Below are 115019 nucleotides of genomic sequence, written 5' to 3' on the forward strand. Positions count from 1 at the left end.
TGTTCGTAAAGTGGTACAATAAAAATAGATTTTTTACGTGATGAGGGGGAAGCAAACGATGGAATTTGAACTCGTTTCACCATTTGAGCCAGGCGGTGATCAGCCGACGGCAATCGAAAAATTGGTGACTGGGCTAAAACAAGGCGAACGACATCAGACGTTGCTTGGGGCGACCGGTACCGGGAAGACGTTCACGGTCTCGAACGTCATCAAGGAAATCAAGAAACCGACGCTCGTCCTTGCCCACAACAAAACACTAGCGGGACAACTCTACTCGGAGTTTAAGGAATTCTTCCCGAACAATGCGGTCGAATACTTTGTTAGTTTTTATGATTATTACCAACCGGAAGCGTATGTCCCATCGACGGATACGTTCATTGAGAAAGACTCTTCGATCAACGACGAGATTGATAAACTACGTCACTCGGCGACGTCCGCCCTGTTCGAACGGGAGGACGTCTTGATCGTTGCATCTGTCTCGTGTATCTATGGTCTCGGTAACCCGGAAGAGTACAACAACCACGTCTTGTCACTGCGTGTCGGCAATGAGATGGGGCGAAACGAGATGCTCCGTCGTCTAATCGACATCCAGTATGAGCGTAATGACATCGACTTCCAGCGCGGACGGTTCCGCGTCCGCGGAGACGTCGTCGAAATCTTCCCGGCGTCCCGCGACGAACAGTGTGTCCGGGTCGAGTTCTTCGGTGACGAGATCGAACGGATCCGTGATATGGATCCGCTGACAGGTGAGATCGTCGCGGACCGCGAGCACATCTCGATCTTCCCGGCGTCCCACTTCGTGACGGGGGATACCCGTCTGCAGAAGGCGATCGCGAACATCGAGAAGGAACTAGAGGTCCAGCTTGCGAAGCTACGCGAAGACAATCAGTTGCTCGAAGCGCAACGGCTCGAACAACGGACGAACTACGACCTTGAGATGATGCGTGAGATGGGCTATTGTTCCGGAATCGAGAACTACTCGCGCCATTTGAACTTGATGCCGGAAGGGGCAACACCGTATACATTGCTCGATTACTTCCCGAAGGACTTCTTACTCGTTGCCGATGAGTCACACGTCACATTGCCGCAAATTCGCGGGATGTATAACGGGGACCAGGCACGGAAACAAGTCCTCGTCGATCACGGTTTCCGTCTTCCGTCGGCAAAAGACAACCGTCCGTTACGGTTCGAGGAGTTCGAGGAAAAAGTCAGTCAGGCGATCTATATCTCAGCGACACCAGGACCGTATGAACTCGAACATTCAAAAGAGATGGTCGAGCAAATCATCCGTCCGACCGGTCTCGTTGATCCAACGATTGAGATTCATCCGATTACGGGACAAATCGATTACTTGATGGATAACATCCGTGACCGGGTCGCGAAGAACGAACGTGTTCTCGTGACGACACTGACGAAGAAGATGGCAGAAGACTTGACCGACTACTTGAAAGAGAATGGTGTCAAGGTCAACTACATGCACTCGGAGATCAAGACGCTGGAACGGATTGAAATCATACGTGACTTGCGGCTTGGGAAATACGATGTCCTCGTCGGGATCAACTTATTACGAGAAGGACTCGATATTCCGGAAGTCTCACTCGTGACGATTCTCGATGCCGATAAGGAAGGCTTCTTGCGTTCGGACCGTTCGCTGATTCAAACGATTGGTCGGGCGGCGCGGAACGCGGAAGGACACGTCATCTTGTTTGCTGATAAAGTCACCGATTCGATGCAACGCGCAATCGATGAGACGGAACGCCGTCGCGCGATCCAGATGGCGTTCAACGAAGAACATGGCATTACGCCGCAGACGATCAAAAAAGACGTCCGTGGTGTCATCAGTACGACGATCGAGAGCGACGATACCGTCGAAAAACTCGAGAAGTTCAACAAACTCAAAAAACCGGAGCGCGAAACGTTGCTTGAACAGCTTGACCAAGAGATGCGTCAAGCGGCGAAAGACATGCAGTTCGAACGAGCTGCTGAGCTCCGCGACCTCATATTAGAATTGAAAGCAGGTGCCTAAGTTGGGAGAAAAGAAGAATCAGATTATCATCAAAGGCGCTCGCGTCAATAATCTACAAAACATCGATGTCGAAATTCCCCGCGATCAGCTCGTCGTCTTGACGGGCTTGTCCGGGTCAGGGAAATCGTCGCTTGCCTTCGACACGATTTACGCGGAAGGACAACGACGTTATGTCGAAAGTTTATCAGCCTATGCCCGTCAGTTCCTCGGACAGATGGATAAACCGGATGTCGACACGATCGAAGGACTGAGTCCAGCAATTTCAATCGACCAGAAGACGACGAGTAAAAACCCACGGTCGACGGTCGGAACGGTCACAGAAATCTATGATTATCTGCGTCTCTTGTACGCACGAATTGGTAAACCGATTTGTCCAAATCACGGAATCGAGATTTCGAGCCAGACGATCAGTCAGATGGTCGACCAAGTGATGGAGTTACCGGAGCGGACGCGTCTGCAAATTCTCGCGCCAATCGTTTCCGGACGAAAAGGAACTCACGTCAAGGTGCTCGACGATTTGAAGAAGGAAGGCTTCGTCCGCGTTCGTGTCAACGGAGAGACGATGGATCTCGCCGAAGAGATCACGCTTGAGAAAAACAAGAAACACTCGATCGAAGTCGTCGTCGACCGTGTCGTCGTGCGACCAGATGTCGAAGCCCGTCTTGCGGATTCACTGGAGACTGCACTTCGCCTCGCGGACGGTCGGGTCATCGTCGATACGATGGATGGCAACGAATTGTTGTTCAGTGAACATCATGCTTGTCCGATCTGTGGCTTTTCGATCGGCGAACTCGAACCACGGATGTTCTCGTTCAACTCACCGTTTGGTGCTTGTACGTCATGTGACGGTCTCGGAACGAAGCTTGAGGTCGATGTTGATCTCGTCGTGCCGCATCCCGATAAGTCATTGAACGAAGGGGCAATCGTAGCGTGGGAACCGACAAGCTCGCAGTATTATCCACAATTGCTCAAAGCGGTCTGTGACCACTTTAAGATCGATATGGATACACCGTTCGAACAGTTGTCAGAAGAACACCGTGAAACGATCTTGAACGGAAACACGAAGGAAGAGATTCACTTCCGTTATGAGAATGACTTCGGGATGGTCCGAAATACGAACCTCTACTTCGAAGGGGTCCTCAATAACTTACAACGTCGCTTCAAGGAGACGTCGTCTGATTATATCCGGGAACAGATGGAAGGCTACATGGCGAAGAAGGCGTGTCCGACGTGTAAAGGACATCGCTTGAAACGGGAATCGCTCGCCGTCAAAGTATCCGACCACCATATCGGTGAAGTGACGAAGATGTCTGTTAAACAAGCGGTCATGTTCTTCGACGAACTACCGGAGAAATTAAGTGAGAAGGATCAGACGATTTCGCGGATGATTGTTCGTGAGATTCACGAACGGGCGTCGTTCCTTGAGAACGTCGGTCTCGATTACCTGACGATCTCACGCGCAGCCGGTACGTTGTCCGGTGGGGAAGCGCAACGGATTCGTCTCGCGACACAAATCGGTTCGCGTCTAACGGGCGTCCTCTACGTTCTCGATGAACCATCGATCGGTTTACACCAACGTGATAATGATCGTCTGATCAATACGCTGAAGGCGATGCGTGATCTTGGCAACACGTTGATCGTCGTCGAACACGATGAAGACACGATGATGGCAGCCGACTACTTGATCGATATCGGACCTGGTGCCGGCGATCACGGTGGATTCGTCACGGCAGCCGGGAAACCAGAAGAGTTGATGCAGGATGCGAACTCGTTGACTGGTCAATACTTGTCCGGGAAGAAGTTCATTCCTGTTCCGTCAACACGCAAAGAGCCAGATGGTCGGATGCTTCATATCCACAAAGCATCGGAAAACAACCTGAAGAACGTCGATGTCGACATTCCGCTGGGTCTGTTCGTCGCCGTCACCGGTGTCTCGGGATCCGGGAAATCGACGTTGATCAATGAAATTCTTTATAAGACGATTGCGCACGAGATGAACCGGGCGAAAGAAAAACCGGGTGCTCATAAAGGGATCACCGGTCTGGATCAAATCGATAAGGTCATCGACATCGACCAGTCACCAATCGGTCGGACACCACGCTCGAACCCAGCAACGTATACCGGTGTCTTCGATGACATTCGGGACGTCTTTGCTTCGACGAACGAAGCGAAACTCCGTGGTTACAAAAAAGGACGCTTCAGTTTCAACATCAAAGGTGGACGCTGTGAAGCGTGTCGCGGTGACGGGATCATCAAAATCGAGATGCACTTCTTACCGGACGTCTATGTTCCGTGTGAAGTCTGTCACGGTAAACGCTACAACCGCGAAACACTTGAAGTGAAATATAAAGGCAAAACGATTGCCGACGTGCTTGAGATGACGGTCGAAGATGCACTCGCCTTCTTCGAAAATATTCCGAAGATCACGCGGAAATTGCAGACGATCGCTGACGTCGGTCTGACGTACATGCGTCTCGGTCAACCCGCGACGGAACTGTCCGGTGGGGAAGCGCAACGTGTTAAACTCGCGTCCGAGTTGCATAAGCGCTCGACTGGGAAGACAATCTATATTCTCGATGAGCCAACGACAGGACTCCACGTCCACGATATCGCGCGTCTCCTGAAAGTGTTGCAACGTCTTGTCGACAATGGCGATACGGTACTCGTCATCGAACACAACTTGGACGTCATCAAGACGGCCGACTACTTGATTGATCTTGGACCTGAAGGTGGCGACGGTGGCGGAACAATCGTTGCTGCCGGTACACCAGAACATATCGCTGAAGTTGAAGCATCCTACACGGGACGATACCTCGCACCTGTCCTTGAACGCGATGCGGCACGAATTGAATCGTGAAACTTTTGTGGATGAGGATTCGTAGGGAGGAACTAAGGGAACTTAAACGAAAGTATCATGTAACACACGTTTGAGGTTCAAGAATAGGAGGGAACGGTTCATGAAGCAAGATATGCGTCAATTGATATTGGAGCAAGTCAAAGAAGGAAAGTTAACGATTGATGAGGCACTCGATAAACTCGAGCGGCTCGAAGCGATCGACGAACGTGCAACTTCTGCCAGTGAACATAAGTACGTCGATGAACCAGAACAATATGATCGGGTCGACCAGTATTCCGTCGATTCGCTGACGACGAAAGTCATGTCAGCGTTCGATAATCTCGTCAGTCGGATCAAGGATAGTGATCTTTCGCTTAATCAAGCGTCCGGTCCGAACGTCACCTACGTCAAACAATTCCCATTCAGCGGTGAGACGGTTCATGTCGATCTGTTCAATGCGAACTTGGTCGTTGAACCAAGTGATCTTGAAGAATGTGAGTTGACGGTGACGGGACGTCCGCTTCGTCGCCAACAGGTGACAGAAGAACAAGCGCTTGAGCAACTTCAGGCAGCCGTTCAACATGCGGTCTCAGCAAACACGCTCTCGATCCGCTTGAAGGATAAGAGTGTCCGTGCGACGGTCCATCTGAAAGTTCCGCGCCGTCATTACGAATCATTCGTCTTACAGACGTTGAACGGGGAAATTTCGTTGACGTCGCTCGATACGACATCTGCTCAACTGATGACAGCAAACGGTCGAGTCAACGTCCGTGATCTGTTCAGTGAGGATGTCAAAGTATCGACAGCGAACGGTTCGATCGAAATCGAAGAGTCGGAGTTGAAAGTCTTGAAGGCGAAGACAGCCAATGGACAAATCATCACGACAGGTGTCTTCGAACGTTCAGAACTAAAAACGGCGAACGGAAACGTCCGCTGCGAGCTGAAGACCGTGCAAAACGCGAAGGTCAAAGCGTCGTCGCTTGCCGGAAGCATCGCCTTGATGTTGCCGCATGGCGCAGAAGTGTACGGGGAACTTGAGACAAACTTCGGTGGTCTCAACTGCAACCTCGATGACATGGAATTAATCCGGGATCAAAAAGAGATCGTCAACCGGAAGCTCCATTTCGTATCAGGTCGCGGTCGCTCACCAAAAATCGAGGTTGAAGCGGATACGAAGACAGGTACGATTTCGGTCACGCATGGTGTTCACCTCAGTCCACAAGCGTTATAAGCATACCAGCGCAACTTCTTGAAAAAGAGGTTGCGCTTTTCTTATGACGTCGTATCCGCTTTGCATGCTTTCCTCAGGCGAGACACAAGCCGCGGCTACACGAGTAGCCGGGTCTCGTTTGTCTCTGACAGCGCGGATGTCCGCGCTTTTTCCTGTAGGAGTCACGCAAACGGGCAGACGTCAGCTGCATATACAAAAACACCCATCCTTACTGAAAAGGATGGGTGTAGCCTACATCAATAATCGTAATCCTGATCCATCATCGGCTCGTCGAAGTTCATGTTCTCGATATTATTCATATCGTAACCGAACGAGAGTAAGGCAATGACACCGATGATTGCAAGAACGATTGAAACGAGAATCAGACCGATTCCGAGCCAACTCTTTCCGCGTGCGCGATTCCAATAGAAGATGATCGCGAGGACGTAGGAAATAAATGAACCACTGATGAAGATTCCGATGATCGAGATGATGAAGAATAAAAGAGCTGTTTGATCTTGATTACGCGAATACGCTTTCCACATATCAATCAGTGAGATGATGAGGTAGACGAAACCAGCAATCGCTAGAACCGCAAATAAGATAATGACTAAAATTAATCCGATACCACCGCCTGACATCACGGCAAAACCTCCTTCAAAATATTAACTCTTTATTCCATTCCCAAGAAATCATGCTTCTAATCCAATTCCATGAATCGAATAAAAATATGGTACAATACTTCAAGTGAAAGGGGCTGACGAAGCGTGCAACCAAAAGTGCGAACAGCTGAAATCGTAAAACAATTCAATCTCCACATCGTCACGGGAGAAGAGGGCTTGCATCGTCCGATTCTGACGGCTGATTTGTGCCGACCTGGCCTTGTGCTTGCCGGTTATTATGCCTATTACCCGGCAGAACGTCTCCAGATTCTCGGAAAAACAGAATTGACGTTCTTCAATAATTTAACGTACGAGGAACAACGCGAACGAGCGAATGTCCTCTGTACGGATGAAACACCTGGTATCTTGATCACACGTGGATTCGAAGTACCGGAAGCGATCATCCAAGCCGCGGACGAGACGAACGTGCCACTGTTGACGACAAAAGGGCATACGACATCGGTCGAGTCACAGATCACGAACTTCCTCGAAGCGGAACTTGCACCAACGACAGCGATGCATGGTGTCCTCGTCGATATCTATGGTGTCGGTGTCTTCATCAAAGGGGCAAGTGGTGTCGGTAAATCGGAAACGGCACTCGAACTCGTTAAGCGAGGTCACCGCCTAGTGGCAGATGACTCAGTTGAGATTCGTCAAACTGGTGACGGGATTCTCGTTGGGACAGCACCGAAGTTGATTCAACATCTGCTTGAGATTCGTGGAATCGGGATCATCGATGTGATGACGTTGTTCGGTGCAGGTGCGGTTCGCTCGCATAAGAAGATCAGCCTCGTCTGTAACCTCGAGATTTGGGATCAATCGAAAGTCTATGACCGCGTCGGTCTGGACCAAGAGACACTCCAAATCATCGATACGGAAATTCCGTTCCTGACGATTCCGGTTCGTCCCGGACGAAACCTTGCTGTCATCATCGAAGTCGCAGCGATGAACTATCGTCTGAAGAACATGGGCATCAACACAGCAGAAGAATTCGCGGGACGTCTCGCGCAAGCAATTGAAGATGGGAATGGTGGTCTTTGATGGGAACTTTAGCCTCTGTACAACCAACGTTTGACCGCGTGGCGATTGAACTCGGTCCTGTACCGATTTACTGGTACGGCATCGTCATCGCACTCGGTGCGGTCGTCGGTCTCCTGATCGCAATCTTCGAGTCGAAGCGAATCGGCTTCAACGAAGAGTATGCGGTCGATGTCGTCATCTGGTCGATTCCGATCAGTATCATCTGTGCCCGGATTTACTACGTCGCGTTCGAGTGGAACTACTATAGTCAACATCTTGACCAAATCATCAATATCCGCCAAGGTGGGATCGCGATTCACGGTGCGATCATCGGTGCGATTTTGACGGTCATTATCTATACGCGTAAGAAAAAGATCTCGTTCTGGCAAATCGCTGATATCTTGGCACCATCCCTCTTGTTCGGACAAGCCGTCGGACGCTGGGGTAACTTCTTCAACCAAGAAGCACACGGTGGCGAAACGACATGGTCGTACTTACAAGATACGCTGCACTTACCGAACTGGATCGTTAACCAGATGTACATCGACGGGACGTACTACCTACCGACGTTTCTCTATGAAAGCATCTGGAACATCATCGGTGTCATTCTGTTGATCGTCTGGCGGATGAAGTTCAATCCACGTCGTGGGTATGTCTTCCTGGGTTATCTTGTGTGGTATTCAATCGGACGCTTTTATATTGAAGGACTCCGGACGGACAGTCTGATGATGGGGGATGGACTCCGGACAGCGCAAATCGTCTCAATCTGTCTGATCATCTTCGGTGTGATCATGATGGTTGTTCGCCGTAACGCCGTTCGTTACTTGGACGGTTCGAAAAAGGAGGCGAAGTAATCGATGATTCGCACGCTACTGTTTGATTTAGATGGAACGTTGATCGATACGAATCCATTGATCTTAAAAAGCTTCGAGCATACGCTCAGTTACTATTATCCGGACCGGACGTTTACGGAAGCGGAACTGCTTCCGTTCATCGGTCCGACGCTTGAGAAGTCGTTCTCGGCAATGAATGCGGAACAGTGGAAAGAGATGGTCGCTTTTTACCGTAGCTACAACATCGCGATGCATGATGCGCTCGTGCTCGAGTATCCGGGTGTGCTCGACGGATTACGTCGACTGCATGAAGCAGGATACAAGATGGCGGTCGTCACGTCGAAAAGTCGTCGTGTCGCTCTCCGCGGCATCGAGTTGTTTGGATTGACGTCACTCTTTGACGCTGTCATCGCAGCCGACGACGTAACGGAAGAAAAACCAGCTGTCGAGCCGTTCGAAAAAGCGATGCAGTTGCTTGGAGCAACAGCAGACGAAACGATCATGGTCGGTGACAACGATACGGACATTCTCGGTGGTAAGAACGCGGGACTGAAGACGGTCGCGGTCGGTTGGGCGATCAAAGGACGCGCGTACTTAGAGGCACTCGAGCCGGATGTCATCATTGATTCGATGGATCATCTTGCTGCTTGGCTGGAGGAACAAAATGGCGCGGCGAACTGATCGGTTTCAGGTCGGAACGACGAATCCACTCTGGCACATGTACCGGACGGTGTCGTTCTTTAAAGTGATGTGGTGCTTTACGATCATCACGATCGGTCGGTTTGCTCCGTCGCTACGTTTTAAGAACGCACTCTACCGGACATGTCTTCGGATGAAGATCGGGGAGAAGACGGCACTTGCCTTGATGGTGATGCCGGACACGATGTTCCCGGAGCGGATCACGATTGGTGATAATACGATCATCGGCTTCAATACGACGATTCTCTGTCATGAATATTTGACGACGGAGTATCGTTTAGGTGACGTCGTCATCGGAAGCAATGTTTTGATCGGTGCGAACGTGACGATCCTACCGGGCGTAACGATTGGAGATGGTGCCGTCGTTGGTGCCGGATCAGTCGTTCACCGGGACATTGCACCGAATGAACGGGTCTCGAGTCAGCCGCTTCGCCGGCATGAAATGTGACAAAACTGTGAGAAGGAAGAAGGAAAAAAGATGACGCACATCCGCTTTACGTATAAGACAGGAAAGTATTTCGGAAGATTATTCGCCGAACGTCCACAAGGTCTCGTCGTTGAGGTGTTGGCTGTTGAGAAGCATCCCGTTCAAGGGGATCTTCACCAACCGAACCAAGTCGATGTTCCACTCTTCCATATCCGGACCGCCTTGCATAAGCACGAAAAGATCACGGTTTCACCCGCAGTCGTTTATGCGTATGACGGAGAGATTCCCGATTATGCGACGAGCTTACGGCAGGCATATGACAAGGACGTGGCACGTCTTGAAGGACTGAATCCAGAGACGGATGCTTTTGTACGAAAATGCTTAGAGAATTACAAAGAACTGGAATCGATTTATGCGAAACGCTGGGGATGAACTCCGGCGTTTTTTTCTGTTGCATGCCTCCTAGAGATAGGGTATTCTTGTGTCTGCAACTACGAAACCAGTTTACTATTTATGGGGGCTTGAATCATGATGGAATTAACCAAATACAAAGCAGACCCCTTTGCGATAACAGCGCGCCAAGCGGAACTTTTTTATTTCCGCGGACGGAAGGCGCACCGGGAAGGGCGACTGGACGAAGCCGTCTATCATTTAGATGAGGCGACGACACTTCAGCCAGCGGACATCCGTTATTTGCTCCGTTATGCCCGTGTCTTATTCGAGACAGGAGAAATCAATCATGCGAATGATGTCTTGAAACAAGTACGCGCACTCGACGCATCAAATACGGAAGCACTCTTTTATCTAGCGAATAACTACGCACACGTCTCACTTTATGAAGAAGCGCGACAGCATGCGATGGAATATTTAGAGCAAGCACCAAACGGCAAACACGCGGAGGCATCGGCCGCACTCGTGGAACTAATTGATCTCGAACAAGAGATGGAAGACGACGAAGAGGATGAATTGATTCGTCTGCACGGTCAGGCACAACGCCAGATCGATAAAGGAATGCTGTTCGCGGCACAGGAGACGCTGACGGGACTGATTGCCCAGTACCCGACGTTCTGGCCTGCCTACAACAACCTCGCGATCGTCGAGTTCTATTTAGGAGAGAACGATCAGGCATTCGCTTCCCTTGAACGGGTCCTTGAAGGGAATCCGGGGAATTTGCATGCCCTTTGTAATACGCTCGTCTTGCTACACGAGATGGGTCAGGACGAAGAGGCGCATCGTCTCTCCCGTCAGCTCGAACACGTGCGTTCCGTGCACCTTGAGACACGTTATAAGGTCGCATCGACTTTAGCAATCATCGGACGATACGATATCGCCTATGAAGAGTTGAAGTTGCTCGAGCGTCGCGGATACCGGGGAGACCCACTCTTTGGTCACTGGTTATCAATCTCTGCCTATAAGACAGGACACGTCGAAGAAGCAGCCGCTTTCTTGAAGTCGGACGAAGCACAAGCGTTAAAGGAAGAGACGGATACGTATGACATTCGGCACAACCTGCAGTTTCGCTCGGCACTCATCCAAGCGCTGAAGACGGAAGATGATGTCTCGCGGATCTTTACGGCACTTCTCCTTGGCAAACTGAACGATGCTGAAGCACGGCTTGCATTGTCGATGATGCCAGAAGTGACAGATCAGGAAGACGTCCTGTTATTGACGGAACAGATTGTCATCGAGATGGAAGGACGGACTGATGTCGTGGATGAACGCATTCACCGGGCATTGCAGACGATCCGTCTTGCGGAACGGTTCGTTTCAGACGAAGAACGGATGAGTCTCGAAGGGGATTTTTATGAACGCTTCGCACAGCTCGTCTTAAGTGGGGAATCGTTCGATTCGATTGAAGCATCTGCTGCATCACTGCTTTATCTGTTCCATGATTTACGGGACGGGATGTTGATCGAGGAATGTGCATCACTCGTCGATTGTTCGTTCGATCACGTCGCGTCGATGATCCGGACACACGAACGGATGCTGGCACCGCTACAAGCAAAGTGTTAGACGTTTAGGCGATTCTCACCTATACTCAAACTACAATGAATTTAAAAAATGGGGTGGAATCATGGCGGAAACAGAACAAAAAATTTATGACGTCATCATCATCGGGGCAGGACCTGCTGGGATGACAGCCGCACTTTATGCATCACGTGCGAACCTTTCGACATTGATGATCGAACGCGGGATTCCGGGCGGTCAAATGGCGAACACAGAAGATATCGAGAACTACCCAGGATACGATAGCATCCTCGGACCCGATCTCTCGCAAAAAATGTTCGACCACTCGAAAGCATTCGGCGCAGAATATGCGTACGGAGACGTTCGAAGCATCGAAGACGGTAAAGCATACAAAACGATTCACGCACACAACAAAGATTACTACGCACGGGCGATCATCATCGCGTCTGGTGCACAATATAAGAAAATCGGCGTACCGGGTGAAGAAGAGCTCGGCGGTCGCGGTGTCTCGTACTGTGCTGTCTGTGATGGCGCGTTCTTTAAAGAAAAAGAACTCTTCGTCATCGGTGGAGGCGACTCTGCGGTGGAAGAAGGCGTCTACTTGACACGCTTCGCGAAAAAAGTCACGATCGTTCACCGTCGTGATGAGCTCCGCGCTCAAAAGATTCTTCAAAAACGTGCGTTCGACAACCCAAAAATCGACTTTATCTGGAACCATACGGTTAAACAGATCAACGAACAAGACGGGAAAGTCGGCGGTATCGAGCTGATCAATACAAAAACAGCTGATGTGACGACGCATCCGATCGATGGTGTCTTCATCTACATCGGGATGAACCCGATCACTGGTTATGTCCAGGACCTCGGTATCTTGAACGACCAAGGCTACGTCGTAACAAACGAAGCGATGGAAACAAACATCAAAGGCATCTTTGCTGCTGGTGACGTTCGTGAAAAGACATTGCGTCAAGTCGTTACAGCGACAAACGATGGTTCGATTGCCGCGCAAAACGCGCAACACTTCATCGAAGCGTTACTTGAAGAATTACAAGAATCCTCACACGCGTAATAACGAACCAGTTTCATTGAAGGTACCTTCAGTGAGGCTGGCTCTTTTTTTATGATATACTGAGAAAGAAGCGAAAAATACACACGGAACTGTTGTCTGGAGGGCGAAAAGATGGAACAGAATCAACCGCAACTTGTGATCATTACGGGTATGAGTGGGGCTGGTAAGACAGTCGCAATGAACAGCTTTGAGGATTTAGGCTATTTTTGCGTTGACAATCTACCACCGACGTTATTGCCACAACTCATCGAAGTCATCGGACAAGTGCGTCCTAAAATCGCCGTTGCCATCGATACACGTGCGCGTGATTTCATTGATAGTTTTTTTGTCGTTTATGAGGATTTGAAAAAGACGAACTTACAAACGCGGATGCTCTATCTCGATGCGCGTAACGATGTTCTCGTACGCCGCTACAAAGAATCGCGTCGTTCGCATCCGCTTGCACCGACTGACTCACCACTGACTGGGATTGAACGCGAGCGGACGTTACTTGAAGGATTCCGTGATAAAGCACAAATGCTGATCGATACGAGTGACATCAAACCGCTTGCGCTAAAAGAACGTTTGTTGAAAGAGTTTACGACAGGAGAGCGGATTCCGTTTACGGTCAACGTCATGTCGTTTGGCTTCAAACATGGCTTACCGCTTGATGCCGATCTTGTCTTTGACCTCCGGTTCTTACCGAATCCGTTCTACATTCCGGAACTGCGTCCAAAGACAGGACTCGATGAGGAAGTCGCATCATACGTCATGCAGTGGCCGGAAGCGAAGCTGTTCTATAAAAAACTCGTTGACTTGCTCGAGTTCCTGATTCCGCAATACGAGCGGGAAGGGAAGTCACAACTCGTGATCGCCCTCGGCTGTACAGGCGGGAAACACCGGTCGATCACGTTCGCGGAAGCCATCAGCAAGGAATTCGCGACGCAGTATCACATCGAGACGAATCACCGGGATTATGTGCATGCGAAGGAGGAGAAGTGATGAAATGGGAACGTAAAGTCGTCGCCATTGGTGGCGGGACAGGACTCTCAACGCTTCTTCGTGGACTGAAGCATTACCCGCTCGACATTACAGCGATCGTTACGGTCGCGGATGACGGCGGCAGTTCTGGTCGTCTGCGGACGGAGTTTAATATGTTGCCGCCTGGCGATATTCGCAATGTCATCGTCTCCTTGTCGAAATCGGAAACCTTGATGGACCGGATCATGCAGTACCGGTTTGAGACCGGCGAAGGATTGCATGGGCATTCGCTCGGCAACTTGATGCTGACGGCAGCGACACAACTCTGTAACGGTTCGTTCGTCGAAGCGATCGGTGTCATGGGACAACTGTTGAACGCAGAAGGAAAAGTCTATCCGGCGACAGAGCGCACAATCACGTTATGTGCCGAATTCGAGGACGGGACGATCGTCAAAGGCGAGTCACTGATTCCGACGGTCGGTAAGAAGATTGAACGGATTTTCCTTGAAGAACAAGATGTCCGTCCGGTACCGGAAGCGATTCAAGCGATTCTCGATGCTGATGTGATCGTCCTTGGACCAGGAAGTCTTTATACGAGTATCATCCCGAACGTCTTGATTGATGAGATCCGGGAAGCAATTCAGCAATCACTGGCGCCAGTCGTCTATATTTGTAACGTCATGACACAACCAGGCGAGACGACAGCATTTACAGCCAATGAGCATTTATCGACGCTCGAACGTTTTCTCGGTCAAGGCGTCGTTGATACGATCATCGTCAATAATGAGTCAATCGATGCCGGTTACTTGAAAAAGTATCAAAAGGATCATGCCGACATTGTCACCTATAATGAAAAACAATTCGAGCTCGCAGGCGTCGAAGTGCTGGCAGATGATATTGTCGACTACAATCATCATTTCATTCGCCATGACTCAGATGCGGTCGCAAGCCTCGTCATGCGAAAAGTACTATCGATTCGGCGGATGCGTCAACTCGAAGGGAAGGAGGAGCTGACATGAGCTTTGCCTCAGAAGTCAAAAAAGAATTAACGCAGATTCCGATCACCGATCACGAGATGAAAGCGGAACTCGCGGCGCTCGCGCGGATGAACGGTGCAATCTCGTTCGGTCTCGGACGGGGTCTGACACTTGATATCTCGACCGAGAATGCCTCGATTGCCCGTCGGATTTATTCGCTGTTGAAAAAAGCATACGGAGTCCATCTCGATTTACTCGTGCGGAAAAAAATGCGTCTGAAAAAGAATAATGTCTATATCGTCCGTGTTAAGCAACAAGCAGACAAGATTTTGCAGGACCTTGGAATTTTAGGGGAAGGGTTCACGATGATTCGTTCGATCAGTGACACGATTTTAAACGATGAACGAAAAGCGCGTGCGTATTTACGAGGAGCGTTCCTCGCCGGGGGTTCGCTCAACAATCCAGCGACGTCGTCATATCACTTGGAGATTTTCAGCTTATATGAAGAGCATAATGCAGCGCTCCGTGGTCTATCGAACGTCTTTGATTTAAACGCGAAGGCGATTGAACGAAAAAAAGGGCATATCCTTTATATCAAAGAGAGCGAAAAGATTTCCGATTTCCTCAAGCTCGTCGATGCGACACAATCGATGCTACGGTTCGAGGACGTACGAATCTTAAAAGACATGCGTAACTCGGTCAACCGTCTCGTCAACTGTGAGACGGCGAACCTCAATAAAACGGTCGGTGCGGCATTACGTCAAGTCGAGAACATCAAGTTCCTTGAGCGGACGGTCGGACTCGATGTTTTACCGGATAAGTTGAAGGAGATCGCGATTTTGCGCGTGACACATCAAGACGTCACGTTACAAGAGCTCGGGGAGATGGTCGAAAGCGGCTCCATCTCAAAATCAGGAATCAATCACCGGTTGCGGAAGATTGATCAAATCGCTGAAAAAGTACGGAATGGAGAGTCGATGACAGGGGCCTTATAAGAGGGTCGCTTGCGGGATGAACCATAGTCTACTATAATATATAGTCGATGCAACTAAATGTTCGAATTAAGGAGTTTTTGAAATGGCTAACGAAAAGAAACGTATTTCGCTCACTGTAGACGCGAAGTTTGACGAAGTATTAACGAAAAAAGCAAAATCAATCGGTGTACCGAAAAGCACACTCGTTGCGTTCGCAACATCTTTATTCCTGAAACAATTACAAGCAGAAGAAGAGCTTTCGCCACATGCGAACGCGATCTACTCGCTGATTCGTGAAAACCACGACATCGTTTCAGATATCACAGACTTGATCGACTGATCATCGACCTCTCGTTCTACAAGGAACGGGAGGTTTTTTGTTGTATGCAGATGAATAGAGAAGAGTTCGCTTTCCTACAGATACAAAAAAAGTGCCTCCCGAAGGAGACACTCTGGGTGACTTATGCACGTTCCATGACGCGGTCGATGAGACCGTAATCAGCAGCAGCTTGTGCTGACATGAAGTTGTCACGCTCTGTATCGCGTTCGATGACTTCAAGTGGTTGTCCTGTGTTTTCAGCCATGATTTTGTTGAGGTGCTCACGCATTTTGATGATACGCTCCGCATGGATTTTAATATCCGATGCTTGACCTTGTGTACCACCGAGTGGTTGGTGGATCATGATTTCAGCGTTTGGTAACGCGAAACGTTTTCCTTTTGCACCTGCTTGAAGCAAGAACGCACCCATCGATGCTGCCATACCGATACAAATCGTTGAGACTTGTGGCTTGATGAAGTTCATTGTATCGTAAATCGCCATACCGGCAGTGATCGAACCACCTGGGCTGTTGATGTAAAGCGAGATTTCTTTATCTGGATCTTCTGCTGCTAAGAACAGAAGTTGGGCAACGACTGAGTTGGCGACGTTGTCGTCAATCGCGCTCCCAAGAAGAATGATGCGGTCTTTTAGCAAACGTGAGTAGATATCGTAAGCACGTTCCCCGCGGTTTGTTTGTTCGATGACTGTTGGAATTAACATAGTCTTTGCCTCCTTATAGTTGGTATGTAGCTTCCTATTCGACTTATCCTTATCATAATCCTTTGGTCAATATTGGTCAAAAGATACGATGCGACTTTTAGGTATTTTTCCATTACAAGGGCAAACGAAACATATCAATATAGAAAAAAGGCAACGCCATTGCTGGCATTGCCTTGTAGTTGAATAAATGGTACACCCGGAGAGATTCGAACTCCCGACACCTGGTACCGGAAACCAGTGCTCTATCCCCTGAGCTACGGGTGCATCTGATGTACTGAACAATTAATAGTATAGCGACATTTTTTCAGGAAAGCAATAGGGAAGCATGACTTTTCTTTTCCTTAGCGACTTAAAAGAGGCTCAGAGCACGTTTCTTAAAACGTTTCTTCTATAATAAGAAGAGGAGGAGGGGAATCGATGGATCAACGCCAGGAACAGACGCAACAGATGACGTTATCGGCGTCACAACAGTATCAATTACATGTGCTTGAGCAACCGTCGGCAGAGCTCGAGGAGGAATGGCGACGGTTGAAACGACGGTTGCATCGTCATTACCCGAATCAGGTTTCGCTAGAGGTCGAGCAGATGGCAGGTAATATGGCATCCTATGAAGACGAGCTTCTTGCACAAATACGTTTAGAATCAGTCAGACAGGAAATAGGATATATGGCGGAACAACTCATCGTGTATTTAGAAGCGGACGGTTTATTACGGACGTCGGACGAGCAGCTCGCTGCATCCTTCTCGACCGATGTCGCAACGATTACAGAAGCACGGACTCTCTTACAACAATGTGAACCAGTCGGCATCGCTGCCCGCTCGGAGCGCGAGTGCCAATGGTTACAGGCAATCGAGCTAGACGACACGGAATTGATCGGACTAACGGATCGGTTGCGACATGAACCGGCGAGTCAGGTATTCGCTCAGTACAGTGAGGCGGATCGAGCGCGGTTGCGAAAACGATTGACACGCCTGAGCCGGACACCGGATCTTCCTAAAGAAGAACGACCGGTCATGGCAGAAGCACGGATTCACCTGTTAGATGGAAAACTTCAGATCGATTGGATGACACTCGATACGGATCAGACGTGGCTCGAACTAAAAGAGGCAACGCCTTTTTTGCGCGCGTACGAACGACGCCGTGTCACGATGCATGCGATCCTCTCAGTTTTGCTTGAGCGACAAGAACGTTGGTTCAAAGGAGAACTGCATCTTGAGGCATTGACGAAAAAACAAGTCGCTGAGGCGACGGGGCATCATCCGTCAACGATTGGTCGAGCGATTGCTGCGAAGTACGTCGAGACGGTCCATGGTCTCGTTGCTCTAGAAGACTTGTTCGTCTCACGGACGACAACCGGAGATTCGAGTTTTTTGATTAAACGGCGGATCGCCGAATACATTCAATACAGCGATCGTCCGTTAAGTGATCAGCAATTGACGGATCGTCTGCAAGCAGACGGTCTGACAGTCGCAAGGCGGACGGTCGCGAAGTACCGGGCAGCGCTTGGTTTAACGAAAAAAACGATGCAGCAAAGGAAGGCGCAATCAGAATGGGATTAAAACGACACAGACACTTAACACTCTATTCACGTCCGGGATGTACGCTATGTGAAGAGGCCGCCATCTTACTCGACTTCGTACTCGATGAGTTTCCGGAATGGACGTTCGAGGAAGTCAACATCGATCAGGATGAAGCGCTCAGTCTACGATTCTTATACGAGATTCCGGTCGTCATGCATGACGAGGAAATCTGGAGTTATGGCAAATTCGAGACGGAAACGATAAGAAACCGCTTACTTCAAAAAACTTGAGAAACGAGACTTGCAAGGCGAGAAATGGACTGTTATGATAACGGTGTACCAAGTGGGACACGTTATGACATGCGGGACAGAAAGCGTCCAGCTACTTGAGAGGAGAGGGAAATACATGATTCGGCAGTTAGTCCAGATCCAAAAACGAATCGTGCCTGATCTGATCGAAGAAATGCAGACACGCTACGACATCCTTCATTATGTACGACTGATGCAACCGATCGGACGACGTACGCTTGCGACGAGCCTTGGCTTGACGGAACGCGTCTTACGGCGGGAAGTCGACTTCTTGAAGCAGCAAGACCTCCTAGAGGTCGCGACGCAGGGGATGTCCTTGACGGATGAAGGACGAAATGTTCTTCGCAGCATGCACAGCATCATGGGAGAACTCGCAGGGATCTCAGACATGGCGAAAGCCTTGAAAGAGAGACTCGGAGTACGTGACGTCGTCATCGTACCGGGTGATTCCGATGAAACCTTCTGGGTACAGCGAGACATGGGGCGGGCAACCGTCGCACGACTCAAACGAGAGCTTTCTTCAGACCATCACAATACGATCGCTGTCACAGGCGGTACAACGATGGCATCCGTCGCGGCGATGATGTCGCCAGACAAGGAACACCGTCCGATGACGTTCGTTCCGGCACGCGGAGGACTGGGAGAAACGCTCGAATTACAAGCGAACACAGTATGCTCACGGATGGCATCACGCGCTCAAAGTGATTATCATCTGCTTCACATCCCGGACATGGTCAGTACAGAGACGTTCGTCAAGATGATCGAAGAGCCGAGCATAAAAAATGTGCTTCAAATGATTAAAGGTGCTTCAATCGTGGTACATGGAATTGGTGAGGCGAAAACGATGGCAAAACGTCGTCGCGCGTCTGAGGATCTCCTGACCCGACTGGAACATGAACAGGCAGTAGCGGAAGCATTCGGATATTACTTCGACCGAGACGGGAACATCGTGCACCGGGTCAAGACAGTTGGTCTTCAACTGGCTGACTTGAAGCAAGTCGAACACGTCATCGTCGTCGCAGGTGGTCATTCGAAGGCAGAAGCGATCAACGCCTATGTCAAACAGTCGCCAGACATCATCCTGATTACGGATGAAGGCGCAGCAGCTTCGATTTTGAAAGGGTAACCCCCTTTTGAATAATAGATAACTCGCTTTACATTAAAAGGAGGAAAATTATCATGGCAGTAAAAGTTGGTATTAACGGATTTGGACGTATCGGACGTTTGGCACTTCGTCAAATTCTTCAATTCGATGGAATCGAAGTAGTCGCGATCAACGACCTTACAGACACTAAAATGCTTGCGCACCTTCTCAAATATGATACGACTCAAGGTCGTTTCGACGGCGAAGTTGAAGTACACGACGGTTACTTCCTCGTCAACGGTAAAGAAATCAAAACACTTGCTAACCGCAACCCAGAAGAACTCCCATGGGGCGAGCTCGGTGTTGACATCGTTCTCGAATGTACTGGTTTCTTCACAGACAAAGAAAAAGCTGAGCTTCACTTAAAAGCTGGCGCTAAAAAAGTCGTTATCTCTGCACCTGCAACTGGCGACATGAAAACAGTCGTCTTCAACACGAACCACGAAATCCTTGACGGAACTGAAACAGTTATCTCTGGTGCTTCTTGTACTACAAACTGTCTCGCGCCAATGGCTAAAGTTCTCCAAGATCAGTTCGGAATCGTTGAAGGTCTCATGACTACGATCCACGCTTACACTGGTGACCAAAACACACTCGACGCTCCACACCCTAAAGGTGACTTCCGTCGTGCACGTGCGGCAGCAGCAAACATCGTTCCAAACTCAACTGGTGCTGCAAAAGCAATCGGTCTCGTTCTTCCAGAACTTCAAGGTAAACTTGATGGATCTGCACAACGTGTACCAGTCGCTACAGGTTCACTCACTGAGCTCGTAACTGTACTCGACAAAAAAGTTTCTGTAGAAGAAGTCAACGCAGCAATGAAAGCAGCTGCTAACGAGTCTTACGGTTACACTGAAGACGAAATCGTTTCTTCTGACATCGTTGGTATCTCTTACGGATCACTCTTCGATGCAACACAAACTAAAGTCATGACAGTCGGCGACAAACAACTCGTTAAAACAGTTGCTTGGTATGACAACGAAATGTCTTACACTAGCCAACTCGTTCGTACACTCAAACACTTCGCAGAAATCGCTAAGTAATTCGAGCAATTAAATAGCAATTGAATAAGAGCGGAAACGATATCAGTCTCCGCTCTTATTGCGGAAAAAAGCGGGAGGGGCATTCGCCCCTCACTATACGTAAGAGACGGAGGACGAATGTATGAATAAGAAATCGATTCGCGACATCGATGTACAAGGAAAACGCGTATTTACACGCGTGGATTTCAACGTACCGTTGGAAGACGGTAAAATCACGGATGACACACGGATCCGTGCTGCACTCCCAACGATCAAACACTTGATCGACGGTGGAGCAAAAGTCATTCTCGCTAGCCACATGGGTCGTCCAAAAGGCGAAAAGAACCCTGAGTTCTCACTTGCACCAGTCGTAGCACGCCTCAGCGAATTGCTTGGTAAAGACATCAAGCTCGTTGAAGAAGCATACGGTCCAGTTGCAGAAGAAGCAGTCAGCAAACTCGAAAACGGCGATGTCGTCGTCTTAGAGAACGTTCGCTTCTACCCTGGTGAAACGAAAAATGACGAAGAGCTCGCTAAAGGATTCGCGAAACTCGCTGACGTCTTCGTCAACGACGCGTTCGGCGCAGCACACCGTGCACACGCATCGACAGAAGGTATCGCACACCATGTCGACACAGCAGTTGCCGGTCTTCTCATCGAAAAAGAACTTCAAGTTCTCGGTAAAGCTCTTTCTAACCCAGATCGCCCGTTCACGGCAATCATCGGTGGTTCGAAAGTAGCGGACAAAATCGGTGTCATCGATCACTTACTCGACATCGTCGATACGTTGATCATCGGTGGCGGCTTATCGTACACGTTCCTCACAGCTCGTGGTATCGAAGTCGGTACTTCACTTCTTGAGGTCGATAAAATCGACCAAGCGAAGGAATTCATGAAGAAAGCAGAAGAAAAAGGCGTTAAGTTCCTCATGCCAATCGACTGCGTCATCACGAAGGAATTCGGAGAAGAAACATATGTCGGACCACGTGACATCACAGAGATCCCAGCCGATCACATGTCACTTGATATCGGTCCAAAAACGGTTGAACTCTATGCAGAGGCAATCAAGAACTCGAAACTCGTCGTCTGGAACGGACCGATGGGCGTATTCGAACTCGATAAATACGCAAACGGTACAAAAGGTGTCGCGCAAGCTCTTGCGGACAGCGATGCGTACTCAATCATCGGCGGTGGCGACTCAGCTGCTGCGGCAGAGAAATTCGGTCTTGCTGACAAAATGAGCCACATCTCTACAGGTGGTGGAGCAAGTCTCGAATTCATGGAAGGGAAAGCTCTTCCTGGTGTCGAAGCGCTAAACGACAAGTAATCTAAGTTCACAAGGGAGTGTTTCTCAATGCGTAAACCAATTATCGCAGGTAACTGGAAGATGAATCTGACGCTCAAGGATGCAGTCGCATTCGTTGAGGAAGTCAAAGGAGCTGTACCTGCTTCGACGACAGTCGACGCAGCCGTCTGTGCGCCAGCAGTATTCTTGGCACACTTGACAGAAGCAGCAGCTGGTACGGATCTTAAGATCGGTGCTCAAAACATGTACGACAAAGAGAGCGGTGCGTTCACTGGTGAAATCAGCCCGCTCATGCTCAAAGAACTCGACGTGACATACGTCATCCTCGGTCACTCTGAGCGTCGTGAGTACTTCGGCGAAACAGATGCGTTCATCAACAGCAAAGCGAAAAAAGCGTTCGAGCACGGTCTCGTTCCAATCGTTTGTGTAGGTGAAACACTGGAAGAGCGTGAAGGCGGCAAGTTCGAAGACGTCATCCGCGAACAGACAGCAAACAGCCTCAAAGGTCTTACTGTCGACCAAGTGAAAAATCTCGTCGTCGCTTACGAGCCTGTCTGGGCAATCGGAACAGGTAAATCAGCGACAGAACAAGATGCACAAGATTCTTGTAAATTCGTCCGTGACGTCGTTGCAGCTGAATTTGGTGCTGAAGCAGCAGAAGCTGTCCGCATCCAATACGGTGGTAGCGTCAAACCGGAAAACATCAAAGAATATATGGCTCAACCAGACATCGACGGCGCGCTCGTCGGCGGTGCAAGTCTTGAGACAGGATCGTTCCTCAAACTGTTGGAGGCGATTTAAATGAAAAAACGTCCAGTCGCACTGATCATCCTTGATGGTTTTGGTATGCGTGACGAGGAGTTCGGAAATGCCGTTACGGCGGCAAACAAACCGAACTTCGACCGTTACTGGGGTCAATACCCGCATACGTTGTTGAATGCGAAAGGCGAATACGTCGGTTTGCCTGAAGGTCAAATGGGGAACTCAGAAGTGGGTCACCTCAACATCGGTGCAGGTCGCGTCGTCTATCAATCGCTATCCCGAATCAACAACGCAATCAAGGATCGCTCGTTCTTCTCGCGTCAAGCGATGAACGATGCGGCAGGTCACGTGAAGAAATACGGTTCAGCGCTTCATATCTTCGGTTTGGTCTCTGACGGTGGAATCCACAGTCACATCAACCACTTATATGCGGTGCTCGAATTCGCGAAACTTCACGAAATCGAAAAAGTCTACCTCCATGCTTTCACGGACGGTCGTGACTGCGACCCACAATCGGGCGCTGGTTTCCTCCGTGACGCGCAAGCGAAGATGGATGAATTGAATGTTGGACAATTCGCGAGTATCTCTGGTCGCTACTATGCGATGGATCGCGATAACCGTTGGGAACGCGTCAAGAAAGTCTATGACGTCATCACGTTCGGTGAAGGTCCAACGACGAAGGATCCAATCGGCATGGTTGAAGCTTCGTACAAACAAGACGTAACGGATGAGTTCATCGAACCAACTGTTGTCGTGCAGGAAGACGGTACGCCAGTCGCACCGATCCACGATAACGATGCGATCGTGTTCTTCAACTACCGTCCTGACCGTGCGATTCAGCTTTCGAAAGTCTACAAAGAAAAAGGTGGCTTCGACGGATTCGAAATTCCGGACAACGCACCGAAGAACCTGCTACTCGTCTCGATGACGAAGTACTCGGATGCGATTGATACGGACATCGTCTTCCCGCCTGAAGACATCAAGAACACGCTTGGTGAGACATTGTCAAAACAAGGTCTCAAACAGCTACGCATCGCGGAAACGGAAAAGTATCCGCACGTCACGTTCTTCTTCAACGGACAACGTGAAGAACCATACGAAGGGGAAGATCGGATCTTGATCCCTTCACCAAAAGTCGCGACATACGACTTGAAACCGGAGATGAGCGTCTATGAAGTCACAGACGCGCTCGTCGACGCAATCAACTCGGACAAACATGACGCGATCATCCTCAACTTCGCTAACCCGGATATGGTCGGTCACTCGGGTATGCTCGAGCCGACGAAAAAGGCAATCGAAGCTGTCGATGAGTGTCTTGGGAAAGTCGTTGACTTGATTCTCAGCAAAGGCGGCGCGGCAGTCATCACGGCTGACCACGGGAACGCGGATAAAGTCCTCAATGCGGACGGCAGTAAGATGACGGCGCATACGACAGAACCCGTGCCATGTATCGTGACGGTCGAGGACGTTGAACTCCTTGAACCACTCACAGGTGCACTCGCTGACCTCGCACCAACGGTCCTTGATCTCCTCGGGGCGGACCAACCAGCAGAGATGACTGGTAAATCGATCGTATTGAAGAAATAATCCCGTCGATCCAAGTAGCTACACCACATATTTCTTACACACAAAAGGAGCGAATTTAAATGTCAATGATTACAGAGATTTACGCACGCGAGATTCTTGATTCACGCGGTAACCCAACAGTAGAAGTAGAAGTTTATACAGAAGATGGCGGTTTCGGTCGCGCACTCGTACCATCAGGTGCATCAACTGGTGAGCACGAAGCAGTCGAACTCCGTGATGGCGACAAAGCACGTTACCTCGGAAAAGGTGTTTTGAAAGCTGTTGACAACGTCAACGAAAAAATCGCACCAGAAATCATCGGTTACGATGTCTTCGACCAAGCTGGAATCGACAAAAAGATGATCGATCTCGATGGTACGAAAAACAAAGGTAACTTCGGCGCTAACGCAATCCTTGGTGTTTCTATGGCTGCTGCACGTGCTGCTGCTGATGAGCTTGGTCTTCCACTTTACACATACCTCGGTGGATTCAACGCGAAAACATTACCAACACCAATGATGAACATCATCAACGGTGGATCACACGCAGACAACAACGTGGACTTCCAAGAGTTCATGATCATGCCTGTCGGTGCTCCAACATTCAAAGAAGCACTTCGTATGGGTGCTGAAATCTTCCACGCGTTGAAATCAGTTCTTAGCGGAATGGGTCTTAACACAGCAGTTGGTGACGAGGGTGGATTCGCTCCAAACTTGAAATCAAACGAAGAAGCAATCACAGTTATCCTTGAAGCAATCGAAAAAGCTGGCTACAAAGCAGGCGAAGATGTTTACCTTGCAATGGACGTCGCTTCTTCTGAGTTCTACGATAAAGCAGCTGGAACATACAACCTCGCTGGCGAAGGCAAAGTCCTTTCAACAGAAGAGCTTGTTGAATTCTACGCACAACTCGTTGACAAATACCCAATCATCTCAATCGAAGATGGCTGTGACGAAAACGACTGGGATGGTCACAAACTTCTTACAGATCGTATCGGACACAAAGTCCAACTCGTTGGGGATGACTTGTTCGTAACGAACACTGAGAAACTTGCTGAAGGTATCGAAAAAGGCATCGCGAACTCAATCCTCATCAAAGTTAACCAAATCGGTACGTTGACTGAAACATTCGACGCAATCGAAATGGCTAAAAAAGCTGGTTACACAGCTGTCGTTTCTCACCGTTCTGGTGAAACTGAAGATTCAACGATCGCTGACATCGCTGTTGCGACAAACGCTGGTCAAATCAAAACTGGTTCACTTTCACGTACAGACCGTATCGCGAAATACAACCAACTTCTCCGCATCGAAGACATGCTTTCAGACGTTGCTGTCTACGACGGAATCAAATCATTCTACAACCTCAAGAAGTAATTTCAGGTTGATCGTTTGAACAAGCTATAAGGAAAACCTCCTATTCGTGTGATACGTACACACGGATAGGAGGTTTTTTGTATATCAAGCAATGTCAAACATGAAAAGCACTTTTGTCATTAAAACTATACTGAACTGTCAAAAAATTGATTCATCCTAGTAGATGACTAAAATGTTATACTCATAAATAAGTGCAAATCAAATAGTTATAGGCATTAATTACATCTTGCTCGATGCAGATGACAAATACGTCTAAAGGAGATACGATCATGTTAAATTCAGATTTAGATATCCGTTTAGAACCACGCATTCAAGAGTTATATCGACTTCACAAGGAGCGTTCAGCCAACATCGACTGGAGCTACCACGAGTTCATTCCGTGGGATAAGGCGATGTCGTTCAAACGCGTTCCTTGGGACGAAAGCCAAGTCACGCTTCCGGAAGGTGTCATCGTCGCAATCGAGACGGCATTACTGACAGAAGTCAACCTACCGTGGTACACGTCGCACTTAGACTATACATTCAAGAACTCGATGGAAGTCATCAATGACTTCGTCCGGACATGGACAGCAGAAGAAGATCAGCACTCGAACTTACTCGAGACGTATTTACTCGTCACGCGAAACGTCAATCCAACGCGACTTCATCAATTAAGAAGACGCGTCGTTGAAAACGGCTGGTTCCCGGACTTCACGAACCCGTTAGCGACAATGGCGTATACGTCACTGCAAGAGTTAGCGACACTCGTCTTCTATAACAACGTCGCGAAAATCGCAGGGGCACACGACAAAGACTTAGCAACGCTACTTCGTCGTCTAGCGAAGGATGAAGCACTGCATTATGCGTTCTATCGTGACACGGTCAAAGCACACCTAGAGCTTGACCCGAACTTCATCGTCTTCTTCGAAGACGTCATCATCAACTTCTCGATGCCAGGTGCTGTCATGCCTGACTTCACGGAACGGATGAAGACGATTGCTGTTGATACGAACTATGGACCACTCCAATACTTCGACCAAGTATTAGACGTCGTCGTCAAATTCTGGGGCATCGCTGATTTAGAACCGACAACTGACGAAGCGAAACAATCTCAAGCGAACATCATGAAGTATCATGGACGTTTGAAGCGTATCAAGGAACGTCAAGAGCGCCAACTCGAAAAAGCGAAGATTGACGCGTAAGGGGGAATGAAGATGAAGTGTGAAATCTGTGGAACTGAAACGAACAACCAAGTCAGTTACTTGGAACTCGACACGTGGGAATTCAATTCTCTGAATAAAGAAGCCAAAGACTTCTATCCGATCTGCTTTGATTGCTTCGACAAGCATACGAATCAGTTCATCGATCAGGAGATGGATCTCGAATTACGTAAAAAACGTTCACAAATGGTCAACAAAGAAGTAGAAGCCGAAATCGAAGCGATTCTTGAGGTTGAGAATTAAGTCGTCTTTACCATACGTGAAGGGAAGTATGACCGGTAGTGCTTTGGCGCTATCGGTTTTTTATTATCCCTAAAAAAAGCAGTTATCTCTTGCTTCACATGTTTTGTGAAAGAAGAAATAGCTGCTTTTAACATGAAGTCAGTCTTCGATGAATGTAACGAGATAATGATGGGCAGAATGAAGCGGTGCACGGGTCACGAAAAAGTCCGGGAGATCGACATCGATTCCCAATTCGCGCAGTGTATCGGGATCCAAACATTCCTGAATCAAACGTTTGATGTCTTGTAACAGTTCATCGTGCAAGTTCGCTTCCTTCGGAAAGGCACGTTTCGCGTCATCGCGCAACAATAGCACGATAGGTGGTAGACCTCGTAAGAGATCGACCTGAAGGGGCTGCTGATGACGTTCGAAATAATCATTCAGACAACTGACGACCCTCATCGAGTGTTCTTCTTTCATCCGATCCCAACTCTCTGTATGTGACTGTAACTCTCTAGCTATTCCCTAATTGAAGTGAGGATATGCAGGGAAACTGGAAATCAAGCATTACGAGGACGCTGTTCGGGGTAGAACTAGAGGGAAGGGGGAATCGACATGCTATTTCGGTTTTTGTTTTTAGGGCTTGATACGTCGATTGGTGACATCCCGTTGCGCCTCATCTATTTTACGGAACTCATATTATTCATCGGTTTGTATCAAATCACGAGCCGGTTTTCACGTCAGAGTCTGATTTTGGGAACGGCACTCGGAATTGGCGGACTGATTGCCATCTTACCCGGTGCGCTCTATATCATCCGTTATAATCCGGAGGATGCCGTCATCGATGTCACGTTCCTATTGATTTATTTGTTTGAGCCGCTGGCAATCATTGCGTTCGTTGTGGCTTTGATTCGACGTTTGTTCTTGGAGCGAAAAAGAGGCGAGAAAGCGAAAAGATGAAGAGCTTTCCCGCAGGAGTCTCCGTCTTTTCTGAAAATCAATCGTCTAGTGCTATCTAATCTGACAATCAATACACCGTAAGCTGGCGTGACGCTGTCTTACGGTGTATTTGCGTATACCTCCAAATACTTTCTTTCAATAGTGTAAGGAAGAGTAACTGGAAGAATATTCTATAATAGAAAGAGAGCGAAATTAGATCTTAGTTGGTTTCGTAAGATCCTGGTGATTATAGGAGTGAGTTTCATGCATAAAGTGTTGTTTGGTTTGTCCATTTTGAACAGTGTCTACATTATGAATAACTTATTTACGTATTCCGATAGTTTTTTGAATGCACCACTCGGCGTAACGACAGTCATTGCCGTGACATTAATGTTTCTGAATGACAGTGTCAAAAAAGATAAACCGTCATTGTACACGAAAGCGACGGATGGGCTAGGGTTCATTAATATTTTGATTGGTCTTTCACTGATTGTCTTTATTTAAGACATGATTCAGAGTGTTCAAGTGCATGATCATATGGAATGATCGTAAGTCTGACTCCGCGTCAGGCTTCTTTTTTATGGTCCAATCCAAGAACTCGAAAAAAATAAAATATATTTTATATAAAAATGATTGATGTGTAACCGGTTACACAATATGATGATTCTTGTAAGCGTTATCAAAAGAAAGAGGTGGCGAAACATGTCGACCATCCGGGAAGTAGCGAAAGCAGCACATGTCTCCGTCGCGACGGTCTCACGCGTCATGAACGAAAAGGGTTATGTCAGTGAGAAATCGCGTAAGGCGGTGCTTCAGGCAATCAAACAATTGGATTATCGACCAAACCGGGTCGCGCGATCGTTGTTCCAAAAACGGTCCGGACTGATCGGTTTGATCGTTCCCGACATCACGAACCCGTTCTTCCCACAACTTGCACGGGCTGTGGAAGATATGGCACATCAACATGGCTTTCAAGTCATTTTGTGTAACACAGACGAACAGTTTCAGAAAGAACGCGAATATATCAAGTCACTCGAGGCGATGCATGTAGACGGATTGATCATCACGACGAACTACTCGAACAATCCGAACTATGAAGAACTCGAAGTGCCGGTCGTAGCGTTAGACCGTGTGTTACAAGGAGCGATTCCGACGGTGACCTCAAACGGATACGAAGGCGGGAAGAAGGCAGCATCATTTTTACTTGCATCTGGTGCGACGGAACTGGCCGTCATCAGTGGTCCATCGAAACTCCCGACGATCAAGAAACGACGGGATGGCTTCGAAGAGATTGCTGGAACGCATCTCGTTGCAAGCATCGAGTCACCGTTCCACTTTCAAGGGGCGCTTGATGCCGCGAACTATCTGTTTGATCACTATCATTGCAACGGGATCTTTGCTGCGAGTGATGTCATCGCCGCAGCAACGGTGCAAGTCGCTGCGGAACGCGGGATCACGATTCCGGACGAGCTACAAGTGATCGGCTATGACGGCATCGAACTCGGACAAATGATTTCACCACCGTTGACGACGATTGCGCAACCGATCTATCAAATGGGGGAACTAGCCGCGAAACTCTTGATTCAACGGATTGAAGGCACACCGATTGCCGCCGTTCATCATGAGTTGACGGTTGAGATCATCGAACGGGAAACGACGAAACGGAAGGATGAGGAAGCATGAAACAAATCAGTGTCATCGGCAGTATCTCGATGGATCTCGTCGTCGAAAGTAAACGCCGTCCAGGCGCAGGCGAAACGGTCATCGGGGATGCCTTTCATACCGTACCGGGTGGAAAGGGTGCGAACCAAGCGGTGGCAGTCGCGCGTCTCGGCAGTACCGTCGAAATGATCGGTTGCGTCGGTAGTGACACAAACGGTGAAGCGATCCGCGAAAACTTTAAAACACAAGGGGTGCAGACGACGCACTTGCAAACGATTGAAGGCGAACGGACGGGCACGGCACACATCACGCTCGCTGAAGGCGATAACTCGATCGTCGTCGTTCAATCTGCCAATCAACATGTGCAGTTTGAAGATGATACACTCGCACCGATTCTCGCAGACAGTGAAATCATCTTACTCCAGCTCGAGATTCCAATTGAAACGGTCGAGACCGTGGCTCGCGAAGCACATGCAACGGGCATTCCAGTCGTCTTGAATCCAGCACCGGCGATGTCACTCAGTCCGGAATTGATTAAACACGTCACATACTTAACGCCAAACGAACATGAATGTGGTTTGATCTTCGGACAAGACCAACCGATCGAACATTGGCTCATGGAATACCCGAATAAATTGATCGTGACCGAAGGCAGTCGCGGCGCACGCTTCTACGATGGAGAGTCGATCGTGACGATTCCAGCAATCGAGACGACGGTCGTTGATACGACAGGAGCAGGGGATACGTTTAACGGTGCCTTAGCCGTTGCGTTAACGGAAGGACAATCGCTCGTCGAAGCAATTCGCTTCGCGAACCGTGCAGCCGGCTTATCCATCCGCGCTCTCGGCGCACAAGGTGGAATGCCGACACGGGAACAGATGGAGGGAGACGCATGAAGAAGAACGGTATCTTAAACAGTCATATTAGCAAAGTCCTGACCGATCTTGGTCATACCGATACGATCGTCATCGCCGATTGTGGCTTACCGATTCCAGACGGAGTCGCCCGAATTGATTTAGCACTGGAGCTCGGCACACCATCATTTCTCGACGTCGTCCGTGTCGTCGCCAGTGACATGGCGATCGAACAGTTGACTCTGGCAACGGAGATCAAGGAAGCGAATCCGGACGTGCTCGGGCAACTGGAAGCCATGCAGATCGAGACGACGTTTGTCACGCACGAGGAATTCAAAAAACAGACGCAGCAGGCGAAGGTCATCATCCGGACCGGAGAAGCGACACCGTACGCAAATGTCATCTTCCATTCCGGCGTAATCTTTTAAGGGGGTCATGCGATGCGTATCGAGATGACAGGTATCAAAAAAGCATTCGGTCCCGTCCCTGTCCTGAAAGGTGTCGATTTCGAACTCGCTGCGGGTGAGATTCATGCCTTGATGGGAGAGAACGGTGCCGGGAAATCGACGCTGATGAAGATTTTGACCGGTGTCCATAAAGGGGACGCAGGCACGATCCGCGTCGATGGACAGGACGTCGAGTATAAGAATCCGAAGCTTGCCGAAGAGGCGGGGATTGCCTTCATCCACCAGGAACTGAACATCCTCCCGGATTTGACGGTGACGGAGAACCTGTTCCTCGGACGGGAGTTGAAGTCACGCTTCGGGATTCTCAAGCAAGGGGAGATGAAGCGGCAGGCAGAACGTGAACTCGCCGAATTGAACGTCTTCATGGACGTCGATCAACTTGCCCGGACATTATCAGTCGGTCAGCAACAGATGATCGAGATTGCAAAAGCTTTGATGACGGACGCAAAGGTCATCATCATGGATGAACCGACAGCCGCACTGACGGAGCGGGAAATTCGCGCCTTATTTAGCGTCGCGACGGCACTACGCAACCAAGGTGTCTCGATCGTCTATATCTCACACCGGATGGAGGAAATCTTCGAGCTCTGCGACCGGATCACGGTCTTACGGGACGGGATTTCCGTCTCGACACACGCGATTCCCGAGACATCGTTCGAACAGATCGTCCGGGAGATGGTCGGTCGTGAGATGGGTGAACGGTATCCGGACCGTGACGTTTCGATCGGTGCGACCGTTCTCGAAGTCAAACAGGCGAGCGGGAAACGGTTCGACGATGTCTCGTTCTCCGTCAAGGCAGGCGAAATCATCGGCTTCTCTGGTTTGATGGGCGCTGGGCGGACGGAAGTCATGCGCGGATTGTTCGGGGTTGATCGACTTAAAGACGGGACGATTGAATTAAACGGACAGTCGCTGAAAATCAAGACACCGTATGATTCGATCCGACAGGGCATCGGCTTTTTGACCGAGGACCGTAAAGGCGAAGGTTTGTTCCTCGACTTTTCACTGCGTGAGAACATCTCCCTGCCGACGATCCGTTCGTTATCAAGATCCGGTGTCATCAAGGATCAGGCAGAACGCGATTTCGCGGAAGGATACTTGAAGTCGCTTTCGGTCCGCCACAGCTCGATGGACCAGCCGGCGAAGTCACTGTCCGGTGGGAACCAACAGAAGGTCGTCCTCGCGAAGTGGCTCGGGACACAACCGAAAGTCTTGATCCTCGACGAACCGACACGTGGTGTCGACGTTGGGGCGAAGAAAGAGATTTATCTCATCATGAACGAACTCGCTGCGGCGGGTGTCGCGATCATCATGGTCAGCTCGGACCTCCCGGAGATTCTCGGGATGAGCGACCGGGTCTACGTCATGCGCGAAGGCAAGATGAGCGGCATGTTGACACGACAGGAAGCGACGCAAGAAAGCATCATGACACTTGCGACAGGAGGACAATGATATGGAATTGATGCAAGGCAAGGTAACGGAAGCAAAACCGAGACGTCTTGGGATCGGACAAAAGCTTGGACCACTCGCAGGATTGTTCGCGATCGTCCTCGTCGTCTCGATCATGGAACCGGACTTTTTAACACTGAATAATTTATTTAACATCTTACGGCAAGTCTCGATCAATGCCTTGATTGCCTTCGGGATGACGTTCGTCATTCTGACGGGTGGGATTGATCTATCAGTCGGCTCGATTCTCGCCCTCTCGTCCGCCTTCGTCGCGGGTCTGATGACGGACGGAACGTCAGCGTTGATCGCTGTTCTTGCCGGATTGATCGTCGGAGCTGTCATGGGTGCCTTGAACGGGATGGTCATCTCACTCGGGAAAGTCGCACCGTTCATCGCAACACTTGCGACGATGACGATCTTCCGCGGATTGACGCTCGTCTATACGGATGGGAAACCGATCACTGGTCTAAGCCAAGGTGGCTGGTTCGAATTGTTCGGACGCGGTTACTTCTGGATCTTCCCGGTACCGGTTCTAACGATGTTGATCGCCTTTGCGGTTCTCTACTTCATCTTGAAGAAGACGACATTCGGTCGCTATACGTATGCGATCGGTGGCAACGAAGAAGCAGCGAAGCTGATGGGGATTCAAGTCAATAAAGTCAAAATCATGATCTACTCACTCTCAGGTTTGATGGCAGCACTTGCCGGCATCATCCTGACGTCTCGTCTGAACTCGGCACAGCCGACGGCGGGAACATCGTACGAACTCGACGCCATCGCGGCGGTCGTCCTTGGTGGGACGAGCCTGTCAGGTGGTCGTGGCTGGATTGTCGGTACCTTGATTGGTGCCTTGATCATCGGAACACTGAACAATGGACTCAACTTGCTTGGTGTCTCCTCGTTCTTCCAACTCGTCGTCAAAGGTTTGGTCATTTTGTTCGCGGTACTCGCGGACCGGAAACAAGCAGCGTAACCCACATTCCAAAAGGAGGATCTACAGATGAAAAAACTACTTGCAGTCGTCATGATGGCATTAATGGTCTTCGCAGCCGCCTGTTCGACGGAACAGCCGGGCAGCAGCAACGGTGATACGAAGAAAAAGACGAAGGACTTCAAGATTGGTCTTTCGATTTCAACCCTCAACAACCCATTCTTCGTCTCATTAAAAGAAGGGGCAGAACAAGAAGCAAAAGCACAAGGCGCAACACTTCAAGTCGCGGATGCACAAGATGATGCGGCAAAACAAGCAAGCGACATCGAAGACATGGTTCAAAAGAAAGTTGATCTCATCTTGATCAACCCAACGGATTCAGCAGCAGTTGGTGCAGCCGTCCAAACAGCAAACGATGCAAACATCCCCGTCATTACAGTTGACCGCAACGCAGAAGCAGGCGACGTCGTCGCACACATCGCGTCGGATAACGTCGCGGGTGGGAAACAAGCAGGTGAATACATGATCGAACTCGTCGGCGATAAAGCAAAAGTCGTGGAGCTCGAAGGGATTCCAGGAGCATCCGCAACACGCGACCGTGGTAAAGGGTTCCATGAAGCAGTCGACGGTAAACTTGACGTCGTCGCAAAACAAGCAGCAAACTTCGACCGGGCAAAAGGCTTGTCGGTCATGGAGAACATCCTCCAGAACAACAAAGACATCAAAGCCGTCTTCGCGCACAATGATGAGATGGCACTCGGTGCGGTCGAAGCGTTAAAAGCAGCGGGTCTGAACGATGTTAAAGTCATCGGCTTCGATGCAACGGATGATGCCGTCAAAGCCGTCAAAGACGGAAAAATGGCAGGAACGATCGCTCAAAAACCGACTGAGATCGGGAAAATGGGTGTCGAGACAGCGATTAAGCACTTAAAAGGCGAAACAGTCGAGAAGAACATCCCAGTTGATCTCGAATTGATCAAACAATAAGGAGATGAGACACCTGAGTCGACGATTCGGGTGTCTCTTTTCGTCAGGCAGGAAAAAGTTCCTAAATCTATTCCTTGTTCCCGTACTTGTTTTTCTCTATAATGAAAGAAGCGTATATTACTGAAGGAGGATCATCGATGATCATTCATAACGTGGCTCTTGTCGGCCTCATCGTCGTTTCCGTTCTTCTCATCATCGTCGTTCTATTGATGTCAGGTCGTACGACCGGACTCGGAGCATTGACGGGTGGAGCAGAACAATTATTTGGTCGCCAAAAAGCTCGTGGCTTGGATGCGGTCCTAAATCGTGTGGCGTCTATCTTAGGAGCATTACTCTTCATCTTGGCGTTACTCGTCGCTTTTTATAAGTGAGCATTGAAACGACAGCCGTATGATCGCGCTGTCGTTTTTTGTATTTCTCGATATTCATTTTTTCCGGATATGGGGTATAGAGTTAGAGGGGGAATCATTTTATGAAAATCACTTTACCAAAACCATTCTTTTTCGAAGCCGGCCCACGTGCCGTTTTACTATTACACGGATTCACGGGATCGAGCGCGGATGTCCGCATCCTCGGTCGCTATTTACAGAAGCAGGGCTATACGTCCCTAGCACCACAATATAAAGGGCACGCTGCCCCACCCGAAGAGCTGACGAAGACCGGGCCAGCCGACTGGTGGCAGGATGTCCTTGCCGGATATCAGGAACTCGTCGATAAAGGCTATGACGAAATCGCTGTTTGCGGACTGTCGCTCGGTGGCGTCATGTCGCTGAAGTTATCGATGAACCGTCCGGTCAAAGCGGTCATCCCGATGTGTGCACCCGCCTACATCAAAAGTGAAGAAGTCATGTATGCAGGAGTCACCGAGTACGCACGAGAATTCAAGAAGCGAGAAGGCAAATCACAAGAAGAGATCGACCACGAGATGGCGTCCTTCGAACCGATGCCGACCTTGAAGGACTTACAGGAACTGCTGCGCGAGACACGCGATTCGCTTGAGGACGTCTACGCACCGACGCTCGTCGTCCAAGCGCGCAACGATCACATGATCAACACCGACTCCGCGAACATCATCCATGATGGAGTCAGTGCCTTCCAAAAAGAGCTGATCTGGTATGAGAACTCAGGTCACGTCATTACGCTCGACAAAGAAAAAGATCAGCTCCACTCTGACATCTTGGACTTCCTGGAGTCATTGAACTGGAGCAAGTAACTGGAGGTGTCACGTTGGAATTACGTGAACGAATACTAACGGTCATCACGACGGAAGAACGTCCGTTGTCGATTGATCAATTAACGAAAAAACTAGAACTAGCGGATACGGAAGCATTCAAGGAATTGATCCGGACGCTAAACGCAATGGAAGACGAAGCGTTGATTGCCCGGACACGCTCGAACAAGTACGGAACGCTCGCGCAAATCGGTCAAGTCGCAGGGAAGATTTCCGTCCACCAACGCGGTTTCGGTTTCGTCTCACCGGAAGATGGTTCTGAAGGCGACATCTTCTTACCGGCACCGGAACTGAAGAACGTCTATAACGGCGACCGTGTCCTCGTCAAAGTTTTTGCCGAGTCAAACGGGGGTGACCGTCGTGAAGGGAAACTGCTCAAGATTCTCTCACGCGGACCAGCTGATTTCGTCGGAACGTTCGTCAGTCCAAAAGGACGGATCGAATCAATCGCTTACATCGAACCGGATGATACGAAACTGACGTTCTTACCGGTCGTCGCGAACGACGATACACTCGGTGCCGTCGATGGCCATAAAGTCCTCGCCCGGATTACGAAGTATCCTGACGGTCGCTACGCCGGAACGGCAAAAGTCTTAAAAATCATCGGTCACAAAAATGACCCAGGCGTCGATATTTTGTCGATCGTCCATAAGCACGGGATCAACGTCGACTTCTCACCGGAAGCGATCGCTGAGGCGAATGCCGTACCGGATCAGATCGATGAAAAGGATTTGGTCGGACGTGTCGATCTACGGAATGAATTGACGGTAACGATTGACGGGGCGGACGCAAAAGACCTCGATGATGCGGTTCACGTTAAGAAATTAGCGAACGGCAACTTCGAGCTTGGTGTCCACATCGCCGACGTCTCGCATTACGTCAAAGAAGATTCAGCACTCGATGAAGAAGCGCGTGAGCGCGGAACGAGTGTTTATCTCGTCGACCGCGTCATCCCGATGATTCCGCACCGTCTATCGAACGGAATCTGCTCGCTCAATCCGCACGTCGATCGTTTGACGCTCAGCTGTATCATGGAAATCGATGCGAACGGTGCTGTCGTCAACCATGAAATCTTCCAGAGTGTCATCAAGACGACGGAACGGATGACGTACACGGACGTCCGGAAAATCATCGAACGCGAAGACGAGGAAGTGATCGCGAAGTACCAAGATCTCGTCGAGTACTTCGACAAGATGGCGGAACTCGCAGCAATCCTGCGCGAACGCCGCTCCCGTCGTGGGGCGATCAACTTTGACTTCCCAGAAGCGAAGGTCCTCGTCAACGAAGAAGGCAAGACGAGTGAGATCATCCTCCGGGAGCGGTCGGTCGCCGAGAAGCTGATCGAAGAGTTCATGCTCGCAGCGAACGAAACGGTCGCCGAGCACATCCAGCGTCAAAAACTGCCGTTCATGTACCGGATCCACGATGAGCCAAAAGCTGAACGTCTCGATACGTTCTTCAAGTTCATCGGTAACTTCGGGATCAACGTCGAACGCAAGGGCGAGTCAGTCGCACCGAAAACGTTGCAATCGATCCTCAACGCTGTCGAAGGGGAGCCAGAAGAAGCAGTCGTCAGTACGGTCATGCTCCGTTCGCTCCAACAAGCGAAATACGACATCGAACCGATCGGTCACTTCGGTCTGTCGACGGACTACTACACGCACTTCACGTCACCGATCCGTCGTTATCCGGACTTGATGGTCCACCGTCTGTTGCGTGAATATGTCATCTACAACGACAAGTCACAGAAGACGCAAGACCGTTACTCAGAGATCCTCCCGGAAATCGCGGATCATTCGTCGAAACGCGAGCGTCGTGCGGTAGATGCGGAGCGGGAAACGAATGCGTTGAAGAAAGCGGAGTATATGGAGCAACACATCGGTGAGACGTTTGAAGGTGTCGTCAGTGGTGTGACGAACTTCGGGATGTTCGTCGAATTGCCGAACACGATCGAGGGACTCGTCCACATCCAAGCGATGACGGATGACTTTTACCGTTACGATGAAGCGAACTATCAGCTAATCGGTGAGCGGACGAAGCAACAGTTCCGGATTGGCGATGTCGTAGAGATTAAGGTCACGAACGTCAACATCGATGAACGGACGATTGACTTCTGCGTCGTTGGGATGCCAGAGCGACAACCGAAGAAACGGTTCGAGTCGAAGACGATCCGCTCAAGCGGTGGACGTCCGGGACAAAAACGCGATGACAAGAAGAAGGACGATCGTCGTGGCAAGAAACGGTCGGGTAAGAGCGACCAAAGCAAGGGAAAAGGATTCTCGTTAAAGAATAAGAAAGATAAACCGCCATTCCATAAGGCGGTCTCGAATAAGAAACGGAAGCGCAAATAAGCGCTTCCGCATCGGAAATGTGGTGAACGAACATGCCAAAGGGAACAGATTCGAAAGTCTTAGCGAACAACAAACGGGCCTCGTTCGATTATGCGATCGAGGATACGATTGAAGCCGGTCTTGTCTTGACGGGAACGGAGATCAAATCGGTCCGTAAAGGAAAAATCAGCATCGGGGACGCGTTCGTCCGGTTCGACGGGGGAGAGGCGATTCTCTGGAACTCGAACATCGCCCACTTCGAACAGGGGAACCGATACAACCATGAGCAACTCCGTCCGCGGAAACTGCTGTTGCACAAGAAACAGATCGTGAACTTGATCGGGGCGGTCTCACGGGACGGCTATACGATCGTACCGCTGAAAGTCTACATCAAGAATGGATACGCGAAATGCTTGATTGGACTCGGGCGCGGGAAGAAGAAATTCGATAAACGCGACGACCTGAAGAAGAAGGATGCGAAGCGTGACATCGAGCGAGCACTACGCGATAAGCAAAAGTATTGAACCCGTAACACTTTTCTGCTAGAATATTAGTATTCGGAAAGCCCCAATTTATTATCTTGGGGACGTTACGGATTCGACGGGGGTAGTTCGGTCTTCTGTGGCGTGTCGAGGGGTCGGCCTCGTTAAAACGCACCAGCCATAACTGGCAAAACTAACACACAACTCGCAGCAGCTTAATTGCCGCTACGGATCCTAGCAGCCGTCGCCTGGTCGGCTGATTTCTAGGGTCTCACTTTAAACAGGCTACGCTTGGACCCTTCCGTCTGGAGGGAAAGAGAAGAGATGGAATCAGACTGGTCGGACGGACGCCTGTCAATTGGCAGCCTGACGACGAGATCCCAATAAATTGACTACACACGTAGAAGCTTAAGTATACGATGCCTTCGGACGTGGGTTCGACTCCCACCGTCTCCATACGACGAAATCAGTGGATTTCAAAAAAAGTACTTGAATCTCATTAAATGGGTTCAAGTACTTTTTAGTATAAAAAACTATTTATAAATATTAGAAATAAAATAAAAAATTAATAAGGAGAACAAAATATGGAATTTGGTCAAACAATTAAAATGTTTTTAATTGATGGTAATTCTGATGGCAGATTAACGTGTGAGTTGTCAAATTGGACTGGTCTCGCTTATAGAATTCCACGTACTGAAGTTAAAAAATGTAGTGATCGCCCTAATTTAAATTCAACTGGAATTTATATGTTGTTCGGTCGAAACGAAGAAGATGAAGAAGCAGTTTATATTGGTGAGGCTGAAGAAGTGTATAATCGTCTTCAAGATCATTTACGTGAAAAAGATTTTTGGAATGAAGTGATTGTGTTTATTAGTAAAGATGAGAACTTGAATAAAGCACATATTAAATATTTAGAGAACAAATTGTATCATAAAGCAAAAAAAGCAAACCGTTATAAAGTCGTAAACGGTAATATTCCCCCGATGCCTTCTATCTCTGAAGCAGATCGTGCTGAAATGAATACTTTTGGTAAGAATGTTGAAATGTTGGTAAATATGTTAGGACATAAATTATTCTCAGAAGTTCAAAAGAATATCGATACTGAGAATGAGAACGTTCTATACTTAAAAGGCACAAGAGGTGCCGACAGTATGGGGGCTCAAACATCAGAAGGGTTCGTTGTTTTTAAAAATTCTAAAATTGCGTCAGAAGTTGTCAATTCATTCTCGGAACGATTGAAAGTTAAAAGAAAAGAATTAATTGACTCTAATAAAGTTCAAATAATTGATGGAGAATACATAGTAATCGAAGACTTATTGTTTTCAAGTCCTTCGTTAGCAGCTGATATTGTGACGGGCAGAAGTGCCAACGGATTAGTCGAATGGAAAAATAAACATGGAGTTATTTTAAAGAATTTATCTTAATTTTTACTTTCTATAATGTTGGAATAGAGTAAAAATAGGCTGTAATATTGTAAAAAAAGGAGCTGACACCTATGATAAGACGCGCCACGTTGATGGACGGAAAAGCCTTATCGGACTTAATGCGACGCATTGATCGGGAAACGAAATATATGTTGTATGAACCGGAGGAACGTGTCCTGTCAACGGAACAGGCCGAGGCGTTCATCGAGAAGTTTGGTCAGGCTGCGAACTCGGATATCTTCGTCGTGGACGTCGACGAGCAACTCGTCGGGTATGTGCTCGTCGTTGGTGGTGAACCGAGTCGAATCCGACACCGCGCGAATCTTGTCATCGGCTTGCTTGATGCCTATACGGGTCGTGGTCTTGGTGCGGGTCTACTTGAGGCAGTCGATGCGTTTGCCATTGAAGCAGGGCTCATCCGACTCGAGTTGACGGTTCGCAAGGATAACTTGCGGGCAATCGAGCTCTATCATAAGTTTGGCTTTAACATCGAAGGGACACGGATTGCGTCGCTCTTCATCGATGGGGAATACGTTGATGAACTGGCGATGTCGAAAATCTATACGACCGAAGAATCCTAAAAAAGATGCTCCGTGGACTTATCTCTGAAAAGAGACGAGACCATGAGCATCTTTTTTTATGGTGATATCTTTTGTTGTTCGAAGTCGATCTCCAGAACATTTTTCGCATAATCCTTACCCCAGTCGTACATCGCATCTAAAATCGGCATTAAGCTATGACCGTGTGGCGTCAACGAATATTCGACCTTCGGTGGTACGACCGGGTAGACTTCCCGGTGAATGATGTGGTGGTCTTCGAGTTCCCGCAGTTGATTGACGAGCATCCGTTGTGTGATCCCGGGCATCAGACTTTTTAGTTCCCCGAAGCGTTTTGTCCCTTCCTTGCCTAAGTGCCAAAGAATAAGCATCTTCCATTTGCCCCCGATGATCGAGAGGGTCAATTCCTTCTCACAGTTAAACTGACGGTCTTCAAAATGTGGCATCGTTCCACCTCCTGTTCCAGTATAGTCTTTCTTCCGATCGACAGTATACTTTTCTGCACTATGTATGAAAAACCTCACTATGTAAATTAAAAGTGCGTACTTCTCAAGAATGCTCCTGCGGATTATATTTAGTCGTGTTCCTTCATGAACGTTTGAAGGAAGTGTCAGGTACGACAATATAGAGAAGAATGGGAGAGATTCAGAATGAAATTACAACTCGCGATTGATTTAGTCGATACAGCAGGTGCGATTGCTTTAGTCAAAGAAATCGGGGAAGACAATTTAGATATCGTTGAGATCGGCACACCGGTCGTCATCAACGAAGGACTCCGCGCCGTCAAAGAAATGAAAGCCGCATTCCCGAACTTAACGGTCCTCGCTGACTTGAAGATCATGGATGCTGCCGGCTACGAAGTCAGCCAAGCTGTCGCACATGGTGCCGACATCGTGACGATCCTTGGGGCAGCGGAAGACATGTCAATCAAAGGGGCAGTCGAAGAAGCGAAAAAATCGGGCAAACAGATTCTCGTTGATATGATTGCTGTCAAAGATATCGCAACTCGGGCGAAAGAACTTGATGCGTTAGGTGTCGATTACATCTGTGTCCACACAGGTTACGATCTGCAAGCAGTCGGTCAAAACTCATTCGAGGATCTCGCAACAATCAAGTCGGTTGTGACAAACGCAAAAACAGCTGTTGCGGGTGGCATCAAGATGGAGACGTTACCGGAAGTCATCGCTGCACGTCCTGATTTGATCATCGTCGGTGGCGGCATCACAGGGCAAGACGATAAACAAGAGACAGCGTCAACGATTCACCGGATGCTGCAAGAGGCGTAAATGACACATATTCAAACGATTATCGAAGAGCTGACTTCTACAGTTGAAGCAATCGATGCGACGGAGACAAAAGAACTGACAGACGCTGTCTTGCAAGCGAACCGAATCTTTCTCGCAGGAGCCGGTCGCTCCGGCTTGATGGGGAAAGCGTTCGTTATGCGGTTGATGCACATGGGACTTGATGCTTATGTCGTCGGCGAGACGGTCACAGCGAACTTGCGCGACGGTGACTTGTTGATCGTCGGTTCCGGATCGGGTGAGACGAAAACATTGGTTCCAATCGTCGAGAAAGCACAGCAACTCGGTGGAACGGTTGCCGTCGTCACGATCAATCCGACGTCGACGTTAGCACGATTAGCCGACTTAGTCGTCCAACTGCCCGGGGTTCCGAAAGAACAAGCGGCATCAGCGGATGAGACGGTTCAACCAATGGGCTCGTTGTTCGAACAGACGATGTTGTTGTTCTATGATGCCTTGATTCTGCAGATCATGGAAGACAAGCAGCTCGATTCACAAACGATGTACGGGAAACACGCCAACTTAGAATAGATAAACCAGAAGACCGGTAGACGTATGCGATACGTTTACCGGTCTTTTTTGACTTGATTTTTAATAAAACATTTCCTGTTTGTGAGAATTTATTCGGATACTAGCAGGTATCGACCTGCCATACTAAAAGAAGTAAAGGTATGGTAAGGGGGAGGAAAAATGCGTTTTACGAAGTCGATGACAACTATTGTATTGATCAGTAGTTGCGTCTTATCGGGGTGTACAATGGAGACGAAAGAACATGCTGTAAAACCATCTGCAGAAGTTGCATCCGTGAAACCAACTAAAGGACAAAATGAAGTCGAAGAAATTTTAATTAAAGAGCCCTCCGTCGATGCAGATACACCAGGCAAAGCGAGCGTCGAGCAAATACAGCTGACCTATAAAAACGGACAAACCGCCGTACCGACTAATGATGATATCTTGTCGGAAGCGATTCTTGGTCAAAAAGCGATTGTCACGCTGCAGTCTCCGGAAGGACCACATCATTACATCGTTTTGTTTTATGAACAGTCTGATCGCTGGATATTGACTGGTGTTCTTCCTGCGACAGGACCTGTTACAACGGAACGCTCAGAATCACGTGGCTTGAAGCTCCCATTTTCGACATTCACAACGAACGAAATGAGTTGGAGTGATGCGGAAGACGCGCCAATCACATGGACGTTTGCTGGAAAAGAATCAATCCTTACGGTTTCGAAGCTCCCGTAGCAACCGATGGACAGCAAACCGTCGGAGGTCGTGACATTGGCGAATGGAATAGAAGCTTACGTCCATGAGACGAAACGAGAAGCTAGCTTGTCTTATCAAGACGGCGAACAGACGGTTTTGTTAGCCGGTAACGTATCAGTTGATCGTCTTAAAATACTTGCGGCATCACTGCCATCCGTCACGTCAGATTCATTTCCGTATGGAGGAACAGAATAAAAAAAATCGCGCGCTTCACACAACTCCCGTCAGAGTAAGTGAAGCGCGCGATCTTTTATCTATTTACGTTCTTACCATTTAAAATCAAAATCAGCACCGACATCTTTTGCGAGATGGGCATCTGATCCATAGACGAGCGGAATCGATAACGACTGCGTGACTTGCAGGAGTTCCGGGTAAGGATAGGAAAGACCACATAATGGTTTCCGGAGTCCTGCCGTGTTGACGTCGAGTGTGAAGTTCGCCTGACGGATTTTCCGTAACGTGTCGTCGAGGTTCGTTGGGTTCGACTCAAGCGGATAGGCTTGGATGAATTTCGTCGGTAACGTTAAGTGACCGAGGCGCTTCGGCTGGTGTGCACCGAGGTCCGTCATGACGAGGGCTTGGATGCCTTCATAATAGCGTTCGTGGACCGCCGTGACGCTTCCGAGTTTCGTGACGATCTCACCGAAGCTTTCCTTGCTGAAGTCGACGCCGTAATATTGCTCATCGATGTATAAGTAATGCAATGAGAGAATGCCGTCGGTTAAGACGTCAGCGTAGCGGGCGATGATGTCACGCGTACCGTCGACATGCCCTTCCCAGTAGTCGAACTCCATCCCGATCCGGATATCAATCTGATTCTTGTATGTCTCGCGGAGTTGGGTCAATTCTTTCAGGTAGGCATCGGCTGTCGCGAACGACATTCCGGAATCGTTATCTGGCGCAGGATCCGTCAGACCTTCAGGTAAAGGGGCATGTTCCGTGAAGCTGATCCGTTCTAAGCCTTGCTCTAAGGCACGCTCGATGTAGGCTTCGAGTGGATCCTTCGTACCGTGTGGACAATATGGACTGTGGACGTGACCGTCCCATTTCAATAATTGCATGAGTAACCCTCCGATTTTTTAGAATTGGCAAGCAAAGCGATTGACAATGTGCCCGAAACGCGGTATCGTATCGTTAAATAATTTAGCGTGGTACAGTGATAATAAGATAAAGGAGTGGGAGAATGCAATCATTTTCTACGATTCGACTCAAGGATGGAGCGACGGACTACGTCGGTGCCTCGGCAACGCGGCTCCAGCAGGTCATCCGTCAGCTCGAAGATGGACTCGAACAATCTAACTATACCCGATTAATCACCCCCTTAATTGAGGAAATCGGTGGACGGGAACAGATTCGAATGGATTTTACGACTAGTGTCGCGCGTGCCCTCAGCGAACGGGGGCGCGAACAATATAAACGTGTCTTCTACAGTGGCTCGGTCTTTCAACCAGAAGAGAAGTTCCAGGTCGGATTCGAGGAACGGGGACAAATCGCAGAAGTCGAAGCAATCCAACTCGCGGTCCGACTCGTCGAAGAACTGACAGGAAAAGAAGTCACACTCTCAATTGGTGATGCTGGTCTAATCGAGCATTTGATCGAGACGCGCGTCGGTGATCACCACTTACGCGACCAAGTGACGCAGATGCTCCGTTTACGTAACGTCATCGAACTGAAGCGGATCGCTGGTCAACTGGATGATGCTTTACTCGCGAAACTACCTTTATTATTCGGACGCGAAGGAGCAGAGACGATCTTACCGTACGTTGACGAAACACGACTCAATGCCGTGCTTGATCTCGCGGAAGCCGTCAATGCCGATCTCGACTTCGGTCAAATGGGCTTACAGACGTACTATGACGGGATCACGATTCACGGTTTCATCGAAGGTGTGACGGAACCCGTCCTCGTCGGTGGACGCTATGACCGGCTTTATGAACAATTCGGACAAGAACAACAGGCGTTCGGCATCGGATTCTCGGTCGAACGGTTGGCGGAGGTGCTCTAAATGCGAATCGGAATTACGAAAGGACGGCTGTCGAAAGCGACAGAACGTTACCTAAAAGAAGCTGGCGTCGAGACATGGGGAGCCATTGAACGCGAACTAATCGTCAAACGGGGCGAGCACGAATTCGTCTTCATGAAAGGATCGGATTTGATTCCGTACGTTGCTCAAGGCGTCCTTGACGTCGCGATCACGGGGAGCGACATCTTACTTGAATCGGATCAAGAACTGTCAGAACTCGCGGAATTGCCATTCGGAGTCTGCCGGATGTCGGTCTGCGCGAAGGAACCGCTACAATTCGAAGGCGGACGCCGCGTCCGGATCGCGACGAAGTATCCGGTCATCGCAAAACGCTACTTCAGCGAACTCGGTGTCGACGTCGACATCGTACCGTTGAACGGTTCCGTCGAGTTAGCGCCGTTACTCGGTCTTGCTGACGCGATCGTCGATATCGTCGAGACAGGTGAGACGTTACGCGCGAACGGACTAAATGAATACGAAAAAATCATCGATATCAGCGCTCGATTCTTTACGAGCGAATGGACGTTAAAACGGAAGCGGGTTGAAGTCATCCGCTTGCTTGAGCAATTGACAGAAGGAGTGACACGATCATGACACCGACAAAACCTTTCAGCATCGATCGCGACACGGAGCTCGCGGTCCGCGCGATTCTCGAACGCGTCGCAACAGACGGTGACGCCGCTGTCCGCGATTACACGAACCAATTCGATCAGGTCGATCTTGAAGATTTCCGCCTCAGTGAAACACGAATCACACAAGCGTTCGAACAGGCAGACGCTAACTTAATCGACTCGTTGAAGTTGATGGCGACACGACTCGTCGAATGGCACGAACAAGAACTGCCATCTGACATCGAACTCGTCGAAGCAGACGTGACACGACGTCAACGTTTCGTTCCCGTCGATTCGGTCGGGATTTACGTTCCAGGTGGTGCAGCAAGTTATCCATCGACCGTCTTGATGAACGCCATTCCAGCAAAAGTTGCTGGTGTTGAACGCGTCGTCATGGTGACACCGATGACGAACTTAAGTGACGAGGTTCTTGTCGCGGCACGGATCGCTGGTGTGACAGAAATCTATACGATCGGTGGAGCGCAAGCTGTTGCCGCGCTAACATTCGGAACAGAAAGCATCCAAGCCGTCGATTTGATTGTCGGACCTGGGAACCGCTTCGTTGCTGAAGCAAAACGCCAAGTTTACGGCATCGTTGGCATCGACTCGGTCGCTGGTCCATCGGAAGTCGTCGTCATCGCGGACGAGACGGCGCATCCAGACCGGATCGCTGCAGACTTACTTGCGCAAGCCGAACACGACCGGGACGCTGTCGCGATCGCCTTCGTGCCAACGGAAGAGATGAAACAAGCGGTGGATACGGAAATCCAACGGCGCTTACAGCAATTGCCGCGTCAAGAGATTGCCCGCCGTGCAATGGAAAACGGTGGTGTCTTCGTCGCTCCACTCGAAACAGCGATCGAAGAAGCGAATCGCCTCGCAGCGGAACACTTGGAACTTGCCGTTGCCAATCCGCAAGAGGTCGTCAAATCGATCCGTCACGCCGGTATGATTTTCCTCGGTCACGAGACACCAGAAACGCTTGGCGATTACGTCGCCGGAACGAACCACGTCTTACCGACATCCGGGACAGCCCGTTTTGCGTCTGGATTATCAGCGCGGACGTTCTTGCGTCACCAGACGATGCTCGAAGCAACACGCGCAGGCGTACAACGTCTTGCGAACGCAGCGAAGACCGTTGCTCGGGTCGAAGGACTCGAAGCACACGCACAAGCTATCGAAGTGAGGGAAGACTAATGCGATTACACCAAAACGAACGATTCACGACCCACAGTCCAGTCGGGATCGAAGCGATCCAGGAATTGATCGCAACGTTCCCATTAAACGAATATCCAGTCGAGATCATCGATCAAGTCAAGGCATCGTACGCGACGTACGCTGGTGTCCGTCCGACGCAACTCGTCGCCGGAAACGGCTCGGATGAGTTGATCGGCTACTTATGTGCCCGCTACGGCGGACCCGGCATGCCGGTCATCGCCTCGGAACCTGACTTCGTCATGTACCAGTTCTACGCTGACCGGGCACGGGCACCGTTCGAACGGGTACCGCTACTTGACGAGATGGCGCTTGACGTCGAAGGATTGATCGCAGCTCCTGGTGAGATCATCTTCCTGAGCCACCCACACAATCCGTCTGGTGTCCTCCGGAAGGAAGCGGACATCCGTCGCTTGCTCGACAGTGGCAAATACGTCGTCATCGATGAGGCGTACATCGACTTCGCGCTCGAACAGTCGATGCTTCACTTACTCGAGGAATATCCGAAAGCGATCATCTTACGGACGCTCTCAAAAGCGTTCGGACTCGCATCGCTTCGACTTGGTTTTGTCATCGCGAGCGAACAAATCATTGAAGAAATCGAACAGATTAAATCACCGTACAACGTCTCTGGTCTATCAGCAGCTGTCGGCATCGCCATCATGGCAGAACCGGAACTCGATCGGGTCTTAGAAGAAACGTATGCGAGTCGCGAAGCGATCGAGCGGATTCTCGCGCCAATCGGCAAGACGTATCCGAGTGCAGCGAACTTCGTCTATGTCGAGTATCCAGAAGCCGAACGCTTTACGCAGCGTTGTGCTGACGCTGGATTACGGATCCGCTTGTTTGACCAAGCCTTCCGTGTCAGTTGTGGATCACCAGAAGCGATGCAAGTATTAGAAACGTGTGTAGAGGAGGAATTACGATGCGGCGTGGCGCAAGCGAACGAGTAAGTGCAGAATCAGACATCAAGGTTGAGGTCGATCTCGCAGGAGGTCCGGTTGAAATCAAGACCGGTGTCGGGTTCTTTGATCATATGTTGACGTTATTTGCCTTTCAGGCCCGGATCGGTCTGAAGGTGACGGCAAAAGGTGATACGTGGATCGATGCGCACCACACGGTCGAAGATACAGCGATCGTCCTCGGGGCAGCGTTGACGGAAGCGCTCGGCGATAAAGCCGGGATTGAACGCTACGGCGAATCGCGTGTACCGATGGATGAGACACTCGCGTCGGTCGTGCTCGATTTCAGCGGTCGTCCGTTCACGGTCTTCCGTGCTAGTTTCAAGAATCCGAAGCTCGGTGACTTTGATACGGAACTCGCAGAAGAGTTCTTCCAAGGCTTATCACGGAGTGCCCGGATGACGATTCATGCCGAAGTCTTATATGGCTCGAACACACACCACATGATCGAAGGGTTGTTCAAAGCACTTGGTCGGGCCGTCCGTCAGGCAGTCGCCGTGACGAGCGAAGGCGTACCGTCTACGAAAGGGTTGATTGATCAATGATAGCAATCGTCGATTATGGCGTCGGGAATATCGCGAATGTCGAGCGGGCGTTAAAGGAGCTCGGCGAAGCAGTCATCGTCACGAGTGACACGGAGTTGCTCGACCAAGCGGAAGCACTCGTCTTACCGGGTGTCGGTGCTTATGCACCGGCAATGGAGCGCCTGAAGGAAACGGGACTCGTCGACTTCTTAAAAGAACAAGCGGAAAAGAAACCGTTTCTTGGGATTTGCCTCGGGATGCAACTGCTCTTTGAATCGAGTGACGAAGATGGACTGACGGAAGGTCTCGGGATCTTACCGGGAACGATCGAAAAACTACCGAGCGACGTCCGCTTGCCGCACATGGGTTGGCACCAGCTGACGAACCACGGCGAAGCGGTCTATTTCGTCCACTCGTACGGCGCTGTTTGTGACCCAGAATGGATCGTCGACGCGGTTGAATACGGACGTCTTGTTCCAGCGATCGTTCAAAAAGGACAAGTCACCGGGATGCAGTTCCACCCGGAAAAGAGTGGCGAAGTCGGACTGAAACTACTGAAGGAATGGAGAGAGACGACATGCAACTCTACCCAGCAATCGATTTAATGAGCGGACAGGCGGTACGCCTGAAGCAAGGAGATTTTGACCAACAGACATTCTTCGGCGATGCGTTGACGATCGCGAAGCGCTTCAAGGAAGATGGGGCGACGGCGATCCACTTGATCGATCTTGATGGTGCGAAGGCCGGCGAACCGTTGCACTTGAGCTTGATCGCCGACATCAAAAAGGAGACCGGTTTGTTCGTCGAAGCTGGTGGTGGTGTCCGTAACATCGAAACCGTCGAAGCATACGTCGGTGCCGGGATCGACCGGATTCTCGTCGGCACGGTCGCCCTAGAAGACGAAGCTTTACTCGAGCAGATGATTGCTCTTGCTGGTGATAAACTAGCTGTTGCGTTAGATGCCAAAGAAGGCATCGTTCAGACACGCGGCTGGCTCGAAGCGAGCGGTTGGACGCTTGAAGAGGCGATGACGCACTTGATCGGCAAAGGCATCAAGACGTTCCTTTATACAGACATTTCGCGTGACGGGATGATGATGGGACCAGACGTCGATGGGCTTGATCGGTTGAAACGGGAAGGGGTCGAATTGATCGCTTCTGGTGGTGTGACGACGGTCGATGACGTCGCGCGTCTGAAAGAAATTGGGATGGACGGAGCCGTCGTCGGTCGGGCGTTGCTCGACGGATCCCTCGCCTTAAAAGAGGTGTTACGCGTATGTTGATGAAGCGGATCATTCCCTGTCTTGACGTCAAGGAAGGTCGTGTCGTCAAAGGCGTTAAATTCCAGAACTTACGTGATCTCGGTGACCCGGTCGCCGTCGCGAAGTACTATTACGAGCAAGGGGCGGACGAACTCGTCCTGCTTGATATCTCAGCAACGCAAGAAGGACGCGAGACGATGCTTGATATTGTCGAACGTGTCGCAGAAGTCATCTATATGCCATTTACGGTCGGTGGCGGAATCAAGACGATCGAAGACGCGAAACGGTTGATTCGTGCCGGTGCTGACAAAGTCTCACTCAACTCGTCGGCGCTTCAAAATCCACAACTGATTCAAGAAGTCAGCCGCCTGTTCGGTGTCCAAGCGACAGTCGTCGCGATCGATGCCAAGCAGACCGGCGACTCGTGGGGTGTCTTCTCACACGGTGGCACACAACCCGTCGGACGTGACGCAATTGAGTGGGCACAGGAAGCCGTTGCCCTAGGTGCCGGCGAGTTACTCGTCACGTCGATGGACGCTGACGGAACAAAAGACGGCTATGATCTCGCCTTGATCCGTCGTCTACGTGAAGTCGTCAACGTGCCGATTATTGCTTCCGGTGGTGTCGGAACACTCGATCACTTGGCGGAAGGATTGGAAGCAGGCGCTGACGCAGCCTTAGCTGCTTCGATCTTCCATGAAGCGACGTACACGATGCCGGAAACGAAAGCCTACCTCAAAGAACGGGGAGTCGAAGTCCGATGACGACATTGAATTTTTCAAAAGGACTCGTCGCTGCCGTCGTCGTCGACGAACAGACGAACGATGTCTTGATGGTCGGCTTCATGGACCAAGCCGCTTATGATAAGACGCTTGCGACCGGTCTCGTCACCTTCTTCTCGCGGACGAAGAATCGCCTCTGGACAAAGGGGGAGACGAGCGGGAACACGCTTGAACTCAAACGGATGTGGATCGATTGTGATCAGGATAGTCTCTTGATCACGGTCAAAGCGAATGGTCCGACATGCCATACCGGAAATCGCAGTTGTTTCTATACGGAAGTGGAGGTGCCCGATGTTATACGAACTGGAACAGACGGTCAAAGCGAAGATTGACGCGAAAGAAGCAGAATCCTATACGAACTATTTGATTGCTTCTGGGTATGAGAAGATCGCGAAGAAGTTCGGTGAAGAGGCATTTGAAGTCGTTCTTGCTGGTAACGATACGTTAGCAGAAGAGACAGCAGACTTGTTGTATCACTTAACGGTCTTGCTCGCTGAGCGCGGTGTCTCATTCAAAGAAGTCGAGGCCGTCCTTAACGAACGTCACGGTACAAAATCGACGTTCAAGGATCGCCCGGATATTGAACAATGGTAAACGACATCCACATCGCCTAGGCGGTGTGGATTTTTGTATAAGCGGGAAAAGACAAACAGATGACGGTTGTCATCAAATCGACAGAATGTTTCGATAGGCACGCTGTCGCTTCAGAGCGTATAATCAAAGTGTTAGTCTTGTGTCATTAGAAAGTAGGTGTTCGGTTGGTTACCAAAAAAGAACTTAAGCAAACGATCAAGCAACAATCGAAAGAAACGATCGAAGAGCTACTCGCAAAAGGTGACTCCTTGAAAGAGGAAATCGCCAGTGCCATTACACACGGATTGGGTGTCATTTTCAGTATCGTCGCGCTCGTGATGTTGATCCTGCAGGCGACGAAATCCGGCAGCGCTTGGAACGTCACTGCTGTCAGTATCTTCGGGGCAACGATGATTCTCCTTTATCTGTTCTCGACCTTGATGCATTCGCTGATGCATACGAAAGCAAACAAGGTTCTACAAATTTTAGATCATGCTGGCATCTATCTCTTGATTGCTGGTAGTTATACACCGTTCGCCTTGATCACACTCCGTGGTCCGCTCGGCTGGACATTGCTCGGAATCGTCTGGGGTGTCGGAACGCTCGGCATCATCTGGAAGCTTTATTCGACCGGTAAATATGTCTGGATCTCGAATGCGTCTTATCTGATCCTCGGCTGGTGTTGTCTGTTTGCGATCAAGCCGATCTATGAAGCACTTGGATTACAAGGATTCTTACTGCTCCTCGGTGGTGGACTTGCGTACTCCCTCGGCGTCATCTTTTACGTCTGGGCACGCTTGCCGTATAACCACGCGATTTGGCATCTGTTCGTCCTTGCTGGTAGTGTGTTGATCTTCCTGTCGATTTTCTATTACGTTGCTCCGGCGACGATGTCATGAAGAAACTACGGCTCCGGGACTGGCTCCCGATCACGCTGTATTTTATGTTTGGACTTGGATTGCTCCTGTATTTCCGAATGTCGGGAATGTTGGAGCAATTCGACATTCAAGCATTATCGGATTGGGTACGGGATCAAGGTCTGACAGGGATGTTGCTCTATGTGCTCGCTTATACCGTCCGACCACTCGTCTTTTTTCCGGCGAGTCTTTTGACCGTCTTTGGCGGCTATACGTACGGTCCGTGGCTCGGGACATTACTCGACGTCATTGGTGCTGGTACCGGCGGATTGCTCAGCTTTTGGATTGCCCGGTTGCTCGGTCGCCGTGGCGTCGAGAAGTTGATCGGGAAAGGGAAGCTGAACGTGCTTGACGACCGGATCGCAACGAACGGCTTTCTCGTCGTCTTGATCGTCCGGTTGATTCCGCTGTTTCCGTTTGATGCGATCAGCTACGCGTCGGGTCTATCGAAAATCCGCTTTAAACAGTTCGCCATCGCCAACTATATCGGGATCATTCCCGGTGCATTCGTTTACAACAATATCGGCTCAAGCCTTCGTGATCCGTTCTCGTGGCAGTTCTTTGTTGCGATTGGTCTGTATGTCTTGTTTTTCGCTGTTGGTATCGTTGCCCATCAGATTCTCAAAAATAAACAAAAGAAAGAGCGCATGTAAGCGCTTTATGGCATAATATAAAGGCAGAGATGTGAACCGACACGGTAAAACAGCCTAGCATTTATTTAGGGGGAATCATGAGTGATGGAAAAAGTACTACGGGATGGTTTTATCTTCTTATCGCAAAACAAGACATTGAACGGTCTCGCCAAGCGATACGGGCTTAAGTTCGGAGCGAGTCGCTTCGTGGCAGGGGATTCATTGGAAGCATCCAAACGGGCGATCCAGGAATTGAACGCAAAAGGGTTATGCGTCACGATGGACCATTTAGGGGAGTTCATTTCGACGGTGGCAGAAGCAGAGATGATGACACAAGAATGTATTCGTGCGGTTGAGATGATTGCGGAAGAAAAATTAGACTCGCAACTCTCGTTGAAACTGACATCACTCGGACTCGATATCTCGGACGACTTGATCCGCTCGAACATGGAACGGATCTTAACACGGGCGAAAGAACTCGGTGTCTTCGTCACGATCGACATGGAAGATGAGCCACGTTGTGAAAAGACGATTCAATTGTTTGAAGAATTGCGCCAATCTTTCGATAACATCGGGACGGTCATCCAGTCGTACCTCTACCGGTCGGAAGATGATATCAAACGCGTCGGGCGCTTCGAGACGAATCTCCGGATCGTCAAAGGGGCATACAAAGAACCGGCAACGGTTGCGTTCCCAGAGAAGGAAGACGTCGACCATAACTACATCAAGCTCGTGAAGTTACAATTATCACTCGGAAACTATGCTGCCGTCGCAACACATGACGATGCGATGATCGAGCAAGTCATCCGTCACGCTAAAGAAAATGGGATCGAAAAAGACCAGTTCGAATTCCAGATGTTATTTGGTATCCGGGTCGAGCGTCAACTCGAACTCGTCAAACAAGGCTATAAAGTCCGTGTCTACGTTCCTTATGGACGTGACTGGTACGGTTACTTCATGCGGCGCTTAGCAGAACGACCGGCAAACGTTGCCTTCGTTCTCAAAGGAATGGTCAAAGGATAAGAAGAGAAGGCGATGCAATGCTGCATCGTCTTTTTTTGATTCAGGGAGGAGAGGACAGAATGGTGCGAACAGAACAAGAGTTAAAGGAACTGCTACAACAAGACGCGAATGTAACGCCTGCATTACTCGATGAGTTACTTCTACATATCGGTTCGACGGATTCTGAGTTACGAGATGGATTGATCTATCCGCAGTTAGCGACCTACATCGCATCAGAGTCATTTACGATAGAAGAGGCAAATCAAATTTTCGATTTTATTTTAAGCGGGCATGGATTGATGTATAGAATGGGAACAGCGGACACAACAGCTGTTCTGACGCGATCATTTTCAGCATTAGCACTCGCTGAATTGTTAGTGATGGATAAAACCCGGCGCATGCTGAAGCAAGAAAAGTTGAATCGACTGTCGACGTACTTACAAACTTATCTGGAGCAAGAAAAGGATGTCCGTGGATTCATTGACGGAATGGGTTGGGCACACAGCATGGCACATATCTCAGATGTCTATGTAGTTTGGTTTACGCACCCAGCGAGTCGTCCACAGGAGGAACTCGGAGCGATTGATGCGATGATTCGTCAGTTGATCCGATCCGATTATCTCTATGTCGATGAAGAAGCGGACCGGATGGTGACGGCGTGGTTGCAAGCTTGTCGTCATGGACTGTCGGAAGATGTCCTATTGCAACGAATCGAACGTAATATTAAGGAGTGGCTTGAGAGTGACGTGACATGGGGAGATGCGGAGTGGACGACGTATCGTAACGTTAAACAGATGCTACAGACACTCTATTTCCGACTGAAATGGGAAGAACAATCGGATCTTGTCTTAATTGAAGAGTGGTTGCGACAGGTACATCAGCGAACGCACGGAGGATAAAGCATAGTATACCGGACGTCCCTATCATCTTCGCTTTCCTCAGGCGGGAAGTAAGCCGCGGCATCTCACATTCCATGTGATTTGCCGGGTCTTCCTCTTCCCTGACGGAAGCATGGTTCATGCTTCCTTTTCCTGTAGGAGTCGAAGATGCCCGGTTCGTCCTAAATGAACTCACATCAAAAGCGATCGAAGTCCGTCAATGGAATCGATCGCTTTTAGTATTGAATACGTTCAACCTCCTCACATGTCTTCACCCGACTCCTACAAGAAAAAGCGCGACGTTTTATCGCGCTGTCAGAGACAATCAAGACCCGGAATCGTCATCCGAAGGATGAGGAAGACTGGCTTGTGTCTAGCTTGAGGAAAGCGGGTGAAAGGACAGTGAGGTTAGCAACGTTGTAGTAAGACTCGATTTATATCAAGGATACAAAACATTCGCCGCAATAAAAATTCCAACAAATAATAGTGCAACTAATAAAACAGCCGTCTGTGGATGGAATCGTTTTTCTTCGAATCGACGAAATAATACCTGTTCTCCTAAGGCCTGCGTACCAACGAATACAACCATGAAGAAAATATAGAATTGCCACTTTTCGAAAATACCAAGCTCTTGTACGTAAAATAAAAAGAAGATGGAAATCACACCTAAAATTGAAGTGAAAAAACGACTATATGACATATTTATCTCTCCCTCGCAGCTGTCGTCTGAAAAGCAAACAAACACGAGAAAGCATGTGCTTGATCCAGTAACCGATGCCCCGTTATGACGGCTCCTTCTTTTTGAATGACCGCTTCATCGAGTAACGTCCAACCCCGTTCTTTTGCTAGTTGCAACAGTTCCCACGGCATCATCGTATTCCCCATCGCGACTTCCTCACCATACAGACGACGATAAGCAAGTTGCCGTGGTGCTGCTGTCGGACCGAGTAGACTGATGACGACAAGCGGGGCGACGCGTTCGATTTCTTGAAGCACTTGAACGGGACGTGTCGACCATTCGAGTGAGTTAACGGCGAGGACGACATCAAACGCATGATCGGCGAACGGCAATGCTTCACCCGTTCCGACGATGAACATCTGCTCGGGTGACTTCTCACGGGCGATCCGGATCATCTCATCTGAAACATCAAGTCCGACTGTCTGGAAGTCCGGTGTCAGTAAGCGACAGGCTGCACCATCACCGCAACCGAGATCAAGCAAACGACCACCGGTGATTGTTTTTCGTAAGAACGGCAAAACGGTTTTCCGACTGCCGTTCGTCCACATATCGTCAGCGCGATCCGCCCAGTCGGCGGCTTTTTGATTCCATACATGCTCGGTTTGACTCATTTCTATCCACTCCTTTTTATCAGTCTAACAGGGAAATTTGTCCATTGACTGATTTTTTATTGCTACTGAATCATTATTCATTTATGATGAAGATGTAGAAGAAGCACACGAAAGTCGTTCGGCTTCTTTTTTTGTCAGTATAATGAATGGTTGTTCATTCAATTTAAACTCAGGGGGTATATCATGGCGAGTCAAATCGGTCAGCCGACCACAATCCAGTTGACGAAACACATCCAATTCGCCGTCATCATCGGTTCAGGGGTGATGGGTGCAGGCATCGCGGCACATCTTGCGAATGCTGGCATACGGACATTGATGCTTGATATCGTACCAAAAGAACTTACGGCACAAGAAGAGAAGCAGGGCTTGACGTTGAGTGATCCGCGCGTCCGTTCCCGCATCGCGCGCGATAACCGCGAAAAACTCTTGAAACAAAATCCAGCACCACTCGCGTCGAAAAAATTGATCGACTTCATCGAGGTCGGAAACTTAGAAGACGACTTAGAACGTCTGAAGGAAGCAGACTGGATCGTTGAAGTCGTCGTCGAACGACTCGACGTCAAACAGCAATTGTTTAAAACGATCGAACCATTCATTCGGGAAGACGCGATCGTCAGCTCGAACACATCAGGCATTTCGATCGAAGCGATGCGCGAAGGGCGTTCGGAGTCGTTCAATCGTCGTTTCCTCGGGACACACTTCTTTAATCCACCACGTTATCTGAAGTTACTTGAGTTGATTCCAACGTCAGACACGGATCCGAGTGTCGTCGACTTTATGAAGCAATTCGCAGAGGAACGACTCGGGAAAGGTGTTGTCATTGCGAAGGATACACCGAACTTCATCGGCAACCGAATCGGGACATACGGTCTCCTCGTGACGATGGATGAGATGAAAAAAGGTGGCTATTCGATCGGGGAGGTCGATTCGGTCACAGGTCCACTGCTTGGTCGCCCAGGATCAGCGACGTTCCGGACACTCGACGTCGTCGGCATCGACACGTTCGTTCACGTCGCGAACAACGTCTATGACTTGTTGCCAGAAGGCGAGGAGAAGGAGACGTTCGCGGTTCCGGCTGAAATGCGTCGCCTTGTCGAACAAGGAGCACTCGGTGCGAAGACGGGTCAAGGCTTCTATAAGAAAGTCGGAAAACAGATCCTTGAACTCGATCTAGAGACATTTGAGTACGTTGAAAAGAGAGCGCTTACCGAGCCGTCAATCGGACAAGCTAAAGCACTTCCGGGCGCAAAAAACAAGCTGAAAGCTGTCGTCTTCGCGCAAGATCGTGTCGGTGCTTTACTCTGGCCGATCCATGCGAAAACATTGCTCTACTCGGCTCGGCTGACTGGTGAGATCGCAGACGACATCAAAGCGATCGACGAAGCAATGAAATGGGGCTTCGGCTGGAAGATGGGACCGTTCGAGACATGGGACGCACTCGGCGTCGAGAAGACGGTTGCGAAGATGAAACAAGATGGTTACGAAGTACCGGCATGGGTCGATGAGATGCTCGCGGCAGGGAAGACGAGTTTCTATGATGCGTCCGGTCGTCATTATGACACAACGACACAAGACTACGTCGGAGCAACGGTCAATCCGAAGGAAATCCGTCTCCGCGACGTCCGGAAGTCAAACGGTGTTCTCCTTGAGAACAACGGGGCACGCTTGCTTGATATCGGCGACGATGTTGCGGTGCTCGAGTTCACATCGAAGAGCAATGCGATCGGTGTCGACATCATGCAGATGATCGAACAGTCGGTCGATCTCGTTGAGAAAAACCACCGTGGTCTTGTCATCGCGAACGATGGCAAGAACTTCTGTGTCGGTGCGAACCTAGCGATGATGCTGATGGAAGCGGAAGATGAAAACTGGTTCGAACTCGACTGGATCATCAACAAGTTCCAACAATCGATTCAAAAGATTCGTTACGCATCACGTCCGATCGTCGCTGCCCCACAAGGAATGACGCTTGGTGGCGGTACGGAGATCTCGCTTCCGGCGGCTCGTCTGCAAGCTGGTCTTGAAACGTATATGGGTCTCGTCGAAGTCGGTGTCGGTCTAATTCCGGGAGGCGGCGGAAACGTCAACACGTACCGTCGACTGTTAGAAAACACACCGGACGGACTCGTCAATATCGAGAAAGCAGCGCAAAAGACGTTCGAGAACGTCGCGATGGCAAAAGTCTCAAAATCATCCTTTGAAGCACGCGAACTCGGATATGTCCGCTCCGTTGATCAAATCTCGATGAACCGGGATCACTTGACGTATGATGCGAAACAACTCGTCCTTGAACTGGACCGGACCGGCTACACGGCACCAGCGAAAGGGAAGATTCCAGTCGTCGGTCGTGCGGGGAAAGCGACGCTTGAACTCGCAACACGCGAAATGTTCTACGGCAGTTATATCTCGGAACACGATTTGAAAATCGCAAGTAAACTCGCACACGTCATCGCCGGCGGAAACGTCGCCTTCGGTAGCCACGTCGATGAACAATATATGCTCGACATCGAACGGGAAGCATTCTTGAGCCTGATCGGTGAGATGAAGACACAACAACGGATGCAGCACATGCTCGTCAAAGGCAAGCCGCTTCGTAACTGAGGACTGGGGGGATTCGGATGAAGGAAGCAGTAATCGTCGCCGGTGCACGAACACCGGTCGGAAAAGCAAAAAAGGGCGCATTCAAATCGATACGCTCGGATGAATTAGCAGGCATCGCCATCCAGGAAACGTTGAAACGGTCCGGTTACACGGGAGCGGTCGATGACGTCATTCTCGGATGTGCCTTGCCGGAAGCGGAACAAGGCATGAACATCGCCCGTTACGCTTCGGTCCTCGGTGGATTATCACACGAGGTACCGGCGATCACGATCAACCGGTATTGCTCAAGTGGACTACAATCGATCGCTGACGCAGCGATGAAAATCATGACGGGGCAAGCAACTGCGGTCGTCGCTGGTGGACTCGAATCAATGAGTCAAGTCCCGATGCCAGGTCACGTCGTCCGACCTAATCCGTCAATCGTCGACACGGCACCGGAATATTACATGAGCATGGGGCACACAGCGGAGCAAGTCGCTGCGACCTACAATGTCTCACGGGAAGATCAAGATGCGTTTGCGTTGAAGAGTCACCAAAAAGCGGCAGCAGCAATCGCGGCTGGTAAGTTTGCTGACGAGATCGTCCCGGTAACGGTGACGGAACAATTCGTCAATGATGAACTGAAAATCGAAGAGAAGACATTCGTCGTCGAACACGATGAAGGCGTTCGTCCGGATTCGTCACCGGAAGGTCTTGCAAAACTTCGCCCAGCGTTCCGCCTCGGCGGCAGCGTCACAGCAGGGAACTCTTCGCAGACGTCAGACGGTGCGGCTGCTGTCCTCGTCATGGAACGGGAAGAAGCAGAACGCCAAGCGTTACCGATTCTCGGGAAGTTCAAATCGTTCGCGGTCGGTGGTGTCCGTCCGGAAGTGATGGGAATCGGACCGGTCGTTGCGATTCCAAAGGCACTGGACCTCGCAGGCATCACGCTTGAGGACGTTGGTTTGATCGAGTTGAACGAAGCGTTCGCTTCGCAGTCGCTCGGTGTCATCCGCGAGCTTGGATTAAACGAAGACATCGTCAACGTCAACGGTGGAGCGATCGCCCTCGGTCACCCACTCGGTTGTACAGGAACCAAACTCACATTGACGCTCTTGCATGAAATGAAACGCCGGAATGTCCAGTATGGTGTCGTCTCGATGTGTATCGGTGGCGGAATGGGCGCAGCAGGTGTATTCGAACTAGTTGAAGGAGGAACAGGACAATGAGCCAAACGACAAACGAATTAATCAAAGGTGGCAGTTTCGTATTAGATGAGTTAGCACCAGAACGTCTCTTCACACCAGAGGATTTCTCGGAAGAACACAAAATGGTCGGTGACATGACAGCGAAGTTCGTCGAAGATCGTGTCGTTCCAGTCCTTGATCGAATCGAAAAACACGAGTTCGAATTATCAGTCGGTCTACTCCGCGAAGCAGGCGAGCTTGGTCTACTCGGCGCAGACGTTCCGGAAGCATACGGTGGGTATCAGATGGATAAGATTTCGTCTTCAATCATTACGGAAAAATTCGCACGTGGCCGTTCATTCGCCCTCAGCTACGGCGCACACGTCGGAATCGGTTCGTTGCCGATTGTCTTCTTCGGTAACGAAGAGCAAAAGCAGAAATACTTGCCGAAACTCGCTTCAGGGGAGTGGATTGCTTCGTATGCATTGACGGAGCCAGGCTCTGGTTCGGATGCTCTTGGTGCTAAAACGACGGCTGTCTTGAATGAAGCCGGCACGCACTACATCTTGAACGGTGAAAAACAATGGATCACGAACGCTGGTTTCGCAAGCTTGTTCGTCGTCTACGCGAAGATCGACGGTGACAAGTTCACAGCCTTCCTCGTCGAAGGATCATATCCAGGCGTTTCGACAGGCGTCGAGGAACAGAAGATGGGGATCAAAGGATCATCGACACGGACGTTGATCTTACAAGATGCAGAAGTACCAGTCGATAACGTCCTCGGTGAAATTGGACGCGGTCACGTCATCGCCTTCAACATCTTGAACGTCGGTCGTTATAAACTGGCTGTCGGTGCTGTCGGTTCGTCAAAACGAGCGATTGATCTTGCAGTCCAGTACTCGAATGAACGGAAACAGTTCAAGACACCTATCAGCTCGTTCCCATTGATTCAAGAAAAACTCGCGACGATGGCAGCACAGACGTATGCGATGGAAAGTTCAGTCTACCGGACGGGTGGTCTGTTCCAAGACAGTCTCGATCAGTTGTCAGAAGAAGAGAGCAAGGACGGTAAGAAAATCGCCGATGCAATCGCTGAGTACGCGATTGAATGCTCGATGAACAAAGTCTTTGCTTCGGAAACATTTGATTACGTCATCGATGAAGCGGTCCAGATTCACGGTGGTTACGGCTTCATGGCAGAATATGAAGTCGAGAACATGTACCGAGATTCGCGGATCAACCGGATCTTCGAAGGAACGAACGAGATCAACCGTCTCCTCGTCCCAGGAACATTGCTGAAGAAAGCGATGAAAGGCGAGTTGCCGTTGCTTGCGGAAGCACAGCGTCTGCAACAAGAAGTGATGAGCTTCATGCCGACCGAAATCGGAACAGCACCACTTGATCGCGAACGTCACTTACTCGCGATGATGAAGAAAATCTTCTTGTTGACTGCCGGAACAGCGGTCCAGAAATACCAGGACAAACTCCAAGGCGAACAAGAGATCTTAGCGAACACAGCTGACATCATGAGTGCGATCTATGCGCTTGAGTCAGCGATCGTTCGGACGGACAAAGCGATTGCCGACAAAGGGATCGAGAAGAGCGAACTGAAAGTCCGTTACACGGAAGTCTTCGCACAACAAGCGTTCGAAGCTGTCGAGCGTGACGCGAAAGAGACGCTCTACGCGGCAGCAAGCGGCGACGAGCTCCGGATGTTGCTCTCAGCGCTGAAAAAATTCAGCCGTTACCAGCCGATCAACGTCATCGGTACGAAACGCGACATCGCAAAACGCCTCATCGAGTCAAACAAATATACGGTCTAAGTCAGGTTTACCGCTTCGCCTTTGCAGGGAAAATCTCTGTAAAGGCGAAGTTTTTGGTTGGAGGAGGAAAACGAGATGCGCCAAGAATTGGTTGAACTGCAATTTGCGATTGCCTACTATCAATCCCTTGAACGTTTGTCGCCGGAAGAATGGGATCTGCCGCTTGCGCTTAACAAGTGGACCGTCCTTGAGTGCGTCAGTCATCTGTATTTATGGGACCGGTTTTATTACGATCACGCCATCTCGAAATTACCGGATGAACCGTTGACGCTCGTCGAGACGGATTTTGATCAGTTCAATCGACTAGCGGTCGAATATGCGCATCATATTGATCCGCTCGCCTTATTGAAGAAAGCAATCAGCGTCCGGCGTGACATCGTCAATCACCTCGATCGTTTGTCTGACGAGCAATTTGAAGCGACCTATGAGGATTTTCGACCGCAAGCCTTCGTCGAGTCGTTCGTTGCCCATGACGCCCATCATCAAGATCAGATTGACGGGGCGCTCGCACGCTTGAAGCAGAAGTGATCCATCTGCTACTCTTGAAGGTGAGGTGAGGAATATGACAAAAACAGTCACGATGTACGGCTATCCGAAATGTAGTACGTGCGTCAAAGCGAAAAAAGCACTCGAACAGCACGGTGTCGAAGTGGATTACAAACATATCGTCGAGGAAACACCATCTGCAACGACGATCCAGGAACTTCATCAAAAGAGTGGAGAGCCGTTGAAGAAATTCTTCAACACGAGCGGTCAATCGTATCGTTCGCAAGGGATCAAGGACAAACTTCCAGAGTTATCGGAAGACGAGCAATACAAGTTGCTCGCAAGTGATGGTATGTTGTTGAAGCGTCCGATCGTTACAGACGGGAAAGACGTCACGATCGGCTTCAAGGAAGAAATGTATCAAGGAAAATGGTATTAAGTTCAGAGTCGATTTTGGTATACTGAACACGTTAGTCCAAATTAGTCCACAGGGGGAATCGGAAATGAGTCAAGTAAAAGACAACTTACGCTATTCGGAAGAACATGAATGGGTCGAAGTATCAGGAAACAAGGCGCGCATCGGAATCACGGATTTCGCGCAACACGAACTCGGGGATATCGTCTTCGTCGAATTGCCTGAAGTCGGTGATACGATCACAGCAAACGAGCCATTCGGTTCAGTCGAGTCGGTCAAGACAGTCTCGGAATTATATGCACCGATCTCTGGTAAAGTCGTTGCCATCAACGAAAACCTTTCGGATTCCCCAGAACTCGTCAACGAGTCACCATTCGAAGGCGCTTGGATGGTTGACATCGAAATCGAAGATGCTTCACAAGTCGAGGCATTGATGGACGCTGCAGCGTACAAATCGATGATCAACGAGTAATACTTAACGAAAAGAGAGTGAACGAGGCGCTTGCGTTTCGTCCGCTCTCTTTTTTTTGTATACTGACGACAGATACCACGAAGAAAGGAGCGACCGTCATGCAAGAGGTCACGACCGTCCCGGAAAACGGGCTATTGTATGTCTATGCACCGATGTGCGGGACATGCGCCATCGCGGAACGTATGCTCGATATCGTCGAAGCGACGGAATCAGGTCAATCGATTCAGAAGGCGAACGGGAATTTCATTCCGGATTTCTTAGAAGAAGCCCGTGTCATGAGTGTTCCTGCGTTGTTGCGAATTGAAGAAAATCAAGTCGTAGAGCGACTTTATGCTTTCCAGTCCGTTCAAAACGTCTTTGCTTTCTGTCAAGAACGGTAAGAAAAGTCCGATTGGATTTTTCTTTTTGTTAAATTGTCGGAATATTTACAATAATCCGTTGACAACGCAGAAATATGAATGGTATATTCATAACAACTTCTAGAAATGCATTATAGGAAGTCTAGCAGAGATGATTGTTCAATACGATTCAAGTCCTGAACCCTTTCTCCCATCCTAAGCCGGTGTATTGTTTCCCCTTAAGTCGTCCCCCAAAGACGAAGCGGTGCAATGAACGGGTGGTGGATCGAAAGGACCGATCAGGAAGTGAACGTAAGCTGGCAATCATGTCGAACAGGCGCCGTCCTCCACGCGGAAGAGCGAACAATTCCGAATGGAGCTGGGTTTTCCTTCGTAGCATTTCTAACCACATTATTCGTGTTGTCGGTTCGCCGGCAACGCCTTTTTTTGTTTTCTGGAAGTTTTTTGAGCCGGTCGCTTGCCAGGATAGAATCTCCTTGCTACAATGCGAATAAGGAAAATTACTTTAATTCATATCCGATTACTCGGAATTAACTGGTGAGATGGAGGACGACAAGGCATGACAGTACGTTTTATGGATGTTTTCACAGAATGGGCATCGACGTATGACGAGACAGTAACTGGACACGATCCGGAGTATAAAGAGGTTTTTCGTCGATACGATGAGATTTTGGATACAGTAGCGGATAAAGCGCAGTCGCCGGTCATTGAATTCGGAGCAGGCACAGGGAACCTGACACAACGTCTTCTGGCACGTCACGACGCCGTACTCGCCGTCGAACCAAGTCCGGAGATGCGGGCAATCCTGACGGAAAAGATTCCGTCACTTGATGTACAAGACGGTCACTTCCTCTCGTTCGAAGCGAAGGAAGCACGCAGTTTTGTTTCGACGTATGCGTTTCATCATCTAACAGATGAGGAAAAGGGAGAAGCGATCGAACTGATGGCATCACATTTACCGGCAGACGGAAAAATCGTCTACGCGGATACGATGTTCGTCTCAGAAGAGGCACGCCTGCAAACGATTCGTGAAGCACGTGCTCAAGGGTTCGACGCGTTAGCGGAAGATCTCGAACGCGAGTTCTACCCGTTGATTCCAGTTATGGAAGAATTGTTTACAGCACGAGGATTCACTGTTAAATTTATACAATACAATCACTTCGTCTGGCTCGTAGAAGCCGAGAAAATGGGGGAATAAATCATGGCACTTCAAAAAATGAACGTCGAAAGCTTTAACCTGGATCATACGAAAGTCAAAGCACCTTATATCCGCGTCGCGGGTTATAAAGAAGGTAAAGTCGACCAAGTCGTCAAATACGATATCCGTTTCACGCAACCAAACGTTGAGCAAATGCCGATGCGTGCGATGCACACACTCGAGCACTTACTTGCTGAAAACATCCGTAACTACTCGGATGATGTCATCGATGTCTCGCCGATGGGATGCCAAACAGGTTTCTACATGGCGATGATGAACTTCGACTCGGTCGAAAAAATGAGCGAACTCGTTGAGAAGACGTTGAAAGACGTCCTCGCAGCAGAAGAGATTCCAGCGCAAAACGAAGTCCAATGTGGATTTGCGAGCGCACATGACCTCAAAGGAGCGAAGCACTATGCCGAGAAAATGCTTGCCGGTCGTGATGAATGGGACATCGTCTTCGGATGATCGCGAACAACGTCCGCGACCTCGTCGGAAACACACCACTCTACGAGATCACTTCATTCGATTTGCCTGCTGGTACGCGCATTTTGGCGAAGCTCGAATGGATGAACCCTGGGGGCAGCGTCAAAGACCGCCTTGGCATTCAACTCGTTGATGCAGCAATCGAAAACGGACATGTGACACCAGGCGGTACGATCATCGAGCCGACAGCCGGGAATACCGGCATCGGCTTGGCGCTCGCCGCTAAAAAATACGATCTCCAAGTCATCTGTGTCGTTCCGGAAAAATTCAGTCAGGAAAAGCAGACGTTGATGCGGGCACTCGGCGCAACCGTCGTCAACACGCCGACTGAACTCGATATGCAAGGGGCCATCGACCGGGCAAAAGAACTCGGTCAGGAAATTCCGAATAGTTACGTTCCGTTACAATTCGAAAACGAAGAGAACCCAGTCACGTATCAGCGGACACTCGGTCCTGAGCTGATTGCGGACTTACCGCATATCGACTGGTTCGTTGCCGGTTGTGGTTCAGGTGGTACGTTCGCCGGAACAGCGGACTTCTTAAAACAACGTCTCGGTACAAAAGCAGCAATCGTTGAACCGGAAGGCTCCGTCTTGAATGGTGGTCCAGCCGGTCCGCATAAGACAGAAGGTATCGGTACAGCGAAATGGCCAAGCCTCGTTCCGCGTGAACTCGTTGATGAGATTCATACGATTTCTGACCGCGATGCATTTGACGCGGTTCATACACTCGCTGCTCGCGAAGGATTACTCGTTGGTAGTTCAGCAGGTGCAGCGCTCGTTGCTGCGCTTGATATCGCAAAGCGTCACCCCGGCAGTACGATCGTCACCGTCTTCGCAGACAGTGCCGAACGCTACTTAAGCCAACAAATCTTTGAAAAGGTGGACGAAACTCATGCGTAAGAAGACAGCATTGATTCATGGAGGAACAGGTGTCGACCGGGCAACAGGAGCCGTCACACCTCCAATCTATCAAACAAGCACATACAAGCAGGATAAAATCGGTCAACTTAAGGACGGATACGAATACTCACGGACAGCGAACCCGACACGGACGAGCATCGAACGATTGATTGCAGATCTCGAGGGCGGCGCACGTGGTTTTGCCTTCGGTTCTGGGATGGCAGCGATTCATGCCGTCTTCCACTTGCTGGAGTCTGGCGACCATATCGTCATGACAGATGACGTCTACGGCGGTACGTTCCGCTTGATGCAACGCGTCTTACCGAAGTTCAACATCGAAGTGACATTCGTCGATACGACGGACCTTGCGGCAACGGAAGCAGCGATCCAAGACAACACGAAGATCGTCTACGTCGAAACACCGACGAACCCGTTGTTGAAAGTAACGGACATTGAAGCAATCGCAACGATCGCCAAACGTCACGATCTTAAACTTGTCGTCGACAACACGTTCGCGACACCTTATCATCAACAACCACTCGCACTTGGTGCAGACATCGTCTTGCACAGTGCGACGAAATACATCGGCGGACATTCGGACGTCGTCGCTGGACTTGTCGTCGTCAAAGATGATGCGCTCGGCGAAGAGCTGCACTTCATCCAAAACTCGACAGGCGGCGTGCTTGGACCGCAAGACAGCTTCTTGCTCGTCCGTGGTCTTCGTACACTCGGTATCCGAATGGATGCGATCGAAGAGACAGCACATGATCTCGTTGCGTTCCTACAAGCGCAAGACATCGTCTCGAACATCTTCTACCCAGGACTTGCATCGCATCCTGGTCACGACATCCAAGCGAAACAAGCGACTGGATTTGGTGGGATGATCAGCTTTGATGTCGGTTCAGCAGCGAACGCAGAAAAACTCGTCGAGGCGACACACTTCTTCACACTCGCTGAGAGTCTTGGTGCCGTCGAGAGTCTGATTTCGGTGCCTGCACGGATGACGCACGCGTCGATCCCAGCAGAACGTCGGGCAGAACTCGGCATCACGGACGGTCTCGTTCGGATTTCAGTTGGACTTGAGGATGCGGAAGATTTGAAAGAAGACTTAACACGTGCTTTCACGTTCCTCGAAAAAGTTTCTGAAAAAACTGTTTGACAACAAAAATAACCCCTGCTAATATTCAGAATATATTCTACAAACTTAATACCGAAACTCTTATCGAGAGTGGTGGAGGGACTGGCCCGATGAAACCCGGCAACCGCGGATCTAATCCGAAGTGGTGCTAATTCCAGCAGACAAAAGTCTGGGAGATGAGAGCAAATGGTTTTGTGTACTGAAAAGTGCGCGCGTTTGCTCTAAAACGCGCGCACTTTTTTTATTTTAGGAGGGACAGTTGTGATTCGTTTACAAGACGTAGGAAAGATTTATCGCTCAAAGCGCGGAGCGGTCGAAGCCGTCGCGAATGTCGACCTGACAATCGAGCGCGGTGAAATTTTTGGAATAATCGGTTATTCCGGAGCAGGGAAATCGACCCTGATCCGATTACTGAATATGCTCGAAGCACCAACGAGTGGTTCGATCCAAATCGATGGTGTTGAAATGACATCACTAAAACCTAAGGAATTACGAGGCGTCCGCAAGAATGTCTCGATGGTCTTCCAACACTTCAACTTACTATGGTCACGGACGGTTGAAGAGAACATCATGTTCCCACTCGAGCTCGGTGGCTTCCCGAAAGCACACCGCAAGGAACGGGTCGCGGAACTGATCCAACTCGTTGGTTTGGACGGACGCGAAAAAGCCTATCCGTCACAATTATCCGGTGGTCAAAAACAACGTGTCGGTATCGCTCGGGCACTGGCATCGAACCCGGACGTTCTCTTATGTGACGAGGCAACAAGTGCACTCGATCCGAAGACGACGGACTCAATCCTTGAGTTACTCGTCGACATCAATGAAAAACTGAAACTGACGATCGTCTTGATCACACACGAGATGCACGTCATTCAAAAAATCTGTCACCGGGTCGCCGTCATGGAAGCCGGTAAAATCGTCGAGCAAGGACCGGTCGCAGAAGTCTTCCGTCATCCGAAGCAAGCGATGACGAAGGAATTCGTCAAACAATTGACGTCGCCGTCGGAGAACGAGTTAACGTTCGCGAAACTACGCGAACGGTACCCAACCGGAAAAATCGTTCAGTTGACGTTCGTCGGATCGACAGCAGAAAGCCCGATCCTCGCGGAAGTCATGAAGGATTCGCCGGTCCTGTTCAATATCATCGGCGGAAACGTCGGTCAATCACAGGAAGGGGCACTCGGTACACTGTTCATTCAGTTGATCGGGGAAACAGAAGCAACACAAGCGGTCATCACGAAGCTTCAAGCCAGTGATGTTGAAGTGGAGGTGGATCACCGATGATTTCATTCTTTGACAATCTAGATTGGGACATGGTGTGGGAAGCGACAGGCAGTACCGTCTATATGACGGCAATCGCTGGTGTTTCGACATTCGTCCTCGGTTTGATCATTGGTTTACTATTGTATGCGACAAACGAAGAGTTATTGTTCAAGAATCGGGCGTTCTATTCAGTGTTGAGCTTGGTCGTCAACGTCTTCCGTTCGATTCCGTTCATCATCTTACTGATCTTATTGATTCCATTTACGACAGCAATCGTCGGTTCGTTCCTCGGACCAACGGCAGCATTACCAGCACTGATTTTCGGTGCTGCACCATTTTACGGTCGGATGGTTGAACTCGCGTTACGCGAAGTCGATAAAGGTGTCATCGAGGCAGCTGAATCGATGGGCGCGACGAAGTTCCAGATCATCTATAAAGTCTTAATCCCGGAAGCGTTGCCTGCCATCGTTTCTGGTATCACGGTCACACTCGTCTCACTTGTCGGTTATACGGCAATGGCCGGAGTAGTCGGCGGAGGTGGACTTGGGGACATGGCCTTCATCGAAGGATTCCAGCGTTCTCAAAACGATGTCATCGTCATTGCGACACTCTTAATCTTAGCGATCGTCTTCGTCATCCAAATCATTGGTGACTTGCTGATCCGCGCGATCGATAAACGTTAATTCGAAACTTAATCATATTGGAGGAATCATTCATGAAAACTTGGAAAAAATTCGTAGGTACTGCTGCTGTATCCGTCTTAGCTATTAGCCTTGCTGCATGTGGCGAAAAATCATCAGGATCAGGTAGCGACGACAAAACACTCGTCGTTGGTGCTTCGAACGTACCGCACGCTGAGATTCTTGAGCACGTCAAAAAAGAATACGAAGCAAAAGGTTACAAGCTTGAAATCAAGAAGTTCCAAGATTACGTACTTCCGAACAAAGCGCTCGCTTCAAAAGAAATCGATGCGAACTACTTCCAGCACGTACCGTATCTTGAGCAACAAGAGAAAGAAAACAAATCATATAAGTTCGCGAACGCAGGTGGCGTCCACGTTGAACCACTCGGTATTTACTCGAAGAAATACAAGTCACTCGATAAGTTACCAAACGGTGCAACGATCTTAACGAGCTCAAACGTCGCGGAACGCGGTCGTGTCTTGACGTTCCTTCAAAATGAAGGATTGATCAAGCTTAAAGACGGTAAAACGACAGATGCACAACTCGGTGATATCGCGGAGAACCCGAAGAAACTCAAGTTCAAGACGAACATCGAAGCATCACTTCTTCCGCAAGCTTACAAAAACAATGAAGGCGACGCCGTCCTCATCAACACGAACTATGCGATCGATAACGGTCTGAACCCATTGAAAGACGCGATCGCTTCAGAAGATGAGTCTTCACCATACGTCAACATCATCGTTACACGTGATGGCGATGAAAAAGACAAGCGTGTCACAGCACTTCTTGACGTTCTGCACGAAAAGAAAAACCAAGATTGGATCCTCGACAAGTACAAAGGTGCGGTCGTTCCAGTCAGCAAATAAGTTCACCGAAGCCGGCATCCTTCCTATATAATGGAAGGATGCTTTTCATTTGTCTGAAACAGGGGTTAGGGGGAATCATATGCAACGCATACGTCAACTGCATCCGTTGACACTCGGGGTCTTGTTCGGGACGTTTTTCTCACGTCTCGGAACGTTCATCACGATGCCGTTCTTCGCCATCTACATGACGACCGTCCTGAAATTTGATCCTGTCGATGTTGGCTGGGTACTCAGTATCTCGGCGATCGCCAGTCTCGTCATGAGTTTCATCGGCGGCACCTTGTCGGACCGGTATGGTCGCCGGGCGATGATGCTTGCCGGAACGATCGGATTCGCGATCGTCTTCATTGCGCTGGCACAAGTCGAGACATTCTGGGCATTCTTTACGCTCAGTGCTTTGAACGGGGTCTGTCGTTCGATTTTTGAACCATCCGCCCGTGCCTTGATCAGTGATACGACGGACGAAGCGAACCGATTGTTCGTCTTCAATATCCGTTACGCGATGATCAACATCGCAGCAGCGATCGGACCGGGAATTGCTTTACTGCTGAGTGCGGGGAACACGTCCGCGACGTTTTACATCACAGCGTTCGTCTATATCGTGTACGGGGGGATGATCGGTATCTTATTCAAACGCCATCCGATCACCGAGACGCATGGTGGGAAAAAGGTATCGTTCGGAGCAACGGTTCGTCTGTTGCGGACGGATATCGCTTTTACGCTGGCACTCGCTGGCATCATCTTCGGGGTTTTCGGCTACAGTCAGTTCAACTCGACATTGCCACAGTTCTTGACGGAAACGTCACTGCTTGAAGGCGGGAAGACACTCTATGCGATTTTGATCACGATCAATGCGATCACCGTCTTGATCGTTCAATATCCGATCATGAAGTTTGGTATGAAGACGTCACCACTCGTCTCGATCACGACCGGGATTGCGACTGTTGCGATCGGATTGTTCATCATGGGAAATGCGAACGCGATCTGGTTGATGATCGTCGCGATGTTCATCTTCACGTGCGGGGAAGTCATGATGTTCACGATGACCGACATCTTGACCGATCGGTTCGCCAAACCAGAATTACGGGGCAGTTATTTCGGGGCGATGGGCTTGACGTCGATCGGACAATCAATCGGTCCGATCGCCGGAGGACATTTGTTAAGTTTATATGGAGCGGACCGTCCGTTACCGATTTTCGGGATATTAGCGGGCTTGACATTATTCGGAATACCACTGCTCTTACTGTCACAACGGATTCATCGGGCTTCGACGATCGAGGAACTCGAGGAACCGGTGAAACTTTCGAATGATTCTCAACAAAACGCATGATTTTGAGAAAAATCAACGAGCGATGACGCTTGAATAATACGCGATGTTTCTTTAAGATTAGAATGATACTAAATTAGTAACGCTCGTGTTCTGAATCGTCAGTCACGAAATGAATAGATGGAGGGATTCTAACATGAAGGCTTCACACTTGAAGATTGAAGATCTACACGTCGCGATCGACGGCAAGGAAATCTTGAAAGGCGTCAACTTGGAAATCAAAGGCGGGGAAATCCACGCGGTCATGGGACCAAACGGGACAGGTAAATCAACACTCGCATCAGCATTGATGGGTCACCCATCGTACGAAGTGACATCTGGTTCAGTCACACTCGACGGCGAAGACGTCCTCGACATGGAAGTCGATGAGCGCGCACAAGCGGGTATGTTCCTCGCAATGCAGTACCCAAGCGAAATCAGTGGTGTCACGAACTCAGACTTCCTTCGTTCAGCGATCAACTCGCGTCGTGAAGAAGGCGATGAAATCTCACTCATGAAGTTCATCCGTGAGCTTGATTCACAAATGGGTCTTCTCGAGATGCCTTCAGAAATGGCACACCGTTACCTCAACGAAGGTTTCTCAGGTGGAGAAAAGAAACGTAACGAAATTCTTCAGATGATGATGCTTAAACCAGCGATCGCGATTCTTGATGAAATCGATTCAGGTCTTGATATCGATGCATTGAAAGTCGTCGCAAAAGGTGTCAACGAAATGCGTTCACCAGAATTCGGCTGCTTGATCATCACGCACTACCAACGTCTCTTGAACTATATCGAGCCAGACTTCATCCACATCATGATGGGCGGAAAAATCGTCATGTCTGGTGGTAAAGAACTCGCACACCGTCTCGAAGCAGAAGGTTATGACTGGGTTAAAAAAGAACTCGGCATCGAAGACGTCGAAATCGAAACAAAAGCGTAAGACGAGGGAGGAAGCATGATGACTGTAGAACTGAATCTTGCAGTAAATCGCGAGGCAGTGGCAGAACGTGCGACTCGCTTAGGGGAACCATCTTGGATGGTCGCAAAGCGTCAAGACGCGCTTGATCTTGCCCCAACGCTCGCATTGCCAAAAGTAGAAAAAATCAAGATCGAAGGCTGGAACTTCACAGAAGGTACGACGGAACTCGAAACCGTCACTGGTCTTTCTTCAGATATCGAAGCATTGATCGGCGAAAACCGTGATCACATGCTCGTCACGCGTAACGGACAACTCGTCCACGCGCAAAACAGTGAAGCGGCGAACGGCGTCATCTTCACGACGCTCGAAGACGCATTAAAACAACACCCAGAACTCGTCGAGAAATACTTCATGACGGAAGGTGTTCAAGTTAACGAAGATCGTCTTGCGGCATTAAACGCAGCACTTCGTAACGGCGGTACGTTCCTTTATGTACCAAAAGGCGTTAAGCTTTCTGTACCGATGCAAGCGATCTATACGCTTGAGCAATCAGGTGCAGCGCTTTACCATCACGCGATCATCGTCGCAGATGCGGACAGCGAATTGACGTATATCGAAAACTTCGTCTCTTATGGTGACGAAGCGCATAACGTCAACGTCGTCACAGAAGTCTTCGTTGAAGACAACGCAAAAGTCCTCTTCGGTGGTGTCGATACGTTATCGAAAGGTGCCATCACGTATATGAACCGTCGTGGTGTCGTCAAACAAGGCGCGAAGCTCGAATGGGCACTCGGTCACATGAATGACGGTCACACAGTTACAGAAACAAAAACACATCTCGTCGGAAACGATTCGTTCTCAGATACGAAAGCCGTTACGGTCGGTCGTGGAGAGCAAAAACAAAACTTCAACGTCCGGACGGACCACTTCGGTAAAGGATCAGAAGGTTTCATCTTGATCCACGGTGTCCAAAAAGACGCAGCAACATCTATCTTCAACGGAACGTCGATGATCCATCACGGCGCTTCGAAATCAAACGGCGTTCAAACGGAACGTGTCCTCATGTTGTCTGAAAAGGCACGTGGTGATGCGAACCCAATCCTCTTGATCGATGAGGATGACGTCATGGCAGGGCACGCGGCATCTGTCGGTCGTGTCGATGAACTACAACTCTACTACTTGATGAGCCGTGGCCTTTCACGGAAGGAAGCAGAACGCCTCGTCGTTCACGGATTCCTCCAGCCAGTCGTCTCGGAACTTGCGATTGACTCGGTGAAAGAACGTCTCGTTCAAGTCATCGAAGGGAAAGTAAACTAATATGGGAATCGATGCATCCATCCGCAATCAGTTTCCGATCCTCGACCAACAGGTCAACGACCGGAAACTCGTCTATCTCGATAGTGCGGCCTCTTCGCAGAAGCCGCTCGTCGTCATCAATGCGATTGACGACTACTATAAGACGATTCATTCGAATGTGCACCGTGGCGTCCATACGCTCGGAACACGAGCGACGGATGCGTACGAAGGTGCGCGTGAGAACGTTCGTCGTTTCATCCAGGCGCAACACCATGAAGAAATTATCTTTACCCGCGGCACGACGACGGCGATCAACATCGTCGCGTCAAGCTACGGCATGGAGCATGTCGAAGAAGGCGACGAAATCGTCGTCACATACCTCGAACACCATGCGAATCTCATCCCGTGGCAACAAGTCGCTAAACGCAAAAAAGCGAAGTTGAAATACGTCGATTTGACAGCGGATGGTCGCGTGACGGTCGAAGCGGTCGAAGCACAACTGTCCGACCGGACGAAGATCGTCGCGATGGCACATGTCTCGAACGTTCTCGGTACGATCAATCCGATCAAAGAAGTCGCGCGTCTTGCTCACGCTCGAGGTGCCGTCATGGTCGTTGATGCCGCGCAAAGTGCACCGCATCAACGGATTAATGTCACGGATCTCGACTGTGACTTCCTCGCCTTCTCTGCACACAAGATGTGTGGTCCGACAGGTGTTGGTGTCCTTTACGGGAAAAAGGCGTTACTCAATGCGATGGAACCCGTTGAGTTCGGTGGCGAGATGATTGATTACGTTGGTCTTGAAGAGTCGACGTTCAAACCGTCTCCATATCGTTTCGAAGCGGGTACACCGATTATCGCAGGCGCTGTTGGTTTATCGGCAGCGATTGATTTTTTAGAAGAGATTGGTTTAGAGAACGTCGAAGCACACGAACGTGAACTCGCGCAGTACGCGATGGCACAAATGCGTGACATCGACGGACTAACGATCTACGGTCCGGAAGAACGCGTTGGACTCGTCACGTTCAATCTCGGTGATGTCCATGCACATGACGTCGCAACCGTCCTTGATATGCAGGGAATCGCGGTTCGCGCCGGTCATCACTGTGCACAGCCCCTGATGCGTTGGCTCGGAGCGAGCTCGACGGCTCGCGCTAGCTTCTATCTCTATAACACGAAAGAAGAGGTTGACGCACTCGTGACAGGACTTCGCCAAACGAAGGAGTATTTCAGTCATGGATTTTAACAATCTCGATCACTTGTATCGTCAAGTGATCATGGATCACTATAAAACTCCCCGAAATCGCGGTGCGATCGAGGGGGGCGTCACGATCGACATGAACAATCCGACGTGCGGCGATACGATTCGTCTCCAGCTCGCGATTGAAGACGATGTCGTCCGTGATGCGAAATTTGACGGGGAGGGCTGCTCGATCAGCATGGCGTCTGCTTCAATGATGACGCAACTCGTCAAAGGTAAGACTATCGAAGAAGCCTTACGACTCGCGGATATCTTTTCGGACATGGTCCAAGGAAAAGACTATGACGACGAATCGTTCGACCTCGGGGACGTCGAGGCACTCTCGGGTGTCACGAAATTCCCGGCACGGATCAAATGTGCGACACTTGCCTGGAAGGCGCTCGAACGCGGCGTAGAAGAAGGGAAGTAAACTTCGGTCACAAGCAAGTAAGAGGAGGAAATGAACATGGCAAAGAACATGCCGGAAATTGGCGATTATAAATATGGTTTCCACGATCGCGATATCTCGATCTTCCGTTCTGGACGTGGCTTGACGACTGAAGTCGTCGAAACGATCTCGAAAATGAAGGAAGAACCACAATGGATGCTTGATTTCCGTTTGAAATCACTTAAGATCTTCAACGAACAAGCGATGCCAGCGTGGGGTGGCGATCTCTCAGAATTGAACTTCGACGACATCACGTACTACGTCAAGCCGTCTGAACGGGCAGAGAAATCGTGGGATGAAGTACCAGAAGAAATCAAACGTACGTTTGACAAACTCGGTATCCCAGAAGCAGAGCAAAAATACTTGGCAGGTGTCTCGGCTCAGTACGAGTCAGAGGTTGTCTACCACAACATGAAAGAAGACCTCGAAGAAATCGGTGTCGTCTTCAAAGATACAGATACAGCGTTAAAAGAGAACGAAGATATCTTCCGTGAGTACTTCGGAAAATTAATCCCGCCAACAGACAACAAGTTCGCAGCTTTGAACACAGCGGTCTGGTCAGGTGGATCGTTCATCTACGTACCAAAAGGTGTTAAAGTCGATACGCCGCTTCAAGCCTACTTCCGCATCAACTCGGAAAACATGGGTCAATTCGAGCGGACGTTGATCATCGTTGATGACGAAGCATCGGTTCACTACGTCGAAGGATGTACAGCACCGGTCTACACAACGAACTCGCTTCACTCAGCGGTCGTTGAGATCTTCATCAACAAAAACGCTTACTGCCGTTACACGACGATCCAAAACTGGGCGAACAACGTCTACAACCTCGTTACGAAACGTGCGATCTGTGAAGCTGGCGCAACGATGGAATGGGTCGATGGTAACATCGGTTCGAAACTGACGATGAAATACCCAGCCGTCATCCTCAAAGGTGAAGGTTCACGTGGTATGACATTGTCGATCGCAATCGCTGGTAAAGGTCAACACCAAGATGCGGGTGCGAAGATGATTCACTTAGCACCGAACACATCGTCGACGATCGTCTCGAAGTCGATCTCAAAACATGGTGGTAAAGTCACGTACCGCGGTATCGTCCACTTCGGACGGAAAGCGACAGGCGCACGTTCGAACATCGAATGTGATACGCTCATCATGGATAACCAATCGACGTCGGATACGATTCCGTACAACGAAATCCTCAACGATAACATTTCGCTCGAGCACGAAGCGAAAGTCTCGAAGGTCTCGGAAGAGCAATTGTTCTACCTCATGAGCCGCGGGATTTCACAAGAGGAAGCAACGGAAATGATCGTCATGGGCTTCATCGAGCCGTTCACGAAAGAACTTCCAATGGAATATGCGGTCGAAATGAACCGTCTCATCAAGTTCGAGATGGAAGGTTCAATCGGATAATTCGTCTTGCTCTCTCATCTACGGATGGGGGAGTTTTTTCATGAAATGGTTATTGGGGTAAAGAGTGAAAAAGGAGGGATTATTATGCGTGACATCGTCTATTCCTTTCAAGTCTCGCTTGACGGTTATATCGAAGATGCGTCAGGTAGGATCGATTTCGCTTCACCGGACGCAGAATTACATCAGTATTTCAATGACTATGAGAAAGCGTTCGATACCCATGTCTATGGACGTCGTTTGTACGAGATGATGCAATACTGGGAGACAGCGGATCAGGAAGACGAGCCGATTGTCGTTGAGTATGCGAAAACCTGGCAATCGCTTGAGAAGGTCGTCTTCTCGCGGACGCTCGACGCTGTCGAAGGAAAGACACGTCTAGCGACCAAGTCACTTACCGAGGAACTTCAAGCACTAAAAGCCTTGCCTGGAAAACAGATTGCGATTGGTGGGGCGACGCTTGCTGCTGAAGCGATACGACTTGGACTCGTCGACCGTTATCATATCGTGATTTATCCTGTTCTGCTCGGCGGTGGAAAACGGATGTTTCCGGTGTTCGATCAACCGCAACACTTAAAAATGATCAAAACACAATACTTCGAATCGGGATGTATCATACTTGAATATGAACGTTTAAATTGAAGCATCGAAGAAGAAATCCCGGATTCTGCTATGCTATGATGAATAGGTAGAATAGAACACGTAAGGGGGAGGAGCGCATGATATATATCGGTGTTACGGGCTGGGGAGATCATGATAGTCTCTACTTGACCCCGCAAGATCGTAAGGAGAAGCTCGCCGCTTATGCGGGACATTTTCCAGCAGTCGAGGTCGACTCGACGTTCTATGCGATTCAACCGGAACGAAACTACGAAAAATGGACATCCGAGACACCGGACGGGTTCCGCTTCATCGTCAAGGTCCACCGGGCGATGAGTGGACATGACCGGGAGAATAAAGATCCGCTCGGTCCGATTTTTGAACAATATATCGCGTCGATCGAACCGATGCGAAAGAGTGGAAAGATTGCAGCGATCCTCGTGCAGTTACCGCCCTGGTTCGATGTCAGCAAAATGCACTTGGAGTATTTGCAAACGATCCGGAAATCACTTGCTGGACTGCCGGTCGCGATTGAGTTCCGAAATCCATCGTGGTATTCGGAAGCTTATCGTGAGCGGACGCTCCGATTTTTGAAGGAACATCAGTTTATTCATACGATTTGTGACGAACCCCAGACCGAAGATGGTTCCGTACCATTCGTACCGGTCGTGACGCAGGAGACGGCATTCATCCGCCTCCATGGACGAAATAAAGCGGGTTGGTTAAAGAAACCGGGTCAAAGCAGCGACGATTGGCGAAAAGTCCGCTGTCTCTATCGGTATTCAGAAGACGAGTTACAGGAACTCGCAAGCCACGTCCGAAACGTAGCAGCGGAAGCAAAGGATGTCTATGTCTTCTTCAATAACAACTCAGCAGGAGATGCTGCCCCGAATGCGAAACGATTAATCGAGATTCTCGATCTCGACTATGAACTGGCGCCGCGACAAATCTCATTGTTTTAAATCATCAAGGGGGGCTTCTGCATGAAGTTACACATCATTCACTATAATGATCTGCATTCACACTTCGACATGTGGCCTCGCTACATGTCCTTCGTCAAGGAACACCGGACGTATGATTCGCTCGTTTTTGATCTCGGCGATCATGCTGACCGTGTTGATCCAGCGACGGAAGCAACAAAAGGAAAAATCAATACGCATCTACTGAATGCGTTGATGCCGACTGCCGTGACGATCGGGAATAATGAAGGCATCACGTTTCCGCACGACTGGTTAGCGAACCTCTACACGGAAGCGGACTTTCCGGTCCTCGTCTCGAATTTAGAAGCACCGTTTGCCAAGCAAGGAGTCATTCACGAATTACCGACCGGAAAAGTCGGCGTCTTTGGTCTGACGGCACCGTATATCGAACTGTACGGTTTACTTGGTTGGACGATCGAAGAACCGTTTGACGTCGCGGCGCGTGAAATCGAACATTTGCGTCAAGAAGTCGACGTCTTGATTTGTTTGAGTCACCTCGGTTTCTATCAAGACGAAGAACTCGCGATGCGTTTTCCAGAACTGGATTTGATCATCGGTGCGCATACGCACCATGTCCTTGATGACGGTGTCGTTAAGAACGGTGTCTTAATCACCCAAGCCGGTAAACATGGGCAGTATGCGGGTGAAATTTATATGAATACGGATACCGGAGAGAAGGAAGCGGTCCTTCATTCCTTACACGATTACGTCGAGGACGAAGCGACGGCGAAATTACTCGACCGCGAACAGTATCTGGCGGAACAACAGATGAAGGAGCCGATTGGCGAGACATCGGGTCTAGCCAATGATTGGTTCAGCGAGTCGCCGTTCTCACAATTGCTTGTCGAGACGATGCGTGATTGGTGTGATGCGGATATCGCTTGTGTCCCGGCAGGTATTCTGCTTGGGTCACTTCCACCAGGTCCTGTCTCTGCCTTTGATTTACATCGACTCTGTCCGCACCCGATCAATCCTTGTAAAGTGACGATGACCGGAGTGGAATTACAAACTTTCCTCGACGAAGTCAAAACAGATCAGTTCGAACAACTAAAGGTTCGAGGTCTCGGTTTCCGTGGTAAGTTGATGGGGCGGATGCATTATGCTGGTTTGGCGGCACATCAACCGCTTGAGCCAACGCGAAACTATACGGTCGTCTTGCCGGATATGTTCACGTTCGGTCCACTCTTTCCAGCAATCAAAGAAATGCCAAAAGAATATTTCATGCCGGAATTGTTACGGGATTTGTTGTTCGAACGCTTATCGGAGAAGTCGGAATATAATGAATTACATGTTCGCAAACCCTGATTGTTTGTTATACTAAAGCAGACATGAATTGACTTTTTGGGGATGAAGGGGGAAGCGAAACCATGGGACGCGGAGAAATCCAACGTAAACCGGAATGGTTGAAAATCAAGCTGAATACGAATGAAACCTACACAGAATTAAAAAGTATGATGCGCGAGAAAAAGCTACATACTGTCTGTGAGGAAGCAAAGTGTCCGAATATCCACGAGTGTTGGGCGGTACGCCGGACGGCGACGTTCATGATTCTCGGAAGTATCTGCACACGTGCGTGCCGTTTTTGCGCCGTGACGACAGGACGCCCAAACGAACTCGATCTTGAAGAACCAAAACGTGTCGCGGAATCCGTTCGTTTGATGAACCTGAAGCACGCGGTCATCACAGCGGTTGCCCGTGACGATCTGAATGATTTCGGAGCAGGCGTTTACGCTGAAACCGTCCGTGAAGTTCGTCGGATGAATCCAGAGACATCAATCGAAGTCTTGCCTTCAGATATGGGTGGGAACTTTGAGGCATTGAAAACGCTGATTGATGCACAACCAGACATCATGAACCACAACATCGAGACGGTCCGCCGTCTGACACCGACCGTTCGTGCGAAAGCGACATACGACCGGACGCTTGAATTCCTTCGCCGTTCGAAGGAACTCGCACCTGAAATTCCAACGAAGTCGAGCTTGATGCTTGGTCTTGGTGAGACATGGGAAGAGATTCTTGAAACGATGGATGATCTTCGCGCAAATAACGTCGACATCATGACAATCGGTCAGTATCTCCAACCGACGAAAAAACACCTCGACGTCATCAAATACTATACACCACAAGAGTTCGCTGAACTGAAGCAGATCGCGCTCAGCAAAGGATTCTCGCACTGTGAGGCAGGTCCACTCGTTCGTTCGTCGTATCACGCGGATGAGCAAGTCAACGCAGCGAAAAAGAATAAAACAGCACTTCCGATCGACTAACGATCAAAAACCGTTCGAGCAGTTGCTCGGACGGTTTTTCGTCTGCCAGGCGAAATGGAATATGCTATGATAAGAACAGCAGGAGGTGGGAATAATGATACAAGTCAATCGGGAACGTTATGAGGTCGTCGAAGAGAAGCGGGAAGGTTTTAATGAGGAAGCCTTCATCGGTCGTTTTAGCGATGTCCTAGAGAAATATGATTATATCGTGGGGGACTGGGGGCACGGTCAATTACGGCTACGTGGCTTCTATGAGGATCAACACGAGAAAGCGACATTCGATACGAAAATTTCGCATGTGGCGGATTATCTCTACGAATACTGTAACTTCGGATGTGCCTACTTCATCGTCAAGAAGATCGGATTGGTAGAAGGAGAAGAAGCACCACCTCGCTTCGACGGTTCTTCATCCAATACGTTGAAGTTGAAACGGAAGTTCGCACCTGCACCAGAGAAGACGGAAAGCGAGTAATCAAACTGTCATACAGAAAAGCGTTTCTAGTGGACGGAATTCGGCTATTACTATAAGTATCATGTACCTATAGGGGGAACCATCCATGCGAATCGTTGGAATTTACTCATCCGTACCAGAAGTTGTTAGTGCCGTGCACGATCTCCGTGTTGCCGGTGTCGTCTCGACTGATTTAAAAGTCTTAGCACACGACAAATACGATCTCGAACAAATCGAGGAACTAGCGGATTTGAACAACCAACAGACATCTACGCGTCTGTCACAGGAAGATCATCGTAATCTCTGGCAGGAAATCAAGAGCATCTTCAAAAAAGATGACACGGCTTCCCACGGAGATGCTATTCGTGGAAGTGGCTTGACGAAGGAAGACGTCGATCGTGCGAATCATGCGGTCGAAAGCGGTCAATTCGTATTACTCGTCGGTGATGAAGCGGATCAGCATTCGGAGCGTCGTGCCCATGACGAGTCAGACAATACGAACGTCTTCAGCGGACCGAATACATTAAATGAACGAAACGATCGTCTCTTATAAGAAAAAGCCTTCGTCCGCGGACGAAGGCTTTTTTCATAGACCGATATAAGCGCGTAGATACATCTCGAGTTCCGTTGCCGCATCGTCTTCGACGTCAAACGCCGTCGCGATGTAGCCAGGTTCATCAAAATCATCCGCACCGATGATCGCATAGCGATTCGATAAGAGATTCAAGACGAGAATCTTACCGTAAAAATGTTCCGAGTGCGTGATGGCGAGATCAAACCGACTAGCTTCTCCGATCCAACTGACAAAGCGTGTCTTCGTTTGTTCGACATCATCATATAAAAAATCACGTTCTTCCATCATTCAGCTTCCCTCATTTCCCTAACATCTGTTTCAGATTAAAGGGTTTGGGGGACTTTTTGCAAGTATGGTTTACGCGATAAGCTATGCTCGGCGATGACTTTTCGAATCGTCCGTGTCTTTGAACGCATGACAAGGGATGTCGTCTCAACGATATCATCCGTCAAGAACTTAACGCCATCGAGCATTTCGCCCGTCGTGACGCCGGTCGCAGCAAAGATACAGTCGTCGCTTTTGATAAGGTCATCAAGCGTTAAAAGTTGAAGCGGATCTTCAAGCCCCATCCGGATGACACGAGCAGTTTCTTCTTCGTTCATCGGGTGTAAGCGTGCCTGCATGTCGCCGCCCATCGCTTTAACGGCAGCAGCCGTGATGACACCTTCAGGAGCACCGCCTGTACCGATGAAGATATCGATTCCTGTCGCAGGAGAGAGTGGTGCGATTCCAGCCGAGACGTCGCCGTCTTCAAATAGACGAACCCGTGCGCCCATCCGCATCGCGGCTTCGCGGAAGTGATCGTGACGTGGGCGATCCTGCATGATGACCGTGACGTCCTCAATCCGTTTATTGTTGTATTGAGCTGCTTTTTCAATGATGACTTCAAGTGGATCGTCGAGCGAGACGTGTCCTTTTAAGTTCGGTCCAACTGTTAATTTATCCATATACATATCCGGTGCGTGGAGCAGGGCACCTTGATCGGCGACGGCGATGACGACCATCGCATTACCGAGACCTTTGGCGACGATATTCGTACCTTCGAGCGGGTCGACGGCGATGTCAACGATTGGACCGTTTGCTGTTCCGACACGTTCGCCGATGAAGAGCATCGGTGCTTCGTCGAGTTCGCCTTCACCGATGACGACCGTTCCGTTCATGTTGACCGTGTTCAAGACTTCGCGCATCGCAGTCGTTGCTGCATCATCCGCTTCATTTTTCTTACCGCGACCAATCCATTGAGCAGAAGCTAGTGCTGCTGCTTCCGTAGCGCGTACGATTTCCAGTGCGAGTTCCCGTTCCATGTATATAACCTCCACGTCACCAATGTGACATACTATTTTCAGCAAAAATCTAAATTGAGGATAACACATTGGGGAATGTGATGCAAATGACCTTTCTGCTTTTCAGGATTGCCGGATAACGATAAAATGGAGGATGTGAGGGGGAATGAAGATGTATTTCGTCAATCGTCAAAAAATCGAAGAGACGGTCGTTTGTTATGAGACGGCACTTCGACAAAGTAAGGAAGTTACGGGGGATCCGGTGACGACGGCACTGGCTATGGAACGGATCGGTTTTTTAGTCATCGAAAGTGTCATCGACATCGGAAACAGTATGATTGATGGATTCATCATGCGGGATCCGGGAAGTTATGAAGATATCATCCTCATTTTAGAAGATGAGAAGGTCATCGATGGACCGCTCGCGACGAGTCTGAAGAAGCTCGTTGCGTTACGTACGTTGATCGTCCGGTCATTCACACAGTCGAGTATGGCGGAGATTCGGGCGGTACTTGAGACAGAGGAAGCAGAGCTACGTCGTTTCCCGGAAGCGATTCGCCGGTATATCGAGACAGAACTCGGACCGGTGTCTGCATTTTTACCAAACGAGGAGTGAGTCAGGATGAAGGCAAAAGGCTATTTATTTGATTTAGATGGAACGATGTATAACGGAACGGAACCGGTAAAAGAAGCGGTCGATTTCGTCAATCGTCTGCAAGCAGAAGGGATTCCGTATTTGTTCGTGACGAATAATGCGTCGATGACGGCAGAAGCCGTGGCGGAGAAATTACGCGGGATGGGTGTTCATTCTGATGCGAAACACGTCTTGACGAGTGCGATGGCGACCGGTCGTTATATCGCTGATCTATCACCGAAAGCGCGCGTCTATGCGATCGGTGAGACAGGACTGATTGATGCGCTTGAACGGGAAGGGTTAGACGTCGTCGTAACCGAAGCGGCAGATTACGTCGTCATCGGTCTCGACCGTCAGATCACGTATGAAAAACTCGCTGTCGGTGCCCTCGCGATTCGTGCCGGTGCTCGCTTCATCTCGACGAACGGAGACATTGCCATTCCGACAGAACGTGGATTCTTACCAGGAAACGGTGCCTTGACGTCCGTCCTGCGCGTGACGACGGAGAAGGAACCGTTCTTCATCGGTAAACCGGAACCGGTCATGGTCGATATCGCAACGGAGATGATTGGTCTGTCAAAAGAAGACGTCATCATGGTCGGGGATAACTACCATACGGATATTCTATTCGGAATCAATGGAGGCATCCGGACGATGCACGTCAATTCTGGCGTCCATACACCCGTCTTCATTCAAGGTCAGGATCGTCAACCGACATACATGGTCGATACGTTAGCAGAATGGATTCTATGAATCAAAAAATCCCGAACGAAAATTCGTTCGGGATTTCATGTATTAGAAGACTTGTTCGACTTCAACGACGCCAGCGACTTCTTCAAGAAGGGCACGTTCGATACCGGCCTTCAATGTGATCGTTGAACTTGGGCAGCTACCACAAGCTCCCATCAAACGGAGTTTTACGATTCCGTCTTCTACATCTACGAGTTCAACGTCTCCTCCATCACGAAGAAGGAACGGACGCAATTTTTCAAGAACTTCATTCACTTGATCAAACATTTCCATGCGTAAACACATCCTTTCGTATAGTTTCATTGTAACAGGGTTGAAAAATGTTCTCAATCTGGAAAACTTGTATACTAAAGAGGAGAGAATTGAAAAGGGGGACTTCAAGATGGAAATCACGGTTTATGGAACAGCGGTCACTTGTCCGAGTTGTGTCGGGGCACCTAGCTCGGAAGAGACGTTCAGTTGGCTACAAGCTGTCCTCGGGCGAAAATATGAGCAAGCGATGACGCTTCGCTATGTCGATTTCGAGACAGCAACATCGGATCGATGGACGGAAGCGCTAAAAGAGGATATCTATTTTTATCCATTGATCGTGCTTGATGATGAGATGATTGACGAGGGGTACGTCAAGCTGAAGACGATCACGGCGGCGATTGATGCAAAGTTAAGTCAGACGGGATGAATGACAAAGAGGTATCCCAAAGCTTGGGACACCTCTTTTGTTCATTTAATCTTTTTGTGTTTCCATAAGACACCGGACTTCAAGAGACGTGGGACTTTCCCCGTCAGCGCTTGCTTGCCCATGACGATCCCGAAACCATCTGATTTCCCGAGCGATCCGAGCATTCCGCGCAGTTTGATTTCTGGCAGTTTCGGCAATTTTTTCCCTTGCCACTTCGCTTGCAAGACGTCGACGACTTGTTCTGCCTGATGTTCTGCGAGTTGACCGCTTGGCGCATACGGCAAGCTGGCACAATCGCCGATGACGAAGACGTTATCGTATTCCGGTACGTGATGATGTGCCGTCAATTTGATCCGACCACCGCTATCTGCAGCAAAGCCGAGATCACGAACGACCTTGACCGGCTGCGTACCTGCCGTCCAAATCGTCAAGTCCGACGGGTACGTATCGTCGCCGTTTCGGACGTCGTCCGCCGTGACGAGCGTGACGTTCGAATTGTTGATGACTTCCACGTCATGCTCCTCGAACCATTCCTGGACGTAAGATGAGACTTTGTCGGATAAGAATGACAAGACGGATGGACCGCGGTCGAACAGACGAATCGTTAAATCCTTCCGGCTTTCATGCAGTTCACTGGCAAGTTCAACACCAGATAGACCAGCACCGACAATCGAGACGACGGACCCCGGTGACAGACCGCAGATCGCTTGTTGTGTCTTGCGCGATTCTTCAAGTGTCTGGATGCTGTATGTAAACTCTTGAGCACCCGGAATGTTGTGGTATTTATCCTCGCAACCGAGGGCGATGATCAAGTCATCATAGAATAATTCTGATCCGTCCTGCAGGTGGACCGTATTCGTCTCTGGTGAGATTTTAATGACATGTCCATATTTATAAGTAAGATGTTTCCCCTCCGGAAATTCAATCCGGACATCCCGATCTGATAATGTACCTGCTGCGAGTGCATAATATTCCGTTTTGAGTGCGTGGTACGGTAGACGGTCGACGAGCGTGACGGCAACTTCCTCGTCCTTGAATCGCTCACAAATCCGCATTCCACCATATCCTCCGCCGAGTACGACCAATTGCTTCATAACGTAAAATCCCCCTTAGTTCCCCTAAATCAGTCTGACCTTGTATAATACGACATGAGGCAGGTCGTTTCCTGCTTGAAGGAGGAAAAAAAGTGAATCCGATTATTGAATTTTGTATCAGTAACTTAGCGGCTGGTACACAGGTCGTCATGGAGCAACTCGAACGTGACCCGAACGTCGACGTCGTCGAATACGGTTGCCTTGGCTATTGCGGCATTTGTTCGCTTGATCATTTTTGTCTCGTTGATGGTGAGACGGTCGTAGGCGAGACGCCGGAAGAGTTGCTTGAAAAGATTTACCTAAAAATCGAAGAGAATGAGCTGTGAGCCCGAACAGCCAAAAAATCCCCTCGTTCGTCTGAACGAGGGGATTCGTGTCCGTCAGCGGGCGCAGCTTTTCGGATCAGGCAGATTGTTGACGGCGCATCATCCATGGTCGTAGTTTCATGAACAACGGAATGAAGAGTGCCGAGATGAACAATGCCTTGATGACGTTAAACGGTAAGATACCGGCTGTGATTGCTGTCCATTTGACAGCTGGATCCGCCATGTAGTCCATACCGAGGAACCATGCATATGCTGGAAGGATCAAGATATAGTTGAGAATCGCAAGACCGAGTGCCATCGTGATTGTACCAGCGACGAGGCCAGTTGCGAGACCTTGTGTTGATTTCTTTTTGTGGTAGAACCAGCTGACAGGAAGCACGAATGCGACACCAGCAGCGAAGTTCGCGAATTCTCCGACCGGAACACCACTTCCGCGGAAGATGTAATATAACACGTTCTTCAATGCTTCGACGATGACACCTGCGACCGGTGAGAACATGATCGCTGCGACGAGAGCAGGAACATCACTGAAGTCGATCTTCAGATAGTTCGGTAAGAACGGCAGTGGAAAATTGATAAGCATAAGAACAAATGAGATTGAACCTAACATTGACAGAGTGACCATTTTTTGTGTGCGTTTCATACGAGTATTGTCTCCTTTTGCTCGTTCCTCTCGATGAAGTATTGGCATGACTGCGTCCATAAAGAAACCCCTATTGATGAGATCAACAGGGGAGAAGTCCGCATTAAATAAACCTAATCGATTGTTGCAAAAATCGATCAAATTCAAACTCATGCCGCCATCTTCTCCCATCCAGACTATACTGTCGGCTCCTGAATTACACAGAATCAGCAAATAGCGCCCTATTCGCTCGCGGGCTTCAACTCATAATAGTTGTTTACCGCCGGTCGGGAATTTCACCCTGCCCTGAAGATGGAACGATTATTTTGTTGTACATACCATTTATACAACGAATTCAAGATAGTTTCAAGCAACTAGGTTTCGATTCGCTCAGAAGTTGCGTATACTAAAGAAAAGGAAGGTGATGACATGATCCATTTAACGGAGGCAGCAGCGTTACAAGTCCAAGACATGATGGCGCAGGCACCAGCAGATGAACGGAATCTTCGGATGCTCGTCCAAGGTGGTGGATGTAGTGGTCTGTCGTACGGAATGGGATTCGACCAACAGAAAGAAACGGATCTCGTTTTCGAACAGCACGGCGTGACCGTCATCGTGGACGAAAAAGATTACCCGGTCGTCAAAGGACTGGAAATCGATTATAAGCAGTCGATGCTCGGCGGCGGATTCACGATCACGAATCCGAATGCCATCGCAACATGCGGTTGCGGGACATCGTTCCGGACGGCAACGAATGCCGGGACACCGGGTGGCTGTTAATGAATCCAATCGTGGACATCGTCCACGATTTTTTTATTGTCCGCATACAGGAGACCTGTTCCGTTGACTCGAAATATTAAGAGAGTGAATGCTACTACGAACAGGGAGGGCTTCAGGATGAGAAAAGTATTGATCTTCGGGGGAACACGCTACTTCGGACGCCGGCTTGCGATTCGGTTAGCCGATTCGGGGGATGACGTGACAATCGTCACACGCGGCGAGCATACGCCACCGGTTGCGAAGGGCTTGACATTTTTCAAAGGGGACCGGACGTCAAGTAGTACGATGAAGGACTTAAGCCAACAGCACTGGGATGTCATCTATGACAATATCTGTTTCACACCGTATCAAGCAAAACTTGCGATCGACGCGTTTGAAGGAAAAGTCGGACGTTACGTGTTGACGTCGACGATGTCTGTCTATGAAGGCGGTGGTGCGAACATCACGGAGCGTGCCTATAATCCGTTTCCGGGGAAATATGACCTCGAGAAGGAACATGGATATGGCGAAGGGAAACGCCAAGCGGAGAGTTATTTCTTCCAACGGGCGACGTTCCCAGTCGTTGCGGTCCGTTTTCCGGTCGTCCTCGGACCAGATGATTATACGGAGCGACTCGTCTTTCATATCAAACGGGCGCTTGACGGGCGTCCGATCGTTGCCGAAAACACATACGCGAAGATGGGGTATATCTCAAGTTACGAAGCCGCTGCCTTTCTGGAGTGGTGTGGTCGCTCGGAACTGACCGGACCGATCAACGCTGCAAGTGACGGTGTCTTATCCATTCAAGACCTAGTGGATAAAATCGACCGCGTTGCGGGAACGACAAGTCAACTCGTCGCAAAAGGAGAGGATGAATCACCGCTTGCGCCAGAACGCGATTTCTATATGGATACGACAGCTGCGAAACAAGCCGGCTATCTGTTCCAACATGTCGATGACTGGCTCGATCGTTTGATTGAAGAGGAGGTGCGCAATCACCAATGATGCAGTTGATGAAACCAACTCTTGCGTGGGAGACAGAGTATCGCGCCTTTTTAGAAGACTGGCGAGAGTCGGGTGAAACGATCGTGCCGGAAGCAGTCGGAGACACATATGAACCACTGGGCGCTTATTTTGCGGAACTTAAGGAAATGGAGACAACGGTCAGATCGGGTCTTGTCACCCATTCGACGTACTGGATGGTCGACGGGCAACGAATCGTCGGTGCGCTGAACTTCCGGCATGATTTGACAGAGAACTTGAAGTTGTACGGCGGGCACATCGGATACGGCATCCGACCATCCGAGCGTCAGAAAGGATATGCGACGAGTGGTCTTCGACTTGCGCTTGAAGAAGCACGCCAGCGTGGACTCGATCAAGTACTACTGACGTGTGGCGTTGATAATCTAGCATCTCGCCGTGTCATCTTGGCGAACGGTGGACAAGAAATCGAGCCGACTGTTCGTAATGGGCGCGAGACACGTCGCTTCATCATCCCGTTATGAGAATCCGTGAAGCACGTCTAGAAGATGCGTCAGCCATCGCCCGCGTTCATATTGATGCCTGGCGCGAGACGTATCAAGGTATCATTCCAGATCTGTATTTAGCACAGTTGTCGCATGTGAAACGGACGCAACAATGGGAACAGACATTAGTCAATCAGCGCGTGTATGTTGCCGTGTCAGGAGAAGAAGTCGTTGGCTTTGCGCAAGGTGGAGCGAATCGAAGTGATGCGCGTGAAGGGGAACTCTACGCGATTTATGTCTTGCAAGCGTCACAAGGGCAGGGACTTGGGAAAGCGCTGTTTCAACGCATCGCTGAGGACTTAGCGGAATATGAGACGATGCAGGTTTCTGTCTTGCGAGATAATCCAGCGTGCCAGTTTTACGAGCGATTCGGTGGTCAGGTCTTCGAAGAATCGATGATTGAGCGAGGTGGGGTGGAACTCGTGCAACGGGTTTACCGGATACCGGTTAAAAGATCATCCGTATGAAATCGGACGTTTTCAACATCTTCGCTTTCCTTAGGCGGGATGTAAGCCGCGCCAGTTCCCATTCCATGTGATCTGTCGGGTCTTCCCTATCCCTGACGGAAGCACGCATCGTGCTTCCTTTTCCTGTGGGAGTCGAAGATGTTTGGTCACGTCCTCGATGTGATTCCATGAAAATAAGAGGTCGGACTCCGGTATGTCATCCGGAATTCGACCTCTTATTTGTTTACAACCATTCAGTTATCTCAAGAATGATTTGTTACTTTTTCGAACAGACTCGTCGAGTGTTGCGGGTGACGAGCAGATGGATCAACGAGAAGTTTCGCTTGGTTAACGGCGATCGGTGCTTCACCGAAGCCCGTTGCGATCAGTTTGACGCGTCCTTCGTAAGTCGCGATATCACCACAAGCGAAGACGCCCGGAATCGCAGTCTCCATCTTCGAATTGACACGAATCGAATTGCGTTCGAATTCGACTTCCCATTCTTTGAGCGGTCCGAGTGACGAGACGAAGCCGAAGTTACAGACGACATCGTCCGCAGCGACGACGACGACTTCACCACTTTCAGCATGTTTGAACGTCAGCGTCTCGATGTGCGTCTCACCTGTAACCGATTCAAGTGTATACGGCGTCATGACGTTGACGGACGAATCGTGTAACAGTTCGACCGAATGTTCATGGGCACGGAACTTGTCACGACGGTGGACGAGCGTGACGGATTTTGCGATCGGCTCAAGCATCAATGACCAGTCTACTGCGGAGTCACCGCCACCCAGTAAGACGACTTGGCGATCCTTGAAACGTTCCATGTCGTTGACGAAATAGTGTAAGTTTGTTTCTTCGAAGCGTTCTGCATCCGCTACTCCGAGTGGACGCGCAGCGAACGAGCCGTTTCCTGCCGTCAAGATGACGGTCTTTGTATAATGCTCGCCTTTATTCGTGACGAGGCGGATGATTCCGTCATCCATCCGTTCGTAAGCGATGACGGTCTCACCGAGCACGTATGTCGGATCGAATTCATTTGCTTGTTCAAGCAACCGATCGACCAGTTCCTGTGCTTTTACTTTCGGAAAACCGGCAATATCGTATATATATTTTTCAGGATAAAGCGTAGCGAGTTGACCACCTAATTGAGGTAGACTCTCGATGACCTTCGTCTTCATCTGGCGCATTCCTGAATAAAACGCGGTGAACAGTCCGACCGGACCGCCGCCGATGATCGTGACATCATATGGTTGGTGCATCTGATTCCCTCCTAGCGTTGGATAGGTCCATTATATAGGAAGTAGGGGGTAAAGGTGCAAGTACGGAACATCTCACATTTTTTTAAGGGAAATTACATTTTTCTTTTGCAATCATTCCTGAAAAGTGTTTCAATAGGCTTATAGACATGTGAACATTATTTGAACAAAATTTTTGAGCATTCGTCTGTAATTGAATGTGAAGAAAATCACAACAAAACTACGATTCGTAAGGAGTATCAGAACATGAACACACCTAACATTGTTATTCTTGGAGCGGGCTACGGTGGATTGATCACAGCAGTCAACCTTCAAAAGAAACTCGGCGTCGATCAAGCGAACATCACGTTGATTAACAAACACGACTATCATTACCAAACAACTTGGTTGCATGAACCAGCTGCAGGTACGATGTCTGCGGAGCAAGCGCGCATCTACATCAATGATGTCATCAACCCGTCACGCGTCAAACTTGTCAAAGGTATCGTTGAGAAAGTCGACACGGCTGCTAAAACGGTTCTCTTACAAGATGGCGGAACAGTTCCTTACGATTACGTCGTCGTTGCTCTCGGTGGCGTTCCTGAAACATTCGGTATCAAAGGATTGAAGGAACACGCGCTGACGATCAGCTCGTTGAACAGCGTCCGTAAAATCAAGGAACATATCGATTACTCATTCGCACAGTACAAAACAACAGGATCACAAGATCGTTCACTCTTGACGATCGTTGTTGGTGGTGCTGGATTCACAGGAATCGAGTTCATGGGTGAGCTCGTCAACCGTATTCCAGAACTGTGCAAACAATATGACATTCCACGCGAACTCGTTCGTGTCGTCAACATCGAGGCAGCACCAACAGTCCTTCCAGGATTCGATGCTGATCTCGTCAACTACGCACACAAATGGCTTGAGCGTCAAGGCGTCGAGTTCAAACTCGGTAACGGCATCAAGGAATGTGGACCAGGAAGCGTCACGTTCGGTCCGCTTCAAGGTGACACGACTGAGACGATCGAAGCAAGCACGATCATCTGGACAGGTGGCGTCAGCGGTAACCCAGTCGTTGCAGCATCTGGTTTCGAAGCGATGCGTAACCGTGTCGTCGTCGAAGAAGATCTCCGTGTTCCAGGACACGACAACGTCTTCATGATCGGTGACTGTTCAGCAGTCATGGATCCAAGTTCGAACCGTCCGTACCCACCGACTGCACAAATCGCGACACAACAAGCACACAAAGTCGCTGAGAACATCGCAGCACTCATCGCGGGTCGTCAAACATCGACGTTCACGTACGAAAACAAAGGAACGGTCGCTTCGCTTGGTCACAAAGACGGCATCGGCATGGTCTTTGGTAAGAAGATTTACGGCCGTAACGCATCGTTCATGAAAAAAGTCATCGACAACAAACACTTCTTCGAACTGAAAAAGCTTGGTCTTGCGATCAAAAAAGGGAAGTTCTAAGTTCACGTTTTAGGCAAATGTACACTCGTGCATTTGCCTTTTTTGTCGGTTATACTAGAAGAGATTCAAAGGGGGAACAGTATGCATATCATTCAAGCCGTGATCGGGAGTGTGCTTTATCTCGTCATGTTCTTTAGTATCGGATTCATCTTAAACATGTTGTTGCGGAGTACATGGGTGATGCTCGTACTCTATCCGGTCATCATCATCATGATGATCGACAACCAATCGACGCTCGAATACTTCACGAATGCTCGTGAAGCAATTCCGAATCTCGGGGACCGGATTGCTGGTCTACAGACAGCGGATATCACGATGTTCGCGGCTGGTCTTGCCGGAATCATCATCGCCGGTCTATCGATTCGCTTCTTGCGTAAGAGTGGTTACCAAATGTTTTAAAGTCTACTTGAGTAAGTAGGCTTTTTTCGTGTCTGAAAAACCGTTATAATGAAAACAATGTCTTTAAATAAATGTGTAAGAGCAGATTGGGTTGAGAGCGAATGGATAAACAAATGTACCACGTTATCAAGGTATTGAATAATAATGTCGTCATTTGTTCGACTGGTGCGAATCAGGAAGTCATTATCCTCGCGAAAGGGATTGGCTTCGGTCGGAAGCCAGGCGATCAACTGACAGATCTCGACAAGTTGGAAAAAGTCTACACGTTGAAGGATAAAGAAGAACAGGATCAATATAAGGCGCTCGTCGGTCATCTCGATGAAAATTTCATCGCGTTGATGAACGAGATCGTCTCGATGATCGAGACACGCTTCGGAAAAAAGGTCGACGAACATATCCATATCGGATTGACGGATCATTTGACGTTTACGTTCAAGCGACTCGAACAAGGAATGGAAGTCACGAATCCGTTTCTTGCTGAAACGGAAGCCTTGTATCCGGAAGAGTACGCCCTTGCAGAAGAAATCGTCGAGTTCATCAGTGCCGAGATGAATTTTTACCTGCCTCCAGCTGAGACAGGATTCATCGCACTTCATATTCATTCAGCGACGAACTTCAAAGACGTACTTGAAGTCAACCGCCATCATCAACTCGTCGGTTTAATTGCTAGTCATATCGAGCAGCGACTGGAGATTAAAATCGATCGAAAATCGCTTGATTACAAGCGTCTGATTCGGCATCTTCGTTCAGCGATTGAAAGGGTTTCCAATGGGGAGTATCTAGAGGCTCCAGAAAAAGTAGAAAAGCTATTGCGTGAAGAATATCCGCTATGCTATGATACTGCTTGGGAGCTGATGTCCATCATGGAACGTCAGTTGAAGAAAGCGGTACCGCGCGGTGAGGCGACGTATCTTACGATGCATCTGCAACGCTTAGTGCAGTACGATTCAGGTAAATGACCGCACGGACTACGTGTTACTGATACGATCAGGCATGAGTGGGATGTCGGGCAAGAAGCTTTATTTCCGTTATGCAACGGGATAAGTCTATTGTCTACAATCCGCTCGTGCCTGATTTTTTTCTGTAAAAAAACGGTCAGATGTCTGACTTTTTTCGTCTCAATCATTGGCATTATTCATCATACTTCGCTCTTAACAGGAAAAGGAGGAAACACACATGTTCAAACAGATTTTTGCTGTTCTTCAACGTGTCGGTAAAGCGTTGATGCTTCCTGTAGCGATTTTGCCAGCTGCCGGTATCCTACTCGGATTCGGTAATGCGATGCAAAATCCGAACTTGACGTCAAAACTCGAGTTCTTGAAAAATGATGCAATCATCAAGGTTGCAAAATTGATGGAAGCAGCCGGGGATATCATCTTCGGTAACTTAGCACTCTTATTCGCGGTCGGTGTCGCGATTGGTCTTGCAGGGGACGGCGCAGCCGGACTTGCGGCAATCGTCGGATTCTTGATCATGAACAAAACAATGAGCGTTTGGCTCGGCGTTACACCAGAAATGGTTGCTAACGGTCAAGGGTATGCAAACGTACTCGGTATCCCAACACTTCAAACTGGGGTATTCGGTGGTATCATCATCGGTCTGATTGCAGCTTGGGCGTATGGGAAGTACCATAATCTCGAATTGCCGCAGTTCCTCGGATTCTTTGCTGGTAAACGTTTCGTTCCAATCGTCACAGCAGTTGTTTCATTGGTTGCAGGTCTTGTTCTCGTATTCGTCTGGCCGTTTGCGCAAGATGGCTTGAACTCGTTCTCGCACTTCATGATGGAGAAAAACCCAACACTCGCAGCATTCGTCTTCGGTCTCATCGAGCGTTCGTTGATTCCATTCGGTCTTCACCATATCTTCTATGCGCCATTCTGGTTCGAATTCGGTTCGTACAAGAATGCAGCAGGAACAGTCGTTCATGGTGACCAAGCGATCTTCTTCGCACAATTGAAAGACAACGCAACATTAACAGCTGGTACGTTCATGACTGGTAAATTCCCGTTCATGATGTTCGGTCTTCCAGCAGCAGCACTCGCAATGTACCACGAAGCTCGCCCTGAGCGTCGTGCAGTCGTTGGTGGTCTTCTTGGATCAGCAGCACTTACAGCATTCTTGACAGGTATCACAGAGCCAATCGAATTCGCATTCTTGTTCGTAGCTCCAATCTTGTTCGCAGTTCACGCTGTCTTCGCAGGTCTCTCGTTCATGACAATGCAATTGTTGAACGTTAAGATCGGTATGACATTCTCTGGTGGTTTGATTGACTTCCTTCTCTTCGGTGTTCTTCCAGGACGCACGCAGTGGTGGCTCGTCATCGTCGTCGGTCTTGCACTTTCTGTCATCTACTACTTCGGATTCCGTTTCGCGATCCGTCAGTTCAACTTGAAAACACCAGGTCGTGAAGATGAAGTTCAAGAAACATCATCTGTTCAAGGTTCTGAACTCGCTGAAGGTATCCTTGACGCACTCGGTTCAGAGTCGAACATCAAACACTTGGATGCATGTATCACACGTCTTCGTGTCGAAGTTCTCGACAAATCGAAAGTCAACAAAGATGAGTTGAAAAAATTAGGTGCTGCTGGTGTCCTTGAAGTTGGTAACAACGTTCAAGCAATCTACGGACCGAAATCAGACAACATCAAGTCTGAAATCCAAGCCGTCATCGCATCACGTAAACAAGAAAAAACAGTCTAATGTTTTAAGAAATGAGTCCTTCTGCGGAAGGGCTTATTTTTTTTGGAAAAATCTTTTAGAATCGTTTTGCGCTAGAATATTTTAGGGTATGAACTAAGTAGTTTGTTTAAAAAAAGGAGGGAATATACGCATGTGGAAAAACGTGTTTGGTGTCTTACAGCGGATCGGTAAGGCCTTGATGTTACCGGTAGCGATTTTGCCGGCAGCGGGGCTATTGCTCGCGTTCGGGACAGCGTTTCAAAACCCGAACTTGACGCAATATTTACCGTTCCTCGAGAACGATTCGCTAGTCGTCATCTGGCGAGTCATGCAGGATGCGGGTGACATCATCTTTGCGAACCTCGGGTTACTGTTTGCCGTCGGGGTCGCGATTGGTCTTGCGAATGGGGAAGGGGTTGCCGGTCTAGCAGCGATCGTCGGTTTCCTGATCATGAACAAGGTCATCAGTTCATTCTTACAGATTACACCAGAAAAAATCACGGAAGCACAGAAAGCGAGTGACTTGTCGTATGCGACGGTCCTCGGGATACCGACCTTGCAAATGGGGGTATTCGGAGGGATCATTGCAGGTTTGATAGCAGCGTACAGTTATAATAAATTCTTTAAAATCAAACTGCCTGATTTCCTCGGATTCTTCGCAGGGAAACGTTTTGTTCCGATTGCAACTGCCTTATTTAGTCTTGTTGCCGGGTTTGCCTTGTCGTATATTTGGCCACCGATTGGAACAGGTATCAATACGTTCTCAAAAACAATCATCGAAGCAAACGAACCGTTGTCTGCCTTCATCTTTGGACTCGTCGAACGTTCATTGATTCCGTTTGGTCTTCATCATATTTGGTACTCAAGTTTTTGGTTCCAGTTCGGGGAATACACGGATAAAGCTGGAACGATCATCAATGGGGATCAGCGAATCTTCTTCGCACAATTGAAGGACGGTGTACCATTTACAGCAGGGACGTATATGACCGGGAAATATCCATTCATGATGTTCGGTCTGCCGGCAGCCTGTCTTGCGATGTACCATACCGTTGCGAAGGATCGTCGTAAAGCCGTCGAAGGTCTTTACTTCTCAGCTGCGTTGACTTCTTTCCTGACTGGTATCACGGAGCCAGTCGAGTTCTCCTTCGTCTTCGTTGCACCTCTCTTGTTTGCCGTTCACGCTGTCTTTGCTGGTCTTTCATTCATGATCATGGATTTACTGAACGTCAAGATCGGGATGACGTTCTCCGGTGGATTGATTGACTACACGTTATTCGGGATTCTACCGAACCGAACCTCGTGGTGGCTCGTCATTCCAGTCGGACTTGTCTTCGCCGTCATCTATTACTTCGGATTCCGTTTCGTCATTACGAAGTTTGATCTGAAGATTCCGGGACGCGAAGCGATAAAAGAAGGTGCCGCTACCTCAACGGCACAAGCCGGCGATCTACCGTATGAAATTCTACAAGCATTCGGTGGTCCATCAAACATCAAGCACCTCGATGCTTGTATCACACGACTTCGGATTACGGTTAATGATAAATCAGGCGTCAACAAGGACCGCTTGAAAGAACTTGGTGCTGCCGGTGTTCTTGAAGTCGGAGATAACGTCCAGGCGATCTTTGGACCGAAATCTGACGGAATCAAGACAGAGATGGCAGACATCATGAAAGATCCAAACTATAAACCAAAAGAAACACCGGAAGCCGATCCAATTCCACAAGTACCAACGGGAGACGAAGCGCGCACTTCTGGAACTACAGCAGATACCGGTCCACTCGCTGGGGATCGTGGTGGGGCTTACGTGCCTGAAGATGGATATGTCGCACCACTGAGCGGTATCATTCGTTCTCTCGATGATGTACCGGATCAAGTCTTCTCCGGTCGAATGATGGGTGACGGATATGCGATCGAACCAACGGAAGGATATGTTGTCTCTCCAGTCTCTGGTGAGATCACGACATTCTTCCCGACGAAACACGCGATCGGTATTCTTGCGGATAATGGAGATGAGATCTTGATTCACATCGGTATTGATACGGTGTCACTCGAAGGAAAAGGATTCGAGGCATTGGCGAAAGCCGGCGATCGTGTCGAACCGGGGACACCACTTCTCAATGTCGATCTTGAACAAGTACGACCACTCGTACCATCATTACTGACACCAATCATCGTCACGAACAGCGGCGATCGAAAAGTCGACGTTGATGTCGGACGGACGGTCGAAGCCGGAGAAGCGATTTCGTATCGTGTAGAGTAAAGAAGAAAAGCGACGGATCGCTCTGAGCGATCCGTCTTTTTTTTGTGTGAAACGATCGTAGAGCACATTTGATAATGAGATTTTGCACATATGATGATACAATAAGTTAGCTATTATAAGAGTTAGCTAATTTTTTGAGAAATGAGGTGCGTCGATGTCTTCGACTACAACAAAAACGAATACGACACCTGTCGTCATCGGATTATTGATTGGAATTTTAGTCGCAGCAATGGATAACACGATCGTTGCGACAGCGATGCCGACGATCGTCAGTGAACTGAATGGGTTTGATCAGTATGCATGGGTCACGTCGGCTTACATGATCGCAACCGTTGCTGGGATGCCGATCTTCGGTAAACTGAGTGACATGTATGGAAGAAAACGCTTCTTCCTCTTTGGGATGCTCCTCTTCATGGTGGGAAGTATCTTATGTGGAATGGCAGACTCGATCATTGAGCTGTCTGCCTATCGTGCCTTGCAAGGGCTCGGTGGTGGGGCGTTGATGCCGATCGCCTTTACAATCATCTTTGATATCTTCCCACCGGAAAAACGGGGGAAAGTCAGTGGGTTGTTTGGAGCGGTCTTCGGCATCTCGAGTATCTTCGGACCGTTGCTTGGTGCCGTATTGACGGATTCCCTCGACTGGCGCTGGGTGTTCTACATTAATATTCCACTTGGTTTGATTGCCCTTGGTCTCGTGACGGTCTTCTATCAGGAATCACCGGTGCACCGGACACAGAAAATCGACTATGTCGGTGCGTTTACGCTTGTCGCCGGATTGGTGTTATTCTTACTCGCGCTCGAAATGGGTGGCAAAGAGTATGCATGGTCTTCGCCACAAATTCTTGGTCTGTTCGGAGCAGCGCTCGTCGCGTTCGTTGCCTTCGCATTTGCTGAACGACGTGCCGCGGATCCCGTCATTACGTTTAGTCTATTCCGCCGTCGCTTATTTGCGGCAACACAAGGCGTGGCGTTCTTTTATGGATTCGTCTTCATCTCGGCGAGTGTGTTTATTCCAATTTTCGTGCAAGGTGTCTTTGGTGGCAGTGCGACGAATTCCGGTCTGATCCTGATGCCGATGTTGATTGCCTCGGTCATCTCGGCGCAGCTCGGTGGACAGTTGCCGAACAAGTTTGGATTCCGCAACGTCATGATCGTCTCAGCGGTCTTCTTCCTACTCGGTGTCTATCTTCTTAGTACGATGACGCTTGAGACATCGCGGACAGCGGTAACGATTTATATGATCATTCTCGGATTTGGTGTTGGCTTCAGTTTCTCTCTATTGAATCTAGCGAGTATCAACGGCATCGAGATGCAACGTCGGGGCGCAGCGACCTCGATGGGCTCAACATTCCGGACAATCGGGATGACGCTTGGTGTCACGGTTCTCGGAATCATCCAATCACGGACGTTCGCGTCAGCTGTAACGGATCGGTTGCCGCAAGGTGGAGCGCCGTCCGGTGGACAGTTCCCAACGGCTGCTGCGTTTGCGAAGATGCCACCAGAAGTTGCGACAGCAATTAAGACGTCGCTTGCAGAATCGATCTCAACCGTCTATTTCTGGGCGTTGATTCCAGCAGTACTCGGTGTCATCTTTATCTTCTTGATGGGGAACGAGCGTCCGATTTTGTCGGAACAAGCTACTCCAGCGAAGAAGAAACAAGCTCAATAATCACCATTTCAACAACGTCTTCTTTCTTATAAGAAAGAGGCGTTGTTTTTTTGTTGAATTAGACAAAAAAAGACGAACCTGGATTGTTCCAGATTCGTCTGACAGAACTTATTTTTTGATGTCGAAAGTCGTGCTGAGGAAGTCGACGACTTCTTCTGCTGTATCCATATCAAGCACTTGCTCAACGATTGCTTCACATTCTGACTTGTTGAGACGTGTCATCAAGCTACGAGCGCGAAGAACAGATGATGCTGACATTGAGAACTCATCGAGACCAAGACCAAGAAGGATTGGGAGTGCCAATTCTTCTCCTGCCATCTCACCACACATGCCGACCCATTTGCCTGCTTTGTGTGCTTCAGTGATTACGTTGTTCAAGAGGTTCAAGATCGCTGGGTTGAACGGTTGGTACAGGTATGATACTTTTTCGTTCATCCGGTCTGCCGCCATCGTGTATTGAATCAAATCGTTCGTTCCAACAGAGAAGAAGTCGACTTCTTTTGCGAACTGACGAGCCATGACTGCTGTTGCTGGGATTTCAACCATCATACCGACTTCGATGTCTTCCGATACCGTAACGCCTTCAGCTTGAAGGTTTGCTTTCTCTTCAAGGAGAAGTGCTTTTGCAGCACGGAACTCTTCGATCGTTGCGATCATCGGGAACATGACAGCGAGTTTACCGTATGCACTTGCACGAAGAAGTGCGCGCAATTGTGTACGGAACAAGTCTGTTTGGTCAAGGCAGAGACGGATCGCACGGTAACCGAGGAACGGGTTCATCTCGTGTGGGAGATCAAGGTACGACAATTCTTTATCGCCACCGATATCCAGTGTCCGGATGACGACTTTTTTATCGCCCATTGACTCGAGAACCGTTTTGTAAGCTGTGAACTGCTCGTCTTCCGTTGGGAACGTCTCTGCATCCATGTAGAGGAATTCCGTACGGTAGAGACCGACTGCTTCTGCACCGTTATCCAAAACGCCTTTGACATCGTTTGGTGTACCGATGTTTGCAGCGAGCTCGACGTGATGACCGTCAGCTGTCATTGTTTTTTCGTTCTTGAGTTTTTTCCACTCTTCTTTTTGTGCGATGTATGCTGCGCGTTTTGCTTCATACTCAGCCACTTGCTCTTCGCTTGGGTTGACGATGACGTCACCTTCTGCACCGTCAAGGATGAGAAGATCGCCGTGTTTCACGTCCGTTAAAACAACTTTTGTTCCGACGACTGCTGGGATTTCGAGTGAACGTGACATGATGGCAGAGTGCGATGTCCGGCCACCAATGTTCGTTGCGAAACCTTTAGCATATTTACGGTTCAATTGAGCTGTATCCGAAGGAGTCAAGTCTTCAGCGATGATGATGACTTCTTCATTGATTTGAGCTGGAGTGACGAACGTGATACCGAGAAGGTGAGCCATCGTCCGTTTTGTGACGTCACGAACGTCTGCTGCACGTTCGCGCATGTATTCGTTATCCATCGATTCGAAAATCATGACCATCATGTTTGCGACTTCATCGAGTGCTTTTGCAGCATTTGCTTGCTCGTCCTCGATTTTTGCGTTCACCTGACTGACGATTTCCGGATCTTCTAAGATGAGAAGGTGAGCCGAGAAGATCTCCGCTTTATCTGGACCTAATTCTTGTAAGGTATTTTCACGAATGACTTCGAGTTCTGTCTTCGATTTTGCGATCGCTGCTTGGAAACGTTCTTTTTCCGCAGCTGCATCCTCGATTTTGTGCGATGGAATCTCAAAGACCGGTGTTTCCATCACGAATGCTTTTGCAATCGCGATCCCTGCAGAAGCGCCAATTCCCTTGATATGTTGTGCCATGTGCATTACCCTCTTTTCAGTAAGTTTTTTTAACGCGACGACTTCGTTTCTTAGCTATCTATAGATACCCATAAACGCCTCTCTCTTAACGAGCCTTCTGCGCACTCTCCCTTGAATGAAAACGTAGACATTTCCCGGAACAGCAAACGCATCGTTTCTTGAAGTGTCTCAACATTTCACCTGTATAATCCTATCATATTGTGAAACGGGCAACAATTGTTTGAAACCAAGCATTTCGACAAATTGTCGAACAGAAGTAGTGAAAGCGTTTGCGGTAAGTCGAGAGGCTATCAGTTGGAAAATGACTGAAAACACTTCATACTAATAGATACTAGTCAAAGGGGGAGTTTTATATGCAAACGAATCAATCCGTAGATGTACTCGTTGTCGGGATTTCTGGAAATCAACCGCTCGATGAACGGTTACAAGCACTGTATGGTGACAAACTAGAAGAGTGGGTTCGTCAAGGCGATATTTCAACGAAACGAGGAGAACTACGTCTATTGCCAACATTAGCGGGCGACGTCGCACGTGTACTGTTCGTTGGACTCGGGAAAGTTGATCAGCTCTCGCAAGACGATTTACGCCGCTTGCTCGGAAAAGCGGCACAGCATGTCAAAGCACGTCGCTTAGAACATGTCACAGTCGATGCAACGACATTCCCAGGGCAACCAGTCGAGCTGATTGCCGAGACGTTCACCCTCGCTACATATGAGGTCAAACATTATAAGACGTCGCCTTCGAAAGCGTATACGTTACATCTGACGGTTTTACCTTCTGATGACGAAGCCGTCCTTCGTGGTACGGCCTTGGGCGAAGCGACGAACTTAGCGCGTCGTCTCGTAACGATGCCAGGGAATCTTTTGACGGCGCCAGCGCTTGCGGACGAAGCACGTTTCATCGCCGAACGTCATGGACATGATCTCCGAATCATCGATAAGGAAGAGATGGAAGCACTCGGGATGGGCGCCTTGCTTGCCGTTAACCAAGGATCCGTCATTCCACCGAAATTGATCGTCCTTGAATATAAAGGATCAGCAGAAGCACCGATCGCGGTCGTCGGAAAAGGTGTCACATTCGATACAGGTGGTTATTCCATCAAACCGAAAGACGGGATCGTCGGAATGAAAGGCGACATGGGAGGCGCAGCAGCCGTTCTTGGTCTGTTCGAAGCACTCGGTCAACTGAAGCCAGATGTTCACGTCATCGGTGTCATTCCAGCAACCGATAACATGATTTCCGGGGATGCCTTCAAGCCGGATGACGTCATCACGTCGATGGCAGGAAAAACGATTGAAGTCCTGAACACGGATGCGGAAGGACGGCTTGTCCTTGCTGACGCAGTCACGTACGTCAAAGAATATCAACCTAAAGCGATCATCGATCTCGCAACGTTGACAGGTGGTGTCCTTGTCGCGCTTGGAACAGAAATCACAGGTGCGTTGACAAACGATGCGTCACTTTACGAACGCTTTGAACAGGTGACGAAAGAGACGAATGAGATGGTCTGGCAAATGCCGTATGTCGATGCGTTCATTAAACAAGTCCGCCGTTCGGAAGTCGCAGACTTGAACAATTCACCAGGACGAATGGGACATATGATCTTCGGTGGTGCGTTCGTCGGTGAATTCGTCGGTGACACACCTTGGTTGCACCTCGATATCGCAGGAACATCGGAACAAAATCAAGCGTCTGAGATTGGTCCAAAAGGAGCGACAGGCGTCATGGTCCGTAGTCTGTACCGATTCGTCGAGCAAGAAAAATGAGACGCTGGAATCTACTCGGTGTCTTGTTGACGATTCTTACAATCGTCTGGTACTTGGATGCACGCGATCGTCTATCGCTCGGTCTCGCAACGTTCATCGGTATCTTCACCGTCTTATCACTACTGCGTTCTTTCCGGGAGAAGACGAATGCACGTCATCGGGATTGATGCGGCAAAGGCGGGGTGGGTCGTCGTTATGTACGAAAATGGTCGTTATACGGGATTCGTCGAACCGACGCTTACTCAGATTCCGCTAGCTGACCGGATCTGGATCGATATGCCGATCGGCTTGATGGAAGGACGACGGGAAACGGATCAACTGTTGCGACTGGAGCTACGACCTGGGCGGACGAGCAGTGTCTTTAATGCACCGTTTCGTAGTGCGTTGACAGCTTCTACCTATATGGAAGCAAATGATTTAGCCAAACAACATGCGGGGATCGGGCTTTCAAAACAAGCGTGGTACCTATTACCGAAAATCCGAGAAGTCCGCAGCGTATATCGAACGGAGATGATTGAAGCCCATCCGGAAGTCTGTTTCGCACGACTCGCCGGTCATCCAGCACGCTTTTCAAAGAAAACGACCGAAGGCATTGCGGAACGAATCGAATTACTCGAGCGCTTTGATTGTCCGCCGTTATGGGAACAGCGTCAGTCGCATGTTGCGGTCGATGATTGGCTTGACGCTTGTCTGCTTGCGACGGGCGCCCGTTTTCCGTGTGATTACTTGCCGGCGAGTCGACCGGTGGATCCGGAAGGATATCCGTTATATGCAGCTGTACCAAAAAAATCACCCTCACCGAAATGGTGTGGGTGATCCTTTGACGAAGTCCCAAATATAATGAAAAATCTGGGCGTTGTAGAGTGCTTTTAGGATGACAGCGATCAATGGTCCGAGAATCAGTCCGAAGACACCAAAGAATTTGATCCCGACGAACAGCGCAATCAACGCCGTGATTGGTTGAATCCCGATATTATCGCCGACGATTTTCGGTTCCATGATGTTACGCTGCAGAATGACGAGAGCGTATAGAATCCCGAGTCCAATCGCAAGTGTCGTATCGCCCGTGATGATTGAATAGGCAATCCAAGGCAGGAAGACGGAACCGGTGCCAAGATACGGCAAGATATCAAAAAAGGCAGCGATAAAAGCAACTGCGAACGGATGCTCGACACCAATGATGAACAAACCGATCAAAACGATGAAGAACGTGATCGTGATCAACGTGAGTTGCGCTTTGAGATAGCCGAATAAGGCAGATCGTAAGCTCAGGAAGACCGACTCGAAACGAGCGAACCAAGGAAGCATCTCATAGCGCTTCAATCGCATCTCGTACTGGTGCCAATCTTTTGCGATGAAAAACCAAGCAAGTAAGACAATGACGAAAATCAATGCAATCGATGGCAATGTCGCAAGGACCGTCTGTAGCATCATGGCGATACTTTTTGATCCTTCGCCAATCGCACTCGCAAGTGAACTACCGAGAGATTGGATACTGTTTTGAACCGTATTTTGTTGCGATGGCTCCAGTGAGCGTAAGGCTTCGGAAGCATCGTTCCAGATGGGTGCCAGTTTTTCATTGTACAGCTTTTGAAAATACAGGCTCAACTCTTGGATTTGCGCCGGTAATTGGTTGGCGACAAATACAAGACCGCGAATCAACTGCATGATGATCAAGGCGAGCGAACCAACTAATAAGCCACTGATCAAAATGATCGATAGCAACGCACCCCATCCACGATTGATCCGTAACCGCTTTTGGAAGAAATCGACGAGCGGACGGCTGAAAAGGGCAAGCAGAAACGCAAAGACAAACGGATATAAGATGGACGAGAGGCGGATGAGTAACCATCCACCAATTAAGAAGGCGAAGATCACCGTCAGGAACCGGGCCATTTGCCAAAGACGTTCAGTCGACACAAGCAACACCTCTTACTGGATTATGTAGAATTTATTGATATCATCATATCATGTTTAGGTAGATTACGAGTCATTCAAAAGGAGGAGATCTCGATGCGTAAAAGAGAAATCGGACTAATTGCTACGTTGATTGCTGCGACATCTGTCGGAATCCGGGAATGGAAGAAAAATCAGGCGTATGCACAACGCGTCAAACAAGAGACAGAAAGGCACGTACGCCAAGCAATCGTGGAGGGTCAGACAGATGGAACAGATGAAGACACTACAACAAAAGGTTGATGCGACGATTCGCTCACTCGGCGGTTATTTTCGACCATTGTCTGGTCTCGCACGCTTGACGGAAGAGGTCGGCGAAGTCGGAGAAGCACTGGAACAAAATGATTTAGAAGCCCTTCGCTTGGAGCTGGTCGACGTCTTGATGATCTCGACCTGTCTTGCAAATCAATACGTGACGAATCTTGAAGCACAGCATGAGACGCTCGGTACAGTAAATGATGATCAGGACGGTTCGTTTTATCGACTCGTTTATGAGGCCGGACAAATCGCACGTGTCATGAACGGTTATGAAGGGGATAAACCTCCGAAAGCGAAAGACACAATTGTTCCGATTGGTCATTCCTTAGCACGTCTGCAACGCGAACTGTTTCGGTTAGCACGACCACTTCAATTGGATTTACTGACAGAAATCGACCGGACGAATGAAAAGAATCTGAAGCGGGATAAAACACGCTTCGCGTTGACGCGTGATCCCATCACTGAAGAGACGATTGATCATTTCCGAAGTGCGACAGGAAGCGAGGCACGCCTCTGGGGAGCCCCTGTGTATGAGGAGAACCAAACGATCGAGGATAACATGGAAGCAGCATTGCCGTCACTCCGGCGTTTCCTCCGATGTGCGTCGATTGAGGGGATCGAGGCATTCGTCTTCGAAGCACCGATGGAACGCTCGCGTAGTTTGATTGAAGTGAAAGAACTAGCGGACGAAATGGGACGCTTGATCAAAGAGCGGACACCGCTTGACTTCAAGGATTCACCGTATCGCTTAGAAGTCTTTGCGCCACAACTCGGTCCGATCTCGCCGTATCATGCGGAAGACGACCATCGGATGTTTCTCGTTCTCTATGTAGACTAAAAAATGATCCGCCTGCTCCTTTGAGCAAGGCGGATCATTTTTTAGTGTGAATGAGACGATGCTGCCTCATCTTGAGTCTGCCGTTTTTTCATGAAGCGCTGAATCCGAGCGATCGCTTCTTGGAGTTGTTCAATCGAACTTGCATAACTTGCCCGGACATAACCTTCACCGCTTGCTCCGAAGACGGATCCTGGAACGACGGCGACGCGCTCAGCGAGTAGCAGTTGCTCAGCAAACTGTTCACTCGTCAGTCCGGTATGACCGATGTACGGAAAGGCATAGAAAGCGCCACCTGGTAAGTGTGTCGGAAGACCCGCATCGTTTAGCGCCTTAACGAAGTAGTTCCGGCGTTGCCGATAACTCGTCACCATGTCAGGGACCGTCTTATGACGAGAACGCAGTGCTTCAATGCCCGCGAATTGAACGAGTGTCGGGGCACACATCATGCCGTATTGATGGACCTTCAGCATCGATTGCGTGATCGCAGGTGGGGCGCAAGTGAAACCAAGCCGCCAGCCTGTCATCGCGAAGGCTTTCGAGAAGCCGTTGATGATGATCGTCCGCTCCCGCATACCGGGAAGGGTCGCGAAGCAGATTGCTTCCGTTTCGTAGGACAGTTCCGCGTAGATCTCGTCACTGATGACGTATAGATCATGCTTTTGGACGAGTAACGCTAGGTCCGCTAATTGATCACGCGACATCGTCGAGCCTGTCGGATTCGATGGGAAACAGAAAATGATCGCTTTCGTCTTATCTGTTAGCAACTGTTCGATCGTTTCCGGTTGAATCGCAAAACCATCTTCTGCGTGACACGCAGCAGCGACGGGAATGCCTCCAGCGAGTTCGATCAAGGGAGCATACGAAACGAATGCCGGTTCAACAACGATGACTTCATCTCCTGGATTGATCAAACTACGAAAGGCGAGATCAAGTCCTTCTGAGGCACCGGTCGTGACGATGATCTCTTCCGTCGTTGAATAGGAGATAGCGAATTTTTCTTGCATGTAAGTTGCAATTTCTTGACGTAGTTCTAGTAAACCGGCGTTGGCACTATACGCTGTATAGCCTTGTTCGAGTGCTGCGAAGCTCGCTTCGCGAACATTCCATGGCGTGACGAAATCAGGTTCGCCGACACCAAGGGAGATGACGTCTTCCATCGATCCTGCTAAATCAAAGAAACGACGGATGCCGGATGGGGCTAACTGTTCGACACGTTCAGATAGAGACTTCATGGAGACACCTTCAATCGTTTGTCGTCATCATCCTGACTGAAGAGGACACCATCGTGCTTGTAGGTCTTCAAGCGGAAATGGGTCGTCGTCGAGATGACGGAGTCGAGCGTCGATAATTTTTCCGAGACGAATTGAGAGACTTCTTGTAGCGATTTGCCATCAAGGACGACTTGTAAGTCATATGCGCCTGACATCAAATAGAGGGACGTCACTTCCGGGAAACGATGGATCCGCTCCGCTACCTCGTCAAAACCGCGTCCACGTTTCGGTGTGACTTTGACATCGATGAAAGCCGTCACGCCATGATGGGCATGAATCTTTTGCCAGTCGATGACAGCAGTGTAACCGAGTAGGACACCGTCACGTTTGAATGTCTCGATCGAAGCGGCTACTTCTGACGCTTCCCAGTCGAGCATTTGCGCAAGCAAGTCCAAGTCCATCGGACCATTTTGTGTTAATAATGCTAATAATTCGAGTTGTTTTTCGGTGTACATGGGATCACTCACTTTCTGTCAATTGACCATTGAAGGTACGGCGGGTCTGGCGCAATCGTTCGCGTCGCTCAGCCTGGACGATATGGAAGTTCTTCATTTCATTTGTCGGAAGTTGGTGTTTTTCAACGAGGCGTTCAAAAAAGACGCGTCGCGCTGCATCCTGACGTGCGGATTCATGATTACCTGATGGATTGAAAGCATATAAGACGGTCGCGCGCGCCGGGTGCAGTATTAAATGATCCTTGCCGACGCGTAAAATCCAGTCCCAGTCCCAGTAATTGAAGACGTCTTCGTCAAACAGACCAAGTTGATCGTGGAGCGATTTACGGTAGAGCGACCCGGACGGAATATATGTCGAGTCTTCTCGAATCGTCTCCGGATCGTACGGATATGCGAACGGCTCAGAATCAAGTGCGATCCGGTGATCGCCTTCCCAGCGATACGTAAAGAGCTCCGCGTCCGTATAGGTGAGATCAGCACCAGCTTCGAGATCGCCGACCGCTTCTTCGAGGTGACTCGGTAATAAGAGGTCGTCGTCGTCATGAAGTAAGATATACCGACCGGAAGCGAGCGTGACACCATGATTTCGAGCACGAACATGATGGTTTTCAGGTAACGCGACATAGGTCAGTTGAAGACGGTCCTGATAGGCAGCCGTCACTGCTGAGACATCGTCTCCATTATTGTTTAAGACGATGACTTCGAAGTCTTGATAGTGTTGACGCGTCAATGCTTCTAGCGCTTCTGCTAATTCACGAGGACGATTATACGTCGGAATGATGATGGATACGGTTGGCATCAGTGATCGCTCCTTGAACAAAGACACCTGTCCAGGAACAGGTGTCTTCTTGTTTTTTACATGTTTGCTTCAATGCGTGGTAGCAGTTCGTTCCATTCTGCTTCTGGTTCTTTCGTAACCGTCACGAAGTCGCCGTAAGCGAATAGATTGTCGATGCCATCAAGGGCGATCAGTGATGCGAGCAACGCATCTTCAGGTGTATCTTCTTTTTTGACACTCGTACTTTTAGCACCGAAGCGCTGTTCTTCGAGCGTGATTTTGACGGAATTCGGATTTGGTGTGTAATCGACTTGCATGAGGTAAGCTCCTTTCAACGTACATACGTATATGCCGTCTTTTCGTGATAGATGGATGGAATCCTTCTTCCTGATAGACGGAAGATCGATACGTTCAGTATATCAGAAAATTCGAAGAGAATATTTTTCTTCTAGTAGGAGAAATGGACCATCTTTGTTTTAACGGTTCACTTGACCTTATAATGCATTTTACTCGCTATCTCAATATATCTCAAAAGGCGTCATGATGCCTTTTTCAAATTGTTTTACCTGAATTTCAAAGCAAGGGGTTATTTTTTTGAATTTCAATGATAACCTATATCTTGTAGATTAACAGGTTTAAAAACGCTAAAAACGTCTATATATAGAGTGAGAGTTGTAGAGTTCCTTCTATATGTAGGACGTCTTTTTTTAGTTTAGCGTATTTCATCGTCTAATGCGAACCTGTTTAACGATAGAGAATGGGAGTGGTTCATAGTGGCATCTCCACTGAATACAGCACGCATCTTTAAAGGTGCAATGACAATAGAAGACGTATATGTCGTGATTAGACAAGCAACGGAAACGTATCCGGAGCTTGATATCGACCGCTATACTGAACGTGCCATCCGAGCGCTTGAAGGAAAATCCCTACAAGCCGATCAAGTCTATGAACTGTTAACGATGCACGCACTCGATATGTTAAAGGCAGAAGAGCCGAACTGGACATTCGTAGCGACAGCGACTTACTTAAATCGGTTATACCTTGAAGCAGGTGAAAATCGCGGATATGCAGCAGAAGAACGGTATGGTTCGCTGTATACGCTGATTGAAAAACTGACAGAGATCGGCATCTTCACGAAACATTTACTAGATGCGTATTCGAAGGAAGACATCAACGAACTGTCGGCAACGATCGATCCATCCCGCGACCACTTGTTCACATACATTGGTCTTCGAACACTGGCAGACCGGTACCTCGCACGTGATCACGTCAAAAACTTGTACGAGCTACCACAAGAACGATTCATGGTCATCGCGATGACACTGATGCAAAACGAACCGAAAGAACGTCGTTTAGAACTCGTCAAAGAGTCTTACTGGGCATTGTCGAATCTCTACATGACAGTTGCGACTCCGACGCTTTCGAATGCTGGTAAGTCTTACGGTCAACTTTCTTCATGTTTCATCGATACAGTCGATGATTCGCTACGCGGCATCTACGACTCGAACACGGACGTGGCGACACTTTCTAAAGGTGGCGGCGGAATCGGCGTCTACATGGGTAAGATTCGCTCACGCGGCTCAGACATCAAAGGCTTCAAAGGTGTCTCAAGCGGTGTCATCCCGTGGATGAAACAATTGAACAACACGGCAGTCAGCGTCGATCAGCTCGGTATGCGCCAAGGATCGATCGCGGTGTACCTCGACATCTGGCATAAAGATATCCTCGAATTCCTGGACGCGAAGCTCAACAATGGGGATGAGCGACTTCGGACACACGACTTGTTCACAGGTGTCAACTTACCGGACCGTTTCATGCGTGCCGTCGAAGCACGAGAAGACTGGCATTTGTTTGACCCACATGAAATTCGTACCGTTATGGGCTTCAGCCTTGAAGATTACTTCGATGAGACGGAACAAGGGGGCAGCTTCACGGAACGATACGAAGCGTGTGTCAACGAACCGCGTCTCAGCAAAAAAACAGTTCCGGCAATCGATCTCGTCAAACGCTACATGCGTTCGCAACTCGAGACCGGGACGCCATATATGTTCTTCCGTGACGCCGTTAACCGTGCGAACCCGAATAAACATGCAGGGATGATCTACTCGTCAAACCTGTGCTCGGAAATCATGCAGAACATGAGCCCGACGACCGTGACGGAAGAATACACGGAAGACGGTAAAATCATCGTCACGAAGACACCAGGGGACTTCGTCGTCTGTAATTTATCATCGATTGCACTTGCACGTGCAGTTCGTTCTGACGTCTTAGAGCGATTGATTCCGATTCAAATGCGGATGCTTGATAACGTCATCGACTTGAATACGATCGATGTTCCGCAAGCGCAATTGACGAATCAAAAATACCGTGCTGTTGGTCTTGGCACATTCGGTTGGCACCATCTGCTTGCACTCGAAGGTATCCGTTGGGAATCGGTCGAAGCGGTACAATACGCAGACCGTCTCTACGAGAAGATCGCTTACTTGACGATCGATGCGTCGATGCAACTTGCGAAAGAGAAGGGTGCGTACCGTCTCTTCGAGGGTTCAGAATGGCAAACAGGAGAGTACATCAAACGTCGCCACTATAAAACGACGGATGAACTTGATTGGGATCGTCTCCAAGCGGACATCACGGCGTACGGAATGCGTAATGCTTACTTGATGGCAGTCGCACCGAACTCATCAACGGCGATCATTGCGGGTAGTACGGCATCGATTGATCCAATCTACAAAAAAGTCTACTCGGAAGAGAAGAAAAACTATAAGATTCCAGTCACTGTTCCGGATTTAACACCGGAAACGAACTGGTTCTATAAATCAGCGTTTGAGATTGACCAACTATGGAGCATTCGTCAAAATGCTTCGCGTCAGCGTCACATCGACCAAGCGATCAGTTTCAATTTGTACGTGAAAAATAACGTCAAGGCGAAAGAGTTACTCGAGATGCACATGGAAGCATGGCAACTCGGGATGAAGACGATCTACTACACGCGTTCAACGACGGTTGAAATCGACGAATGTGAATCGTGTTCATCATAAGATAAGGAGGACGATATCATGAAGGCAGCAATCGTATATGCGTCATTGAGTGGAAACACGGAGGAGGTGGCAGAACTCGTCGCGAAGACGTGTTCTGAGATGGGAATCGAGCCGACGATGTTGTTTGCGGATGAAGTGACGACGTATCAGTTAATGCCTTATGATATCGTCTATTTTGGTTCGTATACGTGGGGAGATGGGCAACTACCCGACGATATGCGCGATTGTCTCAGAACCGTTCTAAAGGAGAGTTCGCATGCGATTCCGCAGGCAGCTGTTTTTGGAACAGGGGACAAGATGTTCGTCAAATATTGTCGCGCCGTTGATGAGATGGCGTATCATCTCTCGAAATTCGGGGTGCCGCTTGCCGGCGAACTATTGAAAATCGAGCAGTCACCACGCAATCGCCCACATCTCGTCAAGGAATGGACGAAACGGACCATTCTTCAATTACAGCAAGAAGGAGTCGAAGCACATGGAACAGCTACAAAAAATCAAACTGCTTGATGCACGTCATCCGAATCGCGCGACAGCAATCATCGGTGGCGAAACGAGTGCCATCGTAAACTGGAACGATATTGCGTATCCACAGTTTTATTCGATCTACAAACAACTGTTATCGAACTTCTGGATCCCAGATGAGATCTCGATGTCGAAGGATATGCAGCAGTGGAATCAATTGAGCGAACGGGAACAGGATGCCTTTAAACGAATCATCGGGCTACTCTCGATTCTTGACTCGGTTCAGACACGTTATATCTTGGAATCGGCAATGTTCACATCGGATTCATCGGTTCACGCGATTCTTGCGATCGTTGCGCAACAGGAAGTCGTTCATAATCAATCGTACAGCTACGTCTTATCCAGCTTGGTTCCATTGGCTGAACAAAACCGGATTTTCGATATCGCGAAAGACGATGATATGGTCATGAAGCGTAATGCATTCATCCTTGATTTATATGAAGATTTCCAAAATGACCGGACTCCAGAGAATTTCGCGAAATCGCTCGTTGCTTCGATCGTTCTTGAAGGGATCAATTTCTATTCTGGCTTTGCTTTCTTCTATAACTTAGCACGTCATCAAAAGATGGTCGGAACATCGACGATGATCAGCTACATTCAACGGGATGAATTACAACACTCGTACTTCATCAGCCAATTGTTACGTGCTGTCCTGTCGGAGCATCCAGAAATCGATGCCGATGGCTCCTTCACACAATTCGTCTACGACACGTTCAAGCGTGCCGTCGATCTTGAAATCGAGTGGAGCGAATATGTCTTGCGTGATCTAGACGGTCTTGATGTCAGTGAAATGCGTGATTACGTTAAATATCTCGCAAACAAACGTCTTCGCGTCATCGGTTTGTCGGATCTTTATGAAGGGCACGACGAAGATGTCATGCCATGGATTCGTGCGTATTCAGATGATTCGATGAACGCGACAAAATCGGACTTCTTCGAACAAAAATCACGTTCGTATGCGAAAGTAACGGATGCGAATGGATTCGACGATCTGTGAGTAATAAATAGATCAATTGATGATTGCTTCTACTCTATATTTCCTTTACGCTAGGACAGGCGAGGTTCTGCTCGACTCCTGCGGAAAAACAAGTCATCATGACCCTGGAAGATGCGACGCATCTAAAGCGGCATGAGGGCTTGTCCGCGGAAAGCGAGCAGACCGAGACTGTCCGTTTTTTTTGATAGTCTTATCTGTCTTTCGTCTTTCTCGTTTCAAGCATTACTTTTCTTTGTCACTTAGGTCAATTCAACAAAAGAACAAAAAAAGGGCCGAACTCGGAAAGTTCGGCAGAATCAGGGGGAATACTTGAAGTCTTGCTACTAAAATGTTCCCTTGTGAAATAAAAAATAAACAAATTCCAAAAATATTTTTTACGATACAAGAAAAGTGTGTTATTATAAGTTGATGAATTTAGTTAGGGAGTGTATACATTATGGCAAACTTTGAAAAAGACCAAGTCGTTACTGGTAAAGTAACTGGTATTCAAAACTTCGGTGCTTTCGTAGCACTTGACGAGCAAACACAAGGTCTCGTCCACATCTCAGAAATCTCACACGATTACGTAAAAGACATCAACGATTACGTAAAAGTTGGCGATGAAGTAACTGTTAAAGTTCTCGACATCGACGAAGCTAACAAAAAAATGAAGCTTTCGATCAAAGCAACTCAGGAAGCTCCAAAACGTGAAGCACGCGCGAAAGGTCCACGCAAAAACGCTGGACGTCGCGATGCAGGTCCTGCTTTCAAACAAGAAGAAGCACCTGGATTCAACGTTCTTAAAGGTAAATTGGAAGAATGGATTGAAAAATCAAACTTCCAAAAATAAGCCACATGAGAGAATCGACATCGGTCGGTTCTCTTTTTTTATGCGATTTTTACATAGAATAAGCATTAAATTAGATGCGAAAGGGGAATGTGTGGATAATGTAAGGTGTTCATTACTTATTGAGGAGGCAACACAGATGGAAAACTTTGAATATCGCAATCCAACAAGACTTATTTTTGGTGACGGTCAAGTCAGCCAACTGAAACCACAACTCGAAGCACTCGGTGCAAAGAAAGTCATGCTCGTCTTCGGTGGCGGCAGTATTAAACGTAATGGCGTTTATGATGATGTCACACGTGAACTCAACGCGGCAGGAATCGAGTACGTCGAATGCGACGGTGTCGAACCGAACCCGCGTATCGAGACAGCAGAGCGCGGTATCAAAATTGCACGTGAAGCAGGCGTTGACGCATTGCTTGCACTCGGTGGCGGTTCTGTCATCGACTGCACGAAATTGATTGCTGCTGGTATTCCTTATGAAGGCGAAGCATGGGATCTCGTCATCGGCAAAGCAACACCAGAGACAGTCATTCCATTCGGAACAGTCTTAACGCTTGCAGCAACAGGTTCTGAGATGAACTCAGGATCCGTCATCACGAACTGGAAGACACAAGAGAAATACGGTTGGGGAAGCCCGCTTACGTTCCCGACATTCTCAATCCTTGATCCGAAGTACACAGTCAGTGTGCCAAAAGATCAAACAATCTACGGTATCGTCGATATGATGAGCCACTGCCTCGAGCAATACTTCCACCCTGCGCATGCGCCGGTCCAAGAACGGATGACAGAAGGTGTCATGAAAGCAGTCGTCGAAGCAGCACCGAAACTCGTCAACGATCTCGAGAACGTTGAACTTCGTGGCACGATTCTCTTCGCTGGTACGATGGCGCTCAACGGTGTCCTTCAAATGGGCGCACGTGGAGACTGGGCATCACACAACATCGAGCACGCGGTTTCAGCTGTTCACGATATCCCGCACGCAGGTGGACTTGCGATCCTCTTCCCGAACTGGATGCGCCACGTACTCGACGAATCAAACGCACATCGTTTCGTCACACTCGGTGAGAACGTCTTTAACGTTGATACGGAAGGTAAATCAGAGATGGAAGCAGCACACGCGACAATCGACGCAATCAGTGCTTTCTGGACATCACTCGGTGCACCGAATCGTCTCGCTGATTACGACATCAAAGAAGATACAGTTGACGCAATCGTCAAGTCAGCAATGACACGCGGCGACTTCGGAAACTTCAAATCACTTGGAAACGAAGACGTTCGTCAAATCGTGACAGCTGCCCTATAACAATCTGTAACATTTGCTACTCATTTCACAAAAGACTTGAACGACCTTCCTTCTTGCGTTTTAATGAAAAGGAAGGTCGCATTTCGTTGCGAATGAATAAGGAGGACGATGGCATGTCAACAGTACGTTTTGATTATTCGAAAGCCCTACAATTCGTAGGTCAACATGAAGTAGATCATATGGCGGAAACGGTAAAGACGCTTCACCATGCGATTCATGCAGGAACAGGTGCAGGAA

General features: G+C 49.1%; 123 protein-coding genes, 1 tRNA gene, 1 other RNA gene, 2 pseudogenes and 2 riboswitches (1 of these 129 cut by a window edge). Of the genes and pseudogenes, 107 read left to right on the plus strand and 20 right to left on the minus strand.

Annotated elements, in window-relative coordinates; genetic code table 11:
* The first annotated feature begins 58 nt into the window (after positions 1-58).
* The 3 genes from uvrB to EXG77_RS03290 all read left to right on the plus strand — a co-directional run bounded on the left by uvrB (position 59) and on the right by EXG77_RS03290 (position 6093).
* Positions 59-2026: an excinuclease ABC subunit UvrB gene (gene uvrB / locus EXG77_RS03280; protein ID WP_035396284.1), complete on the plus strand. Its 1968-nt coding sequence runs from the start codon at positions 59-61 to the stop codon at positions 2024-2026.
* Between the two features lies 1 nt (position 2027).
* Positions 2028-4883, plus strand: a complete 2856-nt coding sequence (gene uvrA, locus EXG77_RS03285) for an excinuclease ABC subunit UvrA (RefSeq protein ID WP_035396286.1) — start codon at positions 2028-2030, stop codon at positions 4881-4883.
* 100 nt (positions 4884-4983) lie between these two features.
* Positions 4984-6093, plus strand: coding sequence for a DUF4097 family beta strand repeat-containing protein (locus EXG77_RS03290; protein ID WP_035396288.1), 1110 nt, complete (start codon positions 4984-4986; stop codon positions 6091-6093).
* A gap of 236 nt (positions 6094-6329) precedes the next feature.
* Here the strand turns inward: EXG77_RS03290 and EXG77_RS03295 are convergent, their stop codons facing one another.
* Positions 6330-6713, minus strand: a complete 384-nt coding sequence (locus EXG77_RS03295) for a hypothetical protein (RefSeq protein WP_023469232.1) — start codon at positions 6711-6713, stop codon at positions 6330-6332.
* 126 nt (positions 6714-6839) lie between these two features.
* Between EXG77_RS03295 and hprK the strand changes: the two genes are divergently transcribed.
* From hprK to EXG77_RS03350, 11 genes are all read left to right on the plus strand, one after another.
* Positions 6840-7775, plus strand: coding sequence for an HPr(Ser) kinase/phosphatase (hprK, locus tag EXG77_RS03300; protein WP_035396292.1), 936 nt, complete (start codon positions 6840-6842; stop codon positions 7773-7775).
* On the plus strand, positions 7775-8608 hold the full coding sequence (gene lgt, locus EXG77_RS03305; RefSeq protein WP_023469230.1) for a prolipoprotein diacylglyceryl transferase: 834 nt from the start codon (positions 7775-7777) through the stop codon (positions 8606-8608). The genes hprK and lgt overlap by 1 nt, the downstream gene beginning before the upstream one ends.
* A 3-nt stretch (positions 8609-8611) precedes the next feature.
* Positions 8612-9268, plus strand: coding sequence for a pyrophosphatase PpaX (ppaX, locus tag EXG77_RS03310; RefSeq protein WP_035396294.1), 657 nt, complete (start codon positions 8612-8614; stop codon positions 9266-9268).
* Complete coding sequence (locus EXG77_RS03315; RefSeq protein ID WP_035396297.1) at positions 9252-9734, plus strand: DapH/DapD/GlmU-related protein; 483 nt, start codon at positions 9252-9254, stop codon at positions 9732-9734. The genes ppaX and EXG77_RS03315 overlap by 17 nt, the downstream gene beginning before the upstream one ends.
* Positions 9735-9764: 30 nt before the next feature.
* Positions 9765-10145 (plus strand): sporulation phosphorelay system protein KapB, encoded by a 381-nt coding sequence (gene kapB / locus EXG77_RS03320; protein ID WP_023469227.1) that lies wholly within the window; start codon positions 9765-9767, stop codon positions 10143-10145.
* Between the two features lie 96 nt (positions 10146-10241).
* Positions 10242-11726 carry a tetratricopeptide repeat protein gene (locus tag EXG77_RS03325; protein ID WP_035396300.1) on the plus strand — a complete coding sequence of 495 codons (1485 nt, stop codon included), beginning with the start codon at positions 10242-10244 and terminating at the stop codon, positions 11724-11726.
* A 61-nt stretch (positions 11727-11787) separates the two neighbouring features.
* Entirely contained in the window at positions 11788-12750 is a 963-nt protein-coding gene (gene trxB, locus EXG77_RS03330) for a thioredoxin-disulfide reductase (RefSeq protein WP_023469225.1), read from the plus strand.
* 111 nt (positions 12751-12861) lie between these two features.
* Positions 12862-13731: an RNase adapter RapZ gene (rapZ, locus tag EXG77_RS03335; protein WP_023469224.1), complete on the plus strand. Its 870-nt coding sequence runs from the start codon at positions 12862-12864 to the stop codon at positions 13729-13731.
* On the plus strand, positions 13731-14729 hold the full coding sequence (gene yvcK / locus EXG77_RS03340) for a YvcK family protein (RefSeq protein ID WP_023469223.1): 999 nt from the start codon (positions 13731-13733) through the stop codon (positions 14727-14729). The genes rapZ and yvcK overlap by 1 nt, the downstream gene beginning before the upstream one ends.
* A complete protein-coding gene (gene whiA / locus EXG77_RS03345; protein WP_023469222.1) occupies positions 14726-15682 on the plus strand; it encodes a DNA-binding protein WhiA in 957 nt (318 codons plus the stop codon). The genes yvcK and whiA overlap by 4 nt, the downstream gene beginning before the upstream one ends.
* Before the next feature lie 82 nt (positions 15683-15764).
* On the plus strand, positions 15765-16001 hold the full coding sequence (locus EXG77_RS03350; RefSeq protein WP_023469221.1) for a hypothetical protein: 237 nt from the start codon (positions 15765-15767) through the stop codon (positions 15999-16001).
* Between the two features lie 121 nt (positions 16002-16122).
* Here the strand turns inward: EXG77_RS03350 and clpP are convergent.
* Positions 16123-16707, minus strand: a pseudogene (clpP, locus tag EXG77_RS03355) (ATP-dependent Clp endopeptidase proteolytic subunit ClpP); the annotation flags it as partial.
* A gap of 182 nt (positions 16708-16889) precedes the next feature.
* Positions 16890-16965 (minus strand) — tRNA-Arg (locus EXG77_RS03360).
* A 153-nt stretch (positions 16966-17118) separates the two neighbouring features.
* On the opposite strand from EXG77_RS03360, the gene EXG77_RS03365 reads away from it, so the two are divergent.
* The 10 genes from EXG77_RS03365 (at position 17119) to EXG77_RS03410 (ending at position 27145) form a co-directional block, all read left to right on the plus strand.
* Positions 17119-18261 (plus strand): RNA polymerase subunit sigma-54, encoded by a 1143-nt coding sequence (locus EXG77_RS03365; protein ID WP_035396302.1) that lies wholly within the window; start codon positions 17119-17121, stop codon positions 18259-18261.
* Complete coding sequence (locus EXG77_RS03370) at positions 18252-18512, plus strand: glutaredoxin family protein (RefSeq protein WP_023469219.1); 261 nt, start codon at positions 18252-18254, stop codon at positions 18510-18512. Before EXG77_RS03365 ends, EXG77_RS03370 begins: the two co-directional genes overlap by 10 nt.
* Before the next feature lie 115 nt (positions 18513-18627).
* Positions 18628-19656: a sugar-binding transcriptional regulator gene (locus EXG77_RS03375; RefSeq protein ID WP_023469218.1), complete on the plus strand. Its 1029-nt coding sequence runs from the start codon at positions 18628-18630 to the stop codon at positions 19654-19656.
* A gap of 53 nt (positions 19657-19709) precedes the next feature.
* Positions 19710-20717, plus strand: coding sequence for a type I glyceraldehyde-3-phosphate dehydrogenase (gene gap / locus EXG77_RS03380; RefSeq protein ID WP_023469217.1), 1008 nt, complete (start codon positions 19710-19712; stop codon positions 20715-20717).
* Between the two features lie 121 nt (positions 20718-20838).
* Positions 20839-22023, plus strand: a complete 1185-nt coding sequence (pgk, locus tag EXG77_RS03385; protein ID WP_035396304.1) for a phosphoglycerate kinase — start codon at positions 20839-20841, stop codon at positions 22021-22023.
* A 27-nt stretch (positions 22024-22050) separates the two neighbouring features.
* Positions 22051-22803 carry a triose-phosphate isomerase gene (tpiA, locus tag EXG77_RS03390; RefSeq protein ID WP_023469215.1) on the plus strand — a complete coding sequence of 251 codons (753 nt, stop codon included), beginning with the start codon at positions 22051-22053 and terminating at the stop codon, positions 22801-22803.
* Complete coding sequence (gpmI, locus tag EXG77_RS03395) at positions 22804-24351, plus strand: 2,3-bisphosphoglycerate-independent phosphoglycerate mutase (RefSeq protein WP_035396306.1); 1548 nt, start codon at positions 22804-22806, stop codon at positions 24349-24351.
* A 59-nt stretch (positions 24352-24410) separates the two neighbouring features.
* Positions 24411-25703, plus strand: a complete 1293-nt coding sequence (eno, locus tag EXG77_RS03400; protein ID WP_023469213.1) for a phosphopyruvate hydratase — start codon at positions 24411-24413, stop codon at positions 25701-25703.
* A 269-nt stretch (positions 25704-25972) separates the two neighbouring features.
* Positions 25973-26884, plus strand: a complete 912-nt coding sequence (locus EXG77_RS03405) for an acyl-ACP desaturase (RefSeq protein ID WP_035396308.1) — start codon at positions 25973-25975, stop codon at positions 26882-26884.
* 12 nt (positions 26885-26896) lie between these two features.
* Positions 26897-27145: a hypothetical protein gene (locus EXG77_RS03410; RefSeq protein ID WP_230088506.1), complete on the plus strand. Its 249-nt coding sequence runs from the start codon at positions 26897-26899 to the stop codon at positions 27143-27145.
* A 138-nt stretch (positions 27146-27283) separates the two neighbouring features.
* Here the strand turns inward: EXG77_RS03410 and EXG77_RS03415 are convergent, their stop codons facing one another.
* Complete coding sequence (locus EXG77_RS03415; RefSeq protein WP_230088507.1) at positions 27284-27586, minus strand: hypothetical protein; 303 nt, start codon at positions 27584-27586, stop codon at positions 27284-27286.
* Between the two features lie 153 nt (positions 27587-27739).
* Between EXG77_RS03415 and EXG77_RS03420 the strand changes: the two genes are divergently transcribed.
* From EXG77_RS03420 to EXG77_RS03490, 15 genes are all read left to right on the plus strand, one after another.
* Positions 27740-28084, plus strand: coding sequence for a hypothetical protein (locus tag EXG77_RS03420; RefSeq protein ID WP_035396309.1), 345 nt, complete (start codon positions 27740-27742; stop codon positions 28082-28084).
* A 243-nt stretch (positions 28085-28327) separates the two neighbouring features.
* Positions 28328-28567: a hypothetical protein gene (locus EXG77_RS03425; RefSeq protein WP_035396311.1), complete on the plus strand. Its 240-nt coding sequence runs from the start codon at positions 28328-28330 to the stop codon at positions 28565-28567.
* 198 nt (positions 28568-28765) lie between these two features.
* Positions 28766-29746 carry a LacI family DNA-binding transcriptional regulator gene (locus EXG77_RS03430; protein ID WP_035396314.1) on the plus strand — a complete coding sequence of 327 codons (981 nt, stop codon included), beginning with the start codon at positions 28766-28768 and terminating at the stop codon, positions 29744-29746.
* Positions 29743-30621: a ribokinase gene (gene rbsK / locus EXG77_RS03435; protein WP_035396316.1), complete on the plus strand. Its 879-nt coding sequence runs from the start codon at positions 29743-29745 to the stop codon at positions 30619-30621. The genes EXG77_RS03430 and rbsK overlap by 4 nt, the downstream gene beginning before the upstream one ends.
* Complete coding sequence (gene rbsD / locus EXG77_RS03440) at positions 30618-31007, plus strand: D-ribose pyranase (RefSeq protein ID WP_035396318.1); 390 nt, start codon at positions 30618-30620, stop codon at positions 31005-31007. Before rbsK ends, rbsD begins: the two co-directional genes overlap by 4 nt.
* A 12-nt stretch (positions 31008-31019) precedes the next feature.
* Positions 31020-32498: a sugar ABC transporter ATP-binding protein gene (locus EXG77_RS03445; protein WP_035396320.1), complete on the plus strand. Its 1479-nt coding sequence runs from the start codon at positions 31020-31022 to the stop codon at positions 32496-32498.
* Position 32499: 1 nt separating this feature from the next.
* Positions 32500-33468: a ribose ABC transporter permease gene (rbsC, locus tag EXG77_RS03450; RefSeq protein ID WP_050678685.1), complete on the plus strand. Its 969-nt coding sequence runs from the start codon at positions 32500-32502 to the stop codon at positions 33466-33468.
* Between the two features lie 27 nt (positions 33469-33495).
* Positions 33496-34413: a ribose ABC transporter substrate-binding protein RbsB gene (rbsB, locus tag EXG77_RS03455; RefSeq protein WP_035396322.1), complete on the plus strand. Its 918-nt coding sequence runs from the start codon at positions 33496-33498 to the stop codon at positions 34411-34413.
* A 137-nt stretch (positions 34414-34550) separates the two neighbouring features.
* On the plus strand, positions 34551-34784 hold the full coding sequence (gene secG / locus EXG77_RS03460; protein ID WP_023469201.1) for a preprotein translocase subunit SecG: 234 nt from the start codon (positions 34551-34553) through the stop codon (positions 34782-34784).
* A 101-nt stretch (positions 34785-34885) separates the two neighbouring features.
* Positions 34886-35626: a carboxylesterase gene (locus tag EXG77_RS03465; RefSeq protein WP_023469200.1), complete on the plus strand. Its 741-nt coding sequence runs from the start codon at positions 34886-34888 to the stop codon at positions 35624-35626.
* Between the two features lie 14 nt (positions 35627-35640).
* On the plus strand, positions 35641-37995 hold the full coding sequence (gene rnr, locus EXG77_RS03470) for a ribonuclease R (protein ID WP_035396324.1): 2355 nt from the start codon (positions 35641-35643) through the stop codon (positions 37993-37995).
* Positions 37996-38027: 32 nt separating this feature from the next.
* On the plus strand, positions 38028-38498 hold the full coding sequence (smpB, locus tag EXG77_RS03475) for an SsrA-binding protein SmpB (RefSeq protein ID WP_035396327.1): 471 nt from the start codon (positions 38028-38030) through the stop codon (positions 38496-38498).
* 58 nt (positions 38499-38556) lie between these two features.
* Positions 38557-38915: a transfer-messenger RNA gene (gene ssrA, locus EXG77_RS03480) on the plus strand.
* 125 nt (positions 38916-39040) lie between these two features.
* Positions 39041-39880, plus strand: coding sequence for a GIY-YIG nuclease family protein (locus EXG77_RS03485; protein WP_035396329.1), 840 nt, complete (start codon positions 39041-39043; stop codon positions 39878-39880).
* A 71-nt stretch (positions 39881-39951) separates the two neighbouring features.
* Positions 39952-40461 (plus strand): GNAT family N-acetyltransferase, encoded by a 510-nt coding sequence (locus EXG77_RS03490; RefSeq protein ID WP_023469196.1) that lies wholly within the window; start codon positions 39952-39954, stop codon positions 40459-40461.
* Positions 40462-40517: 56 nt separating this feature from the next.
* Here EXG77_RS03490 and EXG77_RS03495 read toward each other — a convergent pair whose 3' ends face one another.
* Positions 40518-40883: a helix-turn-helix domain-containing protein gene (locus EXG77_RS03495; protein WP_029342458.1), complete on the minus strand. Its 366-nt coding sequence runs from the start codon at positions 40881-40883 to the stop codon at positions 40518-40520.
* Positions 40884-41087: 204 nt separating this feature from the next.
* Between EXG77_RS03495 and hxlA the strand changes: the two genes are divergently transcribed.
* The 4 genes from hxlA to EXG77_RS03515 all read left to right on the plus strand — a co-directional run bounded on the left by hxlA (position 41088) and on the right by EXG77_RS03515 (position 43199).
* Entirely contained in the window at positions 41088-41723 is a 636-nt protein-coding gene (gene hxlA, locus EXG77_RS03500) for a 3-hexulose-6-phosphate synthase (protein WP_035396332.1), read from the plus strand.
* Positions 41724-42272 carry a 6-phospho-3-hexuloisomerase gene (hxlB, locus tag EXG77_RS03505; RefSeq protein WP_035396335.1) on the plus strand — a complete coding sequence of 183 codons (549 nt, stop codon included), beginning with the start codon at positions 41724-41726 and terminating at the stop codon, positions 42270-42272.
* Positions 42273-42449: 177 nt separating this feature from the next.
* Positions 42450-42983, plus strand: coding sequence for a hypothetical protein (locus EXG77_RS03510; protein ID WP_145981726.1), 534 nt, complete (start codon positions 42450-42452; stop codon positions 42981-42983).
* A 36-nt stretch (positions 42984-43019) separates the two neighbouring features.
* Positions 43020-43199 (plus strand): hypothetical protein, encoded by a 180-nt coding sequence (locus EXG77_RS03515; protein ID WP_035396338.1) that lies wholly within the window; start codon positions 43020-43022, stop codon positions 43197-43199.
* Between the two features lie 71 nt (positions 43200-43270).
* Here EXG77_RS03515 and hisJ read toward each other — a convergent pair whose 3' ends face one another.
* Positions 43271-44065, minus strand: coding sequence for a histidinol-phosphatase HisJ (gene hisJ / locus EXG77_RS03520; RefSeq protein ID WP_035396340.1), 795 nt, complete (start codon positions 44063-44065; stop codon positions 43271-43273).
* 122 nt (positions 44066-44187) lie between these two features.
* Between hisJ and EXG77_RS03525 the strand changes: the two genes are divergently transcribed.
* The 13 genes and pseudogenes from EXG77_RS03525 (at position 44188) to EXG77_RS03590 (ending at position 54405) form a co-directional block, all read left to right on the plus strand.
* Positions 44188-45009, plus strand: a complete 822-nt coding sequence (locus EXG77_RS03525) for an ATP phosphoribosyltransferase regulatory subunit (RefSeq protein WP_035396343.1) — start codon at positions 44188-44190, stop codon at positions 45007-45009.
* Positions 45010-45621, plus strand: coding sequence for an ATP phosphoribosyltransferase (hisG, locus tag EXG77_RS03530; RefSeq protein ID WP_023469189.1), 612 nt, complete (start codon positions 45010-45012; stop codon positions 45619-45621). It begins immediately after the preceding gene.
* Positions 45618-46835 (plus strand): histidinol dehydrogenase, encoded by a 1218-nt coding sequence (gene hisD, locus EXG77_RS03535; protein WP_035396345.1) that lies wholly within the window; start codon positions 45618-45620, stop codon positions 46833-46835. Before hisG ends, hisD begins: the two co-directional genes overlap by 4 nt.
* Entirely contained in the window at positions 46835-47806 is a 972-nt protein-coding gene (locus EXG77_RS03540; protein WP_023469187.1) for a histidinol-phosphate transaminase, read from the plus strand. The genes hisD and EXG77_RS03540 overlap by 1 nt, the downstream gene beginning before the upstream one ends.
* Entirely contained in the window at positions 47779-48360 is a 582-nt protein-coding gene (gene hisB, locus EXG77_RS03545) for an imidazoleglycerol-phosphate dehydratase HisB (RefSeq protein ID WP_035396348.1), read from the plus strand. The genes EXG77_RS03540 and hisB overlap by 28 nt, the downstream gene beginning before the upstream one ends.
* Entirely contained in the window at positions 48357-48944 is a 588-nt protein-coding gene (hisH, locus tag EXG77_RS03550) for an imidazole glycerol phosphate synthase subunit HisH (RefSeq protein ID WP_029342451.1), read from the plus strand. Before hisB ends, hisH begins: the two co-directional genes overlap by 4 nt.
* The gene (gene hisA, locus EXG77_RS03555; protein ID WP_035396350.1) at positions 48917-49621 is read left to right on the plus strand and encodes a 1-(5-phosphoribosyl)-5-[(5-phosphoribosylamino)methylideneamino]imidazole-4-carboxamide isomerase; all 705 of its coding nucleotides are present in this window, start codon (positions 48917-48919) and stop codon (positions 49619-49621) included. Before hisH ends, hisA begins: the two co-directional genes overlap by 28 nt.
* Positions 49615-50364, plus strand: a complete 750-nt coding sequence (gene hisF, locus EXG77_RS03560; protein WP_023469183.1) for an imidazole glycerol phosphate synthase subunit HisF — start codon at positions 49615-49617, stop codon at positions 50362-50364. Before hisA ends, hisF begins: the two co-directional genes overlap by 7 nt.
* Positions 50361-50976: pseudogene (gene hisIE, locus EXG77_RS16510) on the plus strand (bifunctional phosphoribosyl-AMP cyclohydrolase/phosphoribosyl-ATP diphosphatase HisIE). The gene hisF and the pseudogene hisIE overlap by 4 nt, the downstream one beginning before the upstream one ends.
* A 218-nt stretch (positions 50977-51194) precedes the next feature.
* Positions 51195-51854 (plus strand): hemolysin III family protein, encoded by a 660-nt coding sequence (locus EXG77_RS03575; RefSeq protein WP_035396436.1) that lies wholly within the window; start codon positions 51195-51197, stop codon positions 51852-51854.
* On the plus strand, positions 51851-52525 hold the full coding sequence (locus EXG77_RS03580) for a TVP38/TMEM64 family protein (RefSeq protein ID WP_035396352.1): 675 nt from the start codon (positions 51851-51853) through the stop codon (positions 52523-52525). The genes EXG77_RS03575 and EXG77_RS03580 overlap by 4 nt, the downstream gene beginning before the upstream one ends.
* Before the next feature lie 84 nt (positions 52526-52609).
* The gene (locus tag EXG77_RS03585; RefSeq protein ID WP_023469178.1) at positions 52610-53527 is read left to right on the plus strand and encodes a proline dehydrogenase family protein; all 918 of its coding nucleotides are present in this window, start codon (positions 52610-52612) and stop codon (positions 53525-53527) included.
* Between the two features lie 59 nt (positions 53528-53586).
* Complete coding sequence (locus EXG77_RS03590) at positions 53587-54405, plus strand: DUF2785 domain-containing protein (RefSeq protein ID WP_035396355.1); 819 nt, start codon at positions 53587-53589, stop codon at positions 54403-54405.
* A gap of 418 nt (positions 54406-54823) precedes the next feature.
* Here the strand turns inward: EXG77_RS03590 and EXG77_RS03600 are convergent, their stop codons facing one another.
* Positions 54824-55084 carry a hypothetical protein gene (locus EXG77_RS03600; protein WP_035396359.1) on the minus strand — a complete coding sequence of 87 codons (261 nt, stop codon included), beginning with the start codon at positions 55082-55084 and terminating at the stop codon, positions 54824-54826.
* Positions 55085-55086: 2 nt separating this feature from the next.
* Entirely contained in the window at positions 55087-55734 is a 648-nt protein-coding gene (locus EXG77_RS03605) for a class I SAM-dependent methyltransferase (RefSeq protein WP_035396361.1), read from the minus strand.
* 183 nt (positions 55735-55917) lie between these two features.
* Here EXG77_RS03605 and EXG77_RS03610 point away from each other — a divergent pair, with 183 nt between their 5' ends.
* From EXG77_RS03610 to EXG77_RS03735, 26 genes are all read left to right on the plus strand, one after another.
* Entirely contained in the window at positions 55918-58335 is a 2418-nt protein-coding gene (locus EXG77_RS03610; protein ID WP_035396364.1) for a 3-hydroxyacyl-CoA dehydrogenase/enoyl-CoA hydratase family protein, read from the plus strand.
* Positions 58336-58352: 17 nt separating this feature from the next.
* Positions 58353-59543: an acetyl-CoA C-acetyltransferase gene (locus EXG77_RS03615; protein ID WP_035396367.1), complete on the plus strand. Its 1191-nt coding sequence runs from the start codon at positions 58353-58355 to the stop codon at positions 59541-59543.
* Positions 59540-61324, plus strand: coding sequence for an acyl-CoA dehydrogenase family protein (locus tag EXG77_RS03620; RefSeq protein WP_035396370.1), 1785 nt, complete (start codon positions 59540-59542; stop codon positions 61322-61324). Before EXG77_RS03615 ends, EXG77_RS03620 begins: the two co-directional genes overlap by 4 nt.
* A gap of 75 nt (positions 61325-61399) precedes the next feature.
* The gene (locus EXG77_RS03625) at positions 61400-61852 is read left to right on the plus strand and encodes a DinB family protein (protein ID WP_023469170.1); all 453 of its coding nucleotides are present in this window, start codon (positions 61400-61402) and stop codon (positions 61850-61852) included.
* 34 nt (positions 61853-61886) lie between these two features.
* Positions 61887-62249, plus strand: a complete 363-nt coding sequence (locus tag EXG77_RS03630) for an arsenate reductase family protein (protein WP_023469169.1) — start codon at positions 61887-61889, stop codon at positions 62247-62249.
* A gap of 64 nt (positions 62250-62313) precedes the next feature.
* On the plus strand, positions 62314-62697 hold the full coding sequence (gene gcvH, locus EXG77_RS03635) for a glycine cleavage system protein GcvH (protein ID WP_023469168.1): 384 nt from the start codon (positions 62314-62316) through the stop codon (positions 62695-62697).
* Between the two features lie 98 nt (positions 62698-62795).
* Entirely contained in the window at positions 62796-63077 is a 282-nt protein-coding gene (locus EXG77_RS03640; protein WP_023469167.1) for a thioredoxin family protein, read from the plus strand.
* Between the two features lie 538 nt (positions 63078-63615).
* The gene (locus EXG77_RS03645; RefSeq protein WP_023469166.1) at positions 63616-64254 is read left to right on the plus strand and encodes a class I SAM-dependent methyltransferase; all 639 of its coding nucleotides are present in this window, start codon (positions 63616-63618) and stop codon (positions 64252-64254) included.
* Positions 64255-64257: 3 nt separating this feature from the next.
* Entirely contained in the window at positions 64258-64722 is a 465-nt protein-coding gene (locus tag EXG77_RS03650) for an S-ribosylhomocysteine lyase (protein WP_023469165.1), read from the plus strand.
* A complete protein-coding gene (locus tag EXG77_RS03655; protein ID WP_023469164.1) occupies positions 64719-65642 on the plus strand; it encodes a PLP-dependent cysteine synthase family protein in 924 nt (307 codons plus the stop codon). Before EXG77_RS03650 ends, EXG77_RS03655 begins: the two co-directional genes overlap by 4 nt.
* Positions 65635-66801, plus strand: a complete 1167-nt coding sequence (locus EXG77_RS03660; protein ID WP_035396375.1) for a bifunctional cystathionine gamma-lyase/homocysteine desulfhydrase — start codon at positions 65635-65637, stop codon at positions 66799-66801. The genes EXG77_RS03655 and EXG77_RS03660 overlap by 8 nt, the downstream gene beginning before the upstream one ends.
* Before the next feature lie 57 nt (positions 66802-66858).
* Positions 66859-66963: riboswitch (SAM riboswitch) on the plus strand.
* 78 nt (positions 66964-67041) lie between these two features.
* Entirely contained in the window at positions 67042-68064 is a 1023-nt protein-coding gene (locus EXG77_RS03665; protein WP_023469162.1) for a methionine ABC transporter ATP-binding protein, read from the plus strand.
* Entirely contained in the window at positions 68061-68726 is a 666-nt protein-coding gene (locus EXG77_RS03670) for a methionine ABC transporter permease (protein ID WP_023469161.1), read from the plus strand. Before EXG77_RS03665 ends, EXG77_RS03670 begins: the two co-directional genes overlap by 4 nt.
* Before the next feature lie 32 nt (positions 68727-68758).
* Positions 68759-69592 (plus strand): MetQ/NlpA family ABC transporter substrate-binding protein, encoded by an 834-nt coding sequence (locus EXG77_RS03675; protein ID WP_023469160.1) that lies wholly within the window; start codon positions 68759-68761, stop codon positions 69590-69592.
* Positions 69593-69671: 79 nt separating this feature from the next.
* Positions 69672-70922, plus strand: coding sequence for an MFS transporter (locus tag EXG77_RS03680; RefSeq protein WP_035396378.1), 1251 nt, complete (start codon positions 69672-69674; stop codon positions 70920-70922).
* A gap of 133 nt (positions 70923-71055) precedes the next feature.
* The gene (sufC, locus tag EXG77_RS03685; protein ID WP_023469158.1) at positions 71056-71841 is read left to right on the plus strand and encodes a Fe-S cluster assembly ATPase SufC; all 786 of its coding nucleotides are present in this window, start codon (positions 71056-71058) and stop codon (positions 71839-71841) included.
* A gap of 18 nt (positions 71842-71859) precedes the next feature.
* Positions 71860-73137, plus strand: coding sequence for a Fe-S cluster assembly protein SufD (sufD, locus tag EXG77_RS03690; RefSeq protein ID WP_023469157.1), 1278 nt, complete (start codon positions 71860-71862; stop codon positions 73135-73137).
* A 1-nt stretch (position 73138) separates the two neighbouring features.
* A complete protein-coding gene (locus tag EXG77_RS03695) occupies positions 73139-74362 on the plus strand; it encodes a cysteine desulfurase (protein ID WP_035396382.1) in 1224 nt (407 codons plus the stop codon).
* Positions 74352-74786: a Fe-S cluster assembly sulfur transfer protein SufU gene (gene sufU / locus EXG77_RS03700; protein ID WP_023469155.1), complete on the plus strand. Its 435-nt coding sequence runs from the start codon at positions 74352-74354 to the stop codon at positions 74784-74786. The genes EXG77_RS03695 and sufU overlap by 11 nt, the downstream gene beginning before the upstream one ends.
* Positions 74787-74822: 36 nt before the next feature.
* Positions 74823-76220 (plus strand): Fe-S cluster assembly protein SufB, encoded by a 1398-nt coding sequence (gene sufB, locus EXG77_RS03705; protein WP_023469154.1) that lies wholly within the window; start codon positions 74823-74825, stop codon positions 76218-76220.
* Between the two features lie 84 nt (positions 76221-76304).
* Positions 76305-76859, plus strand: coding sequence for a dihydrofolate reductase family protein (locus EXG77_RS03710; RefSeq protein ID WP_023469153.1), 555 nt, complete (start codon positions 76305-76307; stop codon positions 76857-76859).
* 77 nt (positions 76860-76936) lie between these two features.
* Positions 76937-77779: a DUF72 domain-containing protein gene (locus EXG77_RS03715; RefSeq protein WP_035396384.1), complete on the plus strand. Its 843-nt coding sequence runs from the start codon at positions 76937-76939 to the stop codon at positions 77777-77779.
* A 21-nt stretch (positions 77780-77800) separates the two neighbouring features.
* Positions 77801-79102, plus strand: a complete 1302-nt coding sequence (locus EXG77_RS03720; RefSeq protein ID WP_035396386.1) for a bifunctional UDP-sugar hydrolase/5'-nucleotidase — start codon at positions 77801-77803, stop codon at positions 79100-79102.
* Positions 79103-79164: 62 nt separating this feature from the next.
* The gene (lipA, locus tag EXG77_RS03725) at positions 79165-80064 is read left to right on the plus strand and encodes a lipoyl synthase (RefSeq protein WP_023469150.1); all 900 of its coding nucleotides are present in this window, start codon (positions 79165-79167) and stop codon (positions 80062-80064) included.
* A gap of 94 nt (positions 80065-80158) precedes the next feature.
* Positions 80159-80536, plus strand: coding sequence for a YutD family protein (locus tag EXG77_RS03730; protein ID WP_023469149.1), 378 nt, complete (start codon positions 80159-80161; stop codon positions 80534-80536).
* 85 nt (positions 80537-80621) lie between these two features.
* Positions 80622-81068, plus strand: a complete 447-nt coding sequence (locus EXG77_RS03735; RefSeq protein ID WP_023469148.1) for a general stress protein — start codon at positions 80622-80624, stop codon at positions 81066-81068.
* Between the two features lie 33 nt (positions 81069-81101).
* Here the strand turns inward: EXG77_RS03735 and EXG77_RS03740 are convergent, their stop codons facing one another.
* Entirely contained in the window at positions 81102-81377 is a 276-nt protein-coding gene (locus EXG77_RS03740) for a DUF3055 domain-containing protein (protein WP_023469147.1), read from the minus strand.
* Positions 81378-81412: 35 nt separating this feature from the next.
* Positions 81413-82393, minus strand: coding sequence for a class II fructose-bisphosphatase (gene glpX / locus EXG77_RS03745; protein ID WP_029342420.1), 981 nt, complete (start codon positions 82391-82393; stop codon positions 81413-81415).
* Positions 82394-82544: 151 nt separating this feature from the next.
* On the opposite strand from glpX, the gene EXG77_RS03750 reads away from it, so the two are divergent.
* Positions 82545-82988 (plus strand): DUF86 domain-containing protein, encoded by a 444-nt coding sequence (locus EXG77_RS03750; protein WP_023469145.1) that lies wholly within the window; start codon positions 82545-82547, stop codon positions 82986-82988.
* A gap of 6 nt (positions 82989-82994) precedes the next feature.
* Positions 82995-83759, plus strand: a complete 765-nt coding sequence (locus tag EXG77_RS03755; protein WP_035396390.1) for a TIGR01457 family HAD-type hydrolase — start codon at positions 82995-82997, stop codon at positions 83757-83759.
* Positions 83760-83801: 42 nt separating this feature from the next.
* On the opposite strand, the gene EXG77_RS03760 is transcribed toward EXG77_RS03755, so the two are convergent.
* The gene (locus tag EXG77_RS03760; protein WP_012371190.1) at positions 83802-84029 is read right to left on the minus strand and encodes a NifU family protein; all 228 of its coding nucleotides are present in this window, start codon (positions 84027-84029) and stop codon (positions 83802-83804) included.
* A gap of 109 nt (positions 84030-84138) precedes the next feature.
* On the opposite strand from EXG77_RS03760, the gene EXG77_RS03765 reads away from it, so the two are divergent.
* A complete protein-coding gene (locus tag EXG77_RS03765; protein ID WP_023469143.1) occupies positions 84139-84435 on the plus strand; it encodes a DUF1462 family protein in 297 nt (98 codons plus the stop codon).
* Between the two features lie 41 nt (positions 84436-84476).
* On the opposite strand, the gene EXG77_RS03770 is transcribed toward EXG77_RS03765, so the two are convergent.
* A complete protein-coding gene (locus tag EXG77_RS03770) occupies positions 84477-85529 on the minus strand; it encodes an NAD(P)/FAD-dependent oxidoreductase (RefSeq protein WP_023469142.1) in 1053 nt (350 codons plus the stop codon).
* Between the two features lie 92 nt (positions 85530-85621).
* Between EXG77_RS03770 and EXG77_RS03775 the strand changes: the two genes are divergently transcribed.
* Positions 85622-85855, plus strand: a complete 234-nt coding sequence (locus EXG77_RS03775) for a YuzB family protein (RefSeq protein ID WP_023469141.1) — start codon at positions 85622-85624, stop codon at positions 85853-85855.
* Positions 85856-85931: 76 nt separating this feature from the next.
* Here EXG77_RS03775 and EXG77_RS03780 read toward each other — a convergent pair whose 3' ends face one another.
* Complete coding sequence (locus EXG77_RS03780) at positions 85932-86498, minus strand: ECF transporter S component (RefSeq protein ID WP_023469140.1); 567 nt, start codon at positions 86496-86498, stop codon at positions 85932-85934.
* Between the two features lie 155 nt (positions 86499-86653).
* A riboswitch (FMN riboswitch) is annotated at positions 86654-86795 on the minus strand.
* A gap of 111 nt (positions 86796-86906) precedes the next feature.
* Between EXG77_RS03780 and EXG77_RS03785 the strand changes: the two genes are divergently transcribed.
* From EXG77_RS03785 to EXG77_RS03800, 4 genes are all read left to right on the plus strand, one after another.
* Positions 86907-87257 (plus strand): iron-sulfur cluster assembly accessory protein, encoded by a 351-nt coding sequence (locus tag EXG77_RS03785; protein WP_029342414.1) that lies wholly within the window; start codon positions 86907-86909, stop codon positions 87255-87257.
* Positions 87258-87374: 117 nt separating this feature from the next.
* Positions 87375-88241 carry an NAD-dependent epimerase/dehydratase family protein gene (locus tag EXG77_RS03790; RefSeq protein WP_035396393.1) on the plus strand — a complete coding sequence of 289 codons (867 nt, stop codon included), beginning with the start codon at positions 87375-87377 and terminating at the stop codon, positions 88239-88241.
* Positions 88238-88741 carry a GNAT family N-acetyltransferase gene (locus EXG77_RS03795; RefSeq protein ID WP_023469137.1) on the plus strand — a complete coding sequence of 168 codons (504 nt, stop codon included), beginning with the start codon at positions 88238-88240 and terminating at the stop codon, positions 88739-88741. Before EXG77_RS03790 ends, EXG77_RS03795 begins: the two co-directional genes overlap by 4 nt.
* Positions 88738-89229 (plus strand): GNAT family N-acetyltransferase, encoded by a 492-nt coding sequence (locus EXG77_RS03800; protein ID WP_035396395.1) that lies wholly within the window; start codon positions 88738-88740, stop codon positions 89227-89229. The genes EXG77_RS03795 and EXG77_RS03800 overlap by 4 nt, the downstream gene beginning before the upstream one ends.
* A gap of 242 nt (positions 89230-89471) precedes the next feature.
* Here EXG77_RS03800 and EXG77_RS03805 read toward each other — a convergent pair whose 3' ends face one another.
* Positions 89472-90470: an NAD(P)/FAD-dependent oxidoreductase gene (locus tag EXG77_RS03805; RefSeq protein WP_023469135.1), complete on the minus strand. Its 999-nt coding sequence runs from the start codon at positions 90468-90470 to the stop codon at positions 89472-89474.
* A gap of 243 nt (positions 90471-90713) precedes the next feature.
* Here EXG77_RS03805 and EXG77_RS03810 point away from each other — a divergent pair, with 243 nt between their 5' ends.
* The 6 genes from EXG77_RS03810 to EXG77_RS03835 all read left to right on the plus strand — a co-directional run bounded on the left by EXG77_RS03810 (position 90714) and on the right by EXG77_RS03835 (position 98935).
* The gene (locus EXG77_RS03810) at positions 90714-91925 is read left to right on the plus strand and encodes an NAD(P)/FAD-dependent oxidoreductase (RefSeq protein ID WP_023469134.1); all 1212 of its coding nucleotides are present in this window, start codon (positions 90714-90716) and stop codon (positions 91923-91925) included.
* Between the two features lie 81 nt (positions 91926-92006).
* A complete protein-coding gene (locus EXG77_RS03815) occupies positions 92007-92324 on the plus strand; it encodes a YuiB family protein (RefSeq protein ID WP_023469133.1) in 318 nt (105 codons plus the stop codon).
* Between the two features lie 101 nt (positions 92325-92425).
* On the plus strand, positions 92426-93283 hold the full coding sequence (gene glcT, locus EXG77_RS03820) for a glucose PTS transporter transcription antiterminator GlcT (protein ID WP_023469132.1): 858 nt from the start codon (positions 92426-92428) through the stop codon (positions 93281-93283).
* Positions 93284-93500: 217 nt separating this feature from the next.
* Positions 93501-95024 (plus strand): glucose-specific PTS transporter subunit IIBC, encoded by a 1524-nt coding sequence (gene ptsG, locus EXG77_RS03825; protein ID WP_023469131.1) that lies wholly within the window; start codon positions 93501-93503, stop codon positions 95022-95024.
* A 130-nt stretch (positions 95025-95154) separates the two neighbouring features.
* Positions 95155-97263, plus strand: a complete 2109-nt coding sequence (ptsG, locus tag EXG77_RS03830) for a glucose-specific PTS transporter subunit IIBC (protein ID WP_023469130.1) — start codon at positions 95155-95157, stop codon at positions 97261-97263.
* A gap of 154 nt (positions 97264-97417) precedes the next feature.
* A complete protein-coding gene (locus EXG77_RS03835; RefSeq protein WP_023469129.1) occupies positions 97418-98935 on the plus strand; it encodes an MDR family MFS transporter in 1518 nt (505 codons plus the stop codon).
* A gap of 108 nt (positions 98936-99043) precedes the next feature.
* Here the strand turns inward: EXG77_RS03835 and ptsP are convergent, their stop codons facing one another.
* On the minus strand, positions 99044-100768 hold the full coding sequence (gene ptsP / locus EXG77_RS03840) for a phosphoenolpyruvate--protein phosphotransferase (protein WP_023469128.1): 1725 nt from the start codon (positions 100766-100768) through the stop codon (positions 99044-99046).
* Between the two features lie 353 nt (positions 100769-101121).
* Between ptsP and EXG77_RS03845 the strand changes: the two genes are divergently transcribed.
* The 3 genes from EXG77_RS03845 to EXG77_RS03850 are packed head-to-tail and all read left to right on the plus strand — an operon-like array spanning position 101122 to position 103350.
* Positions 101122-102534, plus strand: a complete 1413-nt coding sequence (locus EXG77_RS03845) for a leucyl aminopeptidase (RefSeq protein WP_023469127.1) — start codon at positions 101122-101124, stop codon at positions 102532-102534.
* On the plus strand, positions 102531-102701 hold the full coding sequence (locus tag EXG77_RS16290; protein ID WP_023469126.1) for a hypothetical protein: 171 nt from the start codon (positions 102531-102533) through the stop codon (positions 102699-102701). Before EXG77_RS03845 ends, EXG77_RS16290 begins: the two co-directional genes overlap by 4 nt.
* On the plus strand, positions 102682-103350 hold the full coding sequence (locus tag EXG77_RS03850; RefSeq protein ID WP_035396398.1) for a DUF429 domain-containing protein: 669 nt from the start codon (positions 102682-102684) through the stop codon (positions 103348-103350). Before EXG77_RS16290 ends, EXG77_RS03850 begins: the two co-directional genes overlap by 20 nt.
* Here EXG77_RS03850 and ytvI read toward each other — a convergent pair.
* Entirely contained in the window at positions 103330-104454 is a 1125-nt protein-coding gene (ytvI, locus tag EXG77_RS03855) for a sporulation integral membrane protein YtvI (protein WP_035396400.1), read from the minus strand. The genes EXG77_RS03850 and ytvI overlap by 21 nt on opposite strands.
* A gap of 93 nt (positions 104455-104547) precedes the next feature.
* Here ytvI and EXG77_RS03860 point away from each other — a divergent pair, with 93 nt between their 5' ends.
* Together EXG77_RS03860 and EXG77_RS03865 are read left to right on the plus strand one after the other, a co-directional pair.
* Entirely contained in the window at positions 104548-104733 is a 186-nt protein-coding gene (locus EXG77_RS03860) for a hypothetical protein (RefSeq protein ID WP_035396401.1), read from the plus strand.
* Positions 104699-105586 carry a MazG nucleotide pyrophosphohydrolase domain-containing protein gene (locus EXG77_RS03865; RefSeq protein WP_235515937.1) on the plus strand — a complete coding sequence of 296 codons (888 nt, stop codon included), beginning with the start codon at positions 104699-104701 and terminating at the stop codon, positions 105584-105586. The genes EXG77_RS03860 and EXG77_RS03865 overlap by 35 nt, the downstream gene beginning before the upstream one ends.
* A gap of 41 nt (positions 105587-105627) precedes the next feature.
* Here EXG77_RS03865 and EXG77_RS03870 read toward each other — a convergent pair whose 3' ends face one another.
* The 4 genes from EXG77_RS03870 to EXG77_RS03885 are packed head-to-tail and all read right to left on the minus strand — an operon-like array spanning position 105628 to position 108407.
* A complete protein-coding gene (locus EXG77_RS03870) occupies positions 105628-106818 on the minus strand; it encodes an aminotransferase (protein WP_035396404.1) in 1191 nt (396 codons plus the stop codon).
* Entirely contained in the window at positions 106815-107312 is a 498-nt protein-coding gene (locus EXG77_RS03875; protein ID WP_023469120.1) for an Lrp/AsnC family transcriptional regulator, read from the minus strand. Before EXG77_RS03875 ends, EXG77_RS03870 begins: the two co-directional genes overlap by 4 nt.
* 4 nt (positions 107313-107316) lie before the next feature.
* On the minus strand, positions 107317-108111 hold the full coding sequence (locus EXG77_RS03880) for a glycosyltransferase family 2 protein (protein ID WP_035396406.1): 795 nt from the start codon (positions 108109-108111) through the stop codon (positions 107317-107319).
* A gap of 56 nt (positions 108112-108167) precedes the next feature.
* The gene (locus EXG77_RS03885) at positions 108168-108407 is read right to left on the minus strand and encodes a NifU N-terminal domain-containing protein (protein WP_023469118.1); all 240 of its coding nucleotides are present in this window, start codon (positions 108405-108407) and stop codon (positions 108168-108170) included.
* A gap of 456 nt (positions 108408-108863) precedes the next feature.
* Between EXG77_RS03885 and EXG77_RS03890 the strand changes: the two genes are divergently transcribed.
* The 6 genes from EXG77_RS03890 to EXG77_RS03915 all read left to right on the plus strand — a co-directional run.
* Entirely contained in the window at positions 108864-111131 is a 2268-nt protein-coding gene (locus EXG77_RS03890) for a ribonucleoside-diphosphate reductase subunit alpha (protein ID WP_023469117.1), read from the plus strand.
* 18 nt (positions 111132-111149) lie between these two features.
* On the plus strand, positions 111150-111638 hold the full coding sequence (locus tag EXG77_RS03895; protein WP_023469116.1) for a flavodoxin domain-containing protein: 489 nt from the start codon (positions 111150-111152) through the stop codon (positions 111636-111638).
* Positions 111607-112650 (plus strand): ribonucleotide-diphosphate reductase subunit beta, encoded by a 1044-nt coding sequence (locus EXG77_RS03900; RefSeq protein WP_023469115.1) that lies wholly within the window; start codon positions 111607-111609, stop codon positions 112648-112650. Before EXG77_RS03895 ends, EXG77_RS03900 begins: the two co-directional genes overlap by 32 nt.
* Before the next feature lie 436 nt (positions 112651-113086).
* Positions 113087-113479, plus strand: a complete 393-nt coding sequence (gene yugI / locus EXG77_RS03905) for a S1 domain-containing post-transcriptional regulator GSP13 (RefSeq protein ID WP_012371159.1) — start codon at positions 113087-113089, stop codon at positions 113477-113479.
* 136 nt (positions 113480-113615) lie between these two features.
* Complete coding sequence (locus EXG77_RS03910; RefSeq protein ID WP_023469114.1) at positions 113616-114782, plus strand: iron-containing alcohol dehydrogenase; 1167 nt, start codon at positions 113616-113618, stop codon at positions 114780-114782.
* A 113-nt stretch (positions 114783-114895) separates the two neighbouring features.
* Positions 114896-115019, plus strand: partial view of a glucose-6-phosphate isomerase gene (locus EXG77_RS03915; protein ID WP_023469113.1) — the 5' portion only. The gene runs 1226 nt beyond the window's last position; only the first 124 of its 1350 coding nucleotides appear in the window; its start codon is at positions 114896-114898; its stop codon lies beyond the right edge, outside the window.

Source organism: Exiguobacterium sp. OS-77 (genome assembly GCF_000414195.2).
GTDB lineage: Bacteria > Bacillota > Bacilli > Exiguobacteriales > Exiguobacteriaceae > Exiguobacterium_A > Exiguobacterium_A indicum.

Coding starts and splice junctions, on each gene's coding strand:
- eno (WP_023469213.1), top strand. CDS start 24,411: ATGTCAATGATTACAGAGATTTACGCACGCGAGATTCTTGATTCACGC.
- whiA (WP_023469222.1), top strand. CDS start 14,726: ATGAGCTTTGCCTCAGAAGTCAAAAAAGAATTAACGCAGATTCCGATC.
- EXG77_RS03495 (WP_029342458.1), bottom strand. CDS start 40,883: ATGCCACATTTTGAAGACCGTCAGTTTAACTGTGAGAAGGAATTGACC.
- EXG77_RS03295 (WP_023469232.1), bottom strand. CDS start 6,713: ATGTCAGGCGGTGGTATCGGATTAATTTTAGTCATTATCTTATTTGCG.
- EXG77_RS03615 (WP_035396367.1), top strand. CDS start 58,353: ATGAAGGAAGCAGTAATCGTCGCCGGTGCACGAACACCGGTCGGAAAA.
- hisB (WP_035396348.1), top strand. CDS start 47,779: ATGCGGCGTGGCGCAAGCGAACGAGTAAGTGCAGAATCAGACATCAAG.
- EXG77_RS03490 (WP_023469196.1), top strand. CDS start 39,952: ATGATAAGACGCGCCACGTTGATGGACGGAAAAGCCTTATCGGACTTA.
- EXG77_RS03805 (WP_023469135.1), bottom strand. CDS start 90,470: ATGCACCAACCATATGATGTCACGATCATCGGCGGCGGTCCGGTCGGA.
- EXG77_RS03510 (WP_145981726.1), top strand. CDS start 42,450: ATGACAACTATTGTATTGATCAGTAGTTGCGTCTTATCGGGGTGTACA.
- EXG77_RS03750 (WP_023469145.1), top strand. CDS start 82,545: ATGTATTTCGTCAATCGTCAAAAAATCGAAGAGACGGTCGTTTGTTAT.
- EXG77_RS03735 (WP_023469148.1), top strand. CDS start 80,622: ATGCGAATCGTTGGAATTTACTCATCCGTACCAGAAGTTGTTAGTGCC.
- ptsP (WP_023469128.1), bottom strand. CDS start 100,768: ATGGCACAACATATCAAGGGAATTGGCGCTTCTGCAGGGATCGCGATT.
- sufD (WP_023469157.1), top strand. CDS start 71,860: ATGACTGTAGAACTGAATCTTGCAGTAAATCGCGAGGCAGTGGCAGAA.
- EXG77_RS03425 (WP_035396311.1), top strand. CDS start 28,328: ATGCATAAAGTGTTGTTTGGTTTGTCCATTTTGAACAGTGTCTACATT.
- ptsG (WP_023469131.1), top strand. CDS start 93,501: ATGTTCAAACAGATTTTTGCTGTTCTTCAACGTGTCGGTAAAGCGTTG.
- EXG77_RS03760 (WP_012371190.1), bottom strand. CDS start 84,029: ATGGAAATGTTTGATCAAGTGAATGAAGTTCTTGAAAAATTGCGTCCG.
- sufB (WP_023469154.1), top strand. CDS start 74,823: ATGGCAAAGAACATGCCGGAAATTGGCGATTATAAATATGGTTTCCAC.
- trxB (WP_023469225.1), top strand. CDS start 11,788: ATGGCGGAAACAGAACAAAAAATTTATGACGTCATCATCATCGGGGCA.
- ppaX (WP_035396294.1), top strand. CDS start 8,612: ATGATTCGCACGCTACTGTTTGATTTAGATGGAACGTTGATCGATACG.
- sufC (WP_023469158.1), top strand. CDS start 71,056: ATGAAGGCTTCACACTTGAAGATTGAAGATCTACACGTCGCGATCGAC.
- EXG77_RS03795 (WP_023469137.1), top strand. CDS start 88,238: ATGATGCAGTTGATGAAACCAACTCTTGCGTGGGAGACAGAGTATCGC.
- EXG77_RS03765 (WP_023469143.1), top strand. CDS start 84,139: ATGGAAATCACGGTTTATGGAACAGCGGTCACTTGTCCGAGTTGTGTC.
- EXG77_RS03420 (WP_035396309.1), top strand. CDS start 27,740: ATGCTATTTCGGTTTTTGTTTTTAGGGCTTGATACGTCGATTGGTGAC.
- EXG77_RS03860 (WP_035396401.1), top strand. CDS start 104,548: ATGCGTAAAAGAGAAATCGGACTAATTGCTACGTTGATTGCTGCGACA.
- EXG77_RS16290 (WP_023469126.1), top strand. CDS start 102,531: ATGAGACGCTGGAATCTACTCGGTGTCTTGTTGACGATTCTTACAATC.
- rbsC (WP_050678685.1), top strand. CDS start 32,500: ATGGAATTGATGCAAGGCAAGGTAACGGAAGCAAAACCGAGACGTCTT.
- EXG77_RS03640 (WP_023469167.1), top strand. CDS start 62,796: ATGCAAGAGGTCACGACCGTCCCGGAAAACGGGCTATTGTATGTCTAT.
- EXG77_RS03850 (WP_035396398.1), top strand. CDS start 102,682: ATGCACGTCATCGGGATTGATGCGGCAAAGGCGGGGTGGGTCGTCGTT.
- ptsG (WP_023469130.1), top strand. CDS start 95,155: ATGTGGAAAAACGTGTTTGGTGTCTTACAGCGGATCGGTAAGGCCTTG.
- EXG77_RS03430 (WP_035396314.1), top strand. CDS start 28,766: ATGTCGACCATCCGGGAAGTAGCGAAAGCAGCACATGTCTCCGTCGCG.
- hisF (WP_023469183.1), top strand. CDS start 49,615: ATGTTGATGAAGCGGATCATTCCCTGTCTTGACGTCAAGGAAGGTCGT.
- EXG77_RS03710 (WP_023469153.1), top strand. CDS start 76,305: ATGCGTGACATCGTCTATTCCTTTCAAGTCTCGCTTGACGGTTATATC.
- secG (WP_023469201.1), top strand. CDS start 34,551: ATGATCATTCATAACGTGGCTCTTGTCGGCCTCATCGTCGTTTCCGTT.
- EXG77_RS03715 (WP_035396384.1), top strand. CDS start 76,937: ATGATATATATCGGTGTTACGGGCTGGGGAGATCATGATAGTCTCTAC.
- EXG77_RS03660 (WP_035396375.1), top strand. CDS start 65,635: ATGCGTAAGAAGACAGCATTGATTCATGGAGGAACAGGTGTCGACCGG.
- EXG77_RS03695 (WP_035396382.1), top strand. CDS start 73,139: ATGGGAATCGATGCATCCATCCGCAATCAGTTTCCGATCCTCGACCAA.
- EXG77_RS03585 (WP_023469178.1), top strand. CDS start 52,610: ATGGAAAAAGTACTACGGGATGGTTTTATCTTCTTATCGCAAAACAAG.
- rbsD (WP_035396318.1), top strand. CDS start 30,618: ATGAAGAAGAACGGTATCTTAAACAGTCATATTAGCAAAGTCCTGACC.
- kapB (WP_023469227.1), top strand. CDS start 9,765: ATGACGCACATCCGCTTTACGTATAAGACAGGAAAGTATTTCGGAAGA.
- yugI (WP_012371159.1), top strand. CDS start 113,087: ATGGCAAACTTTGAAAAAGACCAAGTCGTTACTGGTAAAGTAACTGGT.
- smpB (WP_035396327.1), top strand. CDS start 38,028: ATGCCAAAGGGAACAGATTCGAAAGTCTTAGCGAACAACAAACGGGCC.
- EXG77_RS03810 (WP_023469134.1), top strand. CDS start 90,714: ATGAACACACCTAACATTGTTATTCTTGGAGCGGGCTACGGTGGATTG.
- EXG77_RS03350 (WP_023469221.1), top strand. CDS start 15,765: ATGGCTAACGAAAAGAAACGTATTTCGCTCACTGTAGACGCGAAGTTT.
- EXG77_RS03800 (WP_035396395.1), top strand. CDS start 88,738: ATGAGAATCCGTGAAGCACGTCTAGAAGATGCGTCAGCCATCGCCCGC.
- EXG77_RS03845 (WP_023469127.1), top strand. CDS start 101,122: ATGCAAACGAATCAATCCGTAGATGTACTCGTTGTCGGGATTTCTGGA.
- EXG77_RS03625 (WP_023469170.1), top strand. CDS start 61,400: ATGCGCCAAGAATTGGTTGAACTGCAATTTGCGATTGCCTACTATCAA.
- EXG77_RS03680 (WP_035396378.1), top strand. CDS start 69,672: ATGCAACGCATACGTCAACTGCATCCGTTGACACTCGGGGTCTTGTTC.
- EXG77_RS03485 (WP_035396329.1), top strand. CDS start 39,041: ATGGAATTTGGTCAAACAATTAAAATGTTTTTAATTGATGGTAATTCT.
- EXG77_RS03605 (WP_035396361.1), bottom strand. CDS start 55,734: ATGAGTCAAACCGAGCATGTATGGAATCAAAAAGCCGCCGACTGGGCG.
- EXG77_RS03590 (WP_035396355.1), top strand. CDS start 53,587: ATGGTGCGAACAGAACAAGAGTTAAAGGAACTGCTACAACAAGACGCG.
- EXG77_RS03900 (WP_023469115.1), top strand. CDS start 111,607: ATGGAACAGCTACAAAAAATCAAACTGCTTGATGCACGTCATCCGAAT.
- rapZ (WP_023469224.1), top strand. CDS start 12,862: ATGGAACAGAATCAACCGCAACTTGTGATCATTACGGGTATGAGTGGG.
- EXG77_RS03740 (WP_023469147.1), bottom strand. CDS start 81,377: ATGATGGAAGAACGTGATTTTTTATATGATGATGTCGAACAAACGAAG.
- pgk (WP_035396304.1), top strand. CDS start 20,839: ATGAATAAGAAATCGATTCGCGACATCGATGTACAAGGAAAACGCGTA.
- EXG77_RS03835 (WP_023469129.1), top strand. CDS start 97,418: ATGTCTTCGACTACAACAAAAACGAATACGACACCTGTCGTCATCGGA.
- gcvH (WP_023469168.1), top strand. CDS start 62,314: ATGAGTCAAGTAAAAGACAACTTACGCTATTCGGAAGAACATGAATGG.
- EXG77_RS03865 (WP_235515937.1), top strand. CDS start 104,699: ATGGAACAGATGAAGACACTACAACAAAAGGTTGATGCGACGATTCGC.
- gap (WP_023469217.1), top strand. CDS start 19,710: ATGGCAGTAAAAGTTGGTATTAACGGATTTGGACGTATCGGACGTTTG.
- hisA (WP_035396350.1), top strand. CDS start 48,917: ATGCAACTCTACCCAGCAATCGATTTAATGAGCGGACAGGCGGTACGC.
- EXG77_RS03875 (WP_023469120.1), bottom strand. CDS start 107,312: ATGTACACCGAAAAACAACTCGAATTATTAGCATTATTAACACAAAAT.
- EXG77_RS03445 (WP_035396320.1), top strand. CDS start 31,020: ATGCGTATCGAGATGACAGGTATCAAAAAAGCATTCGGTCCCGTCCCT.
- EXG77_RS03675 (WP_023469160.1), top strand. CDS start 68,759: ATGAAAACTTGGAAAAAATTCGTAGGTACTGCTGCTGTATCCGTCTTA.
- sufU (WP_023469155.1), top strand. CDS start 74,352: ATGGATTTTAACAATCTCGATCACTTGTATCGTCAAGTGATCATGGAT.
- lipA (WP_023469150.1), top strand. CDS start 79,165: ATGGGACGCGGAGAAATCCAACGTAAACCGGAATGGTTGAAAATCAAG.
- hisD (WP_035396345.1), top strand. CDS start 45,618: ATGACACCGACAAAACCTTTCAGCATCGATCGCGACACGGAGCTCGCG.
- EXG77_RS03645 (WP_023469166.1), top strand. CDS start 63,616: ATGACAGTACGTTTTATGGATGTTTTCACAGAATGGGCATCGACGTAT.
- EXG77_RS03315 (WP_035396297.1), top strand. CDS start 9,252: ATGGCGCGGCGAACTGATCGGTTTCAGGTCGGAACGACGAATCCACTC.
- EXG77_RS03525 (WP_035396343.1), top strand. CDS start 44,188: ATGCAATCATTTTCTACGATTCGACTCAAGGATGGAGCGACGGACTAC.
- hxlA (WP_035396332.1), top strand. CDS start 41,088: ATGAAATTACAACTCGCGATTGATTTAGTCGATACAGCAGGTGCGATT.
- yvcK (WP_023469223.1), top strand. CDS start 13,731: ATGAAATGGGAACGTAAAGTCGTCGCCATTGGTGGCGGGACAGGACTC.
- EXG77_RS03610 (WP_035396364.1), top strand. CDS start 55,918: ATGGCGAGTCAAATCGGTCAGCCGACCACAATCCAGTTGACGAAACAC.
- EXG77_RS03720 (WP_035396386.1), top strand. CDS start 77,801: ATGAAGTTACACATCATTCACTATAATGATCTGCATTCACACTTCGAC.
- EXG77_RS03600 (WP_035396359.1), bottom strand. CDS start 55,084: ATGTCATATAGTCGTTTTTTCACTTCAATTTTAGGTGTGATTTCCATC.
- hxlB (WP_035396335.1), top strand. CDS start 41,724: ATGACACATATTCAAACGATTATCGAAGAGCTGACTTCTACAGTTGAA.
- glcT (WP_023469132.1), top strand. CDS start 92,426: ATGGATAAACAAATGTACCACGTTATCAAGGTATTGAATAATAATGTC.
- tpiA (WP_023469215.1), top strand. CDS start 22,051: ATGCGTAAACCAATTATCGCAGGTAACTGGAAGATGAATCTGACGCTC.
- EXG77_RS03365 (WP_035396302.1), top strand. CDS start 17,119: ATGGATCAACGCCAGGAACAGACGCAACAGATGACGTTATCGGCGTCA.
- EXG77_RS03655 (WP_023469164.1), top strand. CDS start 64,719: ATGATCGCGAACAACGTCCGCGACCTCGTCGGAAACACACCACTCTAC.
- hisH (WP_029342451.1), top strand. CDS start 48,357: ATGATAGCAATCGTCGATTATGGCGTCGGGAATATCGCGAATGTCGAG.
- EXG77_RS03465 (WP_023469200.1), top strand. CDS start 34,886: ATGAAAATCACTTTACCAAAACCATTCTTTTTCGAAGCCGGCCCACGT.
- EXG77_RS03580 (WP_035396352.1), top strand. CDS start 51,851: ATGAAGAAACTACGGCTCCGGGACTGGCTCCCGATCACGCTGTATTTT.
- EXG77_RS03815 (WP_023469133.1), top strand. CDS start 92,007: ATGCATATCATTCAAGCCGTGATCGGGAGTGTGCTTTATCTCGTCATG.
- rbsB (WP_035396322.1), top strand. CDS start 33,496: ATGAAAAAACTACTTGCAGTCGTCATGATGGCATTAATGGTCTTCGCA.
- EXG77_RS03650 (WP_023469165.1), top strand. CDS start 64,258: ATGGCACTTCAAAAAATGAACGTCGAAAGCTTTAACCTGGATCATACG.
- EXG77_RS03870 (WP_035396404.1), bottom strand. CDS start 106,818: ATGAAGTCTCTATCTGAACGTGTCGAACAGTTAGCCCCATCCGGCATC.
- uvrB (WP_035396284.1), top strand. CDS start 59: ATGGAATTTGAACTCGTTTCACCATTTGAGCCAGGCGGTGATCAGCCG.
- EXG77_RS03630 (WP_023469169.1), top strand. CDS start 61,887: ATGACAAAAACAGTCACGATGTACGGCTATCCGAAATGTAGTACGTGC.
- EXG77_RS03730 (WP_023469149.1), top strand. CDS start 80,159: ATGATACAAGTCAATCGGGAACGTTATGAGGTCGTCGAAGAGAAGCGG.
- EXG77_RS03770 (WP_023469142.1), bottom strand. CDS start 85,529: ATGAAGCAATTGGTCGTACTCGGCGGAGGATATGGTGGAATGCGGATT.
- EXG77_RS03540 (WP_023469187.1), top strand. CDS start 46,835: ATGCGATTACACCAAAACGAACGATTCACGACCCACAGTCCAGTCGGG.
- EXG77_RS03790 (WP_035396393.1), top strand. CDS start 87,375: ATGAGAAAAGTATTGATCTTCGGGGGAACACGCTACTTCGGACGCCGG.
- EXG77_RS03895 (WP_023469116.1), top strand. CDS start 111,150: ATGAAGGCAGCAATCGTATATGCGTCATTGAGTGGAAACACGGAGGAG.
- EXG77_RS03785 (WP_029342414.1), top strand. CDS start 86,907: ATGATCCATTTAACGGAGGCAGCAGCGTTACAAGTCCAAGACATGATG.
- EXG77_RS03405 (WP_035396308.1), top strand. CDS start 25,973: ATGTTAAATTCAGATTTAGATATCCGTTTAGAACCACGCATTCAAGAG.
- rbsK (WP_035396316.1), top strand. CDS start 29,743: ATGAAACAAATCAGTGTCATCGGCAGTATCTCGATGGATCTCGTCGTC.
- EXG77_RS03880 (WP_035396406.1), bottom strand. CDS start 108,111: ATGCCAACCGTATCCATCATCATTCCGACGTATAATCGTCCTCGTGAA.
- EXG77_RS03670 (WP_023469161.1), top strand. CDS start 68,061: ATGATTTCATTCTTTGACAATCTAGATTGGGACATGGTGTGGGAAGCG.
- EXG77_RS03325 (WP_035396300.1), top strand. CDS start 10,242: ATGATGGAATTAACCAAATACAAAGCAGACCCCTTTGCGATAACAGCG.
- gpmI (WP_035396306.1), top strand. CDS start 22,804: ATGAAAAAACGTCCAGTCGCACTGATCATCCTTGATGGTTTTGGTATG.
- lgt (WP_023469230.1), top strand. CDS start 7,775: ATGGGAACTTTAGCCTCTGTACAACCAACGTTTGACCGCGTGGCGATT.
- glpX (WP_029342420.1), bottom strand. CDS start 82,393: ATGGAACGGGAACTCGCACTGGAAATCGTACGCGCTACGGAAGCAGCA.
- EXG77_RS03370 (WP_023469219.1), top strand. CDS start 18,252: ATGGGATTAAAACGACACAGACACTTAACACTCTATTCACGTCCGGGA.
- EXG77_RS03885 (WP_023469118.1), bottom strand. CDS start 108,407: ATGCAAGTCGATTACACACCAAATCCGAATTCCGTCAAAATCACGCTC.
- EXG77_RS03620 (WP_035396370.1), top strand. CDS start 59,540: ATGAGCCAAACGACAAACGAATTAATCAAAGGTGGCAGTTTCGTATTA.
- EXG77_RS03910 (WP_023469114.1), top strand. CDS start 113,616: ATGGAAAACTTTGAATATCGCAATCCAACAAGACTTATTTTTGGTGAC.
- EXG77_RS03375 (WP_023469218.1), top strand. CDS start 18,628: ATGATTCGGCAGTTAGTCCAGATCCAAAAACGAATCGTGCCTGATCTG.
- EXG77_RS03290 (WP_035396288.1), top strand. CDS start 4,984: ATGAAGCAAGATATGCGTCAATTGATATTGGAGCAAGTCAAAGAAGGA.
- hisG (WP_023469189.1), top strand. CDS start 45,010: ATGCGAATCGGAATTACGAAAGGACGGCTGTCGAAAGCGACAGAACGT.
- EXG77_RS03755 (WP_035396390.1), top strand. CDS start 82,995: ATGAAGGCAAAAGGCTATTTATTTGATTTAGATGGAACGATGTATAAC.
- EXG77_RS03780 (WP_023469140.1), bottom strand. CDS start 86,498: ATGAAACGCACACAAAAAATGGTCACTCTGTCAATGTTAGGTTCAATC.
- EXG77_RS03415 (WP_230088507.1), bottom strand. CDS start 27,586: ATGAGGGTCGTCAGTTGTCTGAATGATTATTTCGAACGTCATCAGCAG.
- hisJ (WP_035396340.1), bottom strand. CDS start 44,065: ATGCAATTATTGAAATGGGACGGTCACGTCCACAGTCCATATTGTCCA.
- EXG77_RS03410 (WP_230088506.1), top strand. CDS start 26,897: ATGAAGTGTGAAATCTGTGGAACTGAAACGAACAACCAAGTCAGTTAC.